Source organism: Cyanobium sp. BA5m-10, assembly GCF_024346255.1.
Taxonomy (GTDB): Bacteria; Cyanobacteriota; Cyanobacteriia; order PCC-6307; family Cyanobiaceae; genus Cyanobium_A; species Cyanobium_A usitatum.
Genome location: NZ_JAGQCP010000003.1, coordinates 1 through 109,742 on the forward strand (window position 1 = coordinate 1; position 109,742 = coordinate 109,742).

119 protein-coding genes, 1 tRNA gene, 1 pseudogene and 1 riboswitch (1 of these 122 running past the window's edge) are annotated in these 109,742 nt (G+C 60.8%); of the genes and pseudogenes, 61 read left to right on the forward strand and 60 right to left on the reverse strand.

The window, feature by feature from the left end:
* The coding region (locus KBY85_RS02025; RefSeq protein ID WP_254959902.1) for an OB-fold nucleic acid binding domain-containing protein at nucleotides 1–1,432 on the forward strand (1,432 nt) is incomplete at its 5' end.
* Here KBY85_RS02025 and KBY85_RS02030 read toward each other — a convergent pair.
* The 3 genes from KBY85_RS02030 to ruvA form a co-directional block, all read right to left on the reverse strand.
* Nucleotides 1,412–1,843, reverse strand: a complete 432-nt coding sequence (locus KBY85_RS02030) for a PAM68 family protein (RefSeq protein ID WP_254959904.1) — start codon at nucleotides 1,841–1,843, stop codon at nucleotides 1,412–1,414. The genes KBY85_RS02025 and KBY85_RS02030 overlap by 21 nt on opposite strands.
* Before the next feature lie 11 nt (nucleotides 1,844–1,854).
* Nucleotides 1,855–2,124, reverse strand: a complete 270-nt coding sequence (rpsO, locus tag KBY85_RS02035; protein WP_106501986.1) for a 30S ribosomal protein S15 — start codon at nucleotides 2,122–2,124, stop codon at nucleotides 1,855–1,857.
* 91 nt (nucleotides 2,125–2,215) lie between these two features.
* On the reverse strand, nucleotides 2,216–2,863 hold the full coding sequence (gene ruvA, locus KBY85_RS02040; protein ID WP_254959905.1) for a Holliday junction branch migration protein RuvA: 648 nt from the start codon (nucleotides 2,861–2,863) through the stop codon (nucleotides 2,216–2,218).
* 33 nt (nucleotides 2,864–2,896) lie between these two features.
* Between ruvA and KBY85_RS02045 the strand changes: the two genes are divergently transcribed.
* Together KBY85_RS02045 and KBY85_RS02050 are read left to right on the forward strand one after the other, a co-directional pair.
* Nucleotides 2,897–3,364: a hypothetical protein gene (locus KBY85_RS02045; RefSeq protein WP_254959906.1), complete on the forward strand. Its 468-nt coding sequence runs from the start codon at nucleotides 2,897–2,899 to the stop codon at nucleotides 3,362–3,364.
* A 17-nt stretch (nucleotides 3,365–3,381) separates the two neighbouring features.
* Nucleotides 3,382–3,828, forward strand: coding sequence for a hypothetical protein (locus KBY85_RS02050; protein WP_254959907.1), 447 nt, complete (start codon nucleotides 3,382–3,384; stop codon nucleotides 3,826–3,828).
* On the opposite strand, the gene KBY85_RS02055 is transcribed toward KBY85_RS02050, so the two are convergent.
* Complete coding sequence (locus KBY85_RS02055; protein WP_315859522.1) at nucleotides 3,797–4,648, reverse strand: DMT family transporter; 852 nt, start codon at nucleotides 4,646–4,648, stop codon at nucleotides 3,797–3,799. The two genes, KBY85_RS02050 and KBY85_RS02055, sit on opposite strands and share 32 nt — an antisense overlap.
* 62 nt (nucleotides 4,649–4,710) lie before the next feature.
* On the opposite strand from KBY85_RS02055, the gene dnaG reads away from it, so the two are divergent.
* A complete protein-coding gene (gene dnaG / locus KBY85_RS02060; protein WP_254959908.1) occupies nucleotides 4,711–6,804 on the forward strand; it encodes a DNA primase in 2,094 nt (697 codons plus the stop codon).
* Nucleotides 6,805–6,920: 116 nt separating this feature from the next.
* The gene (locus KBY85_RS02065) at nucleotides 6,921–7,169 is read left to right on the forward strand and encodes a hypothetical protein (protein ID WP_254959909.1); all 249 of its coding nucleotides are present in this window, start codon (nucleotides 6,921–6,923) and stop codon (nucleotides 7,167–7,169) included.
* A gap of 2 nt (nucleotides 7,170–7,171) precedes the next feature.
* Here KBY85_RS02065 and KBY85_RS02070 read toward each other — a convergent pair whose 3' ends face one another.
* On the reverse strand, nucleotides 7,172–7,450 hold the full coding sequence (locus KBY85_RS02070) for a hypothetical protein (protein ID WP_254959910.1): 279 nt from the start codon (nucleotides 7,448–7,450) through the stop codon (nucleotides 7,172–7,174).
* Nucleotides 7,451–7,465: 15 nt separating this feature from the next.
* Nucleotides 7,466–7,804 (reverse strand): methyltransferase, encoded by a 339-nt coding sequence (locus KBY85_RS02075; protein ID WP_254959911.1) that lies wholly within the window; start codon nucleotides 7,802–7,804, stop codon nucleotides 7,466–7,468.
* 85 nt (nucleotides 7,805–7,889) lie between these two features.
* Here KBY85_RS02075 and KBY85_RS02080 point away from each other — a divergent pair, with 85 nt between their 5' ends.
* The gene (locus KBY85_RS02080) at nucleotides 7,890–8,153 is read left to right on the forward strand and encodes a hypothetical protein (RefSeq protein WP_254959912.1); all 264 of its coding nucleotides are present in this window, start codon (nucleotides 7,890–7,892) and stop codon (nucleotides 8,151–8,153) included.
* Nucleotides 8,154–8,168: 15 nt separating this feature from the next.
* Here KBY85_RS02080 and KBY85_RS02085 read toward each other — a convergent pair whose 3' ends face one another.
* The 8 genes from KBY85_RS02085 to KBY85_RS02120 all read right to left on the reverse strand — a co-directional run bounded on the left by KBY85_RS02085 (nucleotide 8,169) and on the right by KBY85_RS02120 (nucleotide 13,285).
* Nucleotides 8,169–9,473 (reverse strand): Y-family DNA polymerase, encoded by a 1,305-nt coding sequence (locus KBY85_RS02085; protein ID WP_254959913.1) that lies wholly within the window; start codon nucleotides 9,471–9,473, stop codon nucleotides 8,169–8,171.
* 6 nt (nucleotides 9,474–9,479) lie between these two features.
* Complete coding sequence (locus KBY85_RS02090; RefSeq protein ID WP_254959997.1) at nucleotides 9,480–9,854, reverse strand: LexA family transcriptional regulator; 375 nt, start codon at nucleotides 9,852–9,854, stop codon at nucleotides 9,480–9,482.
* Between the two features lie 51 nt (nucleotides 9,855–9,905).
* A complete protein-coding gene (locus KBY85_RS02095) occupies nucleotides 9,906–10,139 on the reverse strand; it encodes a hypothetical protein (RefSeq protein WP_254936852.1) in 234 nt (77 codons plus the stop codon).
* Nucleotides 10,136–10,513, reverse strand: a complete 378-nt coding sequence (locus KBY85_RS02100) for a hypothetical protein (RefSeq protein WP_254959914.1) — start codon at nucleotides 10,511–10,513, stop codon at nucleotides 10,136–10,138. The genes KBY85_RS02095 and KBY85_RS02100 overlap by 4 nt, the downstream gene beginning before the upstream one ends.
* 86 nt (nucleotides 10,514–10,599) lie before the next feature.
* Entirely contained in the window at nucleotides 10,600–11,601 is a 1,002-nt protein-coding gene (gene gap, locus KBY85_RS02105; RefSeq protein WP_254959915.1) for a type I glyceraldehyde-3-phosphate dehydrogenase, read from the reverse strand.
* 56 nt (nucleotides 11,602–11,657) lie between these two features.
* Nucleotides 11,658–12,317: a TMEM165/GDT1 family protein gene (locus tag KBY85_RS02110; protein ID WP_254959916.1), complete on the reverse strand. Its 660-nt coding sequence runs from the start codon at nucleotides 12,315–12,317 to the stop codon at nucleotides 11,658–11,660.
* The gene (locus KBY85_RS02115; RefSeq protein WP_254959917.1) at nucleotides 12,317–12,733 is read right to left on the reverse strand and encodes a hypothetical protein; all 417 of its coding nucleotides are present in this window, start codon (nucleotides 12,731–12,733) and stop codon (nucleotides 12,317–12,319) included. The genes KBY85_RS02110 and KBY85_RS02115 overlap by 1 nt, the downstream gene beginning before the upstream one ends.
* Nucleotides 12,734–12,742: 9 nt before the next feature.
* Nucleotides 12,743–13,285, reverse strand: a complete 543-nt coding sequence (locus KBY85_RS02120) for a pentapeptide repeat-containing protein (RefSeq protein ID WP_254959918.1) — start codon at nucleotides 13,283–13,285, stop codon at nucleotides 12,743–12,745.
* 84 nt (nucleotides 13,286–13,369) lie between these two features.
* Between KBY85_RS02120 and KBY85_RS02125 the strand changes: the two genes are divergently transcribed.
* On the forward strand, nucleotides 13,370–13,735 hold the full coding sequence (locus tag KBY85_RS02125; RefSeq protein ID WP_254959919.1) for a YraN family protein: 366 nt from the start codon (nucleotides 13,370–13,372) through the stop codon (nucleotides 13,733–13,735).
* Here KBY85_RS02125 and KBY85_RS02130 read toward each other — a convergent pair.
* On the reverse strand, nucleotides 13,729–13,938 hold the full coding sequence (locus KBY85_RS02130) for a hypothetical protein (protein WP_254959920.1): 210 nt from the start codon (nucleotides 13,936–13,938) through the stop codon (nucleotides 13,729–13,731). The genes KBY85_RS02125 and KBY85_RS02130 overlap by 7 nt on opposite strands.
* A 101-nt stretch (nucleotides 13,939–14,039) precedes the next feature.
* Between KBY85_RS02130 and rsmA the strand changes: the two genes are divergently transcribed.
* The 6 genes from rsmA to secF all read left to right on the forward strand — a co-directional run bounded on the left by rsmA (nucleotide 14,040) and on the right by secF (nucleotide 19,744).
* On the forward strand, nucleotides 14,040–14,879 hold the full coding sequence (gene rsmA / locus KBY85_RS02135) for a 16S rRNA (adenine(1518)-N(6)/adenine(1519)-N(6))-dimethyltransferase RsmA (RefSeq protein WP_254959921.1): 840 nt from the start codon (nucleotides 14,040–14,042) through the stop codon (nucleotides 14,877–14,879).
* A complete protein-coding gene (gene ispE, locus KBY85_RS02140; protein ID WP_254959922.1) occupies nucleotides 14,872–15,807 on the forward strand; it encodes a 4-(cytidine 5'-diphospho)-2-C-methyl-D-erythritol kinase in 936 nt (311 codons plus the stop codon). The genes rsmA and ispE overlap by 8 nt, the downstream gene beginning before the upstream one ends.
* Nucleotides 15,804–16,139 carry a DUF3082 domain-containing protein gene (locus tag KBY85_RS02145; protein WP_254959923.1) on the forward strand — a complete coding sequence of 112 codons (336 nt, stop codon included), beginning with the start codon at nucleotides 15,804–15,806 and terminating at the stop codon, nucleotides 16,137–16,139. Before ispE ends, KBY85_RS02145 begins: the two co-directional genes overlap by 4 nt.
* Nucleotides 16,140–16,278: 139 nt before the next feature.
* The gene (locus tag KBY85_RS02150) at nucleotides 16,279–17,262 is read left to right on the forward strand and encodes a pyruvate dehydrogenase complex E1 component subunit beta (RefSeq protein WP_254959924.1); all 984 of its coding nucleotides are present in this window, start codon (nucleotides 16,279–16,281) and stop codon (nucleotides 17,260–17,262) included.
* 2 nt (nucleotides 17,263–17,264) lie between these two features.
* A complete protein-coding gene (secD, locus tag KBY85_RS02155) occupies nucleotides 17,265–18,767 on the forward strand; it encodes a protein translocase subunit SecD (RefSeq protein WP_254959925.1) in 1,503 nt (500 codons plus the stop codon).
* A complete protein-coding gene (gene secF, locus KBY85_RS02160) occupies nucleotides 18,767–19,744 on the forward strand; it encodes a protein translocase subunit SecF (protein WP_254959926.1) in 978 nt (325 codons plus the stop codon). Before secD ends, secF begins: the two co-directional genes overlap by 1 nt.
* Nucleotides 19,745–20,014: 270 nt before the next feature.
* Here the strand turns inward: secF and KBY85_RS02170 are convergent, their stop codons facing one another.
* From KBY85_RS02170 to mnmH, 4 genes are read right to left on the reverse strand one after another with little or no spacing between them, the layout of a single operon-like run.
* Nucleotides 20,015–21,016 (reverse strand): AI-2E family transporter, encoded by a 1,002-nt coding sequence (locus KBY85_RS02170; protein ID WP_254959927.1) that lies wholly within the window; start codon nucleotides 21,014–21,016, stop codon nucleotides 20,015–20,017.
* A 4-nt stretch (nucleotides 21,017–21,020) separates the two neighbouring features.
* Nucleotides 21,021–22,109 (reverse strand): AI-2E family transporter, encoded by a 1,089-nt coding sequence (locus tag KBY85_RS02175; protein ID WP_254959928.1) that lies wholly within the window; start codon nucleotides 22,107–22,109, stop codon nucleotides 21,021–21,023.
* A 4-nt stretch (nucleotides 22,110–22,113) separates the two neighbouring features.
* On the reverse strand, nucleotides 22,114–22,485 hold the full coding sequence (psb28, locus tag KBY85_RS02180; protein WP_106501844.1) for a photosystem II reaction center protein Psb28: 372 nt from the start codon (nucleotides 22,483–22,485) through the stop codon (nucleotides 22,114–22,116).
* Between the two features lie 25 nt (nucleotides 22,486–22,510).
* Nucleotides 22,511–23,578 carry a tRNA 2-selenouridine(34) synthase MnmH gene (gene mnmH, locus KBY85_RS02185; protein ID WP_254959929.1) on the reverse strand — a complete coding sequence of 356 codons (1,068 nt, stop codon included), beginning with the start codon at nucleotides 23,576–23,578 and terminating at the stop codon, nucleotides 22,511–22,513.
* Between the two features lie 68 nt (nucleotides 23,579–23,646).
* On the opposite strand from mnmH, the gene KBY85_RS02190 reads away from it, so the two are divergent.
* Both KBY85_RS02190 and KBY85_RS02195 read left to right on the forward strand, forming a co-directional pair.
* Complete coding sequence (locus KBY85_RS02190) at nucleotides 23,647–24,375, forward strand: GUN4 domain-containing protein (RefSeq protein WP_254959930.1); 729 nt, start codon at nucleotides 23,647–23,649, stop codon at nucleotides 24,373–24,375.
* 55 nt (nucleotides 24,376–24,430) lie between these two features.
* Complete coding sequence (locus KBY85_RS02195; RefSeq protein WP_254959931.1) at nucleotides 24,431–24,880, forward strand: ATP-binding protein; 450 nt, start codon at nucleotides 24,431–24,433, stop codon at nucleotides 24,878–24,880.
* On the opposite strand, the gene KBY85_RS02200 is transcribed toward KBY85_RS02195, so the two are convergent.
* Complete coding sequence (locus tag KBY85_RS02200) at nucleotides 24,807–25,133, reverse strand: DUF6439 family protein (RefSeq protein WP_315859958.1); 327 nt, start codon at nucleotides 25,131–25,133, stop codon at nucleotides 24,807–24,809. The genes KBY85_RS02195 and KBY85_RS02200 overlap by 74 nt on opposite strands.
* A 61-nt stretch (nucleotides 25,134–25,194) precedes the next feature.
* Between KBY85_RS02200 and KBY85_RS02205 the strand changes: the two genes are divergently transcribed.
* Complete coding sequence (locus tag KBY85_RS02205) at nucleotides 25,195–25,464, forward strand: hypothetical protein (RefSeq protein WP_254959932.1); 270 nt, start codon at nucleotides 25,195–25,197, stop codon at nucleotides 25,462–25,464.
* Here the strand turns inward: KBY85_RS02205 and KBY85_RS02210 are convergent.
* On the reverse strand, nucleotides 25,461–26,519 hold the full coding sequence (locus KBY85_RS02210; protein ID WP_254959933.1) for a class I SAM-dependent methyltransferase: 1,059 nt from the start codon (nucleotides 26,517–26,519) through the stop codon (nucleotides 25,461–25,463). The genes KBY85_RS02205 and KBY85_RS02210 overlap by 4 nt on opposite strands.
* A 137-nt stretch (nucleotides 26,520–26,656) precedes the next feature.
* Between KBY85_RS02210 and KBY85_RS02215 the strand changes: the two genes are divergently transcribed.
* Nucleotides 26,657–26,899 (forward strand): hypothetical protein, encoded by a 243-nt coding sequence (locus KBY85_RS02215; RefSeq protein WP_254941094.1) that lies wholly within the window; start codon nucleotides 26,657–26,659, stop codon nucleotides 26,897–26,899.
* Nucleotides 26,900–26,927: 28 nt separating this feature from the next.
* Here KBY85_RS02215 and glnA read toward each other — a convergent pair whose 3' ends face one another.
* Entirely contained in the window at nucleotides 26,928–28,346 is a 1,419-nt protein-coding gene (gene glnA, locus KBY85_RS02220) for a type I glutamate--ammonia ligase (protein ID WP_254959935.1), read from the reverse strand.
* Nucleotides 28,347–28,554: 208 nt separating this feature from the next.
* Here glnA and KBY85_RS02225 point away from each other — a divergent pair, with 208 nt between their 5' ends.
* Nucleotides 28,555–29,073, forward strand: coding sequence for an allophycocyanin subunit beta (locus KBY85_RS02225; RefSeq protein ID WP_254960000.1), 519 nt, complete (start codon nucleotides 28,555–28,557; stop codon nucleotides 29,071–29,073).
* 47 nt (nucleotides 29,074–29,120) lie between these two features.
* Entirely contained in the window at nucleotides 29,121–30,314 is a 1,194-nt protein-coding gene (locus KBY85_RS02230; protein ID WP_396121801.1) for a pyridoxal-phosphate-dependent aminotransferase family protein, read from the forward strand.
* Here KBY85_RS02230 and KBY85_RS02235 read toward each other — a convergent pair.
* Nucleotides 30,277–30,765, reverse strand: coding sequence for a nucleoside deaminase (locus tag KBY85_RS02235; protein ID WP_254959936.1), 489 nt, complete (start codon nucleotides 30,763–30,765; stop codon nucleotides 30,277–30,279). The two genes, KBY85_RS02230 and KBY85_RS02235, sit on opposite strands and share 38 nt — an antisense overlap.
* Nucleotides 30,766–30,858: 93 nt before the next feature.
* On the opposite strand from KBY85_RS02235, the gene KBY85_RS02240 reads away from it, so the two are divergent.
* Nucleotides 30,859–32,274, forward strand: coding sequence for an aminotransferase class V-fold PLP-dependent enzyme (locus KBY85_RS02240; protein WP_254959937.1), 1,416 nt, complete (start codon nucleotides 30,859–30,861; stop codon nucleotides 32,272–32,274).
* A gap of 179 nt (nucleotides 32,275–32,453) precedes the next feature.
* Here the strand turns inward: KBY85_RS02240 and KBY85_RS02245 are convergent, their stop codons facing one another.
* Genes KBY85_RS02245 through KBY85_RS02260 form a run of 4 tightly spaced genes read right to left on the reverse strand, consistent with a single transcriptional unit; the run spans nucleotide 32,454 to nucleotide 37,197 of the window.
* Nucleotides 32,454–34,001 carry a DUF697 domain-containing protein gene (locus KBY85_RS02245; RefSeq protein WP_396121802.1) on the reverse strand — a complete coding sequence of 516 codons (1,548 nt, stop codon included), beginning with the start codon at nucleotides 33,999–34,001 and terminating at the stop codon, nucleotides 32,454–32,456.
* Between the two features lie 10 nt (nucleotides 34,002–34,011).
* Complete coding sequence (locus KBY85_RS02250) at nucleotides 34,012–36,177, reverse strand: transglycosylase domain-containing protein (protein WP_254959938.1); 2,166 nt, start codon at nucleotides 36,175–36,177, stop codon at nucleotides 34,012–34,014.
* Entirely contained in the window at nucleotides 36,158–36,625 is a 468-nt protein-coding gene (gene lspA / locus KBY85_RS02255) for a signal peptidase II (protein ID WP_254959939.1), read from the reverse strand. The genes KBY85_RS02250 and lspA overlap by 20 nt, the downstream gene beginning before the upstream one ends.
* Entirely contained in the window at nucleotides 36,622–37,197 is a 576-nt protein-coding gene (locus KBY85_RS02260; RefSeq protein ID WP_254959940.1) for a biotin transporter BioY, read from the reverse strand. Before KBY85_RS02260 ends, lspA begins: the two co-directional genes overlap by 4 nt.
* A 126-nt stretch (nucleotides 37,198–37,323) precedes the next feature.
* Here KBY85_RS02260 and KBY85_RS02265 point away from each other — a divergent pair, with 126 nt between their 5' ends.
* The gene (locus KBY85_RS02265) at nucleotides 37,324–37,548 is read left to right on the forward strand and encodes a DUF3148 domain-containing protein (RefSeq protein ID WP_254959941.1); all 225 of its coding nucleotides are present in this window, start codon (nucleotides 37,324–37,326) and stop codon (nucleotides 37,546–37,548) included.
* 21 nt (nucleotides 37,549–37,569) lie between these two features.
* Here the strand turns inward: KBY85_RS02265 and KBY85_RS02270 are convergent, their stop codons facing one another.
* Both KBY85_RS02270 and KBY85_RS02275 read right to left on the reverse strand, forming a co-directional pair.
* Nucleotides 37,570–38,874, reverse strand: a complete 1,305-nt coding sequence (locus KBY85_RS02270) for a pitrilysin family protein (protein WP_254959942.1) — start codon at nucleotides 38,872–38,874, stop codon at nucleotides 37,570–37,572.
* Nucleotides 38,871–40,139, reverse strand: coding sequence for a pitrilysin family protein (locus tag KBY85_RS02275; RefSeq protein WP_254959943.1), 1,269 nt, complete (start codon nucleotides 40,137–40,139; stop codon nucleotides 38,871–38,873). The genes KBY85_RS02270 and KBY85_RS02275 overlap by 4 nt, the downstream gene beginning before the upstream one ends.
* A gap of 49 nt (nucleotides 40,140–40,188) precedes the next feature.
* Here KBY85_RS02275 and KBY85_RS02280 point away from each other — a divergent pair, with 49 nt between their 5' ends.
* From KBY85_RS02280 to recG, 10 genes are all read left to right on the forward strand, one after another.
* Complete coding sequence (locus tag KBY85_RS02280; protein WP_396121803.1) at nucleotides 40,189–40,968, forward strand: phycocyanobilin:ferredoxin oxidoreductase; 780 nt, start codon at nucleotides 40,189–40,191, stop codon at nucleotides 40,966–40,968.
* Nucleotides 40,965–41,900, forward strand: coding sequence for an HlyD family efflux transporter periplasmic adaptor subunit (locus KBY85_RS02285; RefSeq protein WP_254959945.1), 936 nt, complete (start codon nucleotides 40,965–40,967; stop codon nucleotides 41,898–41,900). Before KBY85_RS02280 ends, KBY85_RS02285 begins: the two co-directional genes overlap by 4 nt.
* Nucleotides 41,900–43,072 (forward strand): ABC transporter permease DevC, encoded by a 1,173-nt coding sequence (gene devC / locus KBY85_RS02290; RefSeq protein WP_254959946.1) that lies wholly within the window; start codon nucleotides 41,900–41,902, stop codon nucleotides 43,070–43,072. The genes KBY85_RS02285 and devC overlap by 1 nt, the downstream gene beginning before the upstream one ends.
* The gene (locus tag KBY85_RS02295) at nucleotides 43,072–43,764 is read left to right on the forward strand and encodes a DevA family ABC transporter ATP-binding protein (protein ID WP_254959947.1); all 693 of its coding nucleotides are present in this window, start codon (nucleotides 43,072–43,074) and stop codon (nucleotides 43,762–43,764) included. Before devC ends, KBY85_RS02295 begins: the two co-directional genes overlap by 1 nt.
* Nucleotides 43,765–43,799: 35 nt before the next feature.
* Nucleotides 43,800–43,955 (forward strand): hypothetical protein, encoded by a 156-nt coding sequence (locus KBY85_RS02300; RefSeq protein WP_254959948.1) that lies wholly within the window; start codon nucleotides 43,800–43,802, stop codon nucleotides 43,953–43,955.
* Nucleotides 43,956–44,031: 76 nt separating this feature from the next.
* On the forward strand, nucleotides 44,032–44,985 hold the full coding sequence (locus KBY85_RS02305) for a glycosyltransferase family 2 protein (protein WP_254959949.1): 954 nt from the start codon (nucleotides 44,032–44,034) through the stop codon (nucleotides 44,983–44,985).
* A 142-nt stretch (nucleotides 44,986–45,127) separates the two neighbouring features.
* Entirely contained in the window at nucleotides 45,128–45,841 is a 714-nt protein-coding gene (gene rpsB / locus KBY85_RS02310; RefSeq protein ID WP_254959950.1) for a 30S ribosomal protein S2, read from the forward strand.
* A 54-nt stretch (nucleotides 45,842–45,895) separates the two neighbouring features.
* The gene (gene tsf, locus KBY85_RS02315; protein ID WP_254959951.1) at nucleotides 45,896–46,567 is read left to right on the forward strand and encodes a translation elongation factor Ts; all 672 of its coding nucleotides are present in this window, start codon (nucleotides 45,896–45,898) and stop codon (nucleotides 46,565–46,567) included.
* On the forward strand, nucleotides 46,567–47,697 hold the full coding sequence (locus tag KBY85_RS02320; protein ID WP_254959952.1) for a hypothetical protein: 1,131 nt from the start codon (nucleotides 46,567–46,569) through the stop codon (nucleotides 47,695–47,697). The genes tsf and KBY85_RS02320 overlap by 1 nt, the downstream gene beginning before the upstream one ends.
* A complete protein-coding gene (gene recG, locus KBY85_RS02325) occupies nucleotides 47,646–50,156 on the forward strand; it encodes an ATP-dependent DNA helicase RecG (protein ID WP_254959953.1) in 2,511 nt (836 codons plus the stop codon). Before KBY85_RS02320 ends, recG begins: the two co-directional genes overlap by 52 nt.
* Before the next feature lie 38 nt (nucleotides 50,157–50,194).
* On the opposite strand, the gene KBY85_RS15925 is transcribed toward recG, so the two are convergent.
* From KBY85_RS15925 to KBY85_RS15935, 3 genes are all read right to left on the reverse strand, one after another.
* A complete protein-coding gene (locus tag KBY85_RS15925) occupies nucleotides 50,195–50,821 on the reverse strand; it encodes a sigma-70 family RNA polymerase sigma factor (RefSeq protein ID WP_315859959.1) in 627 nt (208 codons plus the stop codon).
* Entirely contained in the window at nucleotides 50,769–50,915 is a 147-nt protein-coding gene (locus KBY85_RS15930) for a sigma factor (RefSeq protein ID WP_315859960.1), read from the reverse strand. Before KBY85_RS15930 ends, KBY85_RS15925 begins: the two co-directional genes overlap by 53 nt.
* Nucleotides 50,916–51,022: 107 nt before the next feature.
* Nucleotides 51,023–51,208 (reverse strand): sigma-70 factor domain-containing protein, encoded by a 186-nt coding sequence (locus KBY85_RS15935; RefSeq protein ID WP_254992923.1) that lies wholly within the window; start codon nucleotides 51,206–51,208, stop codon nucleotides 51,023–51,025.
* 118 nt (nucleotides 51,209–51,326) lie between these two features.
* Between KBY85_RS15935 and KBY85_RS02335 the strand changes: the two genes are divergently transcribed.
* On the forward strand, nucleotides 51,327–52,049 hold the full coding sequence (locus tag KBY85_RS02335; RefSeq protein WP_254959954.1) for a M15 family metallopeptidase: 723 nt from the start codon (nucleotides 51,327–51,329) through the stop codon (nucleotides 52,047–52,049).
* Here KBY85_RS02335 and KBY85_RS02340 read toward each other — a convergent pair.
* Complete coding sequence (locus KBY85_RS02340) at nucleotides 52,007–52,375, reverse strand: hypothetical protein (RefSeq protein ID WP_254959955.1); 369 nt, start codon at nucleotides 52,373–52,375, stop codon at nucleotides 52,007–52,009. The genes KBY85_RS02335 and KBY85_RS02340 overlap by 43 nt on opposite strands.
* Entirely contained in the window at nucleotides 52,351–54,087 is a 1,737-nt protein-coding gene (sir, locus tag KBY85_RS02345; RefSeq protein ID WP_254959956.1) for a sulfite reductase, ferredoxin dependent, read from the reverse strand. The genes KBY85_RS02340 and sir overlap by 25 nt, the downstream gene beginning before the upstream one ends.
* An 82-nt stretch (nucleotides 54,088–54,169) precedes the next feature.
* On the opposite strand from sir, the gene glyS reads away from it, so the two are divergent.
* A complete protein-coding gene (glyS, locus tag KBY85_RS02350) occupies nucleotides 54,170–56,335 on the forward strand; it encodes a glycine--tRNA ligase subunit beta (protein ID WP_254959957.1) in 2,166 nt (721 codons plus the stop codon).
* Nucleotides 56,336–56,591: 256 nt separating this feature from the next.
* Nucleotides 56,592–57,596: a fatty acid desaturase gene (locus KBY85_RS02355; RefSeq protein ID WP_254959958.1), complete on the forward strand. Its 1,005-nt coding sequence runs from the start codon at nucleotides 56,592–56,594 to the stop codon at nucleotides 57,594–57,596.
* A 25-nt stretch (nucleotides 57,597–57,621) separates the two neighbouring features.
* Here the strand turns inward: KBY85_RS02355 and chlP are convergent, their stop codons facing one another.
* The gene (chlP, locus tag KBY85_RS02360) at nucleotides 57,622–59,019 is read right to left on the reverse strand and encodes a geranylgeranyl reductase (RefSeq protein ID WP_254959959.1); all 1,398 of its coding nucleotides are present in this window, start codon (nucleotides 59,017–59,019) and stop codon (nucleotides 57,622–57,624) included.
* A gap of 142 nt (nucleotides 59,020–59,161) precedes the next feature.
* On the opposite strand from chlP, the gene KBY85_RS02365 reads away from it, so the two are divergent.
* From KBY85_RS02365 to ccsB, 8 genes and pseudogenes are all read left to right on the forward strand, one after another.
* Nucleotides 59,162–59,908: a D-alanyl-D-alanine carboxypeptidase family protein gene (locus KBY85_RS02365; protein ID WP_254959960.1), complete on the forward strand. Its 747-nt coding sequence runs from the start codon at nucleotides 59,162–59,164 to the stop codon at nucleotides 59,906–59,908.
* Nucleotides 59,908–62,466: pseudogene (locus tag KBY85_RS02370) on the forward strand (U32 family peptidase). Before KBY85_RS02365 ends, KBY85_RS02370 begins: the two are co-directional and overlap by 1 nt.
* A gap of 107 nt (nucleotides 62,467–62,573) precedes the next feature.
* Nucleotides 62,574–64,382, forward strand: a complete 1,809-nt coding sequence (gene typA / locus KBY85_RS02375; protein WP_254959961.1) for a translational GTPase TypA — start codon at nucleotides 62,574–62,576, stop codon at nucleotides 64,380–64,382.
* Nucleotides 64,383–64,385: 3 nt separating this feature from the next.
* A complete protein-coding gene (locus KBY85_RS02380; protein ID WP_254959962.1) occupies nucleotides 64,386–64,805 on the forward strand; it encodes a DUF309 domain-containing protein in 420 nt (139 codons plus the stop codon).
* 94 nt (nucleotides 64,806–64,899) lie between these two features.
* Nucleotides 64,900–65,271: a hypothetical protein gene (locus tag KBY85_RS02385; RefSeq protein WP_254960004.1), complete on the forward strand. Its 372-nt coding sequence runs from the start codon at nucleotides 64,900–64,902 to the stop codon at nucleotides 65,269–65,271.
* A complete protein-coding gene (gene lptB, locus KBY85_RS02390; RefSeq protein ID WP_254959963.1) occupies nucleotides 65,268–65,996 on the forward strand; it encodes an LPS export ABC transporter ATP-binding protein in 729 nt (242 codons plus the stop codon). The genes KBY85_RS02385 and lptB overlap by 4 nt, the downstream gene beginning before the upstream one ends.
* Complete coding sequence (locus KBY85_RS02395; RefSeq protein WP_254941064.1) at nucleotides 65,993–67,171, forward strand: LptF/LptG family permease; 1,179 nt, start codon at nucleotides 65,993–65,995, stop codon at nucleotides 67,169–67,171. Before lptB ends, KBY85_RS02395 begins: the two co-directional genes overlap by 4 nt.
* A gap of 46 nt (nucleotides 67,172–67,217) precedes the next feature.
* On the forward strand, nucleotides 67,218–68,132 hold the full coding sequence (ccsB, locus tag KBY85_RS02400; RefSeq protein WP_254941063.1) for a c-type cytochrome biogenesis protein CcsB: 915 nt from the start codon (nucleotides 67,218–67,220) through the stop codon (nucleotides 68,130–68,132).
* 97 nt (nucleotides 68,133–68,229) lie between these two features.
* On the opposite strand, the gene rpe is transcribed toward ccsB, so the two are convergent.
* The gene (rpe, locus tag KBY85_RS02405) at nucleotides 68,230–68,904 is read right to left on the reverse strand and encodes a ribulose-phosphate 3-epimerase (protein ID WP_254959964.1); all 675 of its coding nucleotides are present in this window, start codon (nucleotides 68,902–68,904) and stop codon (nucleotides 68,230–68,232) included.
* Between the two features lie 202 nt (nucleotides 68,905–69,106).
* Here rpe and glpX point away from each other — a divergent pair, with 202 nt between their 5' ends.
* From glpX to KBY85_RS02440, 7 genes are all read left to right on the forward strand, one after another.
* Nucleotides 69,107–70,111, forward strand: coding sequence for a class II fructose-bisphosphatase (gene glpX, locus KBY85_RS02410; RefSeq protein WP_106501811.1), 1,005 nt, complete (start codon nucleotides 69,107–69,109; stop codon nucleotides 70,109–70,111).
* A gap of 35 nt (nucleotides 70,112–70,146) precedes the next feature.
* Nucleotides 70,147–71,457: a glutamyl-tRNA reductase gene (locus KBY85_RS02415; RefSeq protein ID WP_254959965.1), complete on the forward strand. Its 1,311-nt coding sequence runs from the start codon at nucleotides 70,147–70,149 to the stop codon at nucleotides 71,455–71,457.
* 108 nt (nucleotides 71,458–71,565) lie between these two features.
* Entirely contained in the window at nucleotides 71,566–72,861 is a 1,296-nt protein-coding gene (locus KBY85_RS02420; RefSeq protein WP_254941060.1) for a glucose-1-phosphate adenylyltransferase, read from the forward strand.
* A 130-nt stretch (nucleotides 72,862–72,991) separates the two neighbouring features.
* Nucleotides 72,992–74,410: an NADP-dependent phosphogluconate dehydrogenase gene (gene gndA / locus KBY85_RS02425; protein WP_254959966.1), complete on the forward strand. Its 1,419-nt coding sequence runs from the start codon at nucleotides 72,992–72,994 to the stop codon at nucleotides 74,408–74,410.
* Nucleotides 74,411–74,414: 4 nt separating this feature from the next.
* Nucleotides 74,415–75,161, forward strand: a complete 747-nt coding sequence (gene pgl / locus KBY85_RS02430; protein WP_254959967.1) for a 6-phosphogluconolactonase — start codon at nucleotides 74,415–74,417, stop codon at nucleotides 75,159–75,161.
* Nucleotides 75,158–75,700 (forward strand): CIA30 family protein, encoded by a 543-nt coding sequence (locus KBY85_RS02435; protein WP_254959968.1) that lies wholly within the window; start codon nucleotides 75,158–75,160, stop codon nucleotides 75,698–75,700. Before pgl ends, KBY85_RS02435 begins: the two co-directional genes overlap by 4 nt.
* Entirely contained in the window at nucleotides 75,687–76,073 is a 387-nt protein-coding gene (locus KBY85_RS02440) for a hypothetical protein (RefSeq protein WP_254941056.1), read from the forward strand. Before KBY85_RS02435 ends, KBY85_RS02440 begins: the two co-directional genes overlap by 14 nt.
* A 15-nt stretch (nucleotides 76,074–76,088) precedes the next feature.
* Here KBY85_RS02440 and ilvD read toward each other — a convergent pair whose 3' ends face one another.
* Genes ilvD through KBY85_RS02455 form a run of 3 tightly spaced genes read right to left on the reverse strand, consistent with a single transcriptional unit; the run spans nucleotide 76,089 to nucleotide 78,768 of the window.
* Nucleotides 76,089–77,759, reverse strand: a complete 1,671-nt coding sequence (gene ilvD / locus KBY85_RS02445; protein ID WP_254941055.1) for a dihydroxy-acid dehydratase — start codon at nucleotides 77,757–77,759, stop codon at nucleotides 76,089–76,091.
* A gap of 55 nt (nucleotides 77,760–77,814) precedes the next feature.
* Nucleotides 77,815–78,087 carry a hypothetical protein gene (locus KBY85_RS02450; protein WP_254959969.1) on the reverse strand — a complete coding sequence of 91 codons (273 nt, stop codon included), beginning with the start codon at nucleotides 78,085–78,087 and terminating at the stop codon, nucleotides 77,815–77,817.
* Between the two features lie 24 nt (nucleotides 78,088–78,111).
* Nucleotides 78,112–78,768, reverse strand: coding sequence for a uracil phosphoribosyltransferase (locus KBY85_RS02455; protein WP_254959970.1), 657 nt, complete (start codon nucleotides 78,766–78,768; stop codon nucleotides 78,112–78,114).
* 39 nt (nucleotides 78,769–78,807) lie between these two features.
* On the opposite strand from KBY85_RS02455, the gene KBY85_RS02460 reads away from it, so the two are divergent.
* The 3 genes from KBY85_RS02460 to cobW all read left to right on the forward strand — a co-directional run bounded on the left by KBY85_RS02460 (nucleotide 78,808) and on the right by cobW (nucleotide 81,268).
* Nucleotides 78,808–79,332: a pentapeptide repeat-containing protein gene (locus tag KBY85_RS02460; protein WP_254959971.1), complete on the forward strand. Its 525-nt coding sequence runs from the start codon at nucleotides 78,808–78,810 to the stop codon at nucleotides 79,330–79,332.
* Nucleotides 79,333–79,342: 10 nt separating this feature from the next.
* Nucleotides 79,343–79,525: riboswitch (cobalamin riboswitch) on the forward strand.
* A 14-nt stretch (nucleotides 79,526–79,539) separates the two neighbouring features.
* Nucleotides 79,540–80,169: a HupE/UreJ family protein gene (locus tag KBY85_RS02465; RefSeq protein WP_106501801.1), complete on the forward strand. Its 630-nt coding sequence runs from the start codon at nucleotides 79,540–79,542 to the stop codon at nucleotides 80,167–80,169.
* 1 nt (nucleotide 80,170) lies between these two features.
* Entirely contained in the window at nucleotides 80,171–81,268 is a 1,098-nt protein-coding gene (gene cobW, locus KBY85_RS02470) for a cobalamin biosynthesis protein CobW (RefSeq protein WP_254959973.1), read from the forward strand.
* Here cobW and KBY85_RS02475 read toward each other — a convergent pair.
* Entirely contained in the window at nucleotides 81,227–81,478 is a 252-nt protein-coding gene (locus KBY85_RS02475) for a hypothetical protein (RefSeq protein WP_254959974.1), read from the reverse strand. The two genes, cobW and KBY85_RS02475, sit on opposite strands and share 42 nt — an antisense overlap.
* A gap of 241 nt (nucleotides 81,479–81,719) precedes the next feature.
* On the opposite strand from KBY85_RS02475, the gene purS reads away from it, so the two are divergent.
* Entirely contained in the window at nucleotides 81,720–81,992 is a 273-nt protein-coding gene (gene purS / locus KBY85_RS02480) for a phosphoribosylformylglycinamidine synthase subunit PurS (RefSeq protein WP_106501799.1), read from the forward strand.
* Nucleotides 81,989–82,642, forward strand: coding sequence for a phosphoribosylformylglycinamidine synthase subunit PurQ (purQ, locus tag KBY85_RS02485; RefSeq protein ID WP_254959975.1), 654 nt, complete (start codon nucleotides 81,989–81,991; stop codon nucleotides 82,640–82,642). The genes purS and purQ overlap by 4 nt, the downstream gene beginning before the upstream one ends.
* A gap of 101 nt (nucleotides 82,643–82,743) precedes the next feature.
* Here the strand turns inward: purQ and KBY85_RS02490 are convergent, their stop codons facing one another.
* Nucleotides 82,744–83,334 (reverse strand): peroxiredoxin, encoded by a 591-nt coding sequence (locus KBY85_RS02490; RefSeq protein WP_254959976.1) that lies wholly within the window; start codon nucleotides 83,332–83,334, stop codon nucleotides 82,744–82,746.
* A gap of 145 nt (nucleotides 83,335–83,479) precedes the next feature.
* Between KBY85_RS02490 and KBY85_RS02495 the strand changes: the two genes are divergently transcribed.
* A complete protein-coding gene (locus tag KBY85_RS02495) occupies nucleotides 83,480–83,836 on the forward strand; it encodes a hypothetical protein (RefSeq protein ID WP_254959977.1) in 357 nt (118 codons plus the stop codon).
* Between the two features lie 56 nt (nucleotides 83,837–83,892).
* Here KBY85_RS02495 and KBY85_RS02500 read toward each other — a convergent pair.
* The 6 genes from KBY85_RS02500 to psb32 form a co-directional block, all read right to left on the reverse strand.
* Nucleotides 83,893–83,966: transfer RNA gene (locus KBY85_RS02500), tRNA-Met, on the reverse strand.
* Nucleotides 83,967–83,980: 14 nt separating this feature from the next.
* The gene (locus tag KBY85_RS02505; RefSeq protein ID WP_254959978.1) at nucleotides 83,981–85,003 is read right to left on the reverse strand and encodes a peptidoglycan DD-metalloendopeptidase family protein; all 1,023 of its coding nucleotides are present in this window, start codon (nucleotides 85,001–85,003) and stop codon (nucleotides 83,981–83,983) included.
* Nucleotides 85,004–85,147: 144 nt separating this feature from the next.
* On the reverse strand, nucleotides 85,148–85,633 hold the full coding sequence (locus tag KBY85_RS02510) for a tRNA (cytidine(34)-2'-O)-methyltransferase (RefSeq protein WP_254959979.1): 486 nt from the start codon (nucleotides 85,631–85,633) through the stop codon (nucleotides 85,148–85,150).
* 2 nt (nucleotides 85,634–85,635) lie between these two features.
* Nucleotides 85,636–86,199, reverse strand: coding sequence for a bifunctional adenosylcobinamide kinase/adenosylcobinamide-phosphate guanylyltransferase (gene cobU / locus KBY85_RS02515; protein WP_254959980.1), 564 nt, complete (start codon nucleotides 86,197–86,199; stop codon nucleotides 85,636–85,638).
* Nucleotides 86,186–87,331, reverse strand: a complete 1,146-nt coding sequence (gene pxcA / locus KBY85_RS02520; RefSeq protein WP_254959982.1) for a proton extrusion protein PcxA — start codon at nucleotides 87,329–87,331, stop codon at nucleotides 86,186–86,188. The genes cobU and pxcA overlap by 14 nt, the downstream gene beginning before the upstream one ends.
* A 4-nt stretch (nucleotides 87,332–87,335) precedes the next feature.
* Complete coding sequence (psb32, locus tag KBY85_RS02525; RefSeq protein ID WP_254959983.1) at nucleotides 87,336–88,031, reverse strand: photosystem II repair protein Psb32; 696 nt, start codon at nucleotides 88,029–88,031, stop codon at nucleotides 87,336–87,338.
* A 68-nt stretch (nucleotides 88,032–88,099) separates the two neighbouring features.
* Here psb32 and KBY85_RS02530 point away from each other — a divergent pair, with 68 nt between their 5' ends.
* On the forward strand, nucleotides 88,100–88,798 hold the full coding sequence (locus KBY85_RS02530; RefSeq protein ID WP_254959984.1) for a cofactor assembly of complex C subunit B: 699 nt from the start codon (nucleotides 88,100–88,102) through the stop codon (nucleotides 88,796–88,798).
* Here the strand turns inward: KBY85_RS02530 and lptC are convergent.
* Both lptC and KBY85_RS02540 read right to left on the reverse strand, forming a co-directional pair.
* Nucleotides 88,701–89,876: an LPS export ABC transporter periplasmic protein LptC gene (gene lptC / locus KBY85_RS02535; RefSeq protein WP_254959985.1), complete on the reverse strand. Its 1,176-nt coding sequence runs from the start codon at nucleotides 89,874–89,876 to the stop codon at nucleotides 88,701–88,703. The two genes, KBY85_RS02530 and lptC, sit on opposite strands and share 98 nt — an antisense overlap.
* Nucleotides 89,873–91,459 (reverse strand): methionine--tRNA ligase, encoded by a 1,587-nt coding sequence (locus tag KBY85_RS02540; protein ID WP_254959986.1) that lies wholly within the window; start codon nucleotides 91,457–91,459, stop codon nucleotides 89,873–89,875. The genes lptC and KBY85_RS02540 overlap by 4 nt, the downstream gene beginning before the upstream one ends.
* Nucleotides 91,460–91,560: 101 nt before the next feature.
* Here KBY85_RS02540 and KBY85_RS02545 point away from each other — a divergent pair, with 101 nt between their 5' ends.
* Nucleotides 91,561–93,381 (forward strand): FAD-dependent oxidoreductase, encoded by a 1,821-nt coding sequence (locus KBY85_RS02545; protein WP_254959987.1) that lies wholly within the window; start codon nucleotides 91,561–91,563, stop codon nucleotides 93,379–93,381.
* On the opposite strand, the gene KBY85_RS02550 is transcribed toward KBY85_RS02545, so the two are convergent.
* From KBY85_RS02550 to rpmG, 3 genes are all read right to left on the reverse strand, one after another.
* A complete protein-coding gene (locus KBY85_RS02550) occupies nucleotides 93,378–95,393 on the reverse strand; it encodes a ribonuclease catalytic domain-containing protein (RefSeq protein WP_254959988.1) in 2,016 nt (671 codons plus the stop codon). The genes KBY85_RS02545 and KBY85_RS02550 overlap by 4 nt on opposite strands.
* Nucleotides 95,394–95,436: 43 nt before the next feature.
* Nucleotides 95,437–95,658 (reverse strand): 30S ribosomal protein S18, encoded by a 222-nt coding sequence (gene rpsR, locus KBY85_RS02555; RefSeq protein WP_106501788.1) that lies wholly within the window; start codon nucleotides 95,656–95,658, stop codon nucleotides 95,437–95,439.
* Nucleotides 95,659–95,771: 113 nt separating this feature from the next.
* On the reverse strand, nucleotides 95,772–95,966 hold the full coding sequence (gene rpmG, locus KBY85_RS02560; protein WP_106501787.1) for a 50S ribosomal protein L33: 195 nt from the start codon (nucleotides 95,964–95,966) through the stop codon (nucleotides 95,772–95,774).
* 111 nt (nucleotides 95,967–96,077) lie between these two features.
* On the opposite strand from rpmG, the gene pheT reads away from it, so the two are divergent.
* A complete protein-coding gene (gene pheT / locus KBY85_RS02565; RefSeq protein WP_254959989.1) occupies nucleotides 96,078–98,528 on the forward strand; it encodes a phenylalanine--tRNA ligase subunit beta in 2,451 nt (816 codons plus the stop codon).
* A gap of 25 nt (nucleotides 98,529–98,553) precedes the next feature.
* Here the strand turns inward: pheT and rlmD are convergent, their stop codons facing one another.
* Nucleotides 98,554–100,005, reverse strand: a complete 1,452-nt coding sequence (gene rlmD, locus KBY85_RS02570) for a 23S rRNA (uracil(1939)-C(5))-methyltransferase RlmD (RefSeq protein WP_254959990.1) — start codon at nucleotides 100,003–100,005, stop codon at nucleotides 98,554–98,556.
* 114 nt (nucleotides 100,006–100,119) lie between these two features.
* On the opposite strand from rlmD, the gene KBY85_RS02575 reads away from it, so the two are divergent.
* A complete protein-coding gene (locus KBY85_RS02575) occupies nucleotides 100,120–100,614 on the forward strand; it encodes an allophycocyanin subunit alpha-B (protein WP_254959991.1) in 495 nt (164 codons plus the stop codon).
* A gap of 871 nt (nucleotides 100,615–101,485) precedes the next feature.
* Here the strand turns inward: KBY85_RS02575 and KBY85_RS02580 are convergent.
* A complete protein-coding gene (locus KBY85_RS02580; RefSeq protein ID WP_254931404.1) occupies nucleotides 101,486–102,544 on the reverse strand; it encodes a DnaJ domain-containing protein in 1,059 nt (352 codons plus the stop codon).
* Nucleotides 102,545–102,546: 2 nt separating this feature from the next.
* Nucleotides 102,547–104,067: a DUF3370 family protein gene (locus KBY85_RS02585; RefSeq protein ID WP_254960005.1), complete on the reverse strand. Its 1,521-nt coding sequence runs from the start codon at nucleotides 104,065–104,067 to the stop codon at nucleotides 102,547–102,549.
* Between the two features lie 308 nt (nucleotides 104,068–104,375).
* Between KBY85_RS02585 and KBY85_RS02590 the strand changes: the two genes are divergently transcribed.
* Nucleotides 104,376–104,570, forward strand: a complete 195-nt coding sequence (locus tag KBY85_RS02590; RefSeq protein ID WP_254959992.1) for a sigma factor SigF — start codon at nucleotides 104,376–104,378, stop codon at nucleotides 104,568–104,570.
* Here KBY85_RS02590 and KBY85_RS02595 read toward each other — a convergent pair.
* The 5 genes from KBY85_RS02595 to KBY85_RS02615 all read right to left on the reverse strand — a co-directional run bounded on the left by KBY85_RS02595 (nucleotide 104,518) and on the right by KBY85_RS02615 (nucleotide 109,143).
* The gene (locus KBY85_RS02595; RefSeq protein ID WP_254959993.1) at nucleotides 104,518–105,318 is read right to left on the reverse strand and encodes a sigma-70 family RNA polymerase sigma factor; all 801 of its coding nucleotides are present in this window, start codon (nucleotides 105,316–105,318) and stop codon (nucleotides 104,518–104,520) included. The genes KBY85_RS02590 and KBY85_RS02595 overlap by 53 nt on opposite strands.
* A 94-nt stretch (nucleotides 105,319–105,412) precedes the next feature.
* Nucleotides 105,413–106,252: an ATP adenylyltransferase gene (locus KBY85_RS02600; RefSeq protein WP_254931402.1), complete on the reverse strand. Its 840-nt coding sequence runs from the start codon at nucleotides 106,250–106,252 to the stop codon at nucleotides 105,413–105,415.
* A complete protein-coding gene (locus KBY85_RS02605; RefSeq protein WP_254931401.1) occupies nucleotides 106,242–107,180 on the reverse strand; it encodes a SpoIID/LytB domain-containing protein in 939 nt (312 codons plus the stop codon). Before KBY85_RS02605 ends, KBY85_RS02600 begins: the two co-directional genes overlap by 11 nt.
* Before the next feature lie 110 nt (nucleotides 107,181–107,290).
* Nucleotides 107,291–108,223, reverse strand: coding sequence for a PhzF family phenazine biosynthesis protein (locus KBY85_RS02610; protein ID WP_254931400.1), 933 nt, complete (start codon nucleotides 108,221–108,223; stop codon nucleotides 107,291–107,293).
* On the reverse strand, nucleotides 108,220–109,143 hold the full coding sequence (locus KBY85_RS02615) for an NAD(P)H-dependent glycerol-3-phosphate dehydrogenase (RefSeq protein WP_254959994.1): 924 nt from the start codon (nucleotides 109,141–109,143) through the stop codon (nucleotides 108,220–108,222). Before KBY85_RS02615 ends, KBY85_RS02610 begins: the two co-directional genes overlap by 4 nt.
* Before the next feature lie 84 nt (nucleotides 109,144–109,227).
* On the opposite strand from KBY85_RS02615, the gene KBY85_RS02620 reads away from it, so the two are divergent.
* Nucleotides 109,228–109,742: the 5' portion of an SDR family NAD(P)-dependent oxidoreductase gene (locus KBY85_RS02620; protein ID WP_254931398.1), read on the forward strand. 241 nt of this gene lie beyond the right edge of the window; the window shows 515 of its 756 coding nt (coding positions 1–515); the start codon lies at nucleotides 109,228–109,230; the stop codon falls past the right edge of the window.

Below are 109,742 nucleotides of genomic sequence, written 5' to 3' on the forward strand. Positions count from 1 at the left end.
CCTTGGCGAAGCAGATCTGCTGCGGCGGGCTATGGGTAAGAAGAAAAAGAGTGAGATGGAGAAACACCAGGGACTTTTTGTAAGTGGCGCCACGGAACGTGGCGTCGAACCGCGAATAGCGGAGGCATTGTTTGAGCAGATGGTTCTATTTGCTGAATACTGTTTCAATAAGAGCCATTCCACCGCCTATGGCGCGGTGACCTATCAGACGGCTTACCTAAAGGCCCACTACCCAGTTGCCTACATGGCGGCACTGCTCACAGTCAATGCCGGAGACTCGGCCAAGGTGCAGCGATATATCGCCAACTGCAATGCTATGGGTATCGAAGTGATGCCCCCTGATGTAAATGCTTCCGGCATCGATTTCACACCCGTTGGTGATCGAATTCTGTTTGGTCTTTCGGCCGTTCGCAATCTGGGTGATGGGGCGATTCGACAGTTGATTGAGGCCCGCTCTGGCGATGGTCGTTTCAACTCCCTGGCCGAACTATGCGATCGCCTTCCTGGTCAGCAGCTCAACCGCCGCGCCTTGGAGGCCCTAATCCATTCAGGAGCACTTGATGCCCTCGAGCCTCTGGGCAATCGCGCCCAATTGATGGCGGATCTGGATCTGGTGATCGACTGGGCCAGCTCCCGTGCCAAGGACCGGGCCAGCGGTCAGGGCAACCTCTTTGATTTGTTTGGCGCCACTGCCGCTGCCGATTCTGCTGGGGGTTCCGATGCCGCCGGCCTGGCCGATATCAGCACTGCTCCCAAGGCTGCTCCGGTGCGCGACTATCCCCCCACAGAAAAACTACGCCTGGAAAAGGAGTTGGTGGGCTTCTACCTATCAGACCACCCCCTGAAGCAGCTGGCCCAGCAGGTGAAGTTGCTATCGCCGGTGGCTCTGGGCAATCTCGACGAGATGGCTGACAAGGCCAAGGTGAGTGCAATTGTGATGGTGCCTGAGCTGCGTCAGGTGAACACCCGCAAGGGCGACCGGATGGCCGTGCTTCAGCTTGAGGATCTAACCGGCAGCTGTGAGGCGGTCGTTTTTCCTAAAAGCTATGCCCGTTTAGCCGACCACCTAATGGTGGATGCGCGCTTGCTGGTATGGGCCTCGGTAGATCGCCGCGATGATCGAGTGCAATTAATTGTCGAAGACTGCCGCTCCATTGACGATCTGCAGTTGTTGATGGTTGATTTGCCTGCCGATCAGGCCGCCGACATCGCCATTCAGCACCGCCTGCGCGAGTGCCTACATCGCCACAAGCCACCCCAGGACGAGGCTGGCCTGCGAGTACCTGTGGTGGCCCTGGTCCGTCAGGCGGGCCAGACCCGCTTCGTGCGGCTTGGCCCCCAATTTTGCGTAGGCGATGTGGGCGCTGCCCTTGATACCCTCACCGCTGCCGATTTTCAGGCTCGAATCAGCTCACCGCTCTTGGCGGCCTGAGCTGGTTGGCTGATTACCTGAACCATTGCGCATCGCCTTAATCGAGCTGCGCAAGCGGCTGATATTTAGTCCGATCTGCTCGGTGCCGAACAAGCTGCCTGGCTTCTCTTCCCAGCTTGCGGAAAGCACACCAAAGCTCAAGCCCAACAGCCCTAGAAAAAAACATCCACCAGAGGCCGCCAAGGTGGCACTGGGTGGAACGTCAAAAATTTGGCGGCTGACTAACAGGTAGCTACCAATAAATACGCCCATGCCCATGACGGTGGGAATGCCAGTGCCGATTGCAATTCGGCGCGCCATGCGATTGGCAACCGCGTCAGGGATTACCTGCTGGCTGGGACCGGAACGCCGGGCCGGTTTTGGGTTGCCTTTGCCCGATTGGGCGCGACCTTGCATTCCCTTTCCGGCCATGGCTGCCTCGATCAGCCCCGGATGCCGAGCTTGGCGATCAAAGCGCTGTAGCGCTCCTTGCTGATGCCATTTAGGTAACCAAGCAGGCGCTTACGGCGTCCGATCATCTTGAGCAGGCCTTGGCGCGAAGAAAAATCGTGCTTGTTTTTCTGCAGATGGCCGGTCAGCTGGCTGACCCGCTCACTGAGCATGGCCACCTGGACTTCCACCGATCCGGTGTCTGTGCCATGGGTCTGGTGACCGTTGATCAGTTCCTGCTTTTTGGTGGTGGTGAGCGGCATGGGCTGGGGAATAAAACGCAGGCTGGGCCCGGTTTGGGGACCTACGGTGCAAGTTCCCACCATACCTTCTGACGGACATTGGTATTCCGTCTCAATCCATTGGGCGGGATAGCCAGCGCAAGCACTCTCGGATCCAATCTTCTGCCCCGGCCGACTCCCCCATGCCGACGGCGGCTACCGCGCGCAGGGCGCGATGGATTTCAAGGGCTTCGTAGCCCAGAGCAGCCAGGGTTAGCTGCACTTCATCACGGCCTTCTGCCGGCAGCAGGGGGCCGTCCGCCAGCGAATCCGGATCGCCGTGGTTTTCCAGTTGGCCCAGAAACCGCTGCTGCAGTTTGGTCCGCAGCTCAACAGCCAAGCGCTCGGCTGTGCGCTTTCCCACCCCGGGTGCCTGGCAGAGCCGCCGCAGATCGGTCTGCACGATGGCTTGCACCAACTCCCTGGGATCCATCACTCCCAGTAATCCCAGGCCCATTTGAGGCCCTACGCCGCTTACGGCAACCAATTCCCGAAACAGATCCCTTTCGTGGCGCTCACCAAAGCCGTAGAGAATCCAGGCGTCGTCGCGGATGGCCAAGTGGGTGTGCAGCCTCAGAGCACTGCCCTCCTGCGGCAGCTGCTGCCATTGCCGCTGGCTCACCTGAACCTCATAACCCACCCCCTGACACACCAGCAGCAGGCCATAGCGCTTGTCCTGCTGCCAGGGATGGTTGAGTTGCCCTTGCAGCCAGCCGATCATGGAGTCAGTAATAGGTTCCCCATCGTGCCCGCCGTGTTCAGCCGTGCCCAGCCCCTGCCGCTTCCCCGGTTGAGCGCCTGGTTGCTGCCATTGCTGTTGATGGTTTGCATAGTGCTCACTGGTTGCAGTGCTTCCGCTCAGCCGCCGCGATCGGTGTTATTGCATGCCCTTGAGTTGCAGATTCAGCTCACCCAGGGCGCCATCGCTGATGCCCTGGCCCTAGATGCCGGCGGCATGCCGGAGGTGAGTCGGGTGCGGGTGGCTCAGCAGCAGCCGATCGGGATCGGTGAGGCCAAGGGGCTGCGGCTGGAGGGCCAGTTCGACTGGCGCCTCGCTGGCGATCCGATCCGGGTGGACAGTCCCTTTGAGCTCTTTCTGCAGCGGGGCGAGCGAGGCCAAAGCTGGCGTTTGGCACGCCCCGTGGGTCCTGCCCCATCTACCGGCGCTGACGGCCAGCAGACCTGGATCACCGACCCGCTACCACTCAAGGCACGGGGCTGATCAGCAAGACTTAGAGGATGGATACGAGCCCGCCTGCCTGGCTGCCTGAGACAGCCGCCCGCATCTACCCCGGTTGGGTGCAGCGCAAGGCGGTCACCCTGTGCAAGCGGGATCAGAAACGTGGCGGCAGCAACAACGTGCAGGAATACCGCATCGCCATACACAACGCCGTGGTGGCCTCGGGCGGCCTGGACCACTGGACCGGCGAACACCTCGACTGGCATCTGATTGGCACCTACGACAACCGGGAAGCAGAAGCTGGAAGGGGCGCACACAAGAAGCAGTACGCCCTGCTTCCCACAATCGATCACCTTTCCAATCTCCCCGAACCAGATTTCGTTATCTGCGCCTGGCGAACCAACGACGCCAAACACGACATGACGCCGGCGGAGCTGGTGGAGTTTTGCCGCCGGGTTCTGGCCCATCACGAGGCTAAGGCCGCTTCTGTTGCTGACTGTGGCTAAGGCTTACCAGGGTGGCTGCCAGAACGAGGCCAGCCCCGGCGATGGTCCAGCTGTCGATTGACTCACCAAATAGCAACCAGCCCCAGCCACCGGCAAACAGCACTTGCACGTAGCTGATCGCCGTTGCTCGTGCCGCCGGCAGGGCAGTGAGGCTGCGGGTCAAATACACCTGACCAAGCTGGGTGAAGACCCCAACCCCGACCAGCCATAGCAGCTCCGCTGGGGTGGGAAGCACGGGATTGAGGGCCACCAGCGGCAGGCTCAAGGGCAGGGCCACCAAGGGGAAGTAAAAAACGATCACCAGCGGGTGCTCGCTCGTGCCGAGGGAGCGCACGCTTACGTAGGCAAATGCGGTGAACAGGGCCCCGGCAACGGCGATCAGTACGGGAACAAGCGCCAGGGTCGCGCCGCCCTGCAGCAGGCCGGCCGGTTGGGCAACGAGCAACACCCCGAGCCAGCCCAGGGCCATGGCCGCCAGCACCCGCTTGCCGATTGGCTCACCGAGCATCAGCCAGGCCAGTAGGGCCGTGAACGGCGGGTAGAGGTACTGCAGCACCGTGGCCGCAGCCAAGGGCAAGGCCGCTAGGGCGGCATAAACACACACCAGGGCGGCCGTACCGATCGCTCCGCGCCAGATCAGTAGCCAGCGCCTTTTGCCCCAAGCTGGAATCCCGGCTCGGTGCAGCAGCCACCAGCTCAAGGCCACGCTCACAATCGCCCGGGCGAACACCACCTCGGCAACGGGAATGCGTCCTCCCACCTGCTTGACGCAGACGCCCATCAGCGAAAAGCTCAGGGCACTGACAACCATGCCGAGCATGGCTTGCCTTCCCTGGTCAGAATCAGGCTTCGCTTCAGCGCCCACCGCAAATAGCCCCTTCCTTGAGCCTGCCTCGTCTCCACCCCCGCACGATTGAGGCCGTCAAGGAGCGGGCTGACATCGTTGATGTGGTGGGCGAGCACGTAGTGCTCAAAAAGAAGGGGCGTGAGTACGTAGGCATCTGTCCCTTCCACGACGACACGTCACCGTCAATGACGGTGTCCCCGGCAAAGCAGTTCTACTACTGCTTCTCCTGTGGTGCCGGCGGCAATGCCATCAAGTTTTTGATGGAGCACCAGCGCCAGAGCTTCAGCGATGTGGTGCTGGAGCTGGCGCGCAAATACCAGCTGCCGATCGAGACCCTCGATGGCCCCCAGCAGGAGCGGCTGCGCAAGCAGCTCTCGCGCCGCGAACAACTGCACCGGGTACTCACCCTGGCGGCTGGTTGGTTCCGTAGCCAATTGCGCGCCCCTGAGGGTGCCGCCGCTCTCACCTATCTGCGCGAAAGTCGCGGCCTGAATGAAGCCACCCTGGAGGCCTTCGAGCTCGGCTTTGCTCCCGACCGTTGGGATGGCCTGCTAATCCACCTGCAGCAGGTTGAGGGGCTGGGGCCGGAGTTGCTGGAGGAAGCAGGCCTGGTGGTGCCACGCAAGGGCGCCAGTTCCCAGGACGGCCGTGGTTTCTACGACCGCTTTCGCGGCCGGGTAATGGTGCCGATCAAGGACCGCCAGGGGCGGGTGATCGGTTTCGGTGGCCGCAGCCTCGATGGCGGCGAGCCCAAGTACCTCAACTCTCCGGAGACTGAGGTGTTCGAGAAGGGCAAGCATCTCTTTGGCCTCGACAAAGCCGCGGCCGCGATCCGCAAGGACGACCGAGCCGTGGTGGTGGAGGGCTACTTCGACGTGATCGCCCTGCACGCCGCCGGTATCACCAATGCGGTGGCGTCCCTTGGCACCGCCCTAAGTAGCCAGCAGATCACCCAGCTCTGCCGCTGCTGCGAGGGGCGGCGGATGGTTCTCAACTTCGATAGCGATGGCGCCGGTGTGCGCGCTGCCCAACGGGCCATTGGCGAAGTGGAGCAGCTGGCCTTGCAGGGCCAGCTGGAGTTGAGGGTGCTGCAACTGCCCTCCGGCAAAGATCCCGATGAGTTCCTCAAGAGCCAGGGTGCCGGCGATTACCGGGCCCTGCTTGATCAGGCGCCGCTCTGGCTCGACTGGCAGATCGAGCAAGTGCTCGAGGGTCGAGATCTAGCCCGTCCCGATCAGTTCCAGCTTGCGGTGACGGCCCTCGTAGCCCTGCTTGGCAAGCTGCCCCAGAGCGCAGTGCGCAGCCACTACCTGCAGCGGGTGGCCGAGCGCCTCAGCGGTGGTCAGGCCCGTCTGGCGATCCAGCTGGAAGACGATCTGCGTCAGCAGGTCAAAGGCCAGCGCTGGCATGGACGTTCCCAGAAGTGGGAGTTGCCGGGTGAGGCTGGGCTGCGGGAGCGGGCTGAAGCGGAGGTGTTGCGGATGTATCTGCACTGCCCCGGCTACCGCAGTGCGATCCGGGTGGAGTTGCGGCAGCGCGAACTCGACGATTTCGCCCTGAAGCACCACCGCCTGCTTTGGGCTGCGATTAGCGGCCTAGAGGAGGTCAACCTCGGTGTGGGCCGGCTCGAGGCGATCAACCGCGGCCACGACCCCGGCTCAGACCTCGCCGATCTTGATTTGCCTCGGTTGCTGGGCGATCAGCTGGTGGTGGAGCAGAGCGCACTGCTCTCCAGGCTGACGCCCTTGCTCGAGCCTAATGAGCTGCAGCGCATGGCTTTCAGCCAGCCCCTGCTTCAACTTCGCGGTGCCACGGCATCTCTGGAGCGCCAGAAGAGTGTCAAACGCTGCCGGCATCTGCTGGATGCCTGGAGCAGTCAGCGTCTTGAGACCCTGGAGCGTTGTATCGCCCGGCTTCTAGAGCAGGAAAGGGAGGAGGCCCGGGCCACGGCCTCGGGCCTGGCACCGCTTAGCGATATGGAATCGCGCATCGAGGCCCTCTTCAGCGAACTCAACAGCGACGCCCTGCGCTTTCAGGAGCTCTATTACAACGAACGCAAACATCTCGAACACCTCGACTCCCAGCGCCGCGCTGGCTACGAGGAGGTGATGGCCCAACCGGCGGCTTAATCAGCGGTAACCACTTCTGTCTTGCCCTAAGACCTTTTCAACACTCTGTTTATCCCCTCGCTTTGATGTTTCTTCCGCGGCTTTCCCTGTTTTTACTGCCATCTTTACTGCTGCCTTTGTGGCTTACCCCTGCCGCGCTTGCCCAGCCCTGCCCCTGCAGCTGTGAGCAACCCAGCCAGGGCGTGATCGGTCCAGATGGTCTGTGTCAGTGCCCCTGTGGGGTGGTGCCGATTCCCGGCATCAACGCCGAAACCCTCTCTGGCCCTCCGAAACCGCCCCAGGCAGGTGGCCCCACTCCTACCTGGACCGTGGAACCTGGCTATGACGACGACTTTGGCGGCCCTTTCTGGGATGACTGGTGGTGATTTCACCAGAGCGTCAGCAGGTGGGGCAGCCAGCCAACGTTGCGCATGCCCTCCACCAGTTCAATGATTGCTGCAATCCATACAAACCAGATGTCGCTGAGGAGGTGGCGGCGAAACAGGCGCGGGTTGCTGCTCCAGCTGGCGGGCTCGCAGTAGAGCCCTGGATTGGGCCAGAAGCGTGGCACCCGCTGCCGGTATTGGCGGAAGGATTCGCCGAATAGTTCTTCTAGCCGTCTTTCCTCCCTAGCCATGATCCCCGGGTAATAAAGACCAAATATCACCAGAAATAGCAGCGGTTAGGTGAGGGTTTCGGTGCTAAGCCCCACTCCCACCAAACCGATGCTGCTGAACACACATAAAGTGTTGCGACTGATCGAGTAGGGCCCCTCAGTGACCAGCTCTCCGTCCTTGCGGCCGGAGATAAAAAATGAACACCAGATCCGCCCCGTTGCTCCAATGGCAGCCAGGCCAAGGCCGGTACTGAACAGGAACGTGGCTACATTTTCATGCTGCAGCTCCCAGTGGCTCTGGGTGAGTGCTAACAAGATGAAAGCCAGTACTGCCACCAACTTCGATAGCCCGGTGCGCTGGTGTTCCCACCAGGTTTTGCCGGCCGCTTTAGGCAATAGCGTCATGGGCTCGTCACAGTCATCCTTGGTCTACTCCTTTATTTGCTGATCCCCGCATACGCTGCCTATCTGCTGATTCCACCCTGGTTCCATGGGGTTTTTCGAGGTGTTCTGGGACGGTGAAGCAATCGGCGATGGCAGCGATCTTGAGGAAGCTCTCACCGCCTACCTCTCCGTGCAGCCTGAAGACATCAGCTGGGTTGAGGCCTGCGCCGCTGCCAGCGCTCCTCCCTGCATCCGGCGCTATGCCTCGTTTGAGGCCTACCTCGACAATGCCGATGAACAGGAGACGATCACCGTTACTGCCGCCATGATCGAAGCTGCCTTGTTGCCATTGTCATCAGGCCCGCAGTGATCAGGTCGGCAGTGATCAGGCCCGCACTACCGGGATGGCGTCTAGGCGGGTAGTGGCCGCTCCAGATAGTCGTGAGCGCCGCATTCGCCAAGGGGTCTGCAGTCCCGCGGCTGCCCATTGCACGGTGCCGCTGCCGTAGTGGCGGTTGAGCTGGTCGATGGTGGCCATTAGGGCTGTGCGACGGTGTTGTTGCTCCAAGGGCAGTGGCAGCAGCAAGTTGTGCTGGAGGGTCTCCTCTCCCTGCAGTTGCTGCATCAGTACGCCTGCTTTGTGCAGGGGCTTGTGGGGGCTGAACAGCACTGCCACCAGGGGTAGGGCTGCCTGCAGCAGTACGGCGGTGTCATTGCTGGCTAGCGGCAGGCTCACCGTGGCGCTGTTGCTGTAAAAACTGGTGCCGTTGAAGGGGTTACTGCGCACGAACACCGTGATGGCACCAGCCCGTTGCTGTTGCCGCCGCAATTTCTCCGCTGCCCGGCTCAGGTAGGTAGCAACCGCCTCCCTCAGTTCGCTCTGGCTGGTGATCGGCTGGCTAAAGCTGCGGCTCACGCAGGTTTCCCGCTTGGCGGCCGGCAGGGTCTCTAGCGGTAGGCAGGCCATACCCCGCAACTCCTGCTGCAGGCGCAGTCCCACTACGCCGCAGCGGCGGCGTAGTTCGCCACTGGGCATGTCGCGCAGAGCCTTGGCATCGGCGACACCGCGCAGGCGGCACCAGCGGGAGAGCTGGCGTCCCATGCCCCATACATCCTCGATGGCGACCGCTGCTAGGTGGGGATCGGGGTCATCCATGCTGCCGAGGTCGAAGACACCCGTGGCGCTGGCCGTCGTCTTGGCAAGTCGGTTGGCGAGCTTGGCCAGCACCTTGCTGGGGCCGATGCCTACCGCCACCGGCAGGCCGAGCTGGCAGAGCACGTGGTGACGCAGCTGCCGGCCCCAATCGTGCAGGCTGCGCTGGTCGGCGGGCCGGCTTAGCTGGCCGAAAGCTTCATCGATCGAATAGATCTCCAGCGCTTCCACCCAGGGTTCCAGGGTGGCCATCAGCCGCTGGCTCATATCGGCGTATAGGGCGTAGTTGGAGCTGCGCACCACCACGCCCTGGCGCTCCAGCTCGCGCCGCACCTGAAAGTAGGGCTGGCCCATGCGGATGCCGAGGGCTCGGGCCTCGGCGCTGCGCGACACGATGCAACCGTCGTTATTGGAGAGCACCACCAACGGCCTCCCCAGCACGGCGGGATCCAGCACCGCTTCGCAGGAGGCGTAGAAGTTGTTGCCGTCGATCAGCACGATTGCCTGGCGGCGGCGGCTCCAGGGTTCGCAGGTCATGGCGCTCTACGGCACACCCCAGCCAGGTTCCAGCGTGCGGACCGCGTGCAGGGCCACCGCCCAGATGCGAGCGCAATCAAAGCAATCCAGCTCTAGGGGCGGGTAGGCCGGGTGGGCTGCCTCTAGCCGTAGCCGGCCTTGGTGGGCTACTAGCCGTTTAAGGGTGAAGCAGCCGTCCAGGCAGGCCACCACGATCTGGCCGGGGCGGGGCTCCAGGCCTCGATCGACGATCAGTAGGTCGCCGTGGTCGATTCCGGCCGCCTGCATCGATTCACCACTCACCCGCAGCAATACCGTGCTGGCGCGGCAACGGATCAACTGGGCATCGAGACTGGCGCTTCCCGGCAATGGCGGAAAGACTGGATGGGCTGGGTGTGCCAGGCGCGCGCCGCGGGTCAACCCATACTAGTTCAGGCGTACTGCCGCGCTGTTTTAGTCCGGCTCGCCGGACTCGGGCGTAGTGGTGGTGAAGCGGCGGTAGAGCCAGGCGCCAGCTGCGCCCCAAAGCAAGGTCCACAACACAAAAGTGGTGAGGGTACCGAGCTGGCCGGTCTCGAGGGAATAGACGCCGGCCTGGATTAGTCCCGCATCGATCAGGGAGCCGCCGATGCCCCAGCCGAGCACCCAGCTGAATAGAAAGCCGATCGCCTGAAGATTGCCGGTCATGGGGTGGAGGTTAGGCGCTGGTTGAAGCGACGAATGAACAGTGCCAGCGGCATCGGACCGCAACGGCGTTGCCAGCCCAGCCCTTCCGGATAGCGCCGCCAGCAGGAAAGGCGGCCACCGCGGCGGTCCAGGCAGATCAGGTAGCGGTAGGTAGCAGCAGCTATTGGGGACAGGGTTTCCGGTGCTGGCAGCGGCGCCAAGGGCAAGAAAACAGCATGAAGTTCCTGCCAGCTGCTGGGCGGCCTGCCGCTGCTGCGCAGGGGCGAGCCAAGCAAGCTGGCGAGCTGCTGGGGGAAGCCGGCGTCTGGCAGCAGCCAGTGGCCCTGGCGGGATTGGCAGGGTTCGAGCAGGGAGATCACGGCGGCACAGGCCATGGGCGGAAAAGGGCAGGACCCTTCTCCAGTGCCCGGCCTGTCCCACGGTCAGCCGCGGTGGGGCAGCTCCCGGATCAGACCCGGCCCTATCCCGCGCTGGCCATATGGCGCATTAGGTCGAGGCACTTGCAGCTGTAGCCCCACTCGTTGTCGTACCAAGCCACAACCTTCACGAAGGTGTCGGTGAGGGCGATGCCGGCTCCGGCATCAAAAACCGAGGTGCAGCTCTCACCCAGAAAGTCGGTGCTCACAACCTCGTCTTCGGTGTAGCCAAGAATTCCGGCCATGGGGCCTTCGCTGGCGGCCTTCATGGCGGCCTTGATCTGGTCGTAGCTGGCGGGTTTGGCCAGGTTCACGGTGAGGTCCACCACCGATACATCGGGGGTGGGAACGCGGAAGGCCATGCCGGTGAGCTTGCCGTTGAGCTCGGGGATTACCCGGCCAACCGCCTTAGCGGCACCGGTGGAGCTGGGGATGATGTTTTGGGCTGCGCCGCGGCCACCACGCCAGTCATTCACCGAAGGGCCATCCACGGTTTTCTGAGTGGCGGTGGTGGCATGCACCGTGGTCATCAAGCCATTGACGATGCCGAAGTTGTCGTGGAGCACCTTGGCGACAGGTGCCAGGCAATTGGTGGTGCAGCTGGCATTGGAAACCACGTCCTGGCCCGCGTAGCTGCTGTGGTTCACGCCCATCACGAACATTGGTGTGGCGTCCTTGGAGGGAGCGCTCATCACCACACGCTTGGCGCCGGCATTGATATGGGCGCGGGCGGAGTCGTCGGTGAGGAAAAAACCGGTGCTTTCGAGCACGTAGTCGGCGCCAACCTCGCCCCACTTGAGGTTGTTTGGATCTCGCTCGGCGCTGATACGGATCACCTGGCCATTCACCACCAGCTGTCCGTTTTCGACGGCCACCTCACCCTGGAAGCGGCCATGGGTGGAGTCGTAACGGAGCATGTAGGCCAGGTAGTCGACCTCGATCAGGTCGTTAATACCAACGATCTCCACGTCCGCCAGGGTCATGGCACGGCGGAAGGCAAGGCGGCCGATGCGGCCAAAACCGTTAATGCCGATGCGAATGGTCATGGTGGTGCTCCCTAAACCCTGTGGAGAAAGTATGGGGGCACCATACGGGGGATGGATCAGCTCAGGGCCTGGCTCAAGGCCGCCAGACCAAACACCAGAAACAGGCCGCCACTGAGGCGATAGAGCAGGCGCTCATTCACCCATTGACCAATCCACTTGCCGGCGCCTACGGCCAGCCAGGTGACCAGGGCATGACCTGCCAGGGTGCCGGCGAGCAGGCCGCCAAAGCTGAATACCTGGGCCGGCGCAGTGGCCATAAAAATCGTGGTGAACTGGGTTCGGTCGCCTAGCTCAGCGATAAACACCAGCACGAATGCCTCCCAGATCACGGCCCAGGCCGTGTTAAAGGCCTTGCTGCTTTCCGCCGTATTGATCGCCTGCTCAGCCTCCTCCTTCTCCTCGGTAGCCGCATTGGCAGCCATGCCCTGGGCATCGATCAGCAGCTTGATGCCAAAGCTGAGGAAGAGCACGGCGGCCAGCCAGGGCACCAGGCTTTGGGGTAGCAGCTCCCGCAGGCCGTATCCAAGGGCAAGCGAGATCAAGGTGACCGCGGTTAGGGCGGCAAATGAGCCAACAAATACCCAGCGGGCGCGGTGGCGCACTGCAAGGATCAGCGCCATAAAAAAAGTTTTATCGCCCAGCTCGGCCAGGGTGATGGCGGTGAGGCTGGAGCCGAAGGCAGCCAGGCTGGGATCGCTGGAAAGGGTTGGAGCCATCACTTATCAATAGCCGAGGGGATGTCCTCGTCGTCCTCGAGCAGCAATTGCTGAAAGGCGGTGTATAGATCGCCAAATTCCGCTGCGGTGCGCCGATCGGCCCGCCCAGCGGTGTTGCGACCACGGAGCTTGGTGGGGCTGGCGGCAATGCTTGGCGCCGGCGCAGGGGTAGCGCTCTGGCGGCGGCTCTCCAGCTCGCGCAGCCGCTCCATCAAGTGGGGCGGCACCGTGCCATCGGGGCTGACCTGCATCAGCTCCTTGAAAAGGGCCTCGGGGTTTTGCTCCAGCTCCACCTTGTGGCGTCTATCGCTGGCCTTGGTTTGGCTTTGCTGAGGCGGCTCAGGCTTGGGTAGGGGTTGGGGCAGGCTGCGGCCTAGGGCTTGAAGGCGTTCGCGGCTACGGGCGTCGAAGCTCATCGATTCAGCTCAACTGCAGCCCAGGCTGGCGCGGGTGTCGCGGCCGGTCACCGGGTTGGTGCCACTGGCAAGCCCACAAAGGGTTTTGAGCGCATCACCACGCAAAGGCACATTGGTGAAATCTGCCCCCTCAATCACCACATTTGTGAATTTGGTGTTGAAGGCAAAGGCGTCTTCCAGCACTGCATTGGTGAGATTGGTGCCATCGAAGATCGCCGAATCGAGTGTTGCCTCCTTCAGGTTGGTGTTGCTTAAGTCAGCGTCCTGAAGCTTGGCGCCAAACAGGCTGGCCCCCTGCAGGTCGGAGCCGGCAAAGGTGGAATCCCGCAGATTTGTGAGGTTGAAGGTGGCACCCCGCAGATCCTGGTCATGAAAATCAGCGCCAATTAGCACCTGTTTGGCCACATCCATGGCCGCCTGGGCGGGCAGGGGGGACACCAAGACCAAGCCTATGGCACTGACCAGGGCGAACAACAGCGCCAGCACCCCGCCAGCCAGACTGCCCGGAGAACGACCGGAACTGGATCGACCGGAAAATAAAAGGGGCAACATGACGGCTGGGTGGGTATCTCAAGCCTAGGCAGGGCACCTAGCAGCGCACTGCGTGGGAACCCTGGTAGCTGCTGCTCCAGGCCAATGGCTCGCACCACTGCACGACGCCAGGGCGACTGGGCCGAGCAGCGGGTACTGCGCCTACTGCTCGGCAGGGGTTGGCGGTTGCTCTCACGCCAGTGGGCATGTCGCTGGGGAGAACTTGATCTGGTGCTGGAAAAAGGGGGCCGCCTGTTGCTGGTGGAAGTGAAAGGTCGCAGCCGTTGCGGGCCCGATAGTTGGGGTGCCGGCGCCTTGCGCCGCGGCAAGCGTCAGCGGTTGGAGCGAGCCTGGCACTGCTGGCTGGAGGACCATCCGGTTTGGGCGGAGAGCTCGGTGGAGATGGTCTTTGCCTTGGTGCCCCTGGCCCCGGCGCCCGGACCTGTCCGCTGGATCCGCGCCGATTACTGATCGGTAGTGGCCGCCGGCGCTGGCTGGCTGAACTCGACAGTGCATAGGTAGCGATAGTTGCCCATCCCTACCTCCGTCTCCTGGCAGCGCTCAGCGGTAACAACCGCACCAGCTGGAAGCTGCTGCCTAGCCCGTTCAATGGCGTTGCTTTTGTCCCAGATCGAGGATGCGGTGACGCTGCCTGCCTGAGCGGGGAGGGTCAAGAACGGCAGTGCGGCAACTATGGCCGCAGCGCAAATCAATGCCTGCGGATGAATGCCTGGATCTGGGGCAACAGCCATTGTGGATACCTGACGACTTCAAGATGACATTTACTGCCCACCGCGCCCGCAAGCGCTTCGGCCAGCACTGGTTGATTGATCAGGGGGTGCTCTCACGCATCGTGGCGGCCGCAGAGCTTGAAGCCAGCGATCGGGTGTTGGAGGTTGGGCCGGGCCGGGGAGCTCTCAGCGAGCGGCTGCTGGCTACACCGGCGGCAGCAGTGGCTGCAGTGGAGCTTGACCGCGATCTGGTGCTGGGCCTGCAAGAGCGCTTTGGCGACCAGCCGCGCTTCCAGCTCACCTCGGGGGATGTGCTGACAGTGGGGCTGCCTGCCGCCAACAAGGTTGTGGCAAATATTCCTTACAACATCACAGGCCCCCTACTAGAGCGGCTGGTGGGACGGCTCGATCGGCCGGTGGCCCACCCCTACGACCGCCTAGTGCTGCTGGTGCAGCGGGAGGTAGGGGAAAGGATCCGCAGTGAGCCTGGCGCCAGCGCCTTTTCAGCTCTGAGCGTGCGCATGCAGCTGCTGGCCAACTGCCGCTCCGTTTGTGCCGTGCCGCCGCGCTGTTTTCAGCCTCCGCCCCAAGTGCACTCGGAGGTGATCCTGTTGGAGCCGCTGCCAGTGGAGCAGCAATTGGCACCCCAGCTAGCCCGCACGGTGGAGATGCTTTTGAAGCGCTGTTTTGCCGCTCGCCGCAAAATGGTGCGCAATACCCTCGCAGGACTGCTGCCAGAAGCTGAACTTGCTGGGTTGGCAGAAGCAGCGGGCATCGGCCTGCAGCAACGGCCCCAGGAGATCGCGCCAGCAGCCTGGGTGGCGTTGGCGGGCAGCTTGAATCAGGTCATTGCTGCGCCCGCTGCCGCCCCTACCCATGGCTGATCTATGCGTGCGTGCCCCCGCCAAGATCAATTTGCACTTGGAGGTGCTGGGCCTGCGCGCCGATGGCTTCCACGAGCTGGCGATGGTGATGCAGTCGATCGATCTGGCCGACAGCCTGCGGTTGCGGCCCACGGCGGATGGCCAGATCAGCCTCCAGTGCGATCGGGCCGACCTGCCCACTGACAGCAGCAATTTGGTCGTCAAGGCAGGTGAGATGTTGCGTGCCCGCTCAGGTTTTGCCGAGCTTGGGGCCCAGATCGTGCTCGAGAAGCGCATCCCGATCGGTGCTGGCCTTGCGGGCGGCTCCAGTAATGGAGCGGCGGCGCTGATTGGTCTCAACGAGCTATGGGGACTGGGCTTTAAGAGTCAGGAGCTGCACAGCATGGCGGCTGAGCTTGGTTCTGACATGCCGTTTTGCCTTGATGGCGGCACCCAGCTCTGCTTTGGCCGCGGGGAGCTGTTGGAAGCCTTGGCCTTCAATTCAACCGATCCTCCGGCGCTACTGCTGCTCAAGCACCCGGGGGTGAGTGTCAGCACGCCCTGGGCCTACGGACGCTGCAAGGAGCTACGTGGGGATTTCTATCTTGAGGCTGAAGCCGACTTTGAGCAGCGCCGTCAGGCCCTACGCCAGGCGCCCTTGCTAGGGGCCATCGCGGGGAATAGGAGCTGGCCACCACTGCGCAACGACCTGCAGGCCGTGGTGGAACCAGAGGTGGAAACCGTGCGGCAGGGCCTGGCATTGCTGCGCCAGACCGAGCAACACTTGGCAGTTGCCATGAGTGGTTCTGGCCCAAGTCTTTTCGCCCTGTTCTCCAACCTGGACCAAGCTCGCACCGCCCATGCAGACCAATCAGAACGATTTGAGCGGTACGGCTTCGAGTCTTGGTGTTGTGGCTTCAGCGATCGAGGTGTCAGCCTGCTTCAGTGACAAAACCCGAATCCCCCATCAAGCCCAGTGATCAAGTGCCCCGTAAAGGGCCGCTGAGTTTCCTCTCTGGCTCGCTCACCGCTGCTCTGCTGGCCTGGCTGGCTTTGGGTCTGAGCCAGAAATTGGTGGCGTACTACGCACTGCATCCACCCAGTTACGGCTCGGCAATTGCCCAGAGCATCGCCACGGCCCTCAAAACGCTGGTTGTTGGCATGTCGTTTCTTGCCACCTTCAGCTTTGCCTTCATTGGCATTGGTCTGGCGTTGGTGTTCGTGCGCAGCTTGGTGTCCGGTTCCGGATCGGCCCCTGCCGAGGCGGGCGAAAAGCCCTAACTTCACACCATGACTCCCCACGATCTGGGTTTGCTGGTAACGCTGCTGCTCCCCGGCATGCTGCTTTCGGTGTTGCTGCTCTCAACCTTCGCCGCCGGCGGCTGAGATAGGTTGGCAGCTAAATGGTGCAAGCCCAGACGTGGCAGAGACGCTGCTGTTCAATGCCCTTCGGGAAGCCATCGACGAGGAGATGGCTAGAGATCCTTACGTCTGCGTGATGGGTGAGGATGTCGGCCAATACGGCGGCTCTTACAAGGTCACCAAGGATCTCTACGAGAAATATGGTGAGCTGCGGGTGCTGGACACCCCGATCGCCGAAAACTCTTTTGCTGGTATGGCGGTTGGTGCGGCCATGACGGGGCTGCGCCCAATCGTCGAAGGCATGAATATGGGCTTCCTGCTGCTTGCCTTCAACCAAATCTCCAACAACATGGGGATGCTGCGTTACACCAGCGGCGGTAATTACACCATTCCCACTGTCGTGCGGGGGCCTGGCGGGGTTGGTCGCCAGCTGGGCGCTGAGCACAGCCAGCGACTTGAGGCCTATTTCCACGCCGTACCCGGTATCAAAATTGTGGCGGTGAGCACTCCCACCAATGCCAAAGGCTTGATGAAGGCAGCGATCCGCGACAACAACCCCGTGCTCTTTTTCGAGCACGTGCTGCTGTACAACCTTTCGGAAGATATTCCAGAAGGTGATTACATCTGTGCCCTTGACCAGGCCGAGGTTGTGAAGGCTGGATCGGATGTCACGATTCTCACCTACTCACGCATGCGTCATCACTGTCTCAAGGCTGTCGAGCAGTTGGAGAATGCTGGGGTGAGCGTGGAGCTGATCGATCTAATCAGCCTTAAGCCCTTTGATATGGAGACCATATCCGCCTCGATTCGCAAAACTCACAAGGTAATTGTGGTGGAGGAATGTATGAAGACAGGCGGCATCGGGGCTGAATTGCTCGCCTTAATTACGGAAAATTGTTTTGATGAGCTTGATGCCCGGCCGATTCGGTTGTCTTCCCAGGACATCCCCACTCCCTACAACGGTGCCCTGGAAAACCTGACGATCATTCAGCCCCATCAGATTGTTGATGCGGCCCAGCAGCTCGTCGCAGGAAAGATCTAGATATGGTTCGTCAACAGGGGTGGTTTGCCCTGATCCTTGCCTTGGCAATTGCGGCCGGGGCCTTGCTCTTCAACTTTCCTTTGCAGCTGGGACTGGATCTGCGTGGCGGCAGCCAGCTCACCCTGGAGGTGCTTCCTGCCGGTGCTGTCAAGAGAGTTCAGAAAGAACAACTAGAGGCGGTCAAGGAGGTGCTGGAGCGGCGCATCAATGGCCTGGGCGTTGCCGAGTCCACTCTCCAGACCGTTGGTGAAGACCAACTGGTACTTCAGCTCCCAGGAGAACAGGACCCAAGCCGGGCCGCAAAAGTACTAGGAACCACGGCCCTGTTGGAGTTCCGGGCCCAGAAGCCAGGTACTGAGCAGGAGATGCAGGGTTTGTTGCAGCTGAAGCGTCAGGTGCAGTCCGTGCTCAACCAGAAACGTGCTCGAGCAGCGGCGGCCTCAGATCGTCAGAGCCCACCTCCCGAGATTCAACTCAAGGCTGAGGATCTTGCCCAGGCTATGCAGAAGCTAGGCCTCAGCGTGCCCGCCGGCAGCAGTGAAAGTGACCAGCTCGATTTGTTGTTGAGCACCGTAAACAGCAAGATCGTCGCCCTCTACGAACCTGCCACACTCACCGGCAAGGATCTCACCACAGCCGGGCGCCAACAGCAACAAACGGGCTCAGGATGGGATGTGACCCTTTCGTTCAACCGGGAGGGAGGTGACAAGTTCGCTGCCCTGACCAAGTCGATCGCCGGCACGAGACGTTTGCTTGGGATTGTCCTGGATGGCCGTTCCATCAGCGAGGCCAGTGTTGGCCCTGAGTTCAAGGTTGCCGGCATCTCTGGCGGATCAGCCAGCATCACCGGCAATTTCAGCGCCGAAGAGTCCCGTGACCTGGAGGTGCAACTGCGGGGTGGCTCCTTGCCCCTTCCGATCAAAGTGGTGGAGGTCCGCACGGTCGGTCCCTCGCTGGGGGCCGAGAACATCCGCACCAGCTTGGTAGCGTCTCTATCCGGTTTGGCCCTAGTAGCGGTGTTCATGGCCGTGACCTACCGGCTGCCGGGCATCGTGGCGGTGGTGGCACTGAGCCTCTACGCACTGTTCAACCTGGCTGTCTATAGCCTGATTCCAGTCACTCTCAGCCTGCCGGGGATTGCTGGGTTCATCCTTTCGATCGGCATGGCTGTTGATGCCAACGTTCTGATCTTCGAGCGCATCAAGGAGGAGCTGCGAGCAGGAAATACCCTAATTCGCTCTATCGATACTGGGTTTTCCCTGGCCTTGTCCTCGATCGTGGATGGCCACGTCACCGGTTTGATCAGCTGTGCAGCGCTGTTCGCGCTTGGCACCGGCCTTGTTAAGGGGTTTGCCGTGACCCTCGCCATCGGTCTGCTGCTAAGCCTCTTCACCTCACTTACTTGCACCCGCAGCTTGATTCGGGTCTTGATGAGCTATCCGGCCCTGCGTCGCACCATCTATTTCCTGCCCCATGCCCAGTTGCCCCTGGGTGCCAAATCCTGATGTCCAGTTCCGTGTCTACAACCACAGCACCAACCCCCCGTTTTCGCATCAGCCGCTATCGCAAGCTGGCCTGGTGGGTCTCGGGCCTGGCCTGTCTATTTAGTCTGCTGGGATTGCTGCTCTGCTTGCTCAACCCGGCAATTGCCTCCCCCTTGAAGCCGGGTCTTGATTTCACTGGCGGCACCCAGATTCAGATCGAACGGCGCTGTCCCGCTCCTGCCTGCTCCGCCATCACCGCTGCACAGGTTCAGTTGCAACTGGCCGGTGTCACCTTGCCCCCCCAGGCAGGAGATGCCCCGCCCCGCTTGACTGGGACTGCTGTTCAGGTGCTCGACCAGGGACGCTCCCTGGTGATTCGGCTGCCAGCCCTGAGTCCAACCCAGAGCAACGCCGTGATTGCAGCTATTTCAGTCACCGTTGGTCCCCTGGACCCCGCAGGCACATCGGTGAATACCATCGGTCCAACGCTCGGGGCTCAGCTTCTGCAGGGCAGCCTGATTTCTCTGCTGGTGAGCTTTGCGGCTATCTCCCTCTACATCGCCGTCCGCTACGACTTGCTATTCGCCTTCCTTGCATTGCTTTGCCTGGCCCATGACGTGTTGATCACTTGCGGGGTGTTTGCCTGGTTGGGACTAGTGGCGGGCATTGAGGTCGATTCTCTGTTTGCTGTTTCCTTGATCACTGTGGCTGGTTATTCGGTCACCGACACCGTGGTGGTATTCGACAGGATTCGCGAGCAGAAGACCAGCCTGGCCCACTTACCGCTTCAGCAGCAGGTGGATGTGGCGGTGGATGCAACCTTGACCCGCTCCCTCTACACCTCTTTGACCACCCTATTGCCACTGCTGGGTCTGATTTTCTTCGGGGGCAGCAGCTTGTTCTGGTTCTCGGTGGCGTTGGCCATCGGTATTGCCGTGGGCAGCTGGTCCAGCATTGGTGTGGCCCCCACTTTGTTACCGGTATTGTCCCGTCGCTAATCAGAACTCTGCTCATCTTGAAAGGCTGGGCCGCCGCAGCCTGAGAATCTCCATTGTGCCCATCTTGCTAGCTCTGCTTGCTCTTCTAGATCTGCGAGTCGAGCTGCAGCTACTAGCAGACAACTTCACCTTGTCTTCCTTGGCGGCAGCGGTTCGCAATCATCTCCTGGCTACCGCAGTGCTGTTGTTGTTGCCATCGCTATTGCATCACTACCGCCAAAGGCCATAACAATAATTCCAGTGGGCATTCCAATTAAACACTAAGAGTGATCAATCCCAGTGATCCATCACTTCCTTTACCAATACTTCTTCAAAGAGAACTTGCAGCACAACCACTAAGGGCAAGGCAAGTAGCACTCCTGGCAGCCCAAGCAGAGCTCCCAGGCATAGCTGGGCAGTGAGTGCGACGGTGGGCAGCAAATTGACGGTTCGCCGTAGCAAAACAGGCGTAAGCAAAAAGGCTTCAGCGTTCTGCAAAATCAGCCGCAGCACTAGCACCTGCAGCATTTTTGCTGGTGATACCAGCAACCCCACCGCCAGGGGCAGCAAGGTGGCAGCGGTGGGGCCAATCGTGGGCACGAAGGTAAGCAGGCCGCAAACAAGGGAGCTCAATAGGGCCAACGGCACTCCCAACAGGGCTAGCCCGGCCCAGGTGAGCAGAAACACGCTCACGGCAGAAAGGGTCATGCCAGCTAGCCAGCCACCTAGAGCCTGGCGGGATTCACCCAGCAGATGTTTCATCTGGGGGCGCCAGAAGCTGGGAGTAAGGGAAACAATCACCTTTTGATGACTGCGAGGATCCAGGGCCAGAAGAATCGCCAGTAAGGCCATCAACAACATCTGGATAGTGGTGTTTGCGGCGCCGCCGGCCAGGCCAAGCAGCTGGCCGCCTAGGGGCTGGAGCCGCTCCCATGTACCAAGCGCCATCAACTGCTGCTCCAGATCAGGCAGCCAATCCACCTGGCGGGCCAGGCTGCTCAGCCGCAAAGCCAAGACAGGCAAAAGGGTGGTCAATTGTTTGATCTGCTCCAGCAGCTCAGGTAGCAACAGCTGGCCCAGCACGCCGCCGAGCAACACCAGTGAAACCAGCACCACAATTAAGGCGGCTGGGCGATTCAGAGGCAGGAGGCGTCGCAGCAGGGTGATCGGTACGTCAAGGGCGACAGCCAGCACTACGGCACCGAACAGCACAAGCAGCACCCAGCGCAATTCCCAAGTGAGCAGCCCGATAACAATCAGGGCTAGTGCTCCAAGCACTGTGCGGCCGTTCATTGCGTCAGCCTGTCAGGCGCAGACGTTTCCATGGGTCCAGGATGTCGTGAATCAGTAGTTCGCGCACCATCACCTGCAGGCAAACCGCTAACGGCAAGGCCAGCAGCAGCCCCAGCGGTCCGAACACAACCGTGAACAGGAGCTGGGCCGTGAGGGTGAAGCCAGGCAGCAGCTTGAGCTGGTGATGCATCACCGAAGGTGTAATTAGATAGCTCTCCAGGTTTTGAACAGCGACATAAAGCGCTAGCACCGCTGCTGCTTTCCAGGGAGCATCTAATAGGGCCACGGACATAGGAAAAACCGTGCTTAGGGTTGGTCCAATGTTGGGAATGATGTTTAGCAGGCCTGCAAGCAAGGCGTTTGCTGCCACCAACTTCACCCCGAGCAAACTCAAGCCGATAGCCGCCAGGATGCCGACGCAAAGTGAGCTGATTAACACCCCCACCATCCAGGCACTTAGGGCATCTCCGCATTGCATCAAAACCTGACGGAAGCGGCGCCGGTAAAAAGATGGCACTAGCAGCACACCCACCTCTAGGTAGGCAGTTGGCTGAACAGCCACCATCACAGCAACGGCAACTACAAACAGGATCTGCAGCAGGCCGGTGCCAACTCCACCTGCAAGCCCAAGCAGGCGCAGGGCGCCGCCGCCCAAGCTGCTGCTCAGGCGGGGAGAGAGGCCTGGGTTACCACCAGCGTCGCTACCAACCAGCCCATCTCGCAGCCAGGACAGGCCACCATCCCCGCTGCCATAAATCATTTGAGAAACCTGCGCTAGACCATTTCTCAAGAGATCCAACAGGGTTTCGGCTGCTGCCGGCAACTTGCCGAGCAACTGGCTGAATTGGTCAACAAAAGGGGGGATCACCACGGTGGCAGCCACGGCCAACACCAGAAGTACCGTGCCCAAGCTGAGCAGGAGAGCCAGCGGCCTGGAGCACCCGAGCCGGGAGCGGATCGATCCCACCAGGGTGCACAGGGCCATAGCCAACACCACGGCGGCAAACAGGTAAATCAGGCTCTGACGCAAGCTCCAAAGCAGCACCAGAGATGCCACCAATGCCAACAGGCCTAACCACTGGCCGAATTTCAAGGGCTCAGGCCTCGTCCTGCTCGGGCTGATCATCATCTTTATTACCCGAGAAGCCCAGGTCGTGGCTGTCGGCGTAGCGCTGGGCGAAGCGCATGAAGCGATCGAAATCCTCCGTGCTCTTCCAGGTGAAGGTGCACTCCAAGGCGCTGGCCTTGCCGTTGACGAAGCGGGCCTTCACTTCACGGGTCACCAGCTCGCCTTCCTCATCCACCAGAAACATGCCGGTAATGTCGCCCATGCTTTCGGGAGCAAGGGCATCGGGCTCGTCGAATACGAAAAGGGCCTGGCCGGTACGGCCGTCCCGCGAGCGGGTGAGGCGGATGTCGGGCACGACCGGCTCATCCACCCCACGGAAGAACTGAATGGCGGCGCCCATGGCAAGAGGGGGACAAAAATCAATCCTAGGAGCCCGCCTTAACTGACTCCCCACAGACCTGCTCCCACCAGGGAGCTGGTTTCAGCAATTCAGCTGCAGCTGCATCGGGGTCTAGTCCGCCCAAATCGAAGCTGGCCAACAGGGGTTTAGCTCGCCTGCTGAGCTCGTTGTCGTAGCACCGGTCGTAGTAGTCGAGCATCTGCCGGCAGGCAGTAGCCCAGTCTTGAGAGGCGATCGCCTCCAGAGCTGTTGCCGTGCGCTGGGGGCCAAGCCGCCGGGCGATGCGTTCGGTGGCGAGGCGCAAGGACTCCTCCCCTTGATTGCCGTATACCGCAACCAGTTGCTCAACCCGCTCCGCCATAGGACGTTGGATCTCAACAGCCGGCGCCTCACCCATTTGGCGCCACAAGCCCGCGGGTATACGGCAGCGACCGACTTGGGCGCTTTCGGCCTCTAGCCAGATCGGTGCCTGGCCGGCGCTGGCCGTAAGGCTTGCAGCCAGTAGGTTCTCGTAGTGCTCCGTGCTCGGTTGCGGGGGTTGGCCCAAGCCGCCGAAACTGCTGCCTCGGTGATTGGCTAATCCCTCCAGATCAACGACCGCCTGCCCTCTTCGGCGAAGGGCATACAACAGGTCGGTTTTGCCCGTGCCGGTGCGACCGCCGAGCACGAGTAGGGGCCAGGCGGACTCAAAACAGTCCAACACCCAGCGGCGGTAGGCCTTGTAGCCGCCTTCCAACAGCAAAACGGGCAGCTCGAGGGTGCTGGCCAGCCAACCCATGCTGCCTGAGCGCATGCCACCTCGCCAGCAGTGCAGGCGCAGGGGCTTGTCTGCTTCAGCAAGCTCCAATAGGGCCTGGGCAAGGGATGGCAACTTCAGGCCAACCAGTTCAAGGCCCAGTTGCACGGCAAGCTGCCGTCCCTGCTGCTTGTAGACAGTGCCAACTTGGGCTCGCTCCTCGTTGCTAAACAGAGGCAGGTTGGCCGCTCCGGGCACATGACCCTGTTTAAACTCCCCAGGGCTGCGCACGTCAACGATCGGCCCCTTAGCCGCCAGGAATTCGTTCACACCTTGGGGAGGGCAGGGGCCCGGCATCACTGTTGAAGATCTCAGCTGACATAGTGGGTCACGCTGGCACTGCTTCAGGCTCGGCTTCCATTTCCATGCTTTCCGGACCTCCGGTCACCGCCACTACCGGCACCAGCCCTGGGGCCCTGCTTGAGAGCTTTCAAGCAGGCAATCCCCGTCAAAGGCGTGCTCTGCTGGCAACCCTGCAGCAGCAGCGCCATATTTTGCGGCACTTAATTCCAGACCATCTGGCCGGTGTTGATGCCACCGGAGATGACTGGGCAGCTGGTTTCTTAATTCAGCTCCTGCTCGATGAACAGGATGGGCTGCGCGAAGAGTTTCTGGCCCGCTACCCCGACGGCTGGCTTGCCACCGTGTCGGCCCGTGGCCTGGACTACGCGCCCCTGCAACGGGCCTTGATGGCTCAGCAGTTTGAGGAAGCCGATCGAATCACCAGCCGCTTGCTGCGGGAGCTCGCCGGCCCAGAAGCCATCCGCCGCGGGTATGTGTACTACAGCGAGGTGCCGCCGATAGCCTCCGCCGACCTAGACAGCCTCGATCGGCTCTGGGTCTGTTTTTCACGCGGCCGTTTTGGCTTCTCGGTGCAGGGCAAGTTGCTACGCAGTTGTAATGGCCGCTGGGAGCTGCTCTGGCCCAAGTTGGCCTGGAAGGAGGCAGGCCGCTGGACCCGCTATCCCGGCTCCTTTCAGTGGTCCATTGAGGCCCCTGAGGGCCACATGCCCCTTGTCAATCAACTGCGCGGTGTGCGGCTGATGGATGCCCTGCTCAACCACCCAGCTCTGCAACAGCGGATCAGGCCCTGAGCAAGGGTGCAGGCAGCGGCGTATGGTCAAAACGGCACCTGCGTATCTCAGCCCGATGGCCCTGCGCTGGTCGGACTTCATCACGCCTTCAACGCTGCAGCTAGCACCGCTGTTGGAACTGTTGATTGAGCCCATTCGCTGCCTGCAGCTTCAAGGCCAGGTGCAGCTTGGCCTGCAAGAAGCACTGGTCAATGCGGTCCGCCATGGCAACGGGTGCGACCCGGCCAAATGCTTGAGAGTGCGGCGCATTGAAACCCCCAACTGGCTGGTGTGGCAAGTGCAGGACGAGGGAGCCGGGGTGCCACCAGCAGCTCGCAGCACAAGCCTGCCTGAGCAGCTAGATGCTGCAGGTGGTCGCGGGCTGTTTTTGATTCATCACTGCTTCGACGACGTGCGCTGGAGTAACCGTGGCAACCGGTTGCAACTGGCAGTCAGTCGGCAGCGAGCTTCGTTGCTGGTCCCGGTCGGTGGCTGGGGCAACCAGGATCGCTCAACTCAGACTTGAGCCAGCCGAGCCCATGCTCAACCAACTCGATGGCCTGGCGGCGGGCGTCTGAGGATTGAGGTGCCCCGGGATCATCACCCCTAAGCAGCAGCACCAGGGCTGCAGCAAGCTGCTCAGCGCCGCGCCGGGGGCGTTGGGACTTGAAGGCGTGCCATTCCCGGTCGCCTATGGCCAGATGTCGCTGCAAAGCGACAGCCACCTCTAAGGAGCCTTCTGGCCAGCTTCGTTTCTGCTTGGACAACGGGGTTTGCACTGGACGGCTACAGGCTCAAGGTTCCATCCTGAAGCCTGTAACGCCTCGTTGGGAGCTGGCCATGCCGACGCGACCATTGGGCCACCACTCGGTGCGCCAACCAATTCGCCTACTGCACCTGCTGGATGGGCTGCTCACCCAGGCATCCTTGACGGCTAAAAGCTCCGGGGTCAATCAGCGGCGGCAACGCCAGCGCCTTGAGCTAACCCAGAGATTGCTTGATCCCCTGCCCGAGCAGCTAGCCCCCGCCTATCGCCAGGAGGTGTTGTTTTGGCGTGGGCTGCGCTGGGCCACCGCCGGTCTGCTCCTGGCCTGGATTCTGAAGCGTTAGCGAGGTTTGCGGGCCGTCCAGACCCGAGTCATGAAATGGCTTTGGGCTGTGATGCCATCAAAGCCAGGCTGGGCAAGACGAGCTCCGATGTCATCTGAGATGTAATCGCGGTAATAGGGCTCATGGAAAACCCGCCGGAAGTTCTCCATTACGGCACTGAATTGGGGTGAATCAGCCAGTTGTACGGAGTCGGCAATGACCACAACCCCTCCAGGCTCCAACACCCGGTAGGCCTGATTAATCACGTTCTGGCGTGCCTTCCCCGGCAGCTCGTGGAAAAGAAAAACGCAGGTGACGGCTTGAAAGCTTGCGTCAGCAAAGGGCAGTGCCTCTGCGTTGCCTTGGGTTAGCTGGGGAAGTTCACCGGGCAGCTGACTAAGCCATTTATTGGCCTGGCGCAGGTAGGCACTGGAAAGATCCAATCCCACCAGCTGAGCTTTGGGTAAAGCCGCCCTGATTTGACGCAGGGTGCGACCGGTGCCGGTGGCAAGGTCGAGCACGCGCACCTGGCCGGCTGGCCGATCCGCGAAGGCTTTGATACCCCTCAGCAAGGGAGCAAGCATCCGCCGCCGCATTGGGTCGGCAGTGCCATTAAACAGAATTTCCACCTGCAGGTCGTAGAGCGCCGCGGAGCGGTCGCTTAGGTAGCCGTCAGTCTGGTGATGAAAATTTTGAAGGTAATAGTCGGGATAAATATCTAGATCAACACTGCTAGGCAAATCGCGAACATTGCGCTCCCGGCGGCGATTCCATGTGCTGGGCATATCGAGCCACACCATTGGATACCGACTCGCCCAATCAAGCCAGGGGGCATCGAACAGCAGGGATGGGGGGTAAAGGCCCTGTTCTGCTTCCTGCCAGTCGCGCTCGTGCAATGAATCCATGGCCTGCCTGAGACTGCCCAGCAACTCAGGCGGCATTGGCACGGTTTTGGGGGTGCCATCTGGAGCAAGCAACCCCATAAGCCTGGTGCTCACCTCCTTATGGGTGACCCCAAGCAGCGCCCTGCCCTGCTGCATGGTTTGGTAGGCCAACTTTGTGAGCTGATCGGGCATGGCTAGGCAATGGCTTGCGTCCATTTCAGCGAATTTGAACTGACACCGCGATTGCTGAAGAGCTGTGAAGCTCTAGCTGTTTAGTAGCAACCGCTACCAAAACAGCTGCAGACTGGATCCAGAGAGAGGGGAGCGCCATGACCATTGCCCGCCTGCAGAGCCAGCATGCCGATCCTGAATTTCAAACCTGGAGCCTGTTGCACGCACGCGACAACCGCCTCCATGGAGCCGAGCTGGCCCAGATAACCCAGCACCACGATCCCAACCCCGCCGGGGACGCCCTGCATCAGCTCCAGGCCTGGGCTAGGCGCCAGGCCCGCGAAAAGCAAATGCAGGCAAGCGCTATCGCCCACCTGCGCTATTGCCCACCGGCGTCTTAGCCAGCAGGCGTCGTTGCATGGTGCCTTATCAAGCGTCGTAGTACATCACGAACTCGTGGGGGTGGGGTCGCTGGCGTAGCTGCTGCACTTCCTCATATTTAAGGGTTATCCAGTTGTTGATGAAGTCTTCGGTGAAGACGCCACCAGCTAGCAGGTAATCCTTGTCTGCATCGAGGGCCTCAAGGGCACCATTGAGTGAGGCCGGCACAGTGGAGATGCGGGCCAATTCCTCTGGCGAGAGCTCGAACAGATCAACATCGGTGCCATCGCCCGGGTCGATTTGGTTCTTGATGCCATCGATGCCTGCCATCAACATTGCCGCGAAGCCGAGGTAGGGGTTGGACAGGGCATCGCCGGAGCGGAATTCCAGGCGCTTGGCCTTGGGGCTCGGCCCCGTGAGCGGAATGCGAACCGCGGCGGAACGATTGCCCTGGGAATAAACCAGGTTCACCGGAGCCTCGAAGCCTGGCACCAATCGCTTGTAGCTGTTGGTGGTGGGATTGGTGAAGGCAAGGAAACTGGGGGCGTGCTTCAGCAGCCCTCCGATGTACCAACGGGCAGTCTGGGAAAGGTTGGCGTAGGTGCCTTCGCCGAAAAACAGGGGATTGCCACCTCTCCAGAGGCTCTGGTGCACGTGCATGCCACTGCCGTTATCGGCGAACACGGGTTTGGGCATGAAGGTGGCCGTCTTGCCGTACTTACGGGCAACGTTGCGCACTACGTATTTGTAGATCATCACGTTGTCGGCTGCGCTGATCAGCTCGGCAAACTTGATACCCAGCTCATGCTGGGCTGTTGCCACCTCGTGGTGCTGCTTCTCGATCGGCACGCCCAGGCTGCCCATGGTGAGCAACATCTCCGTGCGCATGTCTTGAAGGGTGTCGTTGGGGGCGACAGGGAAGTAGCCCTCCTTCAACTGAATCTTGTAGGCAAGGTTGCCACCCTCCTCGAGGCGCGCGCTATTCCAAGGAGCTTCAACTGAATCGACGCTGTAGAAGCTGCTACCGCTGCCTGAGCTGTAGCGGACGTCGTCGAAGACAAAGAATTCAGGTTCCGGTCCGAAGTAGGCGGTGTCGGCGATACCGGTGGAACCGAGATAGTTGAGGGCTTTCTGGGCCAAGGCCCGGGGGCAACGGCCATAGGGCTTGCCACTGCGGGGCTCCTGGATCGAGCAGATCAGGCTTAGGGTTTTGTGGCTGTAAAAGGGATCGATCCAGGCGGTGTTGGGGTCTGGCACCATCGCCATGTCCGATTCGTTGATCGCCTTCCAGCCCCGAATCGAGGAGCCGTCAAAGGCAACGCCATCGGTGAAGGAGGCCTCGTCGATCAGGTCGCGGCAGACCGTCAGGTGCTGCCACTTGCCATGCAAGTCGACAAACTTGAGGTCGATCAGCTCGATTCCCTCCTCATGGATCTGACGGAGGACGTCTTGGGCTGTTTGGGCCATTACGAACAAGAAGAATGGGTGCCGACCGGTTGCGGCGTCGCCGGACCGTACGGATCGGCTGGACGCTAATTGGTATCGCCCGTAACCAAACTGCCGGCGAGGATTGCGTAACCGTTTCTGTCAACTTCCCCAGAACCCACCCCTGGCCTGGGATTTGGCGGAATGTGAGTGCTAGTTTTCAATGCAGGTGCGTCGATTTGATTCCGCCATGCGCGATGCCATCACTGGTCTGATTGGCCGTTATGACCAGCTCGGCCGCTACTTAGACCGCGATGCGATCGACCGCATCAGCACTTACTACTCCGAATCCAGCGTGCGCCTGGCTGCGGTGGAGCTGATCAACCGTGAGGCTGCAGCCATCGTGCGCGAGGCGTCCCAGCGCCTCTGGCTTGCTGATCCCGAGCTGATCCTGCCCGGTGGCAACGCATACACCACAAGGCGCCTTTCGGCTTGCCTGCGGGACATGGATTACTTCCTGCGTTACGCCAGCTATGCCCTGATCGCCGACGACGCATCGATCCTCAACGAGCGGGTGCTGAATGGTCTCGACGACACCTATAAGAGCCTTGGCGTGCCGAGCGGCCCCACCGTGCGCAGCATTGCCTTGATGGCTGATGTGATCTGCGAGATGCTGCTCGACGCCGGTGTGGCATCCGCGGCAGTGGTTCGGGCCCCCTTTGACCATCTCTGCCGTGGTCTTGGTGCCACCAATCTGCGGGCCCGTTAGGCCCCGGGATTGTTGCTTAGGCTCGATTTACCCGCTCCATCCTGGTCTTGGTTCCCCTGCCCGTGCTGCCACCAGTTAATTCAGCCCATCGCCGCACGCTGGCCCCAATAGCTACGCCAGATCGTCTGCTGCTCGGTCCTGGCCCCTCCAATGCCCATCCCACCGTGCTTCAGGCCCTGGCCCGAATGCCGATTGGTCACCTCGACCCCCTCTACGTCGAGCTGATGGGTGAGGTGCAGGAGCTGCTCCGCTACGCCTGGCAGACAGACAACCGCCTCACCATTCCAATGAGCGGCACCGGCAGTGCGGCCATGGAAGCCAGCCTGGCCAACACAATTGAGCCTGGAGACACCGTTTTGGTGGCCGTGAAGGGCTATTTCGGCCTACGTCTGGCCGACATGGCCGGTCGCTACCGGGCAAATGTTGTGACGATTGAGAAGCCCTGGGGGGAAGCTTTCAGTCTTGCTGAACTCGAGAACGCCGTAGCCACCCATCGGCCCAAAATCCTGGCCATCGTCCACGCCGAAACATCGACCGGGATCTGCCAGCCCATGGAGGGCATAGGCGATCTCTGCCGTCAGCACGACTGCCTGCTCTTGCTTGATACCGTCACTTCCCTTGGTGCGGTGCCCCTCTACCTCGATGAATGGAAGGTAGATCTGGCCTACAGCTGCAGCCAGAAAGGCCTCAGCTGTCCTCCTGGACTGGGTCCCTTCACCATGGGCCCGCGAGCCGAAGCAAAAATGATGGCCCGGGCCGGCAAAGTCCCCAACTGGTACCTGGACGTCACCCTGCTGAATCAGTACTGGGGCAGCGATCGGGTGTACCACCACACGGCGCCAGTCAATATGAATTTCGGCATGCGCGAAGCCCTGCGCCTGCTGGCCGAGGAGGGGCTGGAGGCAGCCTGGGCCCGTCACCGCAGCAATTCCGAGCTCCTATGGGCTGGTCTCGAAGCCCTGGGGCTCGAGCTGCATGCCCCAGCAGCACTGCGCCTACCCACCCTCACCACGGTGCGAATCCCCGCAGGAGTTGACGGCAAAGCCTTCTCCCAGCACCTGCTCACCAAACATGGCATTGAGGTAGGTGGAGGCTTGGGAGCGCTGGCGGGCAAGGTTTGGCGGATCGGCTTGATGGGTTACAACAGCCAGCCTGAAAACGTCGACCTACTGCTCAACCTGTTTGAAACCGAGCTGCCGGCCTTCAGGCCCGCAGTTGCCCCTGCTGCCGTCGCCGCCTAAACCAGCTCGCCAGCAGACCGCTGGCCTCTTCGCCCAAAACCCCTCCGATCACGGTCATGTGGTGATGGGCACTGGGATTGCTGGCTAAGTCAAGGCAACTGCCGAGGGCGCCCCTCTTCGGATCCCTAGCGCCAAAAATGACCGTTCCCATGCGGGCTTGGACCAAGGCACCGGCACACATGGGACAAGGTTCCAGGCTCACCAGCAAGGTGCAGCCATTAAATCGCCAGTCGCCGCGCAAGCGGGCCGCCTGGCCAAGGGCCACCAGTTCGGCGTGGCCAAGGGGATCGCTGTGTTGTTCGCGCCGATTGCTGCCCCAGCCGATGCAGCGTCCCCTTTCATCGAGCACCACAGCGGCGACGGGAATTTCGCCCTGGTTTCCGGCCCGCTCTGCGTGGCGCAGCAGCAGTTGCATCCACTGGCGCTGCAGCTGGGGCCCTAGTGGGCCCATGAGTAGGGAAGGATCCACTGCTTGCTGCCCCAGCACAAACCCACTTGTAGCCCACCTCCACAGGTGAGAATGGCTTGATCCGATCGGTGTTCGTTGGCTAGCGCCCCCCCTGCCCCGCGGGCCAGCCAGCCCCTGCCCTTCGCCAGTCCGGAGCAGCTAGACCCCAGGCTGCAGGACTTTTTAGAGCAGGCTTCACGGCAGCTCTGTGTTTGGCTTGGTAGCGCTGCCGAACGCTCGCCACTGCCAGGCTTGAGCGTTTTGCCACCGGTGGAGCCGGAAGATCACGGTTTGGCTCCGGAGATGCTGCTCGCCGATCTGCAGCTGGTGATGGATGGGGCCTTCAATCCCAACCACCCCGGTGCCCTTGCCCATCTCGACCCACCGCCTCTGCCGGCCTCGGTGGCTGCAGATTTGATCTGCGCCGGCCTCAACAACAACATGTTGGCTGAGGAATTGTCCCCCAGCTTGAGCCGCCTAGAGCGCAGCCTCACGGCCTGGCTGGCTGAGCAGCTAGGCCTGCCTGCGGGTAGTGGCGGTGTGGCCGCCAGCGGCGGCACCCTTTCCAACTTGATGGCTCTGGTCGTGGCGAGACGCCAGCGGGGTCTGGCCATAGATGGCCGGGCAGTGGTGGTAGCAAGCATTGATGCCCATGTCTCCCTCGCTAAAGCACTGGCGGTGATGGGCTTACCGCCTGAGGCCCTGCGGCCGGTGCCAGTAGATAGCCAGGGCCGACTAGATCCAAGCGCTTTGGAGGTGGAGCTTGATCAACTCGAGCGGGCTGGGCTGCCAGTGATCGCGGTAGTTGCCACCGCTGGCACCACTGTTCGGGGGGCAGTCGACCCCCTCAGTGCGATAGCTGGGATTTGCCAGCGGCGCGGCCTGTGGCTGCATGTGGATGGCGCTATCGGGGCCGTGTTCGGCCTGGTGCCTGCCCACCGCCATCGGGTTGCTGGCCTGGAGCAAGCCGATTCGATCACGATCAATCCCCAGAAACTGCTGGGAATCACCAAAACGTCCTCCCTGCTGTTGCTGGCCCGCCCCCAGGCACTGGCGGAGGCGTTTCACACCGGACTGCCCTACATGGAGCCGAGCTGGGGCGGCAGCCACGGCGGTGAAAGTGGCCTGCAGGGCACCCGCCCCGCCGAAATTCTCAAGCTTTGGCTCGGTTTGCGGCAGCTTGGCCTAGTGGGCATCGAAGCGGTGCTCGATGGGGCTATTCAGCGTCGCCGCCAGCTTCAGGCCCTACTGACACCCAACGAGCGGCTGCAGCTGGTCGGTGGCTCCTTCCATCTGCTGGCCTTCACCCCCCAGCAACTTGATGCCGCCGACAGCCAGGTATGGAGCGATCGCACTCGCCAGCGACTGCTCCAGGAGCAGCTGATGCTTTCGCGCCCTCACTACGCCGGGCGCCACCATCTCAAGGCAGTGCTTGGTAACCCCCACACCAAGCCAGCCCACCTCGAGAACCTCGCCAGAGTTGTGCATGCCAGCCTCGATGAAGAATCCTGATACCCCCCCCTTGAGTGAACCCCCTGCTGTGACGACCTCAGGCCGCAGCCACTGGGTCGCGATCGTGACTGGCGCAATTTCGGTATTTATCGGCGTTCTTTATTTGGCCATGATCGTGGTGCTTGATAGCCGGGGACCACTGCAGCCACCACCACCGGAGGCCATGGGCGAGCTGCCGCTCAGTCGGACCCAGGCCTTGGCGGCAAACTCCTCTGCTTTACCTGCAGCGGCTGCACCACCCGGCTGAAGGCGGCCTTAAGGAAGCGACTCATGGCCCCATCGCGTCGGCTGAGGTCGTATTGCTGCTGCACAACCTCCTGCACACCGCCGTCGCCCCAGTCTTGGTCGCGCTCGAAGTAGGTGATGAAGCTCAGCCCCGCAACCCGGGTGAGCCAGGCAGCGCTGACCGCCTGAATGGCACGGCTCACGACCAGAGCAGGTACGTTCAGGCTTAGGGCCGCACTAAGCAAGCTGACGCCCCCCTTCACCAGCCCGAGGCCAGCCATGGTGCGTCCAACGGAAAGGGCCAGATCCTGGGCACTCTGGCGACTCATGCTGATGCCATAAATACGGGCGATCTCCACCACCATCTGGGCGTTTACAGCTGCGGCACCGAGCAGGTCCAGGCCAGGTAGGGGTGTGACGGCAAGCACCCCGGCTCCTATCCACATGTAGCGATCAACTATTACCTCGCAGTCGCTGCGTCGCTGCCTGGTCAGCAAGGAGCGGCTCGCCTCACTGAGCCGCCGGCACTGCAACAGCAAGTTGTCGGCAATCAGTTCTTCCCCATCGGCGTGGAGCACGGCCGCGATGCGGCGTAACAGGGCATCGACCTCGGCAGCTGGCTGCAAAGGACGCCCCCCTGGCATAGGCACGCTCTGGGGTGCCGCGCTTGCGGGGATCACGTCTTCGGCCGCAATGTGGTCGCGGCTGCGTTGGCGCAGTAGCTGCAGCAAGCGCGCCTCCTCCTGCTCGCCGCGCAGATCGCACTTGTTGAGCACCAGCATCAACCGCTTTCCCAGACCAGCCAGGGCTTCAAAAACCTCAAGCTCGGCGGCGCGCAGGTCGCCGTCCACCACGAGCAGGAGCAGGTCCGCCTTGCTTGCCTGGTCGCGGGCGAGCCGCTCCCTCTCAAGGCCAGCAGCACCTGCTTCGAGGATGCCGGGCGTGTCGACTAAAACCACGGCTCGCTGCAGGCTGCGCAGCCGCAGGCGATAGCGCTGGGTTTCGCTGGTGGATCCCATGGCAGCTCCCACCTTGCCCACCAGCTCCTGCAGCAGGGCCCGGATCAGAGAGGTCTTGCCTGCAGACCCCGTACCAAAAAGCACAATCACGAGATCGCCCCGTTCCAGCTCGGCCTGCATGCGCTGCCGCTCTTGACGCAGGGCTTCCCGCTCCACCGCATCGCGCACCCGATCGAGGGTTTGATCGATGGCGGCCAGGTTTTGGGCAGCCGCTTCCCGGCGGTTACCCGGTGGCGGCAAGCTGGCAGCAGCTCCTGGCCTGGCCTTGCCGGTAATGGTCCGCAACCACGGCCAGGCCAGTTGCACCAGCAGCAGCACGAAGCCAGCGAAAACAAGGGCAAACAGCGGCTGAACGATCCAGCTCGGCAGATACCAACTCAGTTGCCAGTAGAGGTTGTTGACCCCCTGCAGCAAGGCGCCAACGGCGATCAGGGCCAGCACAGCCAGGCCGGCGATCATCCACAGGCGGGTGCGAGTGCTCACAACTCAGGCATCAGGATCTGGCTGCTCGGATGATCTCGCTCCACAGTCCTGCAGCCAAGGCGCTGCTGGCGCGACTGGGGCTGTTGTCGTCATTACCCAACCAGATACCCACCACCCAATGGCGCTGGGGTTCATAGCCCACAAAGAGCAAATCGCGTCTGTCATTGGTTGTGCCGGTTTTGCCACCCTCCTGACCGCCAAGACTGGCCATCTGGCCCGTACCCCGCTGCACCACGGCTCGAAGCAACTGCTGCATGGCGCGGGCCGTCGCCTCGCTGCTTACCCGGCGTCCCGCCTGGGATGTTGAAGGTACGTTGGCCTGGCGGCACTGGTTTGATGACTGGCCGCTACATGCCTCTCCATCGGTAAGGCGCCGAATTGTGCTGGGGGAATGCCAAACGCCACCGTTGGCGATCGCCGCGTAGGCAGCTGTGAGTTCCAGCAGGGTTACCTCGCTCTGGCCAAGGGCCAATCCGGGCACGGCCGCTAGGGGGCTGGTGAAGCCAAGATCACGGGCTTTCTGCACCATTGCATCAAGACCTACCCGCTGGGCCAGACGCAGCGCTGCCGTGTTGCTACTGATGGCGAAGGCGGATACCAGGCTCAAATTGCCACCACAACCGCTGCTAAAGCTCTGACCGCGCCAACGCAATGGCGAGCAGCTGATTGGATCACTGGGCTTGCCGCCCCGCTCGAGAGCGACCAAGTAGGGAATCAGCTTGAAGGTGCTGCCTGGCTGGCGCAGGGCCATCGTGGCTCGATTGAACTGGCTCTGGCGGTAGTCGCGACCGCCGGCAAGGGCAAGGATGCCGCCTGTGCGCGAATCGAGCACCACCACGGCCCCTTCCCCCACCCCCAGCGACTTGCTGTCGCTAAGTCGTTGGCGCAGCAACCGTTCCACCTGCTCCTGCAGGTTGCGATCCAAATAGGTATCGATCAGGAAATTGCCCTCGGCCGCCACCTCTGCCCCCACTAGCTGATCGAGGTCGCGGCCCACCTGATCTGAATAAAAGGGGACTCCGCGTAGGGAGGTGCTGCTGCGGCAGGCCTGGGGCGAAAGCCGGATTGGGCTACGGCGGCCGCTGCGGGCCTGATCGGCACTGATTCGACCCGTATCTCCCATCTTGGTGAGCACGGCATTGCGGGAGCTCAGGGCCGCCTGGGGATCGAAGCAGGGGTCGTAGCCATTGGGCGAGGGAAGCAGGCCCACCAGTAGGGCGGCCTCCTCAAGCTTTAGGTCGCTGGCGGGCTTACCGAAATAGTGGCGGGAGGCATCCTCAAAACCCCAGCCAACAGCTAGATAAACCCGGTTGAGGTAGCTCAGTAGCAGATCCCGCTTGCTGAAACGGGCCTCAAGCTGTAGCGCCACCAGCAGCTCACGCCACTTACGGCCCAGGGTTTCACCTTGACCCACCTGATCGGGGTACAAGCTGCGGGCCAGTTGCTGGGTGAGAGTGCTGCCCCCCTCCAGTACCCGTCCTCCGAGCACGTTGGTAACAAGGGCTCGGCCCGTACCAACCGGGTCGACGCCAGGATGCCACCAGAAGCGGCTGTCTTCACTGGCAAGCAGGGCATCGATCAACACCCGGGGATAGCCCTGCAAGGCTTTGAGCTCCCGATGCTCTTTGGCCTGGGCTGTTGCGATTGCTTTGCCCTGCCGGTCGTAGAGCACCAGCGGCCCTCTCACCGTGGCGAGGCTGCCGCGTATGGGCACCTGGAGGCCGGAGATGACCTGCAGGCCCAGGCCGCCTAGGGCCGCCGCCGCAAGCATCAAGCTCGTTGCCCGCAGCAACCTTTGCAGCTGGGGCAGGGGACGGATCTGAAAATCGAGCTCAGGCAGTCCCGCCTCCTGGCTGGGGCCGAAGCGCAGGCTGTCGCCGTCGCGAAGCAACAGCTGCTGCACCCGCCTGCCCTGCCACCAGAGGCCGTTGGTTGAGCTGTCGTCGCTTAGCAACCAGTGGGATCCGCGCCGCTCCAGCAGGGCGTGCTGGCGGCTGACCGCCGGATGGTCAACGCAAATTTGGCAGTCTTTGTCGCGCCCGATGCGGTAGATGCCCGGGTGCAGGGGCACCAGGCGCGAGGCTTGGCCCGGTATATGCACCTGGAGTTGGGCTTGCCCGGGCTGGCTGAACCGCTGCCAACGGCGGCCTAGGGCTTCAAACGCCGGCTTGGCCATGGTTACCCAGCAGCTCGATGGCGAAGCAAAGCACCGCCAGGTTTATGGCCACATCGGCCAGGTTGAACACCGGGAAGGAAACCGGCACCAGGGCTAAAAAATCCACCACATAGCCAAGACGCCAGCGATCAAGCCCGTTGCCGAGCGCTCCCCCCAGCAGCAGCCCTATCCCAAGGCTCCGGGTGAGGGTCAAATGACCCTGCCTCTGAATCCAGACAGCCACACCAATGGACACAAGAAGGCTCACAAGGCCGAGTAACTGGGGGTTGCCACTGAACAGGCTGAAGGCAGCTCCAGTGTTGCGGACAAGCTGCAGTGAAAGGAGCCCCGGTAGAAAAGTTGAACTGCTTCCTAGCGGCAGATTGGCGACGGCTAGAGCCTTGCTGAGCTGGTCAAGCAGCAACACCAAGGCAGCGCAGGCGAAGGCGAGGTTGCGCAGCCGTCTCATGACTCCACCAGCAGCAGACGGCGCAGCAGCAGGGCCATCAGGGCTACGGCGCAGCAAAGGAGCAACTGGGGTATCAGGGGCGCCAGGCTGTAGCTGAACAGCAGGATTCCAAGATTTTGTCCCCAGCGGCCAGCCAGTGCTCCCAGCAACAGGTTGGCTATGCCGCAGACCTGCAGGACGCCCAGCCCGACCACTGCGGCGCCAAATAAACCAAGCAGGTCGTCCATGCCCTGCTGGCGCACGAGCTTGCCGGCGAGCCAAGCCGCCGGGATAAAGCCAGCCAGATAACCAAAGCCAGGATCCAACAGGTAGGCGGCACCGCCCCCGCCCTGAAACACAGGCAGTTGGAAGAGGCCCAGGCTCAGGTAAGCAACTGCTGCAAGCATGCCGCTGCGGGGGCCGCAGACCAAGGCGGTGAGCAGCAGGGCTGGCACCTGCAAGGTGATGGGAAGGGTTGTGAGGTTCCAGCCGCCGCTGGCGGCCGGAAGCGGGGCGGCGGCCTGAATCAGCCCGCCTACCAAGATCAGCAGCAGACCGGCGATTGCGCCGCTCCAGGTGGCTAGGGCCCTCAACTGATCACATCGTTTCTGGCTCCCATTTTGGGGGGTCGCGCGAATGGGGCCGCTAACTTCTAGACATCAAGAGAAGCTATGGACGAGCCACTAAGAGCCGAGTCGTTGGAGCCACTGCCTTTTGCCGTGGAGCAACTCCCTTTTGCCGTGGGAGATGCTGTGCAGCTGAAGGGCCGGCCCAACTATCTAAAAACAGCTGATCCCATGCCGATGTTGCGTCCGCCAGACCTGGTGGACAGCGATGAGCAGGGTCAGGTGCTGGCCATTAAGGCGCGCAATCAACTGGCAGTTCGCTTTCGTCGCGGCACATTTTTGCTGGAAGCTGACCAACTACAAGCTGCCGCGCCTTAATCAGGCAATCGGCACGGCCTATCAGGAACTGAGATCGTGGCGTTGCCAGGCCTGTTCTGCGGCGGCTAGGGCTGGCGCTGGACCACAGATGCTGAGGGAGGGAGCCGAAAGCCTGCGGCGAGCTGCCGCCAGCAAGGTGCCTGCATCCAGTTGCTGGGCCCGCTCCAGGCTGTCCTCCACGTAACTCCAGCCCAGGCCATGGCCCAGCACCAGTGCCTGACGATCGGCGATCTGGCCGCAGGTCTGGCGCCCCATGGCGTCCTGGCCGCGGTATTTGGCCTTAGCCAAAGCGAGCTCAGGCAGGCTCAAAGGCTGATCTAGTACTCGTTGCCACTCCTCCAGAAGAGCGGTGGTGGCCTCCTCTGCCCGCTCAGCGGAAGTAGAGAGGTGCCAGATAAAGGGCGTTGCGCCGCGCCGCGCCGGCATGTGAACCCCAACGTCGTAGGCCAGGCCCCGCTCCTCCCTCATGGTGACGAATAGGCGGCTAGACATACCCATGCCCAGGTGGGCCTGAAGCAGCCTCAGGGCCAGCCCATCCGGATCGCCCAGTGGAACGGTAGCGGTACCCAGCATCAGTACCAGTTGCTCAATGTCCTGATCTAAGCAGGCAAAGCGCTCCTGCCCGGAGGCTGCTCCCGGTCCGGCGCCGGGGCTTGGCGGGGCCGTAGTCCAAGGGCACTGATTCAGGAGGGGATTAAGCAGCTGGGGAAGCTCGTCATCCAGATCGCCGCAGGCCACCAAAAGGGCGCCGTTCTGGCCGAGATCAGGCACCAACGCCCCTATCTGTTCGGTGTGCAGGGCAGCTAATTCCCCATCTACACCGAGGGGATCGTGGCCATAGGGCCCATCGCCGTAGAGCATGTGGCGCAGCTGGTCGTGGGCTAGCTGGAACGGATCTTCCCGCTGGCGCTGCAGACTTTGGAGGTTCAGGTCCCGCTCTAGCTCGAGTTGGTCAGGGCTGAGCCAGGGCTGCCTGGCCATTGACAGCAACAGGGGCAGCAGCTCGCTCGTGTCGCTGCTGGCGCACTTGAGGCTGATCACCAGGAAGTCTTCGGCGGCTTCAGCACGCAGGGCCGCCCCGCGACCCTCCACTAGGTCGGCCAAGGCTTCTGGCCCATAGCTGCCGCAGCCGCGGGTCATCAAGCCCGCCAGCAATTGACCAGCACCGCGCTGGCCAGGAAGATCCTGACTGCTGCCTCCCCGTATCCACAGCCTGCAGGCCACGATCGCCGGTCCAGGCCGGCGCTGCCAGATCAGCGGTAGGCCGCCCTGAAGACTGGTGTGCTGCCAGTTGGCCGAGGATGGATGGGTGCTGGTGCTGGTCATGCCGGTACCGCCTCGAGCACGCAGGCCCGGCTGGGATCCAGCAGGGGAACGGCCTGCTGCAGCAATTCGGACGCACTCCAGCAACCAATCTCTTCTAGTGGCAGCTCCAACCTGTGGTGGCGCCCCCAGAGGCGGCTGTTGCCTATCAGGCCAGCCACGCCGCCAGCGGCCTCTAAACCAAAGCGGTAGCCATTGGCCACCAGGCGCTGGGCTCGCTGCCATTCAGCCTCAGCCATACCCTCCTGAAACAGCTCGTACCAGACCGCATCAATCGCTTTGCGAACGGAGGCCAGCTCTTCCGTTTCGCAGATCGCCTCCAGCAGGGCAAAGCTGCCGAACTCCATTACGTGCAGATCGAGATCAATACTTTCCACGATGCGCAGTTGCTCTCGCAGCCTCTCCACTAAGCGGCTGCGGCGCCCCTCGGCCAGCACGGTTGTGAGAAGGTCTGCGCCCATCACGTCGTGCAATTGAGAGGCGGGAGGCAGACCCCAGAGCATCAGTAGGCGCGCCGATTCGAGGCGCGGCACTTCGATCCGGTGCTCCCCTGGCTGCACCAGAAGGGCTGGTCGGCGGCAGGGCTCCTCCACCAGCGGCAATTGGGCCAGGCCACTGGCGTCGATACGTTCGGCCAGGGTCTCCAGCTCGAGGGCGCCGCCCATGGCCAGCACGCAACGGTTGGCGCCATAAAGACGCCGATGGAAGGCGGCCATGGCAGCGGGTGTCTGTTCAAGCAGCAGTTCGCGCTGGCCCAGAATCGGTTCGCCGTAGGCGTGCTTTGGGCAGCCAAGTCGAAGTAACTGCTGCAGAGCGATTTCATCGGGCTGATCTTCGCTCTGGGCCAGCTCCTCGAGCACCACCTGCCTCTCCATGTCGAAGGCTGCAGCATCGAGGCGGGGATGCAGCACCAGATCAAGCAGTAGGTCGAGGGCGTCTGCAGCCGCCTCCGGTGGGATCAAAACGTGGTAGTGAACGTCGTCGAAGCCGGTGGCTGCATTGCTGTTGCCACCCATCGCCTCGATGCGAAGGTCGAATTCACCAGGCCCAAGCCGCTCGCTGCCCTTAAACACCATGTGTTCAAGAAAATGGGCCATGCCGCTTTCTGCGGAAGATTCAAAAACGCTGCCTGCCCGACACCAAAAGTCAAGGCAAACCAGCGGCGAGTCGGGCAAGGACAGGCTGACCACGGTGGCGCCGTTGGCAAGAAGTTGGTCGCTGGGATTAGCCAGGCCTGGCAGCAGGGGCTGGGATGGGGCCAGGGGCAAGGCTCAGATGCGTGGCAGGATCTGCATTCTGCTGGCTGCACCTCCTGTTGTGAGTTCCGCCCCCGCTTCGTCTCAGAGTCCCGACGGTGGCCCCGAGGGCTTTGGCGCCGAAAGCGGCGCGATTCATCCCCTGATGGAGGCCCTAGCGGCGCGGATTCGTACGTTCTGGCAGGGCCTGCCCGAATTGGAAGCGTTTGCGGTTTCTCCCGATCTCGAAGCCATCAGTGGCAGCCTCGATGGCGAATCGCTATTCATACGCAACGAGCTGCGTCGCTGCCTAGGACTGCGCAAGCTGCACCTGGAAACCGCTCGCCTTGGAGCGGGATTGCAGATTTTGCACTGCGTACTCTTCCCGGATCCCCGCTTCAACCTGCCTGTTTTTGGGGCAGACATCGTGGCCGGCCCGGCTGGGGTCTCCGCAGCCATCGTCGACCTCTCGCCAGTTTGCGGCGAGCTACCAATTGGTATCGCCGAAGCTCTTGCTGCCATGCCCCGCATCAGCTTTGAACAGGAACGGGAGCTGCCGGGCTGGGCGTCAATCTTTTCGCCCTACGTTCGCTTCGTGAGACCCACGAGCGACGCTGAGGAGGCCGGGTTTCTCTACGAGGTCAGCGGCTTTCTCGATGTGCTGGCGTCGGCCATGGCCACTAGCGAGGCTCAGGCACCAACCCATCCAGCTACGCTCGCCAGATGGCAGGGTCAGCTCCGGTATTGCAAGCAACAGAAACAAAACGACAAGACTCGCCGGGTGCTGGAGAAGGCCTTCAACCCGGAGTGGGCCGATCGTTACATCGAGGAGTTGTTGTTCGACGATCCGCCAGCACCGTGAAGCGCGCCTTGTTGGGGGTTAACCGGCTGTGGTGGCTCGGCGGAGCGGCCCTGGTGTTGATTTTGGCTGTCGCCCTAGTCCGCCAGCAGCGACCTTCCCCTGTGACTGCACCGGTGGTTGCCGTCACTCCCCGTAATCAGGAGGCGGTGGCAGCGCTTGGCCGGCTGGAGCCGGCTGGTGATGTGCGCTTGCTGGCGGCCCCCATCAGCGGCATCGGCGGTAGCCCCCGTATCTCCGAGCTGTTGGTTGAGGAAGGCGACCGCGTGAGCAGTGGCCAGCTGCTGGCCCGCTTTGACACAGCTCCAACCCTTGTGGCCCAGCAACGGCTAATCGAGGCTCGCCTTCGCAACCTTGACACCAGATTGGCTGTACAAACCCGCGACGTCCGTCGCTACCGCCAGCTGAGTCGTTCCGGAGCCATACCCAGCGGTGAGCTGGACAACCGCGAGACAGACCTGCTCAAGCTTCAAGGGGATCGCAACGAGGCATGGGCTGAACGCGAGAAACTCAAAGCGGAGTTGCTGCTTACCGAACTACGGGCGCCTATGGCAGGCACCGTGCTCAAACTCCATGCCCGAGTTGGAGAGCGCCCTAGTGAAACAGGCGTGCTTGAACTCGGCGCCAGCAACCGCATGCAGGCCTTGGTTGAGGTTTACGAAAGTGACATCGACCGAGTGCGCCTTGGCCAGAGCGTCACTTTGACCAGCGAAAACGGCGGTTATCAAGGCACGCTTACAGGCGAGGTGATTCGGATCAGTCCCCAGGTGCGGCAGCGTTCAGTGCTTTCAACTGATCCCACCGGAGACGCCGATGCCAGGGTTGTGGAGGTGCGGGTGGCCCTAGATCCTGCTGATAGCCAGCGGGTGCGTGATCTGACGGGCTTAAAGGTGATTGCGCGCCTCGCTGCCACCAGGGCGCCTGGGCAGCCCTGATGCTTGGCCGTATCTGGCAGGGCCGCCGCATTCCCCTTGCCTGGCTACTGTTGACTCGCCAGCCCGTGCGCCTGGCTGTCGCCCTGGCTGGCATCGCCTTCGCCGGCATCTTGATGTTTATGCAGCTGGGCTTCAGGGACGGCCTGTTTGATGCCAGCGTCACTATTCACCGCCTCTTTGACACCGACCTGGTGTTAATTAGCCCCCGTTCCAGCAGCTCGGTGAGCATGGCCGGCTTTCCCCGCCGCCGTCTGGTGCAGGCCATGGCAGATCCAGATGTGGAGGGGATTACTCCGGTTCACTGGAATTTGCTGCTTTGGCGCAACCCAGACACCAAGGCAACCCGCTCAATCCTCACCCTGGGCTTTGAACCTGCCGATCCCCTATTCACCGACCCCAGCCTCGCGCCTAAGGCAAAGCTTTTGCAGGATCGGGGCCGAGTGCTGTTTGACGAGCTCTCCAGGCCAGAGTTTGGGCCTGTAGCCGAATGGTTTCGCGGCGGACGCACCGTCGAAAGCGAGATCAATGGCAAAAAAGTAAGGGTGGCCGGTCTGGTGGGGCTCGGCACCTCCTTTGGCGCTGATGGCAATCTGCTCACCAGCCAGGAGACCTATCTCCAGCTACTGCCAAATACTCCTCCAGGCAGCATTGAGGTGGGACTGATCCGCTTGCGAGCTGGGGCCGATGCCGATGAGGTAGTTGAGAGGCTGAAGCGGGATTTACCAGATGACGTCAACGTGCTGACCAAAACAGGTTTTATCGCCTTTGAGCAGAACTACTGGAGATCCAGCACCTCCATCGGTTTCATTTTCACCCTCGGCGCTGCCATGGGTTTCGTGGTGGGCTGCGTAATCGTTTACCAGATTTTGTATTCGGACGTTAGCGATCATTTGCCGGAATACGCCACCTTGATGGCGATGGGCTACCGGCTCCCCACCCTGCTTGGAGTGGTGGCTAGGGAGGGGATGCTCCTGGCAGTGTTCGGCTATCTGCCTGCCTACGCAGCCGGCCAGGGCCTCTATCTACTGGTGCGCAACGCCACCCAGCTACCGGTGTCAATGAATCTGACCCGGGCACTGACAGTCTTCATCATGATTTTGGTGATGTGTATGGGCTCGGCAACCCTGGCAATGCGGCGCCTTGGTGATGCCGACCCCGCGGAGATTTTCTGATGGCAGCGATGGTGCGCCTGGAAGGCTTAAAGCATTCATTTGGCAGTGGCGTCAATCGCCGCCAGGTTCTCCAGGACATCAGCCTTTGCGTTGATCCCGGTGAGGTGGTGCTACTTACCGGCCCCTCCGGCTGCGGCAAAACCACCCTCTTGACCCTGATTGGAGCTCTACGGCAGGTGCAGGAGGGCTCGGTACAGGTGTTTGGCGAAGAGCTCAGGGGAGCAAGTCGCAGCGCCCGGCTCAAGCTGCGCCGCAGGATCGGCATGATCATTCAGGGCCACAACCTGCTCAGGTGCCTTACGGCGGAGCAAAACGTACAGATGGGTGCAGACCTGCTGCAAGGGCTCAGTTATCGAGCCCGTAGGGATAGATCTCGGGAGTGGTTGCGGGCCGTAGGATTGAGTGACCATCTCGGCAAGCTGCCCCACGATCTATCCGGAGGGCAGAAGCAAAGGGTCTCGATCGCCCGAGCTCTAGCCGCCAGGCCCCAGCTCCTACTGGCCGATGAGCCCACCGCATCTCTCGATTCCCGTACCGGGCGAGAGGTGGTCGAGCTGCTTAAGGGGCTAGCCAAGGACCAGGGATGCGGTGTGTTGATGGTGACCCACGACCCTCGGATTCTTGATGTGGCAGACCGTCTGGTGCAGATGGAGGACGGTCAGTTGAGCAAGGGCGCCTTCGCAATTGAGTAGGGTGGAAATTCGCATCTCTCCAACACGCCGCTCGCATGGCTAAGCGCAGGAATCTCAAGAAGGAAAAGCAAGAGCGAAATCGCCTCTACGCGCGCAAATTCAAGAAGCGCAAGCTGCGTAACGACGGTCGCGGTGAAGGCGCCGGCAATGGTGTGACTGGCACAGCCAACAACGGTGGCGCCGCCGACTGATCAGTGCAGCCCATGCATCGTTGAGGGGATCCGGAAGGATCCCCTTTTTGCTGTTTAGACCCTCGCGGCGACCCCGATGTTCCTCAGCGTCGTCATCCCCACCTACAACCGCCTGCCGATCCTGCAGAAGTGCCTGCTGGCCCTAGAGGCCCAGGATCCTTCAGCCTCGATCATGGGCTACGAGGTTGTGCTGGTCGACGATGGCTCAACCGATGCCACCGTTAGCTGGCTGCGGCAGCACAGCCTGCAGCTGCCGCACCTGCGACTGATCGAGCAGAAGCACGGTGGTCCGGCTCAGGGGCGCAATCGAGGTGTGGAGGCAGCCCGTGGCGACGTGGTCGTTTTTATCGACAGCGACCTGGTGGTCACCCCCAGCTTTCTGCGCAGCCACGCTGCAGCCCTAGAGCACGAGTGGCAGCGGCGCGGCAACCGCCGCTGTTTCACCTATGGGGCCGTCATAAACACCGCCAATTTCCAAGATCCCTGCAGCGAACCACACAAGCTTCAGGATCATTCCTTTGCCTATTTCGCCACCGGCAACGTGGCGATCGATCGGCAGCTGCTTGAGCAGGCCGGCCTGTTTGACACGCGCTTCCGTTTGTATGGCTGGGAAGACCTGGAGCTCGGCGAAAGACTGAGGCGGCTAGGAGTTGGGCTGGTGCGCTGCCCGGAGGCCGTTGGCTATCACTGGCATCCGGCCCTGAATTTGGAGCAGATCCCCGATTTGATTCGGGTGGAGCGGGAGCGAGCAAAAATGGGATTGGTCTTCTACCAAAAGCACCCCACCCGGCGGGTGCGGCTGATCATTCAGTTCACTTGGCTGCATCGCCTGCTCTGGGAGACACTCACCCTGGGCGGCCTGCTCAACGAACGCAGCCTGCGGCCCCTGCTGGCCTGGTTGATCCGTCGCGGCCATCCAGGGGTGGCCATGGAGCTGTTGAGAGTGCCGCTCAACCGCCTGGGAGTGCGGGCCCTGTTTGCAGAAGCCAAAGCACTCAAGGTGACAGGTCCAGCCCCTAGCCCTATTTGATAGGGTGCCTAAGTACAAATCACACCGCACACCTGCGTGTTTCGGGTGATCCGAGCAGCAATGCCCGTCGGCCCTTCTGGTCGTATGGGTAGTTCTTGATCCCTGGCAGGTGGAGGCAAACCCGAAACCCCAACCCAAAATTATGGCTGTTGTAACTCTCTCCGAAATGATGGAGGCGGGTGCCCACTTTGGGCATCAAACGCGCCGTTGGAATCCCAAGATGTCGCGCTACATCTACTGCGCGCGCAACGGGGTTCACATCATTGATCTGGTGCAGACCGCCGTCTGCATGAACAACGCCTATAAGTGGACCCGCAGCGCCGCCCGCAGTGGCAAGCGCTTTCTGTTTGTTGGCACCAAGAAGCAGGCTTCTGAAGTGATTGCGATTGAGGCAACCCGTTGCGGCGCCTCCTATGTCAACCAGCGCTGGCTGGGCGGCATGCTCACCAACTGGACCACGATGCGTGCCCGCATCGATCGGCTCAAGGATTTGGAGCGCATGGAAAGTTCGGGAGCCATCGCTATGCGTCCTAAGAAGGAAGCTGCCGTGTTGCGCCGTGAACTCGAGCGCCTGCAGAAGTATCTGGGAGGTTTGAAGAATATGCGCCGCCTGCCCGACGTAGTGGTGCTGGTGGATCAGCGCCGTGAAACCAACGCGGTGCTCGAAGCTCGCAAGCTTGATATTCCCTTGGTGTCCATGCTTGACACCAACTGCGATCCCGACCTCTGCGATGTGCCGATCCCCTGCAACGACGACGCCGTTCGTTCCGTGCAGCTGGTGCTTGGCCGCCTTGCCGATGCCATCAACGAAGGCCGCCACGGAGCTCAAGATCAGGGTCGTGACGACGAGGGCTGACCCCCTTGCCCCTCATCTTCTCACCATTTCGTAACCCCTACCCCATACCAACCCATGGCAGAGATTTCGGCAAAGCTGGTTAAGGAACTGCGCGATAAAACCGGCGCAGGAATGATGGATTGCAAGAAGGCGCTCTCTGAATGTGGCGGTGATGCCACCAAAGCCACTGAATGGCTGCGCCAGAAGGGCATTGCAACCGCTGAGAAAAAGGCCGGACGCACCGCCGCTGAAGGTGCAGTAGGCAGCTACATCCACACCGGCGCTCGTGTGGGCGTGCTAGTTGAGGTGAACTGCGAAACGGACTTCGTTGCCCGTGGCGACGTTTTCCAGGAATTGCTGCGCAATGTGGCCATGCAGATCGCTGCCTGTCCTGGTGTGGAGTACGTAAGCACCGATCAGATTCCGGCTGAGATTTCTGAGCGCGAAAAGTCCATCGAGATGGGTCGTGATGATCTCGAGGGCAAACCAGAGCAGATGAAGGTCAAGATCGTTGAGGGCCGAATTGGCAAGCGCCTCAAGGAACTAGCCCTGCTAGATCAGCCTTTCATCAAAGACAGCGCTGTCACCGTGGCGGAGATGGTGAAGCAGGTGGCCGGCAAGGTGGGCGAAAACATCCAGGTGCGTCGCTTCACCCGCTTCACCCTTGGTGAGGGCATTGAGGTGGAGAAATCTGATTTCGCGGCCGAAGTGGCAGCCATGAGCCAGACGGCCTTATCAGCAAGCTAGTGACCCCATTGGAGGCTGCCCATCAGCAGCTTGAGGATCTTGAATCCCAGCTGGGGGCCTCCAACCCCCAGCTCTATCGCCACTTGGCTCTCTATCTCCAGGTGCTCAGAGACGGCCTGTTGAACAGTGTTCAACAGGCTTGTTTTCATGTTGCGACCCAAGTGCATCCTGATCGTTACAGCGATCTGGATGGCAACAAGCGCCGGGTGCTGCATCGGCGCATCCGCAACCTGGTTCAGCGGGCTAGCAGCTTGCTCACAGTTGAGCAAACCGCCCACCTAGCCGCTCAGATAGCCAGCGAACACAACAAGCAACTCAGCCGCCAACGCAGCAGGCTGCTGACGGTCCTGGGAGGGGACGACTCTGAATCAGAGGAGCATGACCAGGCTGAGGAGACTCCAGCAAGGGGATCAATCAACCTTGGAATGGCCCTTCCCATTGGAGCTGACTTCCTCAGCCCCTCCAGCTTCACCCTCCGCCCCCCGGTTGGGCTGGCGGAGCCCAATAGCAATAACCCAAGGGCTGAGATCGAGGAAGCGGACGAGCAACTGGAAGAGGTAGATGGCCAGCAAGATCTTGAGGTGACGATGCGGGCCATGGCGGAAGCCTTCAGCGATTGGTTGGTGGAGCCGTCCAACCGGACTCCTACGCCATGGGACGGAGGGCGCCTACCTTCAGACCCTGCGCTGCTGCTCGCCTGGATCGGCGGCTTTGAGCAGGCTCTCAGCCGCCGCCTGCGCAATCTCTCCCATGCTCTCAACGTTGAGCTAATGCGGCTGGGGATAACCACAACCTTGTTGCCTGTCAGCCTGCTTGATGCTGCTCTTACAGCGCAATTGGAGAGCTTGGAAGCTCCAGCGAATCTGCTGCGCTTGCCCCTGCCCTTCGGCCCGGAGCCTGCAGCCGGTCGCCTTGAAGCTATAGCGGTGCTGCTTCGGCCTGCTGACCTTGAGCATTCCCTGCCCAAATTGCACACCTGTCGTACCCGGATCCAGCAGCACCGGCAGGAGGTGCGCAGAATGGCTCAGCACTATCGCCGTCTCAGGCGGCGGGTTCAGGCATTAGAGGCGGAACAGCTGTGGCTGCAGGACATCAACCCAGCCCAGAGCCTGCCGAGCTGCCCGGACTAGAGGCCTGGCTGCGGGCTCTGCAGCAAGCCCTGCAGGTGGAGGCCGACCGGGGATTTATCGACCTAAAGGGCCGTCAAACCTGCTTCAGCAGCTTTGTGGTGCAGCAATTGCAACTGCGGCCGCAGGATCTGCCTGCCGATGCCCTGCAGCGCTTACTTGATCTTTCAGCTGGTTTTCAGTCCTATGGCGAGTTGCCTCTTGCCAGGCGCCAGAGCCTGGTGCGAACGGCTAGGGAAAGGCTGCATGCCCTACGCCAGGCCCAGCAGCCAGTGCTGGCGGTGGCGCCACCCCGGCTGCGACTGGTATCAAACTCAACAGTCGCCGGCAAGGCCCCCAATTCAGCCAGCCTCAACGCCGATACGCCCCTCTCGGAAGTTCGAGGGGTTGGACCCAAGACCGCTAGCCGTTTAGCCCAGCTCGGCTTACTGCTGGTGCGCGACCTGGTGCACTACTACCCGCGTGACTATCTCGACTACGCCAATCTCGTGCGGATCAACGGGCTCAAACCGGGAACCACCGCCACGATTGTGGCAACGGTCCGCCGCAGCCATGCCTTTGCCAGCCCGCGCAATCCCAATCTTTCGATTCTCGAACTTCACCTAGTCGATTGCACTGGGCGGATCAAGGTGACTCGCTTTTTTGCCGGGCAGCGCTTTTCCAGTCCTGGATGGCTGCAATCCCAGCAACGCCTGTTTCCAGTTGGAGCCACCGTCGCGGTCAGTGGTCTGGTCAAGGAAACCCCCTATGGGCCGGTGTTTCAGGATCCGTTGATGGAGGTTTTGGAGTCGCCCCAGTCACCGGTGCGCTCCGAAACGATCGGCAGGCTCCTGCCTGTCTACGGCCTCACTGAAGGATTGGGTGCAGACCGGCTGCGCCAGGTGGTCGAAGCCGTGATTCCCTTAGTGAGTAGCTGGCCAGATCCCCTGCCTGAGGCCCTGCGCCGCAGCCAGAAGCTGATGGGCCGCTCCGAAGCGCTTACCCAGATCCATGGGCCCAGCGGCCAGGAACAGCTACAGGCAAGCCGTCGCCGCTTGGTTTTTGATGAGTTTTTGCTGCTGCAGTTGGGCCTGGCCCAACGGCGCCGCCAACTGAGCCTGAGACCTGCTCCACCCCTGGCCTTGCCCCCTGGTGGCGAGGGCCTGGTGCAGCAATTTCTAACCATCCTGCCCTTTGGCCTTACCGGTGCCCAGCAACGGGTTCTGGCTGAGATCCGCGCCGATCTGGCCCGCCCCCAGCCCATGGCCCGTTTGGTGCAAGGGGATGTGGGCAGTGGCAAAACCGTTGTTGCCCTGGCGTCCCTACTCACTGCGATCGAGGCGGGCTGCCAGGGGGCCCTGATGGCCCCTACCGAGGTGCTGGCCGAACAGCACTACCGCAAGCTGGCGGAATGGCTGCCCCAGTTGCACGTCACTTCAGCTCTTCTCACTGGCTCCACCCCAGCACCGCGACGGCGCCAGCTGCTGCAGGATCTAGTCAACGGTCAGCTGCAACTGCTGGTGGGTACCCACGCCCTGCTGGAGGACCCAGTGCAGTTCGATCGGCTTGGTTTGGTTGTCGTTGATGAACAGCACCGCTTCGGGGTGCGCCAGCGCAATCGCTTACTGGCCAAAGGGCTGCAGCCCCATCTGCTGACGATGACGGCGACACCAATTCCTCGCACCCTGGCTCTGTCTCTTCATGGCGATCTGGATGTCAGCCAGATCGATGAATTACCCCCGGGACGCCAGCCAATCCGCACCAGCATGATCAAAGGCAGTCAGCGCCAGCGGGGCTATGAGCTGATCCGCGAGCAAGTGGCCCTTGGGCAGCGGGCCTATGTGGTGCTGCCGCTAGTGGAGGAGTCGGAGAAGCTCGAGCTGCGCTCGGCTGTGGAGGTGCACCGCCAGCTAAGTGAGGAGGAGTTTCCGGATTTAGCGGTGGGGCTATTGCATGGCCGGCTAAGCAGCGCTGAGAAGCAGGCTGCCATCGGCGCCTTCGCCAGCGGACAAACCCAGGTGCTTGTAAGCACCACGGTCGTAGAGGTGGGCGTTGATGTGCCGGAGGCCAGCGTGATGGTGATTGAACATGCTGAACGCTTCGGCCTTGCCCAGTTGCACCAGCTGCGGGGTCGAGTGGGGCGGGGAGCTGCCGCCTCCTACTGCCTGTTGATCAACGACAGCAGCAACGTGCTGGCCCGCCAGCGGCTGGAGGTGCTGGTGCGCACCAGCGATGGCTTTGAAATAGCCGAGATGGATCTGCGTCTGCGGGGGCCAGGCCAAGTGCTGGGTACACGCCAGAGCGGCCTGCCTGATTTGGCCCTAGCGAGTCTCACCGAGGATGGAACTGTGCTCGAAGAAGCCCGGGACGTAGCCCGCATGATCACAACTGCTGATCCGGAATTACAGCAGCATCAGGGGTTAGCCCATGCTTTAGCTGAGCAGCGACGCCGCCAGATGGATCAAGCGGCCCGGCTTAACTAACTACAAAAACCCCAAACATGAGGTGGCGTGCTGCCTTACTAGGCGGATAGGTAGTCGGAAACCTGCCCTGATAAATCGCGCATAGAAGCAACAGCTCGACGCTCTAGTCCACGGGAAGTATCACGGCTGATGCCAAGTTCACGGGCAACCGCTGACAAACTCAAAGCCGTCTCCTGGTCGATGACGTAAAGCATCCTAAGTAGTTGGACCTCCTGTTCAGGCAGCTGATCCAGCAACCTACGGATATTAGTCTTGAGACAATCCTCTAGTGCTAGCTGATCAGGTTGCACTCCATCGCAGGCTACTTTATCAAGCAGATTGATGGCTTCCCCTTCGGCTGTGGTGTAATCGCAGCTGAGCGGCTGCACGGCTCGAAACATCAGCTCCTCTACGTCCAGTTCAGACATGCCTGCGGCTGAAGCAAGCTCATGAAGACTGGGCGGACGGCCTAATAGCTGGATTAGCTCACGCTGGCAGCGTTTGAGTTTGCTGAGGGCGGCCGTGATTGGTGCTGGTAGGCGAATCGTGCGGCTCTTGTTCTTGATTGCTTGAGTGATGCCCTCCCGTATCCACCAGTAGGCGTAGGTAGAAAACTTATATCCACGACTAGGATCAAATTTTTCCACGACTAGGATCAAATTTTTCCACGCCTCGCACCAGGCCATTCGTGCCCTCCTGGTTCAGATCTGCAAGCTCAAAGCTGCTGTTGGTGTAGTTCTTGGCGATTGACACCACCAAGCGCAGATTCGCCGACACCATTCTTTCCTTGGCCTGCCTGCCATCTCGGATCCTGGCTTGAAGCTCATCTATTTCCAGATCGGCAGCAACAGCAAACTCTTGGTCATTTGGGGCAACCCCGCCAGCCCTCAGGTGAGCTCCTCGCGAACCTCATCGAGTGCGACCAGTTGTTGAACCTTGCGCCCAAGGGTGATCTCCTGCTCGGCGCTCAACAGCGGCACCCTGCTGATGTCGCGCATGTAGGAGCGCAACAAATCTCGGCCACGGCTGCCATCTAGGGGGTGATCGCCGCTCAAAACGAAGCGAGTGGGCATGGCCGAGGCCTGGGTGATTGTCAGGGTTTCGAAACCTTAAGGGCTGGATACCCTGATCTGACGGCCACCTCTGGCTTTGCTGCCCAGCTTGAATGGCAAAGCCTGACTGGCAGCTCCTTTGCGCCCCTGGAATTCCATTCCGATTACTGAGGTTGATGAGCCGCTGCAGAAAATCCCAACGGCCTTGCTGCGGCTCGAACCCCATCCCTACGCGGCCCTGGGAGCGCCCTATGGGCCTGATGCATCTCCATTTCGGCTGCGCCAGGGGGTGGTCACCCGGCTGCTGCAAGCCCAGCAGGAGCTGCAGAAGGAGCAGCCTGGCTGGAGCTTGGCGATTTTTGATGCCTGGAGGCCCGTGGCCGTGCAGCGCTTCATGGTGCGCCACTCCCTAGTGGCCGAGTGTGGCCGAATCGGCAGCAACCCCGACCATCCCTCCCCAGAGCGAGATCGGGCAGAGGCTGCCGTGGGCCGCTTCTGGGCCCCTCCCAGCGATGATCCGGCCACCCCACCACCCCACAGCACCGGAGCCGCCGTGGATCTCACCCTTGCTGATGCTGGCGGCCAGGCCCTGGCGATGGGGGGAGAGATCGATGCAATTGGCAGGGTTTCCGAACCCTTATTTCATCAAGCTGCCGCCTTGGCTGATTCCAGCAGCCCTGCCGCTACCTGGCATCAGCGGCGCCAGTTGCTGGGCAGGGTGATGGCTGGGGCAGGATTTGAGCAGCACCCCAACGAGTGGTGGCACTTCAGCTGGGGGGATCAGCTGTGGGCCTGGCGTAGCGGCGCCAGGGAGGCTTTTTATGGACGAGTAGGTGATTCGGCCAGTTCCCGGCTCAGCTGAGCGGCCTGTTCCGGGCTCAGCAACTGGCGGCCTACGCAGCGGCTGAGGGTTTTGGCTGACATCTCTAGCTGAATCTGGCGTAGGGGTGCCAGCACGGCATCACCCTGGTCAGCAAAGGGCTGCAGTTGCTGCTGAAAGGCGGTTCGAATCCGCTCCGAATCGCAAGTGCTCAGATCGGGGTCGTAGAGCGTTTGGCGTGAGGCAGGTGGTGGTGACTGTTGCCGGCCCTGAGCCAAGAGGGGAGCCCTTATCAAGGACACCTGCAATGTGAATGAGAGGAACAGGGCAAAGCGGGCCCAGCTCATCCAGCCGCTGGTTCTAGCCATTGCTGCACGGTGTCACGGCCACTGTTGACCACAAAATCGCCAAAGCTGCGGCGGCCGCCGGCACTCTGCCAAGCCTTCAGCAGCGGTTCGAGAGTTACTTCTAGATCATCCAGCGGCATTTTCTCTAGGTAGGGCTCCGCTAATCGGCTGAGGTTGGGGGTGCCCCCGAGCCACAACTGATATTGGTCGACCCCACTGCCAACCAGGCCGATCTCAGCCATGTAGGGACGGGCGCAGCCATTGGGGCAGCCGGTTATGCGAACTAGCACCGAGCGGGAAATCTCAAGGCGCTTGAGCTGGGCTTCCAGTCGGTCCAGCACGCTTGGCAGGATGCGCTCAGCTTCCGTAACAGCGAGACCACATAGGGGCAGGGCCGGACAGGCCAGTGCGTGGCGCTGCAGCGGTGCAGGTGCTTCCGGCGCATCCATACCAAGCTCTGCCAAGGCAGCACGGATGGTGGAGCGCTGGGAGGTGCCGATGTTGCAGAGCAGCAGATCCTGGTTGGGGGTGAGTCGCACCTCCAGCTTGTAGGTGTCGACCAGTCGACGTAAACCACTCTTGAACTCACCGGAAAGGCGTCCGCACAGCACCGGCAGGCCCACAAACCAGAGGCCACGGCTCTGGCGATGCCAGCCGAGGTAATCCTCGAGTTTGGTTTTTGGCTCTAGCCGCATCGCCTTGATCGGGTGGGCGAAATAGCGCTCCTGCAGCTCCTGACGAAACCAGTCGACACCGCGGTCGTGGATCAAATACTTCATCCGGGCATGACGCCGTTGCTCCCGGTCGCCGTGGTCCCGCTGGAGGGCCACGATCGCCTGCAGCAGTTCAAGCACGTGCCCATAGGCCACATAGCCGAGGCGGTCCGCTGTACGAGCGAAGGTCTCCTCCTTGTTGTGGGTGCGGCCCATGCCACCACCTACGTAAACGTTGCAGCCGAGGGGGCTGCCTTGGGGGTCACAGAACAGCACCAAGCCGATGTCCTGGGTCAGCAGGTCCACCGAGTTGTCGCCGGGAACGGTGACCGCAACCTTGAATTTTCTTGGCAAGTAGGTGCCGCCATAGAGCGGTTCGGCCGCATCACCGCTGAAGACAGCACCCTCCTGCTGCAGTGCCTTGATTTTGGCTACCGCCGGACTGGGCTTGATCCTGTAGCTGAGCTCACCATCAACCCAGAGGTCGAGGTAGGAACCCTCAGCCGCCTGGGGGGCGAGCAAATCAGCGATGTCGTCGGCAAGCTTGCGGGCTGCCGGGTAAGCCCCCTTTTCAAAGGGTGCTGCCGGGGCCATCACATTGCGGTTGATATCGCCACAGGCAGCCAGGGTCGAGCCCAGCTCGCGCACGATCGTGCCAATTACCTCTTTGAGGTTCTCCTTTCGGACACCATGCATTTGAAATGCCTGGCGAGTGGTGACCCGCAAGCTGCCATTGCCCAGCCGGTCTGCAAGCTCGTCTATCGCCAGAAAGAGAGTCCCAGGTACTCGGCCACCGGGATTGCGCAGCCGGAGCATCATCTGCCAATCCTTCTCCGCGCCCTTGCGTCGGTTTTCGCGGTCGTCCTGCTGGTAACTGCCGTGAAACTTCAGGATCTGGACAGCACCTTCCGTGAAATTGGCGGAGTCGTTGCCGAGCTCCGTCAGCAATGGCTCTTTCAGATGGCCACTGCTGTCCTTGAGCTGCTCAAATTTGGAGGCGGCCGGCTTGACTTCGGGCATCAGGTCCTTTGCACAACGCTCGGCACATCAGTGAAGCTAGCGAACGGCGTTCAATACAGTTGTCTTGTGTTGCCCTGACGCCGTGTCGACTTTTTTGCTCGAAATCGGCACTGAGGAACTTCCGGCCGATTTTGCGCGGCTAGCCCTGCCCCAGCTGGAGCAGCTAGTGCGCCGCGATCTCGCCACCCTGAGGCTTAGTCACGCCGGCATCTACTGCACAAGTACGCCCCGCCGTTTGGTGGTCAGCGTGACTGGGCTGCCGCATCGCCAGCCAGACCTGGAGGAGGAGCGCAAGGGCCCTCCCCAGGCCCAGGCACTCAAGGATGGCCAACCAACTGCAGCAGCCCTTGGCTTTGCGAAACGCTGTGGCGTCGCTCCAGAGGCCCTGGAAATTCGTGACACGCCTAAAGGGCCCTTTTTATTTGCCAGCTGCCTCGAACCAGGGCAGTCCACCACCGATGTGCTGGCAACCCAAGTACCCCTCTGGATTGAGGCCCTGCAGGGACGCCGCTTCATGCGCTGGGGGGAGGGGGAGAGTCGCTTCTCCAGGCCAGTGCGGTGGCTTGTGGCTCTACTCGATGCCGAGCTTGTGCCCGTAAGCCTCATGGGGAGTGATCCGGTAGTGAGGGCGGGCCGGGAGAGCCGGGGCCACCGCCTGCATAAGGCCAGTGTCACCATTCTTAGCGCCGAGGCCCATACCAATTTGCTGGCCGCAGCCGGGGTGGAGGTTGATCGCGATCGCCGTGGAGCTCTGATCCGCAGCGCTGTTGAGGCTGCAGCCTCAACCCACAACGCCGATGCCGATCTGCCCGAGGCGCTCTTCCAGGAACTAATCGACCTGGTCGAATCGCCCAGCTTGCTGGAGGGTCAATTCGATGACCACTACCTAGGCCTGCCAGCCGAGGTGCTCAGCACCGTGATGCGCTCGCACCAACGCTATGTACCTCTGTATTCAAAGGGCCATAACCTTGATCCCCTGGCCCTTGATGCTCGAGCCAGCCTGCTGCCACGCTTTTTGTGCGTCAGCAACGCCCTGCCCGAAGCCGCTGCCAACGTGGCGCGTGGCAACGAGCGGGTGCTGAAGGCTCGTCTGGCCGACGCTGAATTCTTTGTACGGGCTGACCGCAATATCGCCAGTATTGATCGTAGGTCTCAGCTAGGGCGTGTCACCTTCGCTGAGGGCTTGGGCTCCCTGCTAGATCGCACTGAGCGGCTCGAATGGTGCACCGACGTCCTACTTGAGCAGCTCGAGCTCTCCTCTAGTTGTGGCAGCCATGCCCGTCGGGCGGCCCATCTGTGCAAACACGACCTTGTCAGCCAGATGGTGGGTGAATTCCCAGAGCTGCAGGGGGCAATGGGGGGCAAATACCTGGTGGCAGAGGGAGAGCCCTATCAGGTAGGCCTAGCTGTGCTGGAGCACTACTTACCGCGTGGTGCGGGCGACGCCCTACCAAGCTCCGATGCGGGAGCTGTTGTCGCCTTGGCTGAGCGCCTGGAGTTGCTCTTAAGCATTTACGCCAAGGGCGAACGTCCTAGCGGCTCCTCCGATCCCTACGCCCTACGCCGTGCAGGCCAAGGCCTGCTGCAGATTTTGTGGAAGAAGGGCTGGCGCCTGGATCTGCTCGCCCTGTTGCAGCGCTCATGTCAGCACTGGGCTGAGCTGCTGCCCCACTACACCATTGATGCGGAGGGATTAACCACTGAGCTCGCCGACTTTCTGCGCCAGCGACTGGTGAGCCTGCTTGAGGAAGGTGGGATGGATATCGACCTAGTACAAGCGGTGTCTGGGCAAACGGGAGATCAAGGACGGGTGCTTTCCGATCCAGAGGATGCACGCCAACGTGTTGAACTGCTTATGGAGCTGCGCAGCTCGGGTCAGTTGGCAGCGGTGCAGGCGGTAGTTACCCGTGCTGCGCGGCTCGCAAACCAGGCCGATCTGCCGTACAGCGACCTCAGTGCCGTGGCAGTAGTCGATCCTGGCCTATTTGAAAAAAGCAGTGAGGCAGCCATGTTGGCGGTGCTCAACAAGCTTGAGCCCTTCGCCACCAGTAGCGCCAACGATCGCTACCGCAACCTGGCTAGCGGACTTTCGGCTGGCGCCCCAGCCCTGGCGGCCTTCTTTGATGGCGAGCAGAGCGTGATGGTGATGGCCGAAGATGGAGCGGTACGCAAAAACCGTCTCCATTTGCTGGGGGTGCTGCGCAATCAAGCTGCCGTATTGGCTGACTTCAGTCGCATCATGGGATGAGATTCCCGTAGAGTGTTGGCATGTTATTGAACAAAATGCCTGTCCAAATTGAGGGTAATTAGTGAGTTTACTTCCTTCGCAACAGGCCCAATCGCCACAGGCCCAATTGCAACAGACACCTTCACCACAGGCCCCGCCGGCGATTTCCCCCCGCCGCCGAGATTTTCAGCTCGAGGCCTTTCGCCTAGGCGATAACCGTATCGCCAGCTGGCAGCTAATCAATACCCTCCTGCCGACAGCCCTGCTTTGGGTATCCGTGCCCACGCTCGCTGCCGCCGGGCCTGCTCTACGACTACTGCTGCTGCCAGTGCTGCTGCTACTAGTCCTCTTTTCGGCGCGCTCATTCGCGCTAATGCACGATTGTGGCCACGAATCTCTCTTCAAAACTCGCTGGTTAAACAGGCCCGTTGGTTTTCTCCTGGGTTGCTTAAATGCGATCCCCCAACATCCCTGGTCCCGCGGCCACGCTTTTCACCATAAACATAACGGCAACTGGGATCGCTACCGAGGCCCATCTGCGTTGTTGACCCTTAGCGACTACCTGGCCCTATCACCACGCCAACGTTGGTTTTATGGACTTAGCCGCCACCCTCTGATGCTTTTTCCAGGTGGTTGCTACTACCTACTGGTTCGGCCAAGGCTTGAGCTTGTGCTCGGTGTAGCTGAATGGCTGACATCTATGGCATCCCATATAGGCCATAAGGGGCTAGCTGGCCTTGCCGAGCTGCCAGAGCTGAGCCGTAATTTTCGCTCCAGCCATTGGTACACATCGGCTGAGTGCATAGATCTTTTTGCTAATAATCTAGTGGTGCTCACTAGTTGGTGGCTGATGGGATCCTGGCTTGGCCATAGCCTGTTTTGGAGCTGCTATTTTCTTGTAATGACTTTATCGGCAGCATTATTTCTCTGCATCTTTTTCGTTCAACACAATTTTGCAGATTCCTATGCCAGCAGCGACGAAGGCTGGGACTATCAGCGCGGCGCCCTAGAAGGTAGTAGTAACTTGGAAATGCCAGCAATACTTAACTGGTTTTGGGCAGATATCTCCTTCCACAGCATTCATCACCTCTGCGAAAGAATTCCTAATTACCGCCTGCGGGCCTGCCACGAAGCCAATTCAGCGTTATTGATCGATTCTCCGAAATTAAGTCTCAAAGACTTCCCCAGCAGCTTTAGGTACGTTCTGTGGAATTCAGAGGCAAAAAAATTGCTCACATTGGCAGAAGCCAATATGAGCGCTGGAGATACCAAAATCAAGTAGAAGCTAGCCAACTAGCTGTAGAGAATCAATCCTTTCCGGCCAGGGCCGGTTCGCGATCCTGTTCAGGCTCTGCGCTGTCTGCAGTGATGGTTTCAGTTTTGCGAGATTTAACACCCACTTTAATACCACCTTTGATGGTGCTAACCGCCAGCATGGCATTAACTTCAGCTTCGCCTCGCACAGCGCTATCCACCGGCTTGTAGCCCTGGGGAGCGAGAGCATTGCCCCTAAGTACCGAACCTAGGGTAAGCAGGGTCAGCTTCAACTGCTGCCACGGATTCATCATTACCACCCGCTTGTAGAGGTAACTGTCGAAGGTTAGTCGCTGCACGTCCTTGTCGTCGCACATTTCGACAAATGCTTCACGAGCTGCATCGTTTCGGTAGAAAATATTTTGAAGAATCTCAAGCACTTTGTAGGTGGCGCCGTATTGGCGATCCCATTTCTTCAGATACTTTTTGAGATCTGCCTCCGTAGGAACCTTGGCACCACCGGCACTAGATTCAACAATCTGTTCGGCGCACATACGGCCGCTTTTGGCTGCAAAATAAATGCCCTCGCCAGAGCTCTTGGTGACATAGCCAGCAGCATCGCCAACTAGAGCCATGCGGCCAACCACCCGACGGGGACGGGGATGTTCTGGGATCGGATGGGCTTCGACTTTGATTACTTCGCCGTTAACCAGCCGCTTTTTGGCCCGTTCGCGGATGCCTTCCTGAAGTCCCTTGATCAGCCCTTGGTTTTGTTGCATGGTTCCAGTACCAACCGCCACGTGGTCGTACTTGGGAAACACCCAGGCATAAAAGTCAGGAGATACATCAGTACCCACATACATCTCTGCCAGGTTTTCGTAGTACTTCATCTCCTCGGCAGGCAGCCTGATGCGCTCCTGGAAGGCAATGGCTACGTTGTAGTCGCCGGCATCCATAGCCTTGGCAACTCGACTGTTGGCTCCATCAGCCCCCACAATCAAATCAACTTCAAGAGTCTTGGTTTCTCCAGTTGCTTCTCCAGCACCATAATCAGAGTAAGTGAGAGTATAGGGGCCCTGTCGTTTGGCACCCGTATCAATTTTGGTAACCAAGCCGTTCACAAGCTGGGCACCTAGTTCGGCAGCTCGGTTGCGGAGAAAGGCGTCCATAACCTCCCTGCGGCACATGCCAATATACTCATTCTCATTTTCTAAATTAATATCTACCTCCCTATTTGAGGGGGAGATCATCTTCATGTTGCGCACCTTGCGGTCGATGATCGACTCAGGCAAGTCGAATTCCTCAACCATGCAAAGAGGAATGGCCCCGCCACATGGCTTGGCGTTGTCGAGCTTGCGCTCAAAAATCCAAGTTTGAATACCGGCCTTGGCAAGCTCCTCAGCCGCACAGGATCCACTGGGGCCGCCACCCACAACCGCGACTCGCAACATCAAAAAAACGCTCCGCCAATATGGATGCTGCTGGGAAGCTAACACCGATAACCGGTCAGGTGGTGGGCAATCCGACCTCCCCGCCTAGGATCTTCATTGCTTGTGTTTAGGAAGATTGATCGGTGCCAGGCAGGGAACCCGCGTGACGCATCGCAATTCCCGCAGGCCAGGCCAACCCCTAGCCCTGGGTGACATTCCTGTCGCCCGCCGCACCAGCCCGCCTTCAGCCAAGGCCAACCGCTGGCTACTAGGGGTCAGCGTGGGCACAGGTTCGCTTTTGATAGTCCTTGCCTTAGTTGTGGTTTGGCGCCCAGGGCCGCTGCAACGCCTATTGGCCCCACCGCCAGTAAGGGGACTAGACGCGCGCACAGGCCTTGATGGGCGCCTGCTGGGCCATTTCCCCTACGGCGAGCTGGCCGCCTACAAACGTGTGGCGATTGCCCCTGGGCTAAGCCTGCATCGAGACGCTGCAGCAGCTCTTCTGGCGATGCAGCGTGATGCAGCCAGCAGCGGGGTCGAGCTAGTGGTGCTGAGCGCCTTCCGATCTCATACGCTTCAAAAAGAGCTCTTTTTTGAAGTGAAATCGGATCGCAACCAGAGCGCTCGAGAAAGGGCCATGGTTAGCGCCCCGCCAGGGTTTTCTGAGCACAGCACCGGCTTCGCCATCGATCTCGGCGATGCCCTGGCACCAGCCACCAACCTCTCACCAAGCTTCGACCAAACCGCAGCCTATGCCTGGGTGCAGGCCAATGCCGCTCGCTATCACTTCACCCTCTCCTTCCCCCGGGGTAATTCCCAGGGGGTGAGCTACGAGCCCTGGCATTGGCGATTCGAGGGCAGCGCCGAGGCCCTGCAGTTGTTTGAGCCCGCCCAGCGGTTGGCGCGCTGATGACTGTTCCGGAACTTCTGGCCCCTGCGGGTAATTGGCAGGCCCTGCGCGCCGCGGTAGCAAATGGCGCCGACGCTGTTTATTTCGGTGTGGAGACATTCAACGCCCGCATGCGGGCCGCCAATTTTGACCAGGAGGAATTGCCAGAACTCATGCACTGGCTGCATCGGCGGGGTGTGAAGGGTTTTCTCACTGTCAATGTGCTCGTTTTCAGCGATGAGCTGGTTGAGGCGGCAAGCTTGATCAGGGCTGCGGCTGCGGCCCATGTCGATGCCCTAATTGTTCAGGACGTTGGCCTGGCCCGGCTGGCGCGCAGGCTGGCGCCCAAACTGGCTGTGCACGGATCCACTCAGATGTCGATCACCAGCGCCGCAGGGGTCGCCATGGCCGCAGAGCTTGGTTGTGCCCGGGTCGTGCTTGCACGGGAGCTGACTCTCACCGACCTAGGCCGCTTGCAAAGTCAGCTGCAACAGCGCCAGTTGGCCATTCCCCTGGAAGTGTTTGTGCATGGTGCACTGTGCGTTGCCTATTCGGGCCAGTGCCTCACCAGCGAAGCCCTGGGCCAGCGCAGTGCAAACCGGGGCGAGTGTGCCCAGGCTTGCCGCTTGCCATACCAGCTGATTGTTGACGGCGAAGAACGCGATCTTCAAGACCAATGATATCTGCTCTCACCCATGGATCTATCAGCCTGGGAGCTTTTGCCCCAGCTCGAGCAGATCGGCATCGCCAGCCTCAAGATCGAGGGGCGTCTTAAGGACGCCACCTACGTGGCAGCCGTTACCGATGCCTACCGGCAAGGACTCGATCGTTTAGCCGAGGGCCTACCCAGCGCGCCCCAGTCAGCTGAGCAGAAGCGCTCCCTGGAGTTGAGCTTCTCGCGGGGGCTTTCCACAGGGTGGTTGGGGGGCCTCGACCACCAGGCGCTCGTGCACGGCCGCTGGAGCAAAAAGCGTGGCCCGCAGATTGGGGTATTCGCGCGCGTGAGTGCCGACGGCTGGTGGATCATCCAGACGAAGGCGGATCTGAAACCAGGCGATGGTCTTGTGTTTGAGGCCGCTGGATATGGTCCACTCGAGCCACCAGCCGAAATTGGCGGCCGGCTGATGGCTGTGCAGCAGCGCCCGATGGGCCGGCTGGCCGTACGGCTCGGCCCTGGCCGGATCGAAGCCGGCGGGCTGTCAGCGGGTAGCCCCTGCTGGCTTACCAGCGATCCCGCCCTTGAAGGTCAATGGCAGCGCATGGCTGGCCAGGCAACTCCGGAATGCAGCCGAGGCTTGCGGCTTCGCCTGCAAGGACGGCTTGGCGAGCCCTTGGTGCTGCGGGTTGAGTGGGCGGAGGGTCTCGATCCAGCAGCAACTGCGCAAATAAAGCTGCTCTCCGCCTCGGCCCTGCAGGCAGCCAGCGAGCAAGCCCTAGACACCTCCAGACTTCAAACCCAGCTGGGGCGCCTTGGCGGCACCTGCTGGAAGTTTGAGCGGCTTGAGCCTGCTCTCGAGGGAGCCCTTTTTCTGCCGATAGCCCAGCTCAACAAGTTGCGCCGCGAGCTAGTTGAGGCGCTTGCCGCAATTGAGCCGGGACATAGCGGCTCGCAGGCCCCCCTTGCAGGGGACACAACCGATTTCACCGAGTTACTGCAGGTTCTTTCAATCCCTGCCCACGCTTCGCCCCAATCTGGGCCTGGTTCGAGCACGGCTGTGAATTCGGAGCCGCAGTTGGTTGTGCTGGTGCGCAGCCTTGAGCAATTGAAGGCCCTGCGGGATTAACCAGTTGCGTCAGTTATTGCTGACCTAGATCAGCCGGCCGAGCTGCGCGAGGCCGTGGCAATCGGCCGTGGCTGCTGGCCTGGAGGCATCTGGCTGGCTGGCGCTCGGATCACACGGACTGATGAGCGCTGGACCCTGGAGCCCCTGGTGCGGGAGGCCCCCGATGGCTACCTGGTGCGCAATGCCGACCAGCTCGAGGTGCTCACACCCCTTGCTCCCTACTGTGGCGATTTTTCTTTAAATGTCGCCAATCCACTGTCGGCCGCGTGGTTTCTGGACCATTGGAAGCTGCAGCGAATCACCGCCAGCTACGACCTTGACCTCAAGCAGATGCTGGCCCTGGTGCGGGTCTGCCCCCCCGGCCAGGTTGAGGTAACGGCCCACCAGCACATGCCCCTGTTCCACATGGAGCACTGCCTCTTTTGCGCCTTCCTATCCGACGGACACGACCACACCGACTGCGGCCGCCCTTGCGAAAAGCACACGGTGCTTCTGCGTGATCGCAGCGGCAGTGAGCACTTTCTGCGGGCTGGTCTTGGCTGCCGTAACACCTTGTTTAATGGCCAAGCTCAGACAGCTGCTGAGGCCCTGCCCAAGTTGATGCGTGCTGGGGTGAGGCAGTTCCGAATTGAGTTGCTGCAGGAATCAGCGTCCGAGAGCCAGCATCGGGTGCAGCAATATTCAGCGGCCCTGCGTGGTGAGATCAGCGTACGAAGCCTCTGGCAGCAGGAACAGTTGGACAGCCGTCTTGGCGTGACCCGGGGCAGCCTCAAAAGCGGTAGGGGTGTGGGATAGAGTTGGACCATGGCTTCAAGTCTGCGTAAACGTTCCATCAAACGTTCCGTCTACATAAACTTAAAGTCAACAGATTCCATTCAACGTAAAAGTAGAGTTTTATTTGTATGAGCGGTGCACACCCAGGTACGCCGATTCGCAACATTGCGATCATTGCCCACGTTGACCATGGCAAAACCACATTGGTGGATGCCATGCTCACCCAATCGGGCATCTTCCGCGAGGGAGAGGCGGTTCCGACCTGTGTGATGGACTCGAACGATCTTGAGCGTGAGCGCGGGATCACAATTCTTTCCAAAAATACCGCCGTCGATTACGAAGGAATTCGTATCAACATCGTTGACACTCCTGGCCACGCTGATTTCGGCGGCGAGGTGGAGCGGGTTCTCGGCATGGTTGATGGCTGCCTGCTGATCGTTGATGCCAACGAGGGGCCCATGCCCCAGACCCGATTTGTGCTTAAAAAGGCTCTTGAGAAAGGGCTACGTCCAATCGTTTTCGTAAACAAGATTGATCGGGTCCGAGTTGACCCCGAGGTTGCTGTCGACAAGGTTCTCGACTTGTTCCTTGAGCTGGGTGCCGACGACGATCAGTGCGATTTCCCCTATTTGTTTGGGAGTGGCATGGGCGGCTACGCCAAGCCAGACATGAAAACCGAGAGCGACAATATGAAGCCGCTCTTCGATGCAATCCTGCGGCACGTTCCGCCCCCGGTGGGCGATCCCGAGAAGCCGCTGCAGCTTCAAGTCACCACCTTGGACTACTCCGACTTTTTAGGTCGGATCATGATCGGTCGCATCCACAACGGCACAATCAGGGCTGGCCAACCTGCCGCCCTTATCCGTGACGACGGCAGCATCAAGCGCAGCCGCATCAGCAAGTTGCTTGGCTTCCAGGGTCTGCAGCGGGTTGAGATTGAGCAGGCCAGCGCTGGCGATCTCGTGGCCGTGGCCGGCTTTGACGAGGTCAATATTGGTGAGACGATTGCCTGCCCCGATCACCCTGAGGCCCTGCCCCTGATTCGGGTTGACGAACCCACCCTGCAGATGACTTTCGTCATCAATGACTCTCCCTTCGCTGGCAAGGAGGGCAAATTCGTGACCAGCCGTCAGGTGCGGGATCGCCTGCAGAAGGAGCTGCTCACCAACGTCGCCCTGCGGGTTGAGGACACCGACTCACCGGATCGCTGGGCTGTCAGCGGCCGTGGTGAATTGCACCTCGGCATCCTGATAGAAACGATGCGTCGTGAAGGCTATGAATTCCAAGTATCCCAGCCCCAGGTGATTTTCCGCACCATTGATGGCACCCCATCAGAGCCCTACGAAACCTTGGTTTTGGATGTGCCTGAGGAGTCGGTGGGCGGCTGCATTGAAAAGCTCGGCGTCCGCAAGGCCGAGATGCAGAACATGGAAAATACGAACGACGGCCGCACCCAGCTTGAGTTTGTGGTGCCAGCTCGAGGGCTGATTGGCTTCCGCGGCGAATTCATTCGCGCCACAAGGGGCGAGGGGATCATGAGCCACTCCTTCCTTGACTACCGGAAAATGCAAGGAGAGATGGACAACCGCCGTAATGGTGTGTTGATTGCCTTTGAGGAGGGCACAGCGACTTTCTACGCACTCAAGGGTGCGGAAGATCGCGGCCAGTTCTTCATTACGCCTGGCACCAAGGTCTACAAGGGGATGATTGTTGGCGAACACAACCGACCACCTGACCTAGAACTCAACGTCTCCAAAACAAAGCAGGTGACCAACATCCGCTCGGCTGGCGCAGAGGTGCTCGACACCCTGCAGGCACCAATTCAGATGACACTTGAGCGAGCTCTCGAGTACATCGGACCCGATGAAATGCTTGAAGTCACACCCCAATCGATCAGACTGCGCAAACTGCCTTCCAAAAAGGCCGCTAAGCGCTGATCGGTGCGCCCGAATCCTGAGCAGCAGTTTTTAAGCGAAGAGCAGGAATTATTGGCGGACACCCGCTTGGGCGAGGCCATATGCTTGTTTAACGGCGCTGACTGGTATGCCTGCCACGACGGCTTCGAAGCCCTTTGGCATGAGACCGCTGGCCCTATGAGGCCGGTTTTGCAAGGAATTTTGCAGATCGCCGTGGCTGAACTGCACCTTGAACGGGGTAACTGCAGCGGCGCCACAATTTTGATGGGTGAGGGTCTCGGCCGCCTTAAGGCTTGTCCCCCTAACTCCCTAGGCATAGATTTAGCTGCCTTGATCGACTCATCTATGCAGCGTCTGCTGGCGTTGCAGCAGCAGAGGTCAATTGAGGGCTTGGAATCGCCCAGATTGGTTGGGACAGCGCCCCAAAACCCTTCTGTAGATTAAAAATTACGCCATGTCCCACACCCAACTGTTGCTATATCCCTTTGTGCGCTCCGCGTTCTTGCGGCTGACGGCCCTGCCCCTTTTCCTCTCGGCAATGTTGGCCCCTGCGCTTGCAGCCCCCGCCGTGGTGACTCCCACCAGCGGGCTGGTAACAATTGAATCCGACCTGCAAAAGGCCGATAACAGCACCGGAGTTGTGACAGCAACCGGCAATGTGCGCATCGTTTACCCCGACCAACGGGTGGTAGCCACGGCCCGTCAGGCCCAATACTTCAGTCGTGAGGGCAGGGTGGTGCTCAGCGGTGATGTGGATGTAATTCAAGATACGGGTCACAGCATCCAGGCAGAAAGGCTCGTGTATCTGGTGGAGAGGGAGCGGATCGTGGCTGAGCCGGCCCCTGGTCAGCAAGTGATCACCCACTACCGAATGAATGCGCCTACACCAAAGGAAGGCCTGATGCCATGAGTCTCGAGCTCGTAAATGTGGCGCTAGCCATCGGTGGCCGGCTGCTGGTCAACCACGTTTCCCTACAGCTTGAGCCAGGTGAAGTAGTGGGCCTGCTTGGTCCCAACGGGGCGGGCAAAACCACCACCTTTGGCTTGGTGACTGGCTTATTGCGCCCTGACTCCGGCCAGGTATTGATGGATGGCAAGGCAATCGAAAAACTGCCCATGCCCCAACGAGCCCGCCTAGGTATTGGCTACCTGCCCCAGGAGCCCAGCGTCTTTCGCCAGCTAAGTGTGCGTGACAATCTGAGCCTTGCCCTGCAGGAAAGTTCCACCCCGATGGAGCTGAGGCGCAAGCGTCTCAATGGCTTAATCGAGGATTTTCACCTCAGCGAATTTCAAAACCGCAAGGGATATCAGTTGTCCGGAGGCGAGAGGCGGCGCTGCGAAGTTGCCCGGGCATTGGCCGTGGGTATTGAGGGTCCCCGCTACCTGCTGCTGGATGAGCCTTTTGCGGGAGTCGACCCAATCGCGGTGTCGGATCTGCAGCAGTTGATCCACCAGCTCAAGGGGCGGGGCATGGGTCTGCTGATTACAGACCACAACGTGCGCGAGACCCTGGCAATCACCGATCGGGCCTACATCCTTTCTGAGGGATCGATTTTGGCTGCCGGCAGCTCTCAGCAGGTGGGTTCCGATCCCCTGGTCCGCCGCCATTACCTCGGAGAATCCTTCCAGCTATGAGTTGGTCACACCGCGCACGCCAGCAGCTGCTGACCCCTTGGCGCCAGCTACCCCTGCTGGATCGCTGGCTCCTAGCCGAACTGATCGGCCCCCTGATTTTCGGTGTAGCCGCATTCACCGCCGTATCCCTTTCAGTGGGTGCCGTATTTGAACTTGTGCGCCGGGTTGCGGAATCGGGGTTGCCCCTAGATGTGGCCGTGCGGGTGCTGGTGCTGGAGATGCCCTCCTTTTTGGTGCTCTCCTTCCCCATGGCCACGCTGATGGCCACCTTGCTCACCTATTCAAAGCTTTCAGGCAACAGTGAGCTCACCGCCCTGCGAAGTGTGGGGGTTGCCACTTGGCGAATGGTGGTGCCCGCCGTTGCCATCGCGCTGGTGATGACCATGCTCACCTTCACCTTCAACGAGGCAATCGTGCCGCGCACCTTGTTCGAGGCTAAAAACACCCTCAACCGAGCGATTGGCCGTGCCGTGGCTGGCGAACAGAAAGACAACGTCATGTTCTCTAAATACGGCGAGATACAGGCTGAAGACGGCAGCACGGAGCGGGGCCTTACCCACTTTTTCTACGCCCAACGCTTCAATAAAGGGGTGATGGAGAGGGTCACCCTGCTTGACCTTTCACGCCGAGGTCAACGGGTGCTGCTCAGTGCCGATCGGGCCCGCTGGAGCGAGGCCGAGGCCCAGTGGGAATTCCTTGATGGCCATGTCTTTGGAGTCACGGAGGGATCGGACAGCTCCACCACTTCAGCTGATTTCGACCGCTATCTATATCCCCTTGGTAGTCAGCCACTCCAGGTTGCCAAGCTGCCAAAGGATTCCAATTCAATGACAATCGGCCAAGCGCGAACCGCCGAGCGCCTGCTCAGAGAGGCCAGTGATCTGCAGGGTGCCCGCAAGCTTCGAGTTCGCATCCAGGAGAAGTTTGCCTTCCCCGCGGTCTGCTTGGTGTTTGGCTTAATCGGTAGCAGCCTTGGAGTGCGCCCCCATTCGCGCCGCAGCCGTAGCCAGGGTTTCGGGCTCAGCGTCCTGCTGATCTTTGGCTACTACCTGGTGGCGTTTGTTTTCAGTTCGCTCGGGGTCAAGGGAACGCTGAGTCCCTACTTCTCCGCCTGGCTGCCAGTGGTGATCGGTTTGGGTGGCGGCGTGTATCTGTTACGCCAGGCCAGCCGCTAACAGCACCTGCCATTCGCCAAACTGAGCAGATATCGAGTCGTTGCCCGTGCCCGCCCTGTTGAACGACCCAGTGCTTGGACTGGGTCTGACGGCGTTTGCCCTCCTGCTAGTCGCCCTGCCGCTGGCCTTCTGGTCCCTTAGCGGCGGCCGATCAAGCACGGCGGTCCGCTTGCTGGTTGCCGGCGCCAATCTCTGCCTCACGGCCCAATTGGTCTTGCGCTGGTGGGAATCGGGCCATTTCCCGATCAGCAACCTCTACGAATCCCTCTGCTTTCTCGCCTGGGGCTGCACCCTCACCCAGCTGCTGGTGGAGCGCACCTGGCCTTCGCCATTGGTGCCTGCAGCGGCTACCCCCATGGCCCTCGGCTGTGTGGCTTTCGCAAGCTTCGCTCTGCCGGATCGGCTCCAGGAAGCCTCGCCCCTGGTGCCGGCCCTGCGCTCTAGCTGGCTAGTGATGCACGTGAGCGTGATCATGATCAGCTATGCGGCCCTGCTGGTGGGGTCATTGCTTTCGTTAGCGGTGCTATTCACTGACCGCGGCAATTCAATGGAACTGCGCAGCAGCTCCATTGGTAGTGGCGGCTATCGCCAGGCCCAGCTGGCTACACCCCAGTTACAACTAAGCAGCGTGGCCATGCCTGCGGTTGAACAGCTTGATTCACTCAGCTACCGCACGATCACAGTGGGCTTCCTGCTGCTATCGGTTGGTCTGGTAAGTGGAGCGGTGTGGGCCAACGAGGCCTGGGGCAGCTGGTGGAGCTGGGATCCGAAGGAAACCTGGGCCCTGATCTGCTGGCTCGTCTACGCCGCATATCTGCACACTCGCTTGATCCGTGGCTGGCAGGGCCGCAAGCCCGCGCTCGTAGCCGCAGCGGGTTTGGTCGTGATCGTGGTTTGCTATATCGGTGTAAATCTTCTGGGCATTGGCTTGCACAGCTACGGGTGGTTCTTTGACAGCTAAAGCCTAAGCGCGCCTATCCAAAATATATTAAGTGTGAAACCTTATCTGCCCCCCCCCGCGAACACGGGCGAGGGGGTATTTTGAACTAGTCAGATGCTCATGCGCCGGGATGCTTGCTGTTGCGAATACCGGTGATTGCTGCGGCGTAATCAGGCTGGTTGAAGACACCAGAACCACTAACAATGGCATTGGCGCCCGCTTCAATCACCTTCCAGGCGTTTTCAGCCTTGATGCCGCCATCCACCTCAATCCAGGGATCGAGGCCACGCTCATCGCAAATGCGGCGCAGGTCGCGAATCTTTTGCACCTGGTTGTCGATGAAGCTCTGGCCACCGAAGCCCGGGTTGACACTCATGATCAGCACAAGATCGCAGAGCTCCAGGCAGTAGTCCAGCGTGTCTAGAGGTGTGCTGGGGTTGAGCACTGCACCAGCGAGCTTGCCAAGATCCTTGATCTGGGCAAGGTTGCGATGCAGGTGCGGGCAAGCCTCAACCTGCACAGAAATGATGTCAGCGCCAGCCTTGGCAAAATCAGCCACGTATCTCTCGGGCTCAACGATCATTAGGTGAACGTCGAGGGTCTTGGTGGTTACAGGCCTCAACGCCTGCACAATTAAGGGTCCAATGGTGATGTTCGGCACAAACCGGCCATCCATCACGTCAACGTGGATCCAGTCGGCACCAGCTTGATCGACAGCACGAACGTCTTCGCCGAGACGGGAGAAATCGGCGGACAGAATTGACGGGGAGATCACCAGGGATTTGGTGCTCATGCTGGATCAACCGATCGGGTGGCTTTGGATTGTAGGAAGTGGTCTGCAAACAAGCCTTGGGTGGTCCCCAGGTCCCATGGCCGCGAGCACTGATACAGTTGCGGCCGCTTCATCTTCGAAAGGCTTGGCAGCAACAGGCTTCTGACCTCGTGTCCCGCCAGGCCGACGCCATTACTGAAGCCCATTCCCCTGCCGGATCAACGTGGATCGCACCCTCATCCAGGAAATTCTCGAGGTCGTTGAGCAAGCTGCCATCGCCTCTGCCGAACTGACCGGCCTTGGCAAGAAGGATGAAGCTGACGCTGCAGCAGTCGAGGCCATGCGCACTCGCATGGGCCTAATCCAGATGCAGGGCCGCATCGTTATCGGTGAGGGCGAGCGCGATGAAGCTCCCATGCTCTACATCGGCGAAGAAGTTGGCAGTGGCACCGGCCCCGGTGTGGATTTCGCCGTTGATCCCTGCGAGGGAACCAACCTTTGCGCCAACAGCCAGCGAGGCTCCATGGCTGTCCTGGCCGCTTCTGATCGCGGTGGACTTTTCAACGCTCCCGACTTCTACATGAAGAAATTGGCTGCACCCCCTGCAGCCAAGGGCAAGGTGGACATCCGTAAGTCGGCTACCGAGAACATCAAGATTCTCAGCGAGTGCCTTGGTCTTGCAGCCAGCGAACTGACCATCGTCGTGATGGACCGTGCTCGTCACAAGGATCTGATCGCCGAGATCAGGGCCACTGGCGCCAGGATTCAACCCATCTCGGATGGCGACGTTCAGGCCGCCATCGCCTGCGGTTTTGCAGGCACTGGCACCCATTGCCTGATGGGCATCGGCGCAGCCCCCGAGGGCGTGATCTCCGCCGCAGCCATGCGGGCCCTTGGCGGTCACTTCCAGGGCCAGCTCGTGTACGACCCGGCCGTGGCTCAGACCTCTGAGTGGGCTGACTACACCAAGGAAGGCAACATTGCCCGTCTTAACGAGATGGGTATCACCGACGTAGACAAAATCTATGAGGCAGAGGAGCTTGCCTCCGGTGAAAACGTGGTCTTCGCTGGCAGTGGCATCACCGATGGCCTCCTGTTCCACGGTGTCAAGTTTGAGAAGGATTGCACCCGCACCAGCTCCCTGGTGATCAGCAACCTGGACAACACCGCTCGCTTTACCAATACCATTCACATGAAGGATGGGGCCCAGAGCATTGCGCTGAGCTGACGCCCGCCCCAGTCCGAGCACCCCAGCCAGCCTCCATGCACATTGCCGTCGTCGGCCTCAGTCATCGCACGGCTCCAGTGGAGATCCGGGAGCGCCTCAGCATCCCGGATCAAACCATGGAGGCTTCGCTGCAGCAGCTGCGAGCCGACGACCAGGTGCTGGAGGCATCCATCCTCAGCACTTGCAATCGGCTGGAGATTTACACCCTGCTCCGTCATCCGGAGCGGGGTATTTCCGCTGTCGGAGCTTTTTTAAGCCAGCTCTCCGGCCTGGCGGTCGAGGAGCTCACACCACATTTATTTACCTTTCATCACGAGGAGGCAATCAGCCACCTGCTGAGGGTTTCAGCAGGCCTCGATTCCCTAGTGCTTGGGGAGGGGCAAATCCTCTCTCAAGTAAAAAAAATGGTGAGGCTTGGCCAGGAGCACCACTCCGTTGGGCCAATCCTCAATCGGCTGCTTACCCAGGCGGTTAGTACCGGTAAACGGGTCCGTACGGAAACGAAACTTGGCACCGGCGCTGTCTCGATAAGTTCAGCAGCTGTGGAGCTGGCCCAGCTCAAAGTGGGTCAAGCACGAGGCCTCGATGAGCTGGTGCCCCTTGATCAGGAGCAGGTGGCGGTGGTGGGGGCAGGGCGCATGGCCCGCCTGCTGCTTCAACACCTTCAGGCCAAAGGCTGTAAGGGGCTTGTGCTGCTCAACCGCACGGTTAACAAGGCGGAACTACTGGCCGCTGACTTTCCAGCTCTGCCCGTTCAGTGCCGTCCCCTTGACGACCTGGACCATTGCCTCAGCACCTGCTCGCTGGTTTTCACTAGCACCGCTGCTGACACACCAATCATCACGGCTCAGCGCCTCAGCGGACTGAATCGCCGCTCCAGCTTGATGCTGGTTGACATCGGCGTGCCACGCAACATTTCGGCGGATACGGCTGGCCTGCCCGGCGTGCACTCCTACGACGTTGATGATTTGCAGGAGGTGGTAAATCGCAACCAGGAGGCTCGGCGCGAAATGGCAGCTGAGGCCGAAGGGCTGCTGCAAGAGGAGTCTCGTGTCTTCCTGGAATGGTGGGACGGGCTTGAAGCGGTGCCGGTTGTAAACCGGCTTCGGCGCCAGCTGGAAGACATCCGTGAGCAGGAGCTCCAGAAGGCCTTAAGCCGCATGGGTCCAGACCTGTCAGCCAGGGAGCGCAAGGTGGTTGAAGCCCTCAGCAAGGGCATCATCAACAAGATCCTGCACACCCCTGTTACCAACCTGCGGGCCCCCCAACCGCGCCAGCAGCGACACAGCGCCATGAGGGTCCTGGAGGATCTGTTTGATCTGCAGGAGCGTCCGCCAGAGCCTTGAACCAGCCTTGGGCACTGCAACAGTTCGTGCCGCAGGGGATCAAAAGGCTCGCCCAATAGCAGGACGCTCAAGTACGGTCAGCCCCGAGAACCGCTGGCAGCAGGATTTATGAAGCGTGTACTGGCAATAATTCTGGGAGGTGGTGCTGGTACCCGCCTTTACCCATTGACCAAAATGCGGGCCAAGCCAGCTGTGCCACTGGCAGGTAAATATCGGCTAATTGATATTCCAATCAGCAATTGCATTAATTCGGAAATCAATAAAATATATGTACTTACCCAGTTCAACAGTGCGTCGCTGAATCGTCACCTGACGATGAGCTACAACCTTTCGGCTGGATTCGGCCAAGGCTTTGTAGAGGTTTTGGCAGCCCAGCAGACCCCAGAAAGCCCAAGCTGGTTTGAGGGCACCGCCGATGCAGTCCGTAAGTACCAAGGACTTTTCCACGAATGGGACGTGGACCACTACCTGATTCTTTCCGGTGACCAGCTCTACCGGATGGACTACAGCCGTTTTGTTCAGCACCACATCGACACCGGCGCCCAGCTCACCGTTGGCGCCCTCCCCGTAGATCCTGCCCAGGCTCAGGACTTTGGCCTGATGCGCACCAGCAGTGATGGCCGTATACAAGAATTTCGGGAGAAGCCCAAGGGTGAAGCCTTGGAGACCATGCGGGTTGACACCCAGGCCCTTGGCCTGTCGCCGGAGGAGGCGGCCAAGCGCCCATACCTCGCCTCGATGGGCATCTATGTGTTCAGCCGCGACACCCTCTTTGACCTGCTGAGCAGCAACCCGTCCTCAACAGACTTTGGCAAGGAGATCATCCCCGCCTCACTGGCCCGCGGCGACCGGCTCCAAAGCTTCCTCTTTGACGACTACTGGGAGGACATCGGTACTATCGGCGCCTTCTATGAAGCCAACCTGGCGCTTACCGATCAACCCAACCCGGCCTTCTCCTTCTACGACGAGAAGTTCCCGATTTACACCAGGCCTCGCTACTTGCCGCCCAGCAAGTTGCAGGACGCCCAGGTAACCGCCTCGATCATCGGTGAGGGATCCTTGCTCAAGGCCTGCAGCATTCATCACTGCGTACTGGGCGTGCGCTCCCGAGTTGAAGACGAGGTAGTGCTCCAGGACACCCTGGTGATGGGAGCCGACTACTTCGAGTCCTCTGAGGAACGCCTTCTACTACGTGAACGTGGGGGCATCCCCATCGGCGTGGGCAGGGGCAGCACCGTTAAACGGGCCATCATCGACAAGAACGTGCGGATCGGAGACAACGTCACGATCGTCAACAAGGACCACGTGGAGGAAGCTGACCGGCCCGAGCTCAGTTTCTACATACGCAACGGCATTGTTGTGGTTGTCAAAAATGGGACCATCGCCGACGGCACGGTGATCTGAGCAGGGAAAGCTGCCAAGGTGTCAGGCCAAAAACCAGGAGTTGCTGACACCTTTGCCACCAAGTTGTGACGGATGCCTGGGCTGACCAGCACGCTTCGCCACACTGTCGCCAAAAGCTTCAAATTGAGTCATGGGCAAGGCGCATTTCGGCCTGATCGGTTTGGGAGTGATGGGGGAAAACCTCGTCCTAAATGCTGAGCGCAACGGCTACTCCTCCGTTGTGTTCAATCGCACCAAGGCAAAAACCGATGAGTTTCTGGCTGGTCGTGGCGTCGGCAAGGACATTGTTGGTGCCGCGACCCTTGAGGAGTTTGTGTCGACCCTGGAGCGTCCACGCCGCATCCTGATGATGGTCAAAGCGGGACAGCCTGTTGACGACACGATTGCGGCAATCTCCCCCTTCCTTGAAGAGGGTGACCTGCTGATTGACGGCGGCAATTCTCTCTACGCCGATACGGAACGCCGCGTTGCCGAGCTGGAGAGCAAGAGCTTCGGCTACATCGGCATGGGCGTCTCCGGTGGCGCCAAAGGCGCCCTCGAAGGGCCGAGCATGATGCCCGGTGGCACCAAGGCGGCCTACGACGCCATTGAACCGTTGGTGCGCAAGATGGCAGCCCAGGTAGACGATGGTCCCTGTGTCACCTACATCGGCCCCGGGGGCGCTGGCCACTTCGTCAAAACGGTTCACAACGGCATCGAGTACGCCATCGAGCAGATCCTTGCTGAGGCCTACGACCTGATGAAGCGGGTTGGCGGATTGAACGGCGACCAGATGGCCGACGTTCTAGCCAGCTGGAATCAAACCGAGGAGTTGGCCTCATTCCTGGTGGAGATCACCGAGGTATGCCTGCGCACCAAGGATCCCGAAACCGGTGCCGATCTGGTTGAGGCGATCGTTGATGCGGCTGGCCAAAAGGGCACTGGTCTTTGGACCGTGGTGAGTGCCCTGGAGATGGGTGTACCCGTGCCCACCATCTATGCCGCCCTAAATGCCCGAGTGCTGAGCTCCCTGCGCTCCGAGCGCCTCGAGGCGGGCGCCCTGCTTCCAGAGCCTGCCCCCCACAGCTTCGATCTTGGCAGCGCGGCAGATGCCATGGCTCCCCTGCGCGATGCCTGCATTGCCGCCTGCATCGTCAGCTACGGCCAGGGCATGGCCCTGCTGCAGGAAGCCTCAAAGCTGCACGATTACAACCTCAATTTTTCGGCCATCGGCCAGATCTGGAAAGGGGGCTGCATCATCCGGGCCCGCTTGCTGCAGCGAATTCAGGATGCCTATGGCGCCAATCCCAGCCTGGCAAACCTGATGCTCGACCCCTGGTTTGCCGAGCAGATCAACAGGCGTCTGCCGGGGCTGCGGCAGGTGGTTGCCGGCGCTGCCCTGGCGGGGATTCCCGTGCCCTGCTTAAGCAGCACCCTCGATTACATCGACAGCTACCGCAGCGCCCGCCTACCCCAAAACCTGGTCCAGGCGATGCGCGACTGCTTTGGCTCCCACACCTACGAGCGGGTCGACAAGCCTGGCAACTTCCACACCGAGTGGCTGGACTGATCCAATGACCCCAATCACTCCAGGCTCCACCACTCGCTATCGCCTGGTGGTGGCTGAGTCGGCAGCTGAGCTCGCCCGTCAGACGGCTCAAGCCCTGGCCTCTGAGATTGATCAGGTACTTGCCCAGCGCGACCGCGCCCAGATAGCACTCGCCGGCGGAGAAACACCAAAGGCGACCTATCGCTTACTCGGTCAGCAACACCTGCCCTGGGATCGGGTCGATGTGCTCCTTGGCGATGAGCGCTGGGTGCCAAGCGAAGACCCCTCCAGCAACGCCCGCATGCTTAGGGAAACCTTGATGGCGGATCTCCCCGGTGGCAAGGCCTGCTTGCACCCGGTTCCCACCCAGCTCGCCAGCCCGGAGCTAGGAGCGGCAGCGTACGCAGACCTGCTGCAACAACTGTGCGGCGACTTCCCACCGGTGCTGGACGTGGTGCTGCTGGGCCTCGGCGACGATGGTCACACCGCCTCGTTGTTTCCTGGCACCGTTGCACCGGGGGTGAGGGACCGCTCCGTAACCCTGGGGGAGGGCAAGGGTCTGCCCCGGGTCAGCCTTACAGCCCCAACCCTTTCAGCGGCGCGGCGGGTGATCTTTCTAGTGAGTGGGGCCGGCAAGGTGCAGGCCCTGCAACGGTTACTCGATCCCGAAGAATCGCCCATGCGCACCCCAGCCAAGTTGGTGCAGCCCACCACTGAGACTGAGGTGCTGATATTTGCTGACCAAGCAGCAGCTGCTGGAGTTGGCCAGTGATTCCCATCGCCAGCGGCGACGGCTTCATTGGCTGGCATCCCTTAAACGACACCGTGATGGGTGGGCGCAGCCAGGGCAACTGCCGGATCGCCTCAACAGGCCTTGAGTTTGAAGGCACGCTCGTTGAGGAAGGAGGGGGCTTCATCAGTTGCCGCTCGCCTCTGTTTTCTCCCCCTCTCGATCTTTCGAGTTGTGAGGGGCTCGAACTTGAGCTGCTTGGTGCTGGCAGACGCTTCAAGTTGGCGGTTGCCTGCGCTGACGGTCTGGCCGGTCTCACCAACTTGATCCCGGGGGGCCTGCGCTGGGTGATCGAATTCGCTACGGAGCCTGAGGGGCCCAGCCTCGTGAGGATTCCCTTCGCGGATCTAAGAGCCTCGGTGCGCGCTAAGCCGGTGGGGTTGCCCTTGAACTTTGACCCAAGTCGGATCAACAGACTGCAGCTTTTGCATTCACGCTTCGCCGATGATGGCGGCTTAAATGCTGGCTTCCGCGCCGGTCCGATCTACCTACAACTTCGCGCTGTACGTGGCTACCCCTGAGCTAGTTAATAGCAACCTGCAACAGCTGGTGGCAGCCGCCGCCGATCTCTGCCGCAAGCCATGGCGTCATGCCGTCCTGCCCCTGGATGATGCCCAGCGCTGCGACGATTGCAACCTGCGACTTGAGGTAAGACAGGCTGATGGGGAGCGCTATCCCGCCGCCGATCTCGAAATTGAGATCTATCGCAGCGGTAATGACCTCAACCTCACCCTGGCCTGGTGCCACGACCAGCAACGCCCCCTGCTTTGGCAGGGGAGCCATCCGGTGTGGATGGAGCCGGAGTCAGGGCTCCGCTGCGAGCGACCAGTTGATGGTGCCCCCCTGGAGGCTTTGGCACGAAGGCTCAGGGCGCTTTTGATGCCGCTTGACTGAGTCTTAGCTCAACCATCAGATCTCATCGGTCACAGCGCCCCTGCTGCTGCTGCCAACCAGGCGGGCATATTTGCCAAGCACCCCGGTGCGATAACGGGGCTCAGGCTTGACCCAGGCGGAGCGCCGCCGAGCGATTTCCGCATCTGGCACATTGAGCTGGATCAGCAGTTCGATGGCGTCCACCGTGATGCTGTCCCCTTCCTCCACCAAGCCGATTGTTCCGCCCACAGCAGCCTCGGGTGCAACGTGACCCACAACAAGACCAAAGGAGCCACCTGAAAAGCGACCATCGGTGATCAGGGCCACCGAATCGAGCATGCCCTGCCCCACGATTGCCGCCGTGGGACTAAGCATCTCCCGCATCCCAGGGCCACCCACCGGGCCCTCATTGCGCACAACGACCACATCACCGGGGCTGATCTGCTTATCAAGGATTGCGGCCAGGCAGGATTCCTCGCTTTCAAAAACCCTTGCTGGACCAGTAATTACAGGGTTTTTAACACCACTGATCTTGGCCACCGCACCTTCTTCAGCCAAGTTTCCCTTGAGTATCGCCAAGTGCCCTTTGGGATAAAGGGGGTTGCTAAGAGGACGGATCACGTCCTGACCAGAGGGGGGCTCGGAAGGAACAGACGCCAACAACTCAGCCAGAGTTTTGCCCTCAATGGTGCGGCAATCACCATGCAGTAAGCCCGCATCGAGCAGCAGCTTCATCACCTGTGGTATGCCACCGGCCTGATGGAGGTCAACGGTCACATAGCGGCCACTGGGCTTTAGATCGCAGATCACTGGCACCCGCTGGCGGATCGTCTCAAAATCGTCGATGGTTAGGGTTACTCCAGCGGTGCGGGCGACCGCCAGCAGGTGCAACACGGAATTGGTAGAGCCACCTACCGCCATGATCACGCTGATCGCATTTTCGAAGGCCTCGCGGGTGAGTAGGTCGCTAGGCAAGATATTTGCCTCAAGAGCATCAACCAAAACCTCAGCGCTGCGAGCAGCACTCTCTGCTTTCTCAGGGTCCTCAGCTGCCATGGTGGAGCTGTATGGCAGGCTTAACCCCAACACCTCAAAGGCGGCACTCATGGTGTTGGCGGTGAACATGCCACCGCAACTACCGGCACCTGGACAGGCATTTTTTTCAATAGCAGTGAGCTCCTGCTCATCAATACGACCACCGCTGTATTGACCGACTGCCTCAAAAGCACTTACTACCGTGAGATCACAGGCACCAAGCTTGCCAGGTTTAATCGTGCCACCGTAAACAAAGATCGAGGGAATATTCATGCGGGCCATCGCCAACATGGCTCCTGGCATATTTTTGTCACAACCACCAATTGCCAGCAAGCCATCCATACTTTGGGCGTTGCAGGCAGTTTCAATCGAATCGGCAATCACCTCGCGGCTCACCAGGGAATACTTCATACCCTCCGTGCCCATTGATATGCCATCGCTCACCGTGATGGTGCCAAACATCTGGGGCATGGCACCGGCTGTTTGAAGGGCCGTCTCAGCGCGCTGGGCCAGCTCGTTTAAGCCCAGGTTGCAGGGTGTAATTGTGCTGTAGCCATTGGCAATGCCAATAATCGGCTTGTTGAAATCGCCATCGCCAAAGCCAACCGCCCGCAACATGGCACGGTTAGGAGAGCGCTGGATGCCTTGCGTGATCGCTGCGGAGCGGAGCATGGTGACGGGTTGGGCTTGAAGAAACCTACCCACCGGGCCGAATGGCGCCGAAGCCCTAACCCTGGATGGTCATGGTCTCCAGTTGACGGCGCACGTCGTCGATCGCCTGGTTGAGCTCATGGACCCGATCGTGAAGGTCCCGATCCGTCCTGACAGCCTCCGGCGAGGCTGCGATTCCAGCGGCCCGGGCAGGCCGGCCTTGGTGCCGGCGTCGCTCTGCTTCAGCAAGCAACCACCAGGCAAGGCCAGCAGCACCAATAACAGCCCCAGCCAAGACGCTGAGGCTGGAACTGCCACCGGCTGGGGTGACGCCGTTGTGATTGCCCATAATTCAATCCCTTCTGTAGCGAGCCTAGGTATCGGTGGGCAATTCATCCAGCACCGTGCCACCGAACAACCGCTGCCTCACATCGCCGATACCAGGCACGATCGCCCCGGCTTCGTTCAAATCCGGATCGATGCCAGCGGCGTAGATGGTGAGGCTGCCGTGCCGCTCCCCCACAGCCTTGAGTCCTAGACCAGAGGCCAGGGATGTAATCACTCGTAAGCGATCGCCGGTCACGCCTAGGGCTGAAAGGTCATCGAGGAGTTGGAGCAGGGATTCGCCGTCTCCCAGTTCCGCTACAAACAGTAAAACTCCGCAGCGGGAGGGGATTGGCCCGGCTGGAGGGGTTATCACACCCAGGCTTTCTTGTAGATGGAGCACCTGGGCCGAGGGAAGCACTGTTTGGCCGCCCTGCCAAAGGCCAAGCCCAGCGGTCAGCAGGGGCAGGGCCAGCAGGGGAACCGCTGGATCCACCACGTCTGCCTCCGCCGCACAAAGGGGTGTTTCCAGCTGGATGCGCCTGTGGGGCAGCCAATCGCGCACAGCCTCATAGGTGAGCCAGCGACCTAGCTCGGCAGTAGCGGAGGCGTAAAGCGAACTAGGCGTGTGTCGATCGCGCAGTACGCCAAGCCAGTGGCCAATCAGGGGGTGGGGGGGAACCACCACCCGCAAAGCCATCACCATGGTTGCCATAACTTGATGATCAACCGTAAGTGCGCGCCCATGAGCTCGAGATCTGAAAGCCGAGCGAGTTGGTCTGGTGGCTGGCTGCTGGCCGCACTGGCCCTGGTGCTGACCTGGTGCCTTGGGGTCTTTCCTGCCGCAGCGATCACCGCGCCTGAGCTGCGCAGCCAGCGTTCGCTACAAGACCTCCAACCAGACATGCACGGCCGCAACCTTCAACAGCAGGAGTTTTTGAAGGCGACTCTGGCTGGCTTCGATCTGAGCGGCACCGATCTGCGCGGAGCTGTTTTCAACAGCAGCGACCTACGGGGAGCCAACCTGAAGGACGCCAACCTGGAAGACGCGGTGGCCTTCGCAAGTCACTTTGAAGACACTGACCTCAGTGGTGCTGTGCTGCGAAACGCCATGTTGATGCAAAGCCACTTCAAAGGGGCAACCATTGAAGGAGCCGACTTCAGTGATGCAGTGTTGGATCTGCCTGAGCAGAAAGCACTCTGTAAACGAGCTGCCGGTGTCAATCCGAGCACCGGAGTAGCCACCAAGGACAGCCTGGCGTGCCGATAGGGCCCCTTGCCTTTAGCATCTAATTTCCGGTTCCAGTGGGGATCAGCCACTGGAGGAAAGGGGGAAAGGTCGGTGAAAATCCGGCACTGTCCCGCAGCTGTGAAGGCTATGGCCCGCAAATCTGCTCCAACTTTGGGGCCTGCTTGCGATCCATTACCAAGTCAGAACGCCCGCCGGTTTTGTTCCTCCTACGGCGCGGACCGGCCCATGAATTTGATCAAAACAGCACCCAACGGCCAAGCCCTGGGCCGCTGGCTCCTAGTTGCTGGCCTGGCATCAATCGGCATTGGCGCCCTTAGCCCAGTCCAGGCACATCATTTTGCCGATATCGGCCAGCTAAAGCCCAGCATGTTCAATGGCGTTCTGAGTGGCCTCGCCCACCCAGTGCTGGGCCCGGATCATCTGCTTTTCCTACTGGCACTTTCCTTGGTAGGGCTGCAAAAACGGCTTAGCTGGAGCCTGGGACTTCTCGCTGTTGGCTTGCTTGGTAGTGGCGCTGGACTGCTGTGGCCAGGGATGCCAGGCGCTGAATCCCTGGTGGCCTGCACCCTCATTGTTGAGGCACTGGTGTTGCTACGGCGCTTGCCGTCCTTGCTGCTGCTTCCCGCCATGGCCTTGCACGGCTATGTACTAAGCGGCCCCGTTTTTGGCTGGAGCGCCATGCCCGTAGTTGCCTACGGCACGGGCCTGTTTCTTTCACAGGCAGGCCTGCTTGCGATGGCACTTATTGCCTTGCGGCCCTTGGGAGCTCGCCTTTCTTCAACCCAGCTGCGCTGGCTTAGTTTCGCCCTAATGGCTCTTGGCGGCACCTGGGCCCTGGCGGGTTTGGCGGCCTGAGATGACGACACAAAGTAGAAGGCTGCCTGTCACCGTGGTGACAGGTTTTCTCGGTGCGGGCAAAACAACCCTGCTGCGCCATTTGCTGCTCCACAGCGGTCAGCGCCTGGCTGTGCTGGTAAATGAATTTGGCGAGGTGGGTATCGACGGAGACCTGCTACGCAGCTGTGGTTTTTGCCCCGAAGATGAGCTAGACACCCGCCTGGTGGAGCTGGCAAATGGCTGCCTCTGCTGCACGGTCCAAGACGACTTTTTGCCAACTATGGAGAAGCTGCTTGAGCGAGCAGACAGCCTGGATGGCATCGTGGTGGAAACCAGTGGCCTGGCCCTGCCCGAACCACTGATTGCAGCCCTGAATTGGCCGCAAATCCGCACCCGCATTCGCCTCAATGGCGTGGTGGCAGTTGTTGATGGCGAAGCCCTTGCAGCAGGCAGTGTGGTGGCAAATCCAGCCGCTCTCGAGGCCCAGCGGCTCGCTGATCCAAGCCTGGATCACGCTTCGGCTATCGATGAACTGTTTGCCGAGCAGCTTGAGGCTGCCGATCTGGTTTTGATTAGCCGGGCCGACTGCCTATCTGCGGGCGAGGTTGATCTGGTGCATAAGGCCCTTGCCCCCCAGCTGCAGCCAGGAGCTGTGCTGTTGTCGATGGGTAGGGGGATGGTCTCCCCAGAGCTGGTGCTGGGCCTTGAGCGCCGGCAGCCAACCACCACAGGCCATGAGCATCACGACCACGACCATGATCACCACGATCACGAGCATCACGATCACAGTCATGTTGCCATCGAGTCGCTTGCCCTCGAGCTGGCTGGCGATTTCTGCCGGGTTGCCCTTGAGCAACAACTGCTGCAACTGGTTAGTGATAGCGCCCTGATTCGGCTCAAGGGGCGTCTTTGGCTTTCAGGTAAAAACCGACCGCTTCAGATCCAGGCTGTTGGGCCGCGGCTGGAGTGCTGGTTTGAACCAGGGGCTGGGCAGGCTTCGGTCACCCAGCAGGCCCCAGGCCTAGAGCTGGTTTTGCTTGGCTTCCAACTGGATCGCCCTGCCATCGAAGCCTGCCTAGACCAGGCCCTGACCGGTGAGCTGGCAGCTGCTAACTAGCTGATCAATCCAAGGGGATATCCCCTTTGGGCATAGCCCGTTCCAGCAGAGCGCAGGCCCCGCAATCCAGTTGGTTTCAACCGGCAACCACCCTGTTGAATCAAGCATCTGCACCGTGCCACTGCCGTCGTTGCGGAAGTCGATTCGACGCGGGCCGAGCTCGATCGTCCACCGAATAGGCAGCTCTGCTGCCGGTGCTTGAACGAGCATGGTGCATGGCTGCCAAGGCCCATCAGCCAGACGGCACTGCAAAGGCTGGGCAAGCGCAGCTGGTACACAAAGGGCTATCAAGCCAGCCAGCAGTGCCCTGCAGGCTGGCCAGACGCCAATAGGAACTGAGTTGAAGCGCCAAACCACGGCCGAAATGCCAGCGGGCTGCTTTCAAGCTGACCAAAAGTGACGTCAGCGGGCCACCGGGCTGCCAAGATTTAACAAACCTTCTGCTCCTCTGGTGCCACTCTTCCGCGCGCGCGTTCAGGTTTCACTTCGGCCCTCGGTGCTTGATCCGGCTGGCGAGGCCACCAGGGCTGCAGCGGCCCGACTCGGCGTCGACGGCGTCCGCAGCCTGCGCATCGGCAAGGCAATAGAGCTGGAACTGGAGGCTCCGGACAAAACCACCGCCCAAGGCCAGCTGGAACTACTCAGTGACCGCTTGTTTGCCAATCCAGTAATCGAAAATTGGCAGCTAGAGCTGCTTGAAAAGGCCGGGGAGCAACAGCAATGACCATTGGCATCGTGGTTTTCCCAGGCTCAAATTGTGACCGAGATGTGCGCTGGGCCCTAGAGGGTTGCGTCGGTCTACCGACCCGCTTCCTTTGGCATGAGGAGCGCGATCTCAGCGGCCTAGACGCAGTGGTGATCCCTGGCGGCTTCAGTTATGGAGACTATTTGCGCTGCGGTGCAATTGCCAGGTTTGCCCCCGTATTGGAATCGGTGAGGCTTTTCGCAGAAGCAGGCGGTGCGGTATTGGGTATCTGCAATGGCTTTCAGGTACTCACTGAGATGGGGTTATTGCCAGGTGCTCTCACCCGCAATGCTCGGCTGCATTTTCTCTGTGAACCAACCCCGCTGAGCGTTAAACCTGGCAACTGTCGCTGGCTGAAAAGCTATAACGAGGCAGAAGCGATCGTGCTTCCGATCGCCCATGGGGAGGGGCGATACCAGTGCGAGAGCGAGCAATTGGCTGAGCTCGAAGCAAATGGTCAGGTGGTGTTGCGCTACGCATGCAATCCCAACGGCTCGGTTGGTGATGTGGCGGGCCTGACCAACGCAGGAGGCAATGTGCTGGGTCTGATGCCCCATCCGGAGCGCGCCTGCGACCCGCTCACGGGGGGGCTCGACGGCTTGAGACTGCTTGCCAGCCTGAGCAATTGAAGCCTGGCGAACTCGACTCTCAGCAAGATGTCGCAAAAAAGGGGGCCAAGGGCCCCCCGGTTTGATCGCAGAGGATCAAACAATTGCAGCCCTGCTAGCAATCAGTTAACGGCGGCGAAGAACTCCTTGCTCTTAACTGGGTCAGGATTCATGGTCTTATCCCCTGGATTCCAGTTTGCTGGGCAGACTTCGTCTGGGTTGTTGCGGATGTGCTGGAAGGCCTGCAGCAAACGCAGGGTCTCGTCCACACTACGACCGACGGGCAGATTGTTGATTGTGCTCTGCATGATCACGCCATCAGGATCAATGATGAACAGACCACGTAGGGCCACACCTGCGTCCTCATCGAGTACTTCGTAGGAGCGGGCGATGTCCTTTTTGAGGTCAGCAATGAGGGGATAGTCAATATCGCCAATACCTCCGTTTTTGCGATCCGTCTGAACCCAGGCGAGGTGGCTGAACTGGCTGTCAACGGAAACACCCAGCACTTCGCAGTTGCGGCTGGAGAAGTCGTTATAGCGTTCGGAGAAAGCGATGATCTCCGTAGGGCAGACGAAGGTGAAATCGAGGGGGTAGAAGAACAGCACCACGTACTTGCCGCGGTACTGGGAGAGACTGATCTCCTTGAATTCCTGATCCACCACTGCGGTGGCTGTGAAATCTGGAGCCTGCAGGCCAACTAGCCGGGACATGCTGGTTAAGTAAGTGAGGGCTGGGCGCACTGGGGACTACAGTCCAAAGTCGGATCGACTACCAGTTGCTATTCACAATTTATCACATGATCCAGGCTGCCGGGGCCATAGGCTGATTCAAGTGATGTCTATGGGAGTGATGGCGATGGCTTGGGAGCCGAGTGTGCTGCGGAAATACAACACGACTGGGCATTTCCGTCTGCTTAGCCAGCTGCGCTCTGAACTGAAGGGCAATCCATTGGTCCGGCCCAAGGACGGCCAGAGCATTGGAGAGGTCAACCGCAGCAAGTCTTTGATTCGGGCAATTGAGGGGCGCTCCCAGGGCTATGGCCGTGCACGACGGGGTGGTGTTGCCACAACTGCTGGCACCTCCTCCGCCTCGCCTGAAGTTCAACAGCTAAAGCCTGATCCAGATCCCTTTGAGCTGATGGGCGGCATTGCAAGCGATCAGGACGATGTGGCCTCATTTCGAGCAAGGCTCAACACAGTCGAGTTGCGCTAGTTAGGAGACAGATAAATAATAAAAAAGGGCCAGAATCAAGGCCCAGTCAGAGAAAATGGCTCGGGGGAGACTTGAACTCCCGACCTTGGGGTTATGAATCCCACGCTCTAACCAGCTGAGCTACCGAGCCGTTGATTGAGTTTATCAGGCCCTAGGTGGCAGGAAATAAAGAGGGTTGGCAGCCCCGGCGCTCGGGGGATGGACCTCGAAGTGCAGGTGGGGGCCGGTGCTTCGGCCCGTGCTGCCCATATGGGAAATCAAAGATCCCTGTTCAACATCCTGCCCTACTCGGACCATTAGGCGGCTGTTGTGGCCGTAAAGGGAACGGCTGCCATCGGCATGGGCCAGGGTTACCAAGTAGCCGTAGCCGCCGTCGTGCCAGCCAGAGAAGACCACCCGACCAGCCTTGGCCGCCACGATCGGTGTCCCCACGTTGTTGGCCACGTCGATGCCCTTGTGCATGCGACCCCAGCGCCAGCCGTATCCGGAAGTAAAAACTCCCTTGGTCGGCCAAATCCAGCCCTGGGCTGAGCTTGGACCAGCAAAGGGCTGGTTGAGCTCATCAAAACCAGGCAGTTCGGGCCAGCTGATGCCGCCGCTAGTGGTTGGCTTGAGCCCCAGCACCATGCGGGTGCGGCCGGATGAAGCCTGCGCAAGCCGTACCTGGGAACCGACGACAAGGCGTGCGGTTTCGAGACCAGGATTGAGACGCAGCAGTTCCTGCAGGGTCAATCCATAGCGCTGAGCAATCTTTACGACCGTGTCGCCAAAGCGCACAACAGCACGCTCCTCCACAGGCGGTAGGGACTGGAGAGGAGGTGTGCGACGCAACTCGCTGGTATCGATCGCTGCCAGCTGCTTTATTTGCTTCGATTGCTGGCTGGGAACAACAAGCCAGTCACCTTGACGGAAATGGTGGTCTTCGTTGACGTCGTTGAGCTTGGCCAATCGCTCTTCAGCGAGCTTGAGGCTGCTGGATAGCTCTTCAACGCTGATGGGCTGGCGCACCTTGACCCAGATCTTGTCGATGCTGGGGGCAGGTAGGGCAGCGATCAAAGAATCAACAGAAGCCTTCTCGATATCGGCGGGGTCAAGAGCTGCGACCACTGCCGGCAGGGCAATGGCGCAGGGGATCAGGAATCGCAGAGTCGTTTGCAAAGGCTTCATGCAGTTCATTCAGTCGGACAAAGCTTGTGGAGAAGCCGATATCCCCAAGCCGGCCAGACAGTAGCGGACGGAACTCACCGCCACAAGTGCTGGTTGCGACCAAAGGCGCTGATGGGGTGACCAGAACCCTGTCACCTCAGGGGATCACGCCAATGTCAGCGAATTCTGTTGTCGAAGCGCCTCAAACAACACCACCCCAACCGACACGGAGAGGTTGAGGCTACGCACTCCGGCCTGCTGGGGCCGCTTGGCACCTGACATTGGGATCGTGAGAGCCGCATCGGCCGAGGCCAGCACATCCGTTGGTAGGCCTTCGGTTTCGCGGCCAAACAGCAGCCAGTCATCGGGTTCAAATTGCCAACTGGTGTAGGGCTGGCTTGCATGGCTACTAAGGGCGATCAGGCGACCGCCGCTGCGGACACGGTGATCAGCAAACGCTGACCAGTCGGCATGGCGCTGCAAGGACACCAGGGGCCAATAGTCGAGGCCAGCCCGCTTGAGCTGGCGATCATCGATTTGGAAGCCCAGGGGCTCCACTAGGTGCAACTCCGTGCCGGTGGCCGCGCAGGTGCGGGCAATGCTGCCTGTGTTGGGTGGAATCTGGGGCTGAAATAAAACGATCTGGGGCACGATCAAACAGCAGGTACGGCAAAACCCAAGTTGCTCAGATTGAGCGCGCGGCCCGCAACAACAAGCCAGGTAGCAGCGCAGAGGGGGGCAAGCTGCTGCTCCAAGGAGCCAAGGCGATCTCGAAACAAACCGCCTATCGCAGTGGCAGGCACAACCCCCCACCCGGTTTGCTCACTCACGAGCAGCACGGGCACCTTGCAGCGGCTCAAGCTTTGTACAAGAGCTGTACAGCGCTGTTGCCAAGCAGAACTATCGAGCTCGAGGCCAGCAGCGACCCAGGTGCCGAGGGAATCGACAAGAGCAAAGCCAGGGGGGCTGAGGCAGTCGAGGGCGCCGGCTAAGGCGCTATCAACCTCCAAGACGCTCCAGTGCTGTGGACGTCTAGCGGCGTGGGCCTCAACCCTCGCCAACCAGGCAGCATCTTCGGCGCTTGGCTGAGGCCCGGTTGCCAAGTAGGTAACCGGCAGGCCCGACTGCATGGCGAGGTGCTCGGCCCAGCGGCTCTTGCCACTACGGGCAGGACCGAGCACAAGAGTGCATGGCTGGTAGGAATCAACCACCACCATTCATGTTGTGGAGCGTGGCCACAGAAGAAGGTGAAACACGGTTGAGATAGCGGAAAATCCAGTATTTGAACACGGTCGCTAAAACCACCGGGAAGGTAGCAATAAATAGCATTATGAAATTCTCCTGGGCAGGCAGGCCGAGGTGGTTAGCAACGCCATCCAGCAGCACTGTCCAGCCCTCCGGGCTGTGAAAGCCCACAAAAATATCGGTAAATAAGATGATTCCGAAGGCCTTGGCGCTGTCGCTCAATCCATACACAAGCTCATCTAGGAAACCGCGCAACACCTGAAGATCACGACGACCAAAGAAGCAAACGCAAACAAAACCGACCAGGCCACCGAGATCGGCAAGCACGTTCTTAATGGCGTGGGTGCTTTCCAGATCAGCTTCATCCTTGAGCGACTGAGCCTTGCTCGCCAGCTGCGTCTGCAGCTCATCACGGCTTGGCAGGGGATTGCCGTTCAAGAGGGCGTCAAATTCAATTTCCGCCTGGAAAAGCCGTAATTTCTCTACGGCCTTCTCCTCAAGCTTTGGTTTCGGATAGGTAAGAAAAGCGTTGTCTGGAGCGAAGCGATCAACCAAAGGTGAAAACACATAGGTGCGGCTGATCTGCTGCACCAGCACCGGCACCAAAATCAGCAGTAGCAGGATGCGCAGTGACACCAAAGTGGAGTCTCTGCGCCGCCGAAAACCAGCCACCACATTCGCTTCCGCCTCGGGGTCGAGCTGGCGACGCACCTGATCAACAACACCAATCAAGCTGCGGGGCAGCACCTCCGGGGAGCGACTGATAGCAGGCAGCGGATCCCTACTGGCCGCGTAGCGGGCAACTACAGACTCAATTAGTTGAAACTGGCGAATTTCCTGACCGGCCAGCTCGCCTCGGTGGGTCTGCAAGGTTTGTACAGACTGGCGGCAGACCTCTAGCGCAGCTCGAAAACGACGCAGTAACTGCGCCTGTGCCGACCTGGAAATACGCAGGTCCAATTCAGGACGTACGGGCCGGTCGTTGTAGTGCTCTAGCTCAATGCTCTGGATGAGCAGGGCGGATTCATAACCGCGCTCAAGATCGTTGCTGAGGTCTAGGGCTTGGGCGCGCCCAAATGCCCCCATCCAGTTGGTTAGTGCCATCGGATCAGCGCGAGAAGACCCACCAAGTGAGCATGGGCACAATTGTGCCAACCGTTAAAAGCACCACAATCCAAGTAAAGGCATTACTTGACTTCGTTTCCTCCTTCGTGGGGATGTTGGTGGGCTGGCTGACAACCTCAGCGGTGATTGGTTCACCGGGATCCTCACCTCCCTGCAGCACGGTGAGCAGGCGAGTCATGGCATCGAGGCTGCCCTGGCGATAGCGACCGCCATCGCGGATCGGCTGGGCCATCGTGGTTCGGGCCGTGCTGCGTAGCAGGCTGGCATCAAGCTGGGTAACCAGGCCTGGAGAGGAAACAACCGCCGCACTGTTCGTCTGGCTGTCGATTAAAAAGAGCACCTGGTTGGGCTCGCCCCCAGACTCAGACCAACGCTCCAGCACTGAATTTCCGAGCTGGGAAAGGCTAAGCCCATAGTCAAGGCGGTTAACGGTGATCAAGTGGGCATCCACCCGCTCTGCTGAAAAACTTTCGAGGGTTTTACTGAGCTCGCCGATGGCTGCTCGGCTCAGCACATCTGCGGTGTCAAGAATGCGTTCCTGGGGAGCGGAGGCCGGTAGACCACTTGCGGCAATTGCCAGGGCCGGGGCAGGCATCCAAAAGGCTGCAAAGCCCATAAACAGGGCTGCCACAACTCCCAACAAGGGAATCCGACGGGTCACACGCAGGGAAGGTGGCAACGGTTCAGGGCCAACATGGTTCTAGTTTGCCGCCTGCGGGCCCAGCTGTCGCCTCCTGCTTGACCCCTATGGCCCCCTCCACACCCGCAAGGGTCTGTTTTCTCTCTGGGGTGGCCTCCCTGGCCCTGGTTGTACTGAATCAAACAACCGCGACCAACATCGATCCCGCCCTCGAGCGAGCCGCCGTATTGGCCAGCTTCCTGGCGGTGGCTCTGATGTTGGTAGGTGTGCTCTGGACCCGGGCCTTGCCCGAAGCGGCTGCCCGAGTTGCCCTCGAAGGCGTGCAGGGAGTGGAGCTCGCAGATGGGCTACCTGAAGCGTTATTAGAAGAATTGGGGTGGGGTAGCCAGATGTTGCTCACCGCCACCCCGGCGGCAGCGGTGGTGGTGCTGTGGCAAAACAAGTGTTTACTGCGCCGCGGCCTACTAGCGCAGGTGCCCTTTGAACCAGGAGCTATCTGCCAGCGAGCCCAAGAGAAAGGGGCCGCCATCTCACTTGTAGACCTGAACCTCTATCCAGGCCGTGCTGAATTTGAGAGCCTGCTGCCAGGGGTGCCAGCCGTAGTGGTTCAGCCGATTGACTCAAGGGGCTTGGTAGTGCTTGCAGGCTGGTCGCCGCGCTGCTTTAGCCGCAGCGATTTGATCTGGCTCGAGGGTTGGGCCCAGCGACTTAAAGAGCGAATGGAGCCGGCTTGCGGGAATCAGGACCTGATCGAGCCCGGGGAGGCAAGGTCACCCGAGATTCCACCCGCGCCCCCGGACTGCTAAACACGGCCATCCCCTGCTTAGTAAGCACGCCCTGAAGCCGCTGAGAGCGGGTGACCTGGGCAAGAGCCTTGCGGCGCAGCTCGACAGCACCAAGGGCTTCAATCTTATTAGTCTGCCAATTCCAGCTGCAGCTATTGGCGACGAGGGAATCGGCTGGTTGGTTTAGGCGGCAATTGAGGGGAACCATCAAGGTGTGACTAGGACCAATCGCTTCAAAGCCCGTGCCGCTAAGCCGGGACTGATCCAGCACAGCGGTGAATGGATGGGCACTGCTAATGCGTTCCCGCGCCAGGTCGAGGCGGGTATGGCTGGCATCAAGACGGCCCTTGCGGCCAGGATCCCGCACCTGCACCGGTGCCTGTAGGTCGATCAGCTGAAGCAGGGAATTACCGGTAAGGGATGGCGCCGAAAGTGTTTGAAGACCACTAGCTGCTATGCGCCGTTCTCCCCGAACTGGCCCTCGACCGATCAGTTGGCCAGTGGTTGGGAACCAATCTGCAGAACTCAGCGCCAGCTTCAAGCCGACCGCCCCTGAACGTTCCAACAGGGGCTCCCCCCTCAACTCCAACTTGTCCTGCTTGATCCAGAAGCGGGCCCGGCGAGCGGACACGAGCAACTCCCCCTGGGAGGCGCGGGGACTGCGGTCCAATTCCATGCGCTCCTGCTTGGGATACCAACGCACACGAGTAGAGGTCACAACAAGTGGCTTGGGCCCAAGGCGCTGCAGCCGGATTGGGCCCTCCAACTGCACCACTTCGCCATCGTTAATGACGGTGCCACTGCTGGCCGTTATTCGATACAGGGGTTTTCCCTTGGCATAGATGGTGCCGCGCAGGTCGCGGGCTTGGGCAACACGACGACTGAGGTCGTAGCGGACCTCCGGGCTGGTCAATTCCCACAGGGGCCGTCCGCTGGAATCCTTCTGGCGCAGGTTGAGGGAGCGGAAGACAAAAGGCTGGGCCGGCTCCTCCTTAGACACCTGGGTGCCGCATCCAACCAGCAGCACGGGCAGGCTTACTAGGGCACCCAGGCTCAGGGCCAGCAGGGGGCACCACTGCAGCCGGGCAGTCGTGGTCACAGAGGTGACTCGAGCTCAAGTCGCAACATCACCGGCTGCGGCTCAATCAGGGCGAGTCCGGGCTCCAGCAGACCCCATCGCTGGGCGAGCAGCCAAGGAGAAGCTTGGCTGCCAGGGGCGCAGGCAGGAGCCAGCTGACCGCTAGCAAATGGTTCCTGACCAAGCTGGAGCAGCATCCGATCAGAAAGCTCAGGCAGGAGCGGGGCCAGCAGCACTGCCACCCAGCGGGTGGCCTCAAGCACAGCATAAAGATTCGCTGCCACCAAACCCTCCTGACCCTCCAACTTCATTTGCTTCCAAGGGGCCTGGTCGTTGAGGTAGCCATTTGCAGCGATTGCTAGTTGCAGCGCCGCTTCAGCGGCACGACGGAAGTCCAGGTCGTTTAGGGCCGTATTGACAATGTTGCCGGCCGCGAGGGAAGCAACAGCCAGGGGGTGATCGGCCTGGGCAGCGGCTCCGGCTGGAGGCACGGCATCTGCAAACCAGCGCCGTGCCATCGAAGATGTGCGATTCAGCAGGTTGCCGATCGTATTTGCCAAATCGTTGTTGACCAGATCAGTGAAGCGCTGCTGCTGGAAATCACCGTCCTCGCCGAAGGGAATGTCGCGCAGCAAGTACCAGCGCACCGCATCGCGGCCACAACGCTCCAGCAGCACATCAGGATCGAGCACATTGCCAAGGGACTTGCCCATCTTCTGGCCTTCGCGGGTCAAGAAGCCGTGGCCAAATACGCGCTCTGGCAGGGGCAACCCTGCGGACAGCAACATCGCCGGCCAATAAACCGCATGGAAGCGCAGGATGTCCTTGCCAATCACATGTAGCTGGGCGGGCCAGCCACGCTCCAGCACCTGCTCCAGCACAACTGGCTCCTCCGGGTCGAGCAGGGCCGTGAGATAACCGAGCAGGGCGTCAAACCACACATAAAAGGTATGGCCTTCATGGCCGGGGACCGGAATGCCCCATGGCAGGTCGATCCGGGAGATTGAAAAATCGCGCAGTCCCTGGGCCACAAAGTTTTCCACCTCCTTCTGCCTGCTGGCGGGGGCAATGAAGCCCGGCTGGCGGATCAAGGCCTCGATCTGCGCCTGATAGCGGGAAAGGCGGAAAAACAAATTGACCTCATCGCGCCACTCCAGGGGCTTGCGATGGATGGGGCATTCGGGATCCTCACTGCCCGGTGCGTCATCTTTGAATTCCTCACAAGCAACGCAATACCAGCCCTGCTGACGCCCCTCCACTACGTCGCCGTTGGCCTCCACGCGGGCAAAAAATTGGGCCACCAATTGGCGGTGGCGTGGGTCGGTGGTGCGGATGAAGCGGTCGTTGCTGATTTGCCAACGGTTCCAAAGATCGCGATATCCCTCGCTGATTAGATCGCAATGGGCCTGCGGACTGAGTCCAGCCGCTTCGGCCGTGCGCTGGATCTTCTGGCCGTGTTCATCGCAGCCGGTGATGAACATCACCGACTCCCCCCTCAGCCGCTGGTGGCGTGCCACCGCATCGCAGGCAAGCGTTGTGTAGGCACTGCCGAGATGGGCGCGATCGTTGACGTAATAGAGGGGGGTGGTGAGCGTGTAAGTCATCCTTTTGATCCTACGGAGCGGCGACGGACATAAAGGCTGACCACGAGCACGCCTGCTCAGATCATCTCCTGCGAGTCTTGGGTCAGCCGTGTCCGCCAGCCATGACCCTGCCATCAGAAGCAGTGGATGTATTGGTGTGGGGGGGCGGCACCGGTGGCGTGGCCGCAGCAATCCAGGCGGCCCGCGGCGGTGCCAGCACGCTCTTGCTCACCCCTGGCAACTGGCTTGGGGGCATGGTGAGCGCCGCCGGCGTTTGCTGCCCCGATGGCAATGAGCTCACCCCTTGGCAGACAGGTCTCTGGGGAGCCTTTCTGCGCGCCCTTGAGCAGGCCGAGCCCGAGGGACTGGATCAAAACTGGGTGAGTTGCTTTGGTTACCGGCCCGCCACCGCAGAAGCGATCCTGCAGGGCTGGGTAAGCGAGCTGGCCAATCTCCAGTGGTGGCCAAGCTGCAGGCTGCTGGCGGTGCGACGTCAGGGGGCCCGCATCACAGCAGTACAGCTGGAGCACAAGGGTGAAACCCAATGGCTGGACTGCAAAGTTGTCATCGATGGCAGCGACCGCGGCGACCTGCTGCCCCTAGCGGAGGCTCCATTTCGACTCGGCTGGGAAGCCCAGGAGCAATGGGGCGAACCCAGTGCCCCCAGCCTGCAACGGTTGCAAACGGAAGTTTTTTTTAAGCAACAACCTGTGCAATCGCCCACCTGGGTGGTGATGGGCCAGCTCCAGAGCGAAGTGTTGACGCCAGCTGCAGCCCCACAGCCCTTGGCTGCGCCATTTGAACGAGCAAGCGAGGCCTTCGGTTTAGAGCGCACGATCAACTATGGGCGCCTGCCTGGGGGCCTGGTGATGCTCAACTGGCCGCTGCACGGCAATGACTGGCACCAGGGGCTGGAACGCGCCTTCAGCGCTGATCCGGCTGAGCAAGCTGGGTTAGCTGCCGAAATGCAGTCCTACAGCCTGCAGTTTGCAAGAGCCCTTGAGCAGGCAAGTGGGGGCTGGCTTCAACTGGGCCATGCCTTTCCTGCTGAAGCCGGCAGTCCTGCCCCCTGGCTAGCTGCCATGCCCTACTGGCGGGAGGGGCGAAGAATGCTGGGCCGCTCGCTGGTGCTGGAACAGCACCTGCTCCCCCTAGGCAGCGCTGAATCCCAGGGGCCACTGCCGCTCAATGCCAGCGGCGAACTGGAGTCGATAGCGGTGGGCAACTACGCCAACGACCACCACTACCCAGGGAATGACTGGCCACTGGCACCTAAAAGCATTCGCTGGGGAGGGCGCTGGAGCGGCACTCCCTTTTGCATTCCCTACGGCGCGCTGCTGAGCGCTGAGATCGACAACCTGCTGGCAGCTGACAAGGCCTTCAGCAGCAGCCACATGGCCAATGGGGCCACCCGTTTGCAGCCCCTAATTCTGAACATCGGCCAGGCGGCCGGGGCGGCAGCGGCCCTGGCGGTACAGCGGGGCATCCCCCCAGCTGAGCTTGCGCCCCTGGACGTTCAGCAGTGCCTGCTCCACGATCACCGTGCTCCAGCGGCGGTAGTGCCGCTCTGGGATACCCCCTGGCATGCCAGCGACTGGTTAGCCCGACAGCTGCAGCTGCTGGCCAATCCCGACCTCCTGCAGGCCAATGGCCAAATTGAGCGCCCATTCCAAAGACCCCTAAGTCCGAGCCAGGGCCGTCCAGAACCCAGGGAGTCTCTGTGGAATGGAAGGGTGCTGCCGGACGGCCAGGGCGGCTACACCTTTGTATGCGACACCGATTTCAGCAGTGATAACGCCAAACGGGAGTGGCCTCTCATCACCTTGGAGCCAGGCCTGAACCGCTGGCTGCAGAACCTTGATAAGCCGACCCAGGCCAAGTTAATTGGCTGTGTCAATCCTTGGGGGCCGTGGTTGCGTGCCTCGCGACTGGCCGCGGATTAGCCCGTGGCCTGCAGTCGCAATTGGTCGCGCAGGGGGTCTACCGCCTGAACTCGCAGTTGCAGCAGATCGCCTGGGTCCGAGCCGGCTGGGCACTCGGCCGCCAGATCCATGGCCAGGGCCTCAATGTGCACCAGCCCCAACCTGTCCTGGGGCCGCAGCCAGCGCAGGAAACAGGCCTGCCAATGCTGACTCCCATGCGCCGCAAACCACACCTGCTGCCAGTGACGCTGGTCTTCCCTGCTGATCTGCATCCCCTGCTTGAGCGGACCGTCTAAGTCGGAGAGCAGGGCGGCTAGATCGGTGGCAACCATGGGCTGGCTTCCCTGTTGAAGTGCCAGCAGTTGCCGTTGCGCCACTAGATCGGCGTAGCGGCGAATCGGCGAGGTGACTTGGACATAGGCCGGCAAGCCCAGGCTGAAATGGGGGCTTGGCTCCGTGCCGGTATGACCGCGGCTTAGGCACCGCTTAATGGCGCAATGGCGCACCGGGCCAGCCGGCAGGGCTGCCAGCTCGGCCTCCGGCGGCAAAGTTGCTGTTAGTTGGCTGCGATAGGGCAGAGCTAAAGCTTGTTCTTGGCCAAGACCAGCTACCACCGCGCCCGCCAGAATCATCGCTTCGGCCACCATCAATCGGGCGGGGCTGGGTTCGGTGATCTCAAGCTGGGGAGCGTCTCCCTGGGCCGCGTCTCCCTGGGCCCGAATCCGACCCTCCGGCTGATCCAGCAGCAGGGCACCCTGGCGCACACGCCACTGGCGGCGGCGCAGCAGCAGGCCGTGCAGGTCGGCAAGCTCGCGCTCCTGAGGCGGGGCTAGATCGATCAGGTCGTCGGCATCGCCATAGCTGAGCCGGTAGGTGGGCTTAACCCAGCTGCGCTGCAATCCCGAAGCCTTAACAGCCCCATCGCCGTCGAGTTCAACCCAGATGCTCCAGGCGGCACTGCGATGCCCGGCCCGCAGGCTCATCGGTCCGGTGGCAAGCGCCTCCGGGAACATCGGCAAAATTCCAGATGCCAGATAAAGACTGCTGCCCCGCCGTCGTGCTTCTAAGTCGAGGGGCGAATCCAGCGCAATCAAGCGAGCTGGGTCCGCCACGTGGATCCAAATCTTCACCTGGCCAGCGGGGGTTGTTTCCAATGCCAACCCGTCGTCAATGTCGCAGGTATCAGCGTCATCAATGGTGACGCTGCGCTGGCCGCTGAGGTCCAGGCGCTCGGCATCACCCGGTAGTTCAGTTTCAGCGCTAGCTAGTAAGCGTTCGGCATCAGCCAGTAGATCAGCAGAAAAGCCTTGCTCCCAGACCGTGGCTCGCAGGGACGGCAAATTGTGGGCTTGCCACTGGCCCAGATCAACCAGCAGGTGGCGAATTGAACCCGTATCCGCCGTAACTTTGGCGGCCTGCAAAGCCTGGCGCAGGGGAAGGGGTAGGGGAGTTGTGCACTCACCGCCAGCCCAATCAATCAATAGCTCAAGCTGCTGGCGCTGCTCTGCGCTGAGCAGTTGCAGATCAAGCGGCTGACGATCGCGCAGCTGCTGCTGCCAGCGCATTTCAGCTTGCTCCTGGAGCACCCGCAGTCGGCGTTCTCGCCGCAGCCGGCGAAGATCCGTCAGGGGCCTGGCCTCAACGAGGTTTTGACGCAGACGGAACAGGGTCTGGGGACCAAGACACCAGCGCCAGCAAGATGCAATAGCTAAGCCATCCCGTCGCGAAGAAACCAGATCAACCCAGTCGCTCAGCTGCAATCCCTGAGGTTCAGCCTGCATCAGGATCCAAGCTGCCGCGAAATCGCTTCGAGAAGGCAGCACTGCCGTCAACGCGTCGTCACTAATCGACCACGGAGCTTGGCCAAGGCGCTGGGGTGGGTTGCACTCGCCGGAAAACGCAGTGAGAAGCAACAGTTGCCGCAGCGGCTGGATCTGCTGCCTAGCGCTGGTACCAATTGCTAAAGAGGCCTTGTTTGAGGCCACAGCCAAAACAACAGCAAGCTGGGGACCGCGCTCATCGCCCAGTCCCACCAGATCGCCAGGATGGAAGGTTGAAGCCGCCAGGGGAGAGGCCTCAGCCTTCGGGATTCACAAAAGGCAGCAAGGCCACAATTCGGGCACGCTTAACAGAGTTGGTCAGGTCACGCTGCTGTTTGGCTGTCAGGCCAGTGAGCCGGCGGGGCAGGATCTTGCCGCGCTCGGTGATGAACTTCTTGAGCAGATCGACGTCTTTGTAGTCAATCGGATCGCCAGGCTTGATTGGCGACAGGCGCTTTTTGAAAAAAGAGCTAGACATGGATTACGAAGGCGAGTAGTGAATGAAGCTGGATCTGACTAGTACCTGACGGGGCTGGGGCAAATCGAGTTGAAACTGATCATTGAGCTCCAAAGCTGGGGCCCAAGCCTGAATCACTTGATTTCCTTGTGAACCGTCGAGGAGTTGCAGTGGGTACAGAACTTCTTCAGCTCAAGCCGTTCGGTGGTGTTACGGCGATTCTTCTCAGTGGTGTAACGGGACACACCTGGAGAACGCTTTGCGGGGTTGGACCGGCATTCGGTGCACTCGAGAGTGATCACGATCCGGACGCCCTTGTTTTTAGCCATGAAGGACGTTGCGCCGCTGGAGCGATGCGAAAGGACAAGTTGACACCTTACCTGGCGGTAGTCCCACCCCCCAGTTGATCCCTAAGATCAAGGTTCAACACACCACGGGCTATGCGGGTCTCGCTCCAATGGCTGCAGGAGCTGGTGACCGGCCCCGAACAAGCCCTCGCTCCAGGGCCGCTAGCCGAGCGTCTGTCTTTGGCTGGTTTTGAGGTAGATGCCATAGAGGACCTAGCCGCCCAGGCCGACGGTGTCGTGGTGGGCTTCGTGCGTGAACGCCAGGCCCATCCCAACGCAGACAAGCTGAGCGTCTGTTTAGTTGATATCGGCGCCGCCGAAACCCTGCAGATCGTCTGCGGGGCAGCGAATGTACGGGCGGGTATCCATGTGCCCGTTGCCCTGGTGGGCGCCACTCTGCCGGCGGTCAACCTGACGATCAAGCCCGCCGAACTGCGCGGTGTGGCCAGCAGCGGCATGATCTGCTCCCTTGCCGAGCTTGGCCAGACGGCAGAGGGGGAAGGAATCGCCATTCTTGATGAGCTGCTGGAGCAGGTGCCCCCCCTGGGCGCAGCAGTGGGACCAAGCCTGGGGCTGGATGACCAGGTTTTGGAGTTGGCGATCACCGCCAACCGACCTGATGGCCTCTCAATGCAAGGCATAGCCAGGGAGGTGGCGGCCCTGGTGGGCGGCCAGACCCAGATAAAGGCCCCTGAAATTGCCGCAACAAGCCAGCCGCTGCCTCTTTCCGCCAGCGACCGGGTCGCAGTTGAGGCTGGGGGGCTATTCAGCATCACGGCCCTCGACGGGCTGAAGGTCGCCCCATCGCCCCTCTGGTTGCAGCAGCGCCTGCAAAAGGCCGGCATTCGCCCGATCAACAACATTGTTGACATCACCAACTTGGTGATGCTGGAGACGGGACAACCCCTGCACGCCTTCGACAGCAAGCGCCTCGCCGTAATCGACGGAGACAGCGAACCCCAGCTAGCCAGCCTGGGGCTACGCCAGGCCCTTGATGGTGAGGAATTCACCAGCCTGGACGCCACCGAGCACAAACTCAGCCCCGAAGCCCTGGTGGTTACTTACAGCAACCGCCCCATCGCCCTGGCTGGCGTGATGGGTGGTGCGGATGAAGCCGTTAATGAAGCCACCACCTCAATCTGGCTTGAGGCTGCTGTGTTTGCTCCCCAGGCGGTGCGCCGCTCCGCCCGCAGCGTTGGCTTACGCACTGAAGCAAGCAGCCGTTTTGAGAAGGGGTTGCCAAGGGAGGCCACCCTCGCTGCTGCAGATCGGTCCGTGGCCCTGCTTAAGCAACATTGCGCTGCCAAGGTTTCGGGCCGCTGGCTGCATCAACGAGCCGAGCATCCAATCGAGCCGTTGCAGCTGAGGCGTGACGCCCTGCACAATCTGCTTGGACCTGTTCAAGACGGCGAAGACTATTCAGATCTCAGTGACGACAGGATCGTCCAGACCTTGACGGCCCTTGGTTGCCAGCTGGCAGAACAGATAGATGGTGAGGGTTGGCTGGTCACCGTGCCCCCCTCACGGTTGATGGATCTGCAACGGGAGGTTGACCTAATCGAGGAGGTGGCCCGCCTGGTTGGTTACGACCACTTCGCCTGCCACTTACCCGACCCACTGGAGCCTGGGGGACTTAATCCAGCCCAGCAGGTGGAGCGCCGCCTGCGCCGCCAACTGTGCGCTGCCGGGCTGCAGGAGGCCTGCAGCTTTTCCCTGGTGGCGGCAGCAGCTGGGCGCATACCCCTGGCTAATCCCCTGCTAGCTGATTACGGCTACCTGCGCGACAACCTGCATGGCGAATTGCTCGCCGCTGCACGCCGCAACTTGCAAAGTGGGCAGCCAGGTTTCTGGGCTTTTGAGATCGGCCAGGTGTTCAGCAGCGATGCCGCCAGGTCTGCTCGCCAGCTGCTGGCTGGGGTTATCTGTGGCGAACGGCGAGGTGAGCGCTGGAGCAGCAGTGGTAAACCCCAGCCTCCCAGCTATCACCAGGCCCGCGGCCTGCTGCAGCAAGCCTTGGCAGCGCTGGCGATCCCAATCGAAGATCGCCCATTCACCCAGCACCCATTGCTACACCCGGGTCGAGCCGCCCAGCTTGTAGTGGAAGGGCGGCCACAAGGCTGGGTTGGCCAGCTGCACCCTGAGCAGGCCGAAAAGCTAGACCTGCCGCAAACAAGCATCATCTTCGAGCTCGAACTCGATGCCTTGCTGATCGCCGCCACCCGCCGCAACCGCTGGCAGCCAGCCTTTGCCCCCTATCCCACCGTCCCCGCTTCGGAGCGAGATCTGGCCGTAGTGGTGGCAGCCAGCACGAATTCAGCTGAGCTGCTCCAGGTGATTCGCAAAGCCGGCAAGCCGCTGCTGGAGCATGCGGAATTAGTAGACCGCTACGAGGGCGGTCAACTTGCTGCAGGCCAGTGCAGTCAAGCCTTCCGGCTGCGCTACCGCGATGCCAGCCGCACCCTCACCGATGAAGAGGTGGAAGCAGCCCACTCCTCGATCCGGGCAGCCCTGGAAAAGCAGCTGGGCGCCCTGTTGCGCAGCTGATATCCAGGTGGCGGCAGATCTACCCCTACTCCTGCTCCGCTGCCTCGGGCTGCGGGGTTGGGACGCCAGCACCAATACGGCTCAGAACGGTCAATGTTTCTACGTGGCTTGTTTGGGGGAAAAAGTCGATCGGCTGAACGCTCTCCAATCGATAAATGCCGCCGCTAACCAGCTGGGCCAGGTCCCGGGCCAGGGTGGCGGGGTCGCAACTGAGGTAGAGCAGGTGGGCCGGGGGGCGTTCGATGATCGCCTGCAGGGTGGCGGGCTCCAGTCCCTTGCGGGGAGGATCGAGAAACACCGCATCGCAGTGAACGAGGTGCTCAGCCAGGCACTCGGCCACGACCCCGGTCTCAAAGGTGGCTGATTCACTTAGGCCGTTTTCGCGGGCATTGGCCTTGGCCTGGTGCACGGCCTCGGGGCTTAGTTCAATGCCGTGAACGTGCCAGCCAGCCGCAGCCACCGGCAGGCTGTAGGTGCCAATGCCGCAGTAGGCATCAACCATCACCCCAGGCGCAGAGCCCGCAAGGGCTGCAAGCACCAGGGGCACTATTCGCTCAGCCTGTCGGGTATGGACCTGGAAAAAGGTGTCTGCTGCAATGCGCAGCTCGAGATCGCAGAAACGCTCCTGCACCCAGCTACGTCCCACGACCACGCGTGTCTCGGGTCCCATCAGGGTGTTGGTGGCTAGGGGTTGCAGGTTTAGGCACACCCCCACTAGTTCGGGCCAGCGGTGCATCCATTGGGCGGCCAGGATCTCGATGCCCTCCAGGTCTGGGGTGCTGCTTACCAGGGTGATCAGCAACTCACCTGTGTAGCTGCCGATTCGCAGGGCCAGATGGCGCAGGCCGCCCCCCTCGCGGAAGTCCCGATCAACGGGCCAGTCACTGGTCTCAAGATCCGACTTAAGCGGTGCGATCAAAGCGTCCAGGCGCGGATCAAGCACCGGGCAGCGATTCATATTGACAATTTTGTGGGTGCCAGGGCGATAAAAGCCAGCCCGCAACCGCCCGTCCTCGCAGCGCTCAAGCGGGATGATCGCCCTGTTGCGATAGCCGAGCCCTTCTGGCGCTGCCATTAAGGGCGCAACATCCGTATCAAGGTGGGCAATACGCCGCAGAGCATCAACAACTTTTTGGTGCTTCCAGTGCTGCTGCGCCGAGTCGTCGAGGTGCTGCAAGCTGCAACCACCACAGTCTTCAGCAAGGATGCAAGGAGGTCTTCGACGCTCCGCTGCCGGCTCAAGCACCTGTTGCAGCTCAGCTAGCCAGTGGCGACGGGCCTTATGGGTGAGGCGTACCTTCGCCTGCTCGCCAGGCAAGGCACCAGCTACAAACAAGACCCGATCTGCGAGACGGGCCACGCCCTGCCCGTCATGGGATAGGCCGGTGATGGTCACCGTCACGGTCATGCCGGTGGAGAGATCGAGGCCATCACTCTTGCCACCACCAGCGCCGTTGCCAAAGCTTTTAGTGCCCACGCCCGCCTACCAATCCTTCACCCTACGCCGTGCAAAGGGGCGTTACACCTTGCGGCGGGGCACGGTGATCTTGCTGAGGAGTCGATACAGTGATGGACGCGTGTGGTCGCTGCGATGAGCGTCGTTCGGGATCTGATCCTTCAGGCTGATGATCAGCTGCGGTATCCCAGTGGCGGCGAGTTGCGCTCCATGGTGGAGTACCTCAGCCGGGGAGCCGAAAGGCTGGTGGTTGTGCGGCTTCTTACCGACAACGAGAAAAAAATTGTTGATGAGTCGGCCAAGCAGCTCTTCCAGCGCAACCCCGACTACGTGGCCCCCGGTGGCAATGCCTACGGCCAAAAGCAGCGGGCCCAGTGCCTGCGCGACTACAGCTGGTATCTGCGCCTGGTGACCTACGGCGTTCTCGCCGGCAGCACCGAGATGATTCAACAGATTGGCCTGGTCGGCGCCCGTGAGATGTACAACAGCCTCGGCGTACCGATGCCAGGCATGGTGGACGCAATGCGCACCATGAAGGAGGCCTCGCTCGCCCTGTTGAGCACAGACCAGGCCTCCCTTGCGGGCCCTTACTTCGACTTTCTGATCCAGGGCATGCAAACCAGCACCTGATTCAGACCATCCCAACCAGCACCAGGACCCGGAGGAGCGCTTGTCTCGTCCGGGTCTTTTTGTTGGACTATTAATGGGTCCCGGTTGGGATGCAAAAGAATCATCAATTGCTCGCACGGATGGAGCGACAGGATGATGCTCACTTTTAATACCCGCCGGCGGGACCGCGCACCTCACCCACCCCCCCTTATCTAAAGTCTCATCCAAGACGCAGCAAGGGTCTATAAATAAGTCTACCATGAGACAGCTGATCATTCTGTTGGCAAGCTGCTCGACCAGCTCCAGGGCCAGCAAGTCTCGAAGCCTCAGCAAGCCTGTTGCATAGCCCTAAGAGCTTGCGTACCTGTGTATGACACAGTGACGCAAGACTTCAGAGTCTGCTGCTGCAACGACTCTGAAGCGAGACGGATGATCTGGACCAGACCAGGTGAGATGGCTGGACAAGCTATTCAGGCCGTCTTCCGGCCACAACTACAAAGAACCCATGAAACACACGACTAGGGAGATGCAGGCAGAAATACGGAAAAATTGGAAATAAACCCAACTAGATGCCATCAACTAGGGGGCAAAGCTCACTTGCATATGCATCAGCTATCTCATCCAAGACTAATTAGTGGTCTCATTACAAGACCAGGCTGCTCAGGCCAAGAATAAAAATCCCACTCTCCCCAGGCAAGACCCTTAACAAGACCAACAATGAATCTCATGTGAGAAAAGAAAAACAGCTATCCGTCCAACATCTGAGCAGTCAAACCGTTGTGGCTAGCAATGATGATGCGCCCAAGCAAGCCGCAAAGTGCAGATCGCTAGTCTCATCCGAGAATCATTCCAGGACCAATTAGGTGTCTCAGATGAGAAGCAATATACGAGTCTATTCGTTGCGGTAGAGCTCTTTCAGTAGCTGGTAGGCCTCGTTTAGGCGCCGCATGGTTTCTTCCGTGCCGCCAGAGTCGGGGTGATGGCTCATCGCCAACTCGCGGTAAGCCTCCCGTATCTGTCGCAGGGTGAGCCGCTGACCCGGCGCCGTTGGCAGTTGCAGCAGCTTCAAGGCCCCATGCAGGGTCATGGTGTGTTCCAAGGTCTGGAACGAGGTGCCCTTACGTCGCTTGCGGAAACGATGAACAAAGCGCCTGATCAGCGTTGGTAAGCGGAGTTCCAGGGTTGAAGTGCTGAAGGGATCCTCCAGCAAACCTGCCATCACCATGACTCGCTCAAAAGTTGCGGGCTCCCTGCCCCAGCTGGGAGCCGTATTGGCCACCACATCGCAGGCAAGCGACCAAGTAAAGGGGCGGCCCTCACTTTGATCACTCTGGTCCCAAATGTCCTGGGCCAACCACACCATTGCGGCTTCCAGTACCGCCTCATTGGCAACCTTGCCGTAGAGCTCAAGCCAGTGGTCACGGGCTCTGGCCAAAGAGCGTTCGAGCACATCACCGCCTACATGGGGGAGAGGTTCTTGCGCCAGATCCATGGGTTGGCGTAAGGGCTGCAAACTGCGCTTGAGCTGGTCAGATTGGCGCCTCACAAAGCCAGGTAGGTCAATGCCGCTCTGACGAGGGCGCACATCCGCTGCCATTGACGCATCAACATCGAAGTCGAAGGCAAATTCACGATCAGCTGATTCCCGATCCAGGCACAGGTCTCCCCCGGAGCTCCGGGTCATCAACACCAAAGCCCCCTGTTCGTTGAAGGTTGATTCCAGGCTGGTTTGTTCGCTAAGGCAACCATCAGGCTGGTGATTGCCGTCGTTGGCAAGAACAGAGGTCTCAGCTTCCTCAGTATTTGGGAAGATCTCTTGTAGCAGACGCTCCAAAATATCTCCGCGACTGCGGATGCCCCACTCGGCCCGCAGCGCATCAATTTTGTCGAGCAAATCGACGGGCAGCTCCAGGCTGAAGCGGCGACGATTGGGGTCCGCCGGCTTAGCCATGCCTAACGGCCAATAAGGTCGCGCATCATTTCCTGCTGCGCTTCCAGGGCCTGCTGGTAGCGATCAACCAAGCTTTTATTCCCAGGGGTTGAAGTTTGGTTGGGGGAATAACGCGGCTGATAAATTGGCGGTGGTGGCAGAGGATTTGCTCTGAGGGGCGGCAGGCTGGGGAAGCGTGGCTGCAGCACCAACGGGGCCATTAATTCTGATCCATCCTGACCATCACGATCCTGATCTGGAATCGCAGGCAGGGACTGGGGGGGCGTCATCGCCGCGGGGGAGGCTGTGTTGCGAGCCAACTCAAGCAAACGCTCTCGCTCCTGCACCATGGCGACCTGACTGGCTGGCACGATGCTGAGTAGGTGACCAGGGGTGGCATCGGCCGGATAAACCAAGCTGATTCGAACTGGGTTGGATACACCTCCCCGAAGATTCAAAGAGGTGAGGGGCAAGCTTTGGCCAGAGCGCATGCCTACGTGCATTTCTTGAAGCCCTTCCTCCGTGCGTACTTGCAATGATCCCCTGAAGGCGGTGAAAGGTTTACCAGTGCCTGAGGCGGTGGGATGGCTGAGAACCAGCTCATAGGGGCCAGCCCCCTTGAGATTCAGATCGACATCAAATCGAACGCCGTAGGTGCCCACATTGTCTAGGGATGAATCCACCATGCGGCTGGCGAGTGGATTGACCTGCACCTCGAGCGTGCCGAAATTATGGCGGTTAGTGCTCGTTAGCGGAAAATGTAATGGACCTTGCTGAGCGAGATTATGGTTCAGGGTGGCTTGATAAGTATCACCTATAGCAACACCTCCCACACGGGAGAAAATTCGGCGGCCATTGATGTCAGCGATGCGGTTCAGGTAGACCCTGCCCGGAGCAAGCCGTCCCCGATCCAAAATAGCGATTAGATCCCAGTCGCTATTGGGTTCTTTCCCAGCAACAACAGCCATCTGAAAAGGTCCATCACTATTACCTTTCAACAAGGCGTTAGCAATGCCAAGCGCAGGCAGCTGGGTCTGAAATAGCACAATACGGCTGCGGGCAGGAATAGTAATATACTGATCAAGTTTTGGATCTAGACGACTGCGTAGAACTTGCACAGCTGTTGCATCTCCAGGACCGGTATTCCAAGGGCGAGGCCCGAGAGGTCTTACTCCCATCTTGTAATTGACAAGATAGGGCGCCTCAAAGCTGTTGCGTACTGCACCGGTTTCAAAGCGGATGTGCACTGCCCGCATTCCGGGATTGATCAGAATCAGCCCTAGGGTGAGTTCTGGACGCCTACCAGAGCGGGATAGCTGGCGGCGGTTCGGGGGGAAATACTTGTGGTGCATGTGCACCCCAAAATCACCGTTGAAGGTGAATTCGGCGTTGCGCAAGGGCTGTCCAGTCTCTTCGGCGTAGGCATACCCCGGCGCGGTGCTGATCAGGATCCCGGGGCCTTCAACCTCCTCCGGCTGGTTCGAGTGCAGAACCGGCACCTTGTTGAAGGTGCCATTTAGGGGACGGGCCTGTTGTCCCGCCATTAGAGCCACGTAAGCCGCCGCTGGCAGCGCCTGCAACAGGCCGAGGGGAGCCCCCAGGGCAGCTGCTATCAGCAGTTTGATCGGCCGCAACGGAAATCTGGTAATCAGGGTGTTGGGTTTGAGTGCAATGGCCCCTATTCCAAAAGGGTATGACGGGAAGTTGGTTGCAAACCCAGATTGAGAGCTCGTACAGGGGCTGGGAATGGAACTGACCGAAGGGTGTTTCGGGGCCATCGCTGGGGGAGAAACACAACACTCGGCAAGCCCGTCAGGGTCGCTAGAACCTTGAGGAACTTTCCCACTTTCTCATGCTTCCCCTCCTGGGCTGCTGTGGCAGCGTTGATGACGGTGGTGCTGGTAGCTGGAGGCGTCATCAAGAGCGCAAGCTGCGCATGCTTCAGTTCTGGCGGGACGGGGTGGAACGCCAGCTGGCAGCCGTAAATGCCACGATCAGCACGCTGGAGCAACAGATGGAGCGGGATGCGGCCTCGGCTGGAAGCTGAGGCTTGAGATCGCGTCTGCATTAAGTAGAGCGGCACGCATCTGTGCCAGGCCCTGCTTGAGCCTCCGCTGCACGGTCATCGGACTCACCTGAAGCAAGGCTGCCGTGCGCCGGTAGCTCCAGCCCGAGAGCACTACCTTCTGGATCACACGACGTAATCCGGGCTCAAGGCAAGCAAGTTGCTGACGCACTTCAGCTCCCTGATCCTCCCAGTCATCAGCGCCGGTGAATTCAGAGTCCGAGGGCCTGCCGTTCGAACCCTCATGAAGTCTGGTTTCCTCATAGCCAGTCTCCAGATCCAGGGGCCTGGCTAGGGCTTGACCACGTAGCAGTTCTTGCCATTGCTCAAGGCTGAGCTGCAGAGCTAGTCGCAGATCTTCGGCGCTGGGCTCCCGCCCATGGACACTGCTCCAGCTGGCCTTCAGTTGGCGCAGCTTGTCGTGCAGCTCCATCTGCCGGCGCGGTAACCGCACGGCCGATGCCGAATCACGCAGGTAGTGCAAGATGGCGCCCCGGATGTGCGGTCTGGCAAAGGCCTCGAAAGGAGTTGCTGTTTGTGGTTGATAGAGCTCGGCGGCTCGTAGCAGGCCCATCAGACCCACCTGAACCAGGTCGTCGAGGGGCTCCGGACAGCGGCGGCAGTAGTGCACAGCAATTGGGGTAACCAGACCGCAGTACTGGTTCACCCGCTGGTTGCGTTGTTGCAGGGCACGGCGGCAGAGGGATTTGGTTTTGATCGATTGGGTCATGGGCAAAGTTGGGTTGGCAGGGTTTTGGTTCCCTTCCTTTCCAACCAGCCGCGACGGGGCCCTATTGCGCAACCGAAAAATTACGGAACGTTGATCACATGTCCTTGTCGGGGGCAGCGGCAACCGCCTGCAGTAAGGACCAAGGCCCCTCTCGCTCCAGCAACTCGAGATCGGACCTTTCCGTGGCCAGCAGATAGCCAGCAAAGGCAAGGGCATTGAGGCTGAAGCCAGCGCAATGTTCCTGGGTGCGCCGCACGGTGAGCAGCCAGTTGTCGTCAAAGAGCAGGTTGTATGGGTGCCTGGGCTGGGCGTCCTGGTGGGGATAGCCCAGGCCCAGTTGCTCGGCATGCTCCAGGTAAAGGGCGGGTAGATCCCTACCCCCGTGGGCATCTGTGCGGCGACTCAGCCGATAGGCCCAGGGCCAGGGGCGCTCGCCCCTATCCAGCTGAACTTGGATTGCCGCAGACAGGGGCGTGCTGGCTTCTCCAGCGCGGCGGGGCAGCAGTTGCAGATGCCGGTGGGGCTGGCTGGCGCCAGAGGCGGCACAACTGTTGAAGAACCACAGCCCACCGGTGTCACTGGCCAGCAGCGAGACCCCGCGCCAGTCGTCAACAGAAAGCCAGCCGGATTGCGGCTGCCAGGAGTCCGTGATCAGGAGCAGATGGCCCGCCTGCACTGGATATTTGTTGAGCAGCACCACATGGCCGCTGCTGAGCCGTTCCACTTCCAGAGCTTGCTCCCAGGGCAAAAAAGGATTCGGCTTGGGGCCACCACGGCGTAGGTGTTTGGGGGTGGTGCTCAGCAAACGCCGCAACACAAATGGCTGGTGCTGCGGGGCCGCCAGGACCTCGGTAGCTAGGGGAACCAGGGAGCCGCTGGCCTGCGCCTGGCTGGATAACTGCAGCGCCAGCTGCCAGATGCGCTCAGCTCGCACCAGCCTTGAGGCGGGCCAGAGATGCTCCCTGGTAATAGTGACCAAGAATCTGGTTGTAGCGATAGCCCTGCATAGCCAGATCCTGGGCGCCGTGCTGGCTCATGCTTGCGCCGAGATGGCCATGGGCTTCCAGGGATATCTGGCGGTTGGCGGCATAAAGACTTTCCACGATGGCGCCCTGATAGCTGAGGATCATGCCGGCGGTGCTGGCGGCAGCTTGGCGGGTGCGTTCGTTGCTGCTCGAGAGGCCCTTGTAGGCCTGCCAGCGGGTTGTGTCACCAAGATGCCAGTGACGGTTGGCTGGGCGAGCCATGTGGGCGAGGGCATAGGAGCGGGCGGCTACGGCCTGGGCCCGCAGAGCCTCTAGCGACCAGCTGCTAGGCATCTCAGCTCCAACCACGGCACCGATGTAGTTCTCCAGACCAACGTGATTGACCACCCTGAGCCCGCCACTCTCCGGAATCAGACGCAGGCGCCCTCCATAGGGGCGGCCGTTGACCAGTACGGAGGTCCCACTGGTCTGCAGCCAGGCTTCTGGGCCCTGGAGCCAGAGTTCATTGAGGTTCACCGAACTGCCAGCGCCGCCCTGTTGGAGCAGCTGGCCGTCTCGGCTGACAACCTGCCAGGCTCCGCTGGCGGAGAGATCGGGGTTGGTGCCGGCGCCAAGCAGGGCGACGCGGATTTCCAGATCAACTCCCGGACCCGCTTCGGGCTCATCCAGGCCGAGGCTGGCAGTGGCAGTGGCAGTTGCTTGAGGGGTGGCTCGGCGCGCCTCGAGACGACGCAATTGCTCAGCTGCGGTAGTGGTGTCTTGAGCCGGGGGCGGCGTATCAATAAGGGCATCCAGCAACTCGCCCTGGGCGGCCCCATAGGGGCGGGGAGCCAGGCCCTGGGCCGCAAATCCCACCGCCACGGCTACAACGGCCATTGGGCCAGCCAGCATCAGTCTCCGGCTGAAGAGACCATGCAGATGAAGTCTTCTTGTCTGGAGAAGACTTCTGTTCTGGAGTAGTCCTCTGTTCTGATGTAGTCCCTGATTCAGGCGCAGACGGCTAGGGAGGCCCAGGAGTCGGCTCCGGAGCCATCGGCCTGCACCCGCAATGTGCCGTTCCAAAGGAGGTGGCCCGAACCGCTAAGTCGGATCATGCCCGAAGAAGCGCCATCACACACCATCCCCCCCGGCCGCGGCGAGCACTGCCAACCCACTACGGAGCTGCGGCCTAGGCGATCGAGCCAAAAAGGCGCAACAAGAGCGTGGGCAGATCCAGTAACCGGATCCTCATCAATGCCAAGTCCTGGAGCGAAGAACCGCAGCTGGTAGTCGGCTGGCCGTCCAAGCACGGAGGGAAGGTCGTCTATCGGTCCCTTCTCGATGGCCTGCATCAATACCAAGCCGCCCCGATCAGGACCCTCTAATTCCGCAGCCAGGCCAGGCAACTGGGCCAGCGCTGCCTCTGGCGAAAACAAGGCCACCCGATAACCGAGGCCTGAGCTCCAGTAGGCCAGGGGTGCCCCCCCTAGGCGTTCATGCAGCAACTGGATCAACGCTGGCGATGGCTCGGCCGGCAGCAGACCGGCGCTAGGCAGCACCAGCTGCCCTGAGCTGCCGCTGGCATCAAGGGCTACCGCCAGGGGGCCGCTGCGGGTGAACAGCTCCAATCCCCCGCCGGGCACCAGCTGCTGCCAGTGGCCCAAGGCCAGCAGGGCGGCGAGTGTTGCATGGCCGCAGAGGGGGACTTCGCAGCTGGGGGTGAACCAGCGCAGGGTCCAGCGGCCTTGCTGCTGCAGCAAAAAAGCCGTCTCAGACTGGTTGAGACTGCGGGCAATGGCCTGCAGGGCAACATCGCCCATGGGCTGAAGTAGCTGCACCACGGCCGCACCGTTGCCGCAACAGGGTCGGTCAGCAAAAGCCTCAACCAGCACAGCTGGCAGGGAGACAAGTGGCGTTACAGCAGAGCCAGGAAAGGTCATGCTTGCTGCCACTCCGGCCGCAGATCGCGCTCCATCAGAGCCTTAACGGCGGCAGCAGGGGTGGTGTGGCCTTCGAGCACCAGCACAACCTGCTCACAGATCGGCAGATGCCAGCCTTTGCGGCTGGCAAGCTGCAGGGCCGCTCTGGCCGTGCGAGGACCCTCAACGGTTGCTGAAATGCGCTCGCTTGCCTGCTGCTCGCTGCAGCCCTCGGCCAGAAGCACGCCGCAGCGATAGTTGCGGCTGAGGCTGCTGTTGGCGGTGGCCAACAAATCACCCAAGCCAGCCAGGCCGTAGAGAGTGCTGGTGGCACCGCCTAAACCCTCCAACACCACGCCAATCTCGGCTAAGCCACGGCAGAGCAGGGATGCCTTGGCGTTCGCACCTAAAGCCAGACCATCGGAGATGCCGGCGGCTACTGCAATAACGTTTTTGAGTGCCCCTGCGGCCTCGGTGCCAATCGGATCTGTGTTTGTGTAGAGGCGCAGCGATGTGTCGCTGAGGTGCTGCTGAAAGCGGCGGGCTAGATCCTGATCCGCAGCTGCGATCACGCTGGCCGCAGGTAGCCCTTGGCGCACCTCGGTTGCCAGATTCGGCCCACTCAGCACCAGCAAGGGGGCATCCGCCAACTGGTTTGACCAGAGCTGGGTGGCAGTTGCCAGCAGCTGGAGATCCAACCCCTTGCTGCAGCTCAATAGCGGCAGTCCAGTGGGCCAATGGGGAGCCAGCTGCTCAGCCAGGGGCTGGACCCCTGCCATGGCTACCGCCGAAACCACCAAATCCTGGTTGGCAAGCAGGTCCACCGGACTGCTGCCAGAGCGCCGGGACCAACCCGTGACGATGTGACCTTGCTGACCCCAGCGCTCAAGCAGGGTCTGGCCCCAAGCCCCCAGGCCCAACACGGCGATGCGAATGCCCATCGACTCCGAAGCAGCAGGCAGGTATGCACTGCCATCATGCGGCAGGCCCGTGGGTGCGGCTTCGGCTCTGGAGTTTTTGTGGCAATGAGCTCAGCTTCGCCGTGGCATGACTGGCATGGCACGGGACTGGTGGTGGGGTGTGGCGGCATCGGCCAGGCCCTGCTCCAGGAGCTGGGCCGAATCGCCCCGGGGCTGCAGCTTGTGGGAGCTTCACGGCAGGACTGGCGATTGCCTGGGGATCCCCTGTGGCGCGAGGTCGAGTTTTTACCGGTGGATCTCACCGACGACTCCAGCCTCTCGGGGTTGGCAGCAAGCCTTGAAAATCACCCCCCCCTGCGGCTGGTGATCAACACGGCCGGCCTGCTGCATGGGCCCTTGCTCCAACCGGAAAAGCGCCTCAGTCAGGTGAATCGCCAGGCCCTAGAGCTCAGCTTTGCGGTGAATGCCTTTGCATCCCTGCTGCTGGCCCAGGCGATCGAATCCCTGTTTAGCCCCGCAGACCCATTTCATTTCGCCAGCCTTTCGGCCCGGGTGGGAAGCATCGGCGACAACCAACTCGGTGGCTGGTATGCCTACCGGGCGGCCAAGGCTGCCCAAAA

Excerpts from the sequence above, each read along its gene's own strand:
- lspA (WP_254959939.1), bottom strand. The coding sequence starts at position 36,625 with ATGAGACGGCTGCGCAACCTCGCCTTCGCCTGCGCTGCCTTGGTGTTG.
- KBY85_RS02610 (WP_254931400.1), bottom strand. The coding sequence starts at position 108,223 with ATGACCTTTCCTGGCTCTGCTGTAACGCCACTTGTCTCCCTGCCAGCT.
- KBY85_RS02495 (WP_254959977.1), top strand. The coding sequence starts at position 83,480 with ATGGCTTGGGAGCCGAGTGTGCTGCGGAAATACAACACGACTGGGCAT.
- rpsB (WP_254959950.1), top strand. The coding sequence starts at position 45,128 with ATGGCTGTTGTAACTCTCTCCGAAATGATGGAGGCGGGTGCCCACTTT.
- KBY85_RS02205 (WP_254959932.1), top strand. The coding sequence starts at position 25,195 with ATGCCGACGCGACCATTGGGCCACCACTCGGTGCGCCAACCAATTCGC.
- lptB (WP_254959963.1), top strand. The coding sequence starts at position 65,268 with ATGAGTCTCGAGCTCGTAAATGTGGCGCTAGCCATCGGTGGCCGGCTG.
- KBY85_RS02215 (WP_254941094.1), top strand. The coding sequence starts at position 26,657 with ATGACCATTGCCCGCCTGCAGAGCCAGCATGCCGATCCTGAATTTCAA.
- KBY85_RS02170 (WP_254959927.1), bottom strand. The coding sequence starts at position 21,016 with ATGAACGGCCGCACAGTGCTTGGAGCACTAGCCCTGATTGTTATCGGG.
- KBY85_RS02465 (WP_106501801.1), top strand. The coding sequence starts at position 79,540 with ATGAATTTGATCAAAACAGCACCCAACGGCCAAGCCCTGGGCCGCTGG.
- KBY85_RS02305 (WP_254959949.1), top strand. The coding sequence starts at position 44,032 with ATGTTCCTCAGCGTCGTCATCCCCACCTACAACCGCCTGCCGATCCTG.
- secF (WP_254959926.1), top strand. The coding sequence starts at position 18,767 with ATGTCCAGTTCCGTGTCTACAACCACAGCACCAACCCCCCGTTTTCGC.
- KBY85_RS02605 (WP_254931401.1), bottom strand. The coding sequence starts at position 107,180 with ATGGCCGTTGTAGCCGTGGCGGTGGGATTTGCGGCCCAGGGCCTGGCT.
- sir (WP_254959956.1), bottom strand. The coding sequence starts at position 54,087 with ATGCCCGAAGTCAAGCCGGCCGCCTCCAAATTTGAGCAGCTCAAGGAC.
- KBY85_RS02250 (WP_254959938.1), bottom strand. The coding sequence starts at position 36,177 with ATGGCCAAGCCGGCGTTTGAAGCCCTAGGCCGCCGTTGGCAGCGGTTC.
- KBY85_RS02580 (WP_254931404.1), bottom strand. The coding sequence starts at position 102,544 with ATGGCTAAGCCGGCGGACCCCAATCGTCGCCGCTTCAGCCTGGAGCTG.
- KBY85_RS15935 (WP_254992923.1), bottom strand. The coding sequence starts at position 51,208 with ATGCCCACTCGCTTCGTTTTGAGCGGCGATCACCCCCTAGATGGCAGC.
- KBY85_RS02490 (WP_254959976.1), bottom strand. The coding sequence starts at position 83,334 with ATGTCCCGGCTAGTTGGCCTGCAGGCTCCAGATTTCACAGCCACCGCA.
- KBY85_RS02420 (WP_254941060.1), top strand. The coding sequence starts at position 71,566 with ATGAAGCGTGTACTGGCAATAATTCTGGGAGGTGGTGCTGGTACCCGC.
- KBY85_RS02475 (WP_254959974.1), bottom strand. The coding sequence starts at position 81,478 with ATGCTCGTTCAAGCACCGGCAGCAGAGCTGCCTATTCGGTGGACGATC.
- KBY85_RS02075 (WP_254959911.1), bottom strand. The coding sequence starts at position 7,804 with ATGACGCTATTGCCTAAAGCGGCCGGCAAAACCTGGTGGGAACACCAG.
- KBY85_RS02295 (WP_254959947.1), top strand. The coding sequence starts at position 43,072 with ATGGCAGCGATGGTGCGCCTGGAAGGCTTAAAGCATTCATTTGGCAGT.
- KBY85_RS02115 (WP_254959917.1), bottom strand. The coding sequence starts at position 12,733 with ATGAGCTTCGACGCCCGTAGCCGCGAACGCCTTCAAGCCCTAGGCCGC.
- KBY85_RS02110 (WP_254959916.1), bottom strand. The coding sequence starts at position 12,317 with ATGGCTCCAACCCTTTCCAGCGATCCCAGCCTGGCTGCCTTCGGCTCC.
- chlP (WP_254959959.1), bottom strand. The coding sequence starts at position 59,019 with ATGTTGCGAGTCGCGGTTGTGGGTGGCGGCCCCAGTGGATCCTGTGCG.
- rsmA (WP_254959921.1), top strand. The coding sequence starts at position 14,040 with ATGACATTTACTGCCCACCGCGCCCGCAAGCGCTTCGGCCAGCACTGG.
- purQ (WP_254959975.1), top strand. The coding sequence starts at position 81,989 with ATGACCATTGGCATCGTGGTTTTCCCAGGCTCAAATTGTGACCGAGAT.
- cobW (WP_254959973.1), top strand. The coding sequence starts at position 80,171 with ATGACGACACAAAGTAGAAGGCTGCCTGTCACCGTGGTGACAGGTTTT.
- KBY85_RS02545 (WP_254959987.1), top strand. The coding sequence starts at position 91,561 with ATGACCCTGCCATCAGAAGCAGTGGATGTATTGGTGTGGGGGGGCGGC.
- KBY85_RS02455 (WP_254959970.1), bottom strand. The coding sequence starts at position 78,768 with ATGGTGATGGCTTTGCGGGTGGTGGTTCCCCCCCACCCCCTGATTGGC.
- tsf (WP_254959951.1), top strand. The coding sequence starts at position 45,896 with ATGGCAGAGATTTCGGCAAAGCTGGTTAAGGAACTGCGCGATAAAACC.
- mnmH (WP_254959929.1), bottom strand. The coding sequence starts at position 23,578 with ATGCCGGGCCCCTGCCCTCCCCAAGGTGTGAACGAATTCCTGGCGGCT.
- KBY85_RS02450 (WP_254959969.1), bottom strand. The coding sequence starts at position 78,087 with ATGGGCAATCACAACGGCGTCACCCCAGCCGGTGGCAGTTCCAGCCTC.
- gndA (WP_254959966.1), top strand. The coding sequence starts at position 72,992 with ATGGGCAAGGCGCATTTCGGCCTGATCGGTTTGGGAGTGATGGGGGAA.
- KBY85_RS02190 (WP_254959930.1), top strand. The coding sequence starts at position 23,647 with ATGCTTTCCGGACCTCCGGTCACCGCCACTACCGGCACCAGCCCTGGG.
- rpmG (WP_106501787.1), bottom strand. The coding sequence starts at position 95,966 with ATGGCTAAAAACAAGGGCGTCCGGATCGTGATCACTCTCGAGTGCACC.
- KBY85_RS02100 (WP_254959914.1), bottom strand. The coding sequence starts at position 10,513 with ATGGCCTGTGCCGCCGTGATCTCCCTGCTCGAACCCTGCCAATCCCGC.
- KBY85_RS02225 (WP_254960000.1), top strand. The coding sequence starts at position 28,555 with ATGCGCGATGCCATCACTGGTCTGATTGGCCGTTATGACCAGCTCGGC.
- KBY85_RS02595 (WP_254959993.1), bottom strand. The coding sequence starts at position 105,318 with ATGACCCAATCGATCAAAACCAAATCCCTCTGCCGCCGTGCCCTGCAA.
- gap (WP_254959915.1), bottom strand. The coding sequence starts at position 11,601 with ATGACCATTCGCATCGGCATTAACGGTTTTGGCCGCATCGGCCGCCTT.
- KBY85_RS02575 (WP_254959991.1), top strand. The coding sequence starts at position 100,120 with ATGAGCGTCGTTCGGGATCTGATCCTTCAGGCTGATGATCAGCTGCGG.
- cobU (WP_254959980.1), bottom strand. The coding sequence starts at position 86,199 with ATGGTGGTGGTTGATTCCTACCAGCCATGCACTCTTGTGCTCGGTCCT.
- KBY85_RS02030 (WP_254959904.1), bottom strand. The coding sequence starts at position 1,843 with ATGGCCGGAAAGGGAATGCAAGGTCGCGCCCAATCGGGCAAAGGCAAC.
- ispE (WP_254959922.1), top strand. The coding sequence starts at position 14,872 with ATGGCTGATCTATGCGTGCGTGCCCCCGCCAAGATCAATTTGCACTTG.
- secD (WP_254959925.1), top strand. The coding sequence starts at position 17,265 with ATGGTTCGTCAACAGGGGTGGTTTGCCCTGATCCTTGCCTTGGCAATT.
- KBY85_RS02460 (WP_254959971.1), top strand. The coding sequence starts at position 78,808 with ATGAGCTCGAGATCTGAAAGCCGAGCGAGTTGGTCTGGTGGCTGGCTG.
- KBY85_RS02085 (WP_254959913.1), bottom strand. The coding sequence starts at position 9,473 with ATGACCTGCGAACCCTGGAGCCGCCGCCGCCAGGCAATCGTGCTGATC.
- KBY85_RS15925 (WP_315859959.1), bottom strand. The coding sequence starts at position 50,821 with ATGGCCTGGTGCGAGGCGTGGAAAAATTTGATCCTAGTCGTGGAAAAA.
- KBY85_RS02125 (WP_254959919.1), top strand. The coding sequence starts at position 13,370 with ATGGCTCGCACCACTGCACGACGCCAGGGCGACTGGGCCGAGCAGCGG.
- KBY85_RS02120 (WP_254959918.1), bottom strand. The coding sequence starts at position 13,285 with ATGTTGCCCCTTTTATTTTCCGGTCGATCCAGTTCCGGTCGTTCTCCG.
- pgl (WP_254959967.1), top strand. The coding sequence starts at position 74,415 with ATGACCCCAATCACTCCAGGCTCCACCACTCGCTATCGCCTGGTGGTG.
- KBY85_RS02615 (WP_254959994.1), bottom strand. The coding sequence starts at position 109,143 with ATGGGCATTCGCATCGCCGTGTTGGGCCTGGGGGCTTGGGGCCAGACC.
- KBY85_RS02235 (WP_254959936.1), bottom strand. The coding sequence starts at position 30,765 with ATGGGCCCACTAGGGCCCCAGCTGCAGCGCCAGTGGATGCAACTGCTG.
- pheT (WP_254959989.1), top strand. The coding sequence starts at position 96,078 with ATGCGGGTCTCGCTCCAATGGCTGCAGGAGCTGGTGACCGGCCCCGAA.
- KBY85_RS02080 (WP_254959912.1), top strand. The coding sequence starts at position 7,890 with ATGGGGTTTTTCGAGGTGTTCTGGGACGGTGAAGCAATCGGCGATGGC.
- ilvD (WP_254941055.1), bottom strand. The coding sequence starts at position 77,759 with ATGCTCCGCTCCGCAGCGATCACGCAAGGCATCCAGCGCTCTCCTAAC.
- psb28 (WP_106501844.1), bottom strand. The coding sequence starts at position 22,485 with ATGGGCGCCGCCATTCAGTTCTTCCGTGGGGTGGATGAGCCGGTCGTG.
- KBY85_RS02055 (WP_315859522.1), bottom strand. The coding sequence starts at position 4,648 with ATGCTCGGCATGGTTGTCAGTGCCCTGAGCTTTTCGCTGATGGGCGTC.
- KBY85_RS02385 (WP_254960004.1), top strand. The coding sequence starts at position 64,900 with ATGTTGGCCCCTGCGCTTGCAGCCCCCGCCGTGGTGACTCCCACCAGC.
- KBY85_RS02590 (WP_254959992.1), top strand. The coding sequence starts at position 104,376 with ATGCTTCCCCTCCTGGGCTGCTGTGGCAGCGTTGATGACGGTGGTGCT.
- glnA (WP_254959935.1), bottom strand. The coding sequence starts at position 28,346 with ATGGCCCAAACAGCCCAAGACGTCCTCCGTCAGATCCATGAGGAGGGA.
- KBY85_RS02340 (WP_254959955.1), bottom strand. The coding sequence starts at position 52,375 with ATGGCTAGAACCAGCGGCTGGATGAGCTGGGCCCGCTTTGCCCTGTTC.
- rpsR (WP_106501788.1), bottom strand. The coding sequence starts at position 95,658 with ATGTCTAGCTCTTTTTTCAAAAAGCGCCTGTCGCCAATCAAGCCTGGC.
- KBY85_RS02095 (WP_254936852.1), bottom strand. The coding sequence starts at position 10,139 with ATGACCGGCAATCTTCAGGCGATCGGCTTTCTATTCAGCTGGGTGCTC.
- KBY85_RS15930 (WP_315859960.1), bottom strand. The coding sequence starts at position 50,915 with ATGGTGTCGGCGAATCTGCGCTTGGTGGTGTCAATCGCCAAGAACTAC.
- devC (WP_254959946.1), top strand. The coding sequence starts at position 41,900 with ATGCTTGGCCGTATCTGGCAGGGCCGCCGCATTCCCCTTGCCTGGCTA.
- KBY85_RS02195 (WP_254959931.1), top strand. The coding sequence starts at position 24,431 with ATGGCCCTGCGCTGGTCGGACTTCATCACGCCTTCAACGCTGCAGCTA.
- rpsO (WP_106501986.1), bottom strand. The coding sequence starts at position 2,124 with ATGCCGCTCACCACCACCAAAAAGCAGGAACTGATCAACGGTCACCAG.
- KBY85_RS02395 (WP_254941064.1), top strand. The coding sequence starts at position 65,993 with ATGAGTTGGTCACACCGCGCACGCCAGCAGCTGCTGACCCCTTGGCGC.
- ruvA (WP_254959905.1), bottom strand. The coding sequence starts at position 2,863 with ATGATCGGCTGGCTGCAAGGGCAACTCAACCATCCCTGGCAGCAGGAC.
- KBY85_RS02050 (WP_254959907.1), top strand. The coding sequence starts at position 3,382 with ATGGATACGAGCCCGCCTGCCTGGCTGCCTGAGACAGCCGCCCGCATC.
- KBY85_RS02270 (WP_254959942.1), bottom strand. The coding sequence starts at position 38,874 with ATGACCAGCACCAGCACCCATCCATCCTCGGCCAACTGGCAGCACACC.
- KBY85_RS02505 (WP_254959978.1), bottom strand. The coding sequence starts at position 85,003 with ATGAAGCCTTTGCAAACGACTCTGCGATTCCTGATCCCCTGCGCCATT.
- rpe (WP_254959964.1), bottom strand. The coding sequence starts at position 68,904 with ATGAGCACCAAATCCCTGGTGATCTCCCCGTCAATTCTGTCCGCCGAT.
- KBY85_RS02415 (WP_254959965.1), top strand. The coding sequence starts at position 70,147 with ATGCACATTGCCGTCGTCGGCCTCAGTCATCGCACGGCTCCAGTGGAG.
- KBY85_RS02585 (WP_254960005.1), bottom strand. The coding sequence starts at position 104,067 with ATGGCGGGACAACAGGCCCGTCCCCTAAATGGCACCTTCAACAAGGTG.
- KBY85_RS02210 (WP_254959933.1), bottom strand. The coding sequence starts at position 26,519 with ATGCCCGATCAGCTCACAAAGTTGGCCTACCAAACCATGCAGCAGGGC.
- KBY85_RS02300 (WP_254959948.1), top strand. The coding sequence starts at position 43,800 with ATGGCTAAGCGCAGGAATCTCAAGAAGGAAAAGCAAGAGCGAAATCGC.
- typA (WP_254959961.1), top strand. The coding sequence starts at position 62,574 with ATGAGCGGTGCACACCCAGGTACGCCGATTCGCAACATTGCGATCATT.
- KBY85_RS02530 (WP_254959984.1), top strand. The coding sequence starts at position 88,100 with ATGGCCCCCTCCACACCCGCAAGGGTCTGTTTTCTCTCTGGGGTGGCC.
- KBY85_RS02540 (WP_254959986.1), bottom strand. The coding sequence starts at position 91,459 with ATGACTTACACGCTCACCACCCCCCTCTATTACGTCAACGATCGCGCC.
- pxcA (WP_254959982.1), bottom strand. The coding sequence starts at position 87,331 with ATGGCACTAACCAACTGGATGGGGGCATTTGGGCGCGCCCAAGCCCTA.